The organism is Sphingomonas sp. CFBP8993 (assembly GCF_034044895.1).
Lineage (GTDB): Bacteria > Pseudomonadota > Alphaproteobacteria > Sphingomonadales > Sphingomonadaceae > Sphingomonas.
This window is the reverse complement of sequence record NZ_JAXCWU010000005.1, coordinates 285,767-398,524: the sequence shown is the minus strand read 5'-3', so window position 1 is coordinate 398,524 and position 112,758 is coordinate 285,767. Positions and strand designations below refer to the sequence as shown.

The 112,758-nt window shown below is 67.3% G+C and carries 108 protein-coding genes and 1 riboswitch (2 of these 109 only partly in view); of the genes, 68 read left to right on the top strand and 40 right to left on the bottom strand.

Annotated elements, in window-relative coordinates; translation table 11 throughout:
* The 16 genes from SOM26_RS12980 to SOM26_RS12905 all read left to right on the top strand — a co-directional run.
* Positions 1–897 carry the 3' portion of a PAS domain-containing hybrid sensor histidine kinase/response regulator gene (locus tag SOM26_RS12980; RefSeq protein ID WP_320453142.1) on the top strand. The gene continues 1,629 nt to the left of window position 1, outside the view, so only the last 897 of its 2,526 coding nucleotides appear in the window; its start codon lies off the left edge, out of view; the stop codon is at positions 895–897.
* Between the two features lie 104 nt (positions 898–1,001).
* Positions 1,002–2,651 carry an MFS transporter gene (locus SOM26_RS12975; protein WP_320453141.1) on the top strand — a complete coding sequence of 550 codons (1,650 nt, stop codon included), beginning with the start codon at positions 1,002–1,004 and terminating at the stop codon, positions 2,649–2,651.
* The gene (locus SOM26_RS12970; protein ID WP_320453140.1) at positions 2,648–3,844 is read left to right on the top strand and encodes an HlyD family secretion protein; all 1,197 of its coding nucleotides are present in this window, start codon (positions 2,648–2,650) and stop codon (positions 3,842–3,844) included. Before SOM26_RS12975 ends, SOM26_RS12970 begins: the two co-directional genes overlap by 4 nt.
* Positions 3,841–5,229, top strand: coding sequence for an efflux transporter outer membrane subunit (locus SOM26_RS12965; RefSeq protein WP_320453139.1), 1,389 nt, complete (start codon positions 3,841–3,843; stop codon positions 5,227–5,229). Before SOM26_RS12970 ends, SOM26_RS12965 begins: the two co-directional genes overlap by 4 nt.
* Before the next feature lie 117 nt (positions 5,230–5,346).
* Positions 5,347–5,772, top strand: coding sequence for an organic hydroperoxide resistance protein (locus SOM26_RS12960; RefSeq protein ID WP_320453138.1), 426 nt, complete (start codon positions 5,347–5,349; stop codon positions 5,770–5,772).
* 73 nt (positions 5,773–5,845) lie between these two features.
* Positions 5,846–6,361 carry a lactoylglutathione lyase gene (gene gloA / locus SOM26_RS12955; RefSeq protein WP_320453137.1) on the top strand — a complete coding sequence of 172 codons (516 nt, stop codon included), beginning with the start codon at positions 5,846–5,848 and terminating at the stop codon, positions 6,359–6,361.
* 175 nt (positions 6,362–6,536) lie between these two features.
* On the top strand, positions 6,537–7,979 hold the full coding sequence (locus SOM26_RS12950; RefSeq protein ID WP_320453136.1) for a methyl-accepting chemotaxis protein: 1,443 nt from the start codon (positions 6,537–6,539) through the stop codon (positions 7,977–7,979).
* Between the two features lie 85 nt (positions 7,980–8,064).
* Entirely contained in the window at positions 8,065–8,334 is a 270-nt protein-coding gene (locus tag SOM26_RS12945; protein WP_320453135.1) for an STAS domain-containing protein, read from the top strand.
* A gap of 13 nt (positions 8,335–8,347) precedes the next feature.
* The gene (locus SOM26_RS12940; protein ID WP_320453134.1) at positions 8,348–10,549 is read left to right on the top strand and encodes a chemotaxis protein CheA; all 2,202 of its coding nucleotides are present in this window, start codon (positions 8,348–8,350) and stop codon (positions 10,547–10,549) included.
* Complete coding sequence (locus SOM26_RS12935) at positions 10,546–11,427, top strand: CheR family methyltransferase (protein WP_320453133.1); 882 nt, start codon at positions 10,546–10,548, stop codon at positions 11,425–11,427. Before SOM26_RS12940 ends, SOM26_RS12935 begins: the two co-directional genes overlap by 4 nt.
* Positions 11,427–12,443, top strand: coding sequence for a protein-glutamate methylesterase/protein-glutamine glutaminase (locus SOM26_RS12930; RefSeq protein WP_320453132.1), 1,017 nt, complete (start codon positions 11,427–11,429; stop codon positions 12,441–12,443). Before SOM26_RS12935 ends, SOM26_RS12930 begins: the two co-directional genes overlap by 1 nt.
* Positions 12,440–13,030: a chemotaxis protein CheD gene (locus tag SOM26_RS12925; RefSeq protein ID WP_320453189.1), complete on the top strand. Its 591-nt coding sequence runs from the start codon at positions 12,440–12,442 to the stop codon at positions 13,028–13,030. The genes SOM26_RS12930 and SOM26_RS12925 overlap by 4 nt, the downstream gene beginning before the upstream one ends.
* A 29-nt stretch (positions 13,031–13,059) precedes the next feature.
* Complete coding sequence (locus tag SOM26_RS12920) at positions 13,060–13,437, top strand: response regulator (RefSeq protein ID WP_320453131.1); 378 nt, start codon at positions 13,060–13,062, stop codon at positions 13,435–13,437.
* Positions 13,438–13,459: 22 nt separating this feature from the next.
* On the top strand, positions 13,460–13,903 hold the full coding sequence (locus SOM26_RS12915; protein ID WP_320453130.1) for a chemotaxis protein CheW: 444 nt from the start codon (positions 13,460–13,462) through the stop codon (positions 13,901–13,903).
* 83 nt (positions 13,904–13,986) lie between these two features.
* Complete coding sequence (locus SOM26_RS12910; protein ID WP_320453129.1) at positions 13,987–15,000, top strand: chemotaxis protein CheB; 1,014 nt, start codon at positions 13,987–13,989, stop codon at positions 14,998–15,000.
* The gene (locus tag SOM26_RS12905) at positions 14,997–15,302 is read left to right on the top strand and encodes a hypothetical protein (protein WP_320453128.1); all 306 of its coding nucleotides are present in this window, start codon (positions 14,997–14,999) and stop codon (positions 15,300–15,302) included. Before SOM26_RS12910 ends, SOM26_RS12905 begins: the two co-directional genes overlap by 4 nt.
* Before the next feature lie 43 nt (positions 15,303–15,345).
* Here SOM26_RS12905 and SOM26_RS12900 read toward each other — a convergent pair whose 3' ends face one another.
* The 4 genes from SOM26_RS12900 to SOM26_RS12885 all read right to left on the bottom strand — a co-directional run bounded on the left by SOM26_RS12900 (position 15,346) and on the right by SOM26_RS12885 (position 22,417).
* Positions 15,346–15,843 carry a hypothetical protein gene (locus SOM26_RS12900; protein WP_320453127.1) on the bottom strand — a complete coding sequence of 166 codons (498 nt, stop codon included), beginning with the start codon at positions 15,841–15,843 and terminating at the stop codon, positions 15,346–15,348.
* Positions 15,844–16,107: 264 nt separating this feature from the next.
* The gene (locus tag SOM26_RS12895; RefSeq protein WP_320453126.1) at positions 16,108–18,996 is read right to left on the bottom strand and encodes a TonB-dependent receptor; all 2,889 of its coding nucleotides are present in this window, start codon (positions 18,994–18,996) and stop codon (positions 16,108–16,110) included.
* A 230-nt stretch (positions 18,997–19,226) separates the two neighbouring features.
* On the bottom strand, positions 19,227–20,039 hold the full coding sequence (locus SOM26_RS12890) for a ferredoxin--NADP reductase (RefSeq protein ID WP_320453125.1): 813 nt from the start codon (positions 20,037–20,039) through the stop codon (positions 19,227–19,229).
* An 86-nt stretch (positions 20,040–20,125) separates the two neighbouring features.
* A complete protein-coding gene (locus SOM26_RS12885; RefSeq protein ID WP_320453124.1) occupies positions 20,126–22,417 on the bottom strand; it encodes a TonB-dependent siderophore receptor in 2,292 nt (763 codons plus the stop codon).
* A gap of 138 nt (positions 22,418–22,555) precedes the next feature.
* Between SOM26_RS12885 and SOM26_RS12880 the strand changes: the two genes are divergently transcribed.
* Genes SOM26_RS12880 through SOM26_RS12870 form a run of 3 tightly spaced genes read left to right on the top strand, consistent with a single transcriptional unit; the run spans position 22,556 to position 24,751 of the window.
* Complete coding sequence (locus tag SOM26_RS12880) at positions 22,556–22,822, top strand: hypothetical protein (RefSeq protein ID WP_320453123.1); 267 nt, start codon at positions 22,556–22,558, stop codon at positions 22,820–22,822.
* Positions 22,819–24,384: a PepSY-associated TM helix domain-containing protein gene (locus SOM26_RS12875; RefSeq protein ID WP_320453122.1), complete on the top strand. Its 1,566-nt coding sequence runs from the start codon at positions 22,819–22,821 to the stop codon at positions 24,382–24,384. The genes SOM26_RS12880 and SOM26_RS12875 overlap by 4 nt, the downstream gene beginning before the upstream one ends.
* Complete coding sequence (locus tag SOM26_RS12870) at positions 24,377–24,751, top strand: DUF3325 family protein (protein ID WP_320453121.1); 375 nt, start codon at positions 24,377–24,379, stop codon at positions 24,749–24,751. Before SOM26_RS12875 ends, SOM26_RS12870 begins: the two co-directional genes overlap by 8 nt.
* On the opposite strand, the gene SOM26_RS12865 is transcribed toward SOM26_RS12870, so the two are convergent.
* Positions 24,657–25,592, bottom strand: coding sequence for a glutaminase (locus SOM26_RS12865; protein WP_320453120.1), 936 nt, complete (start codon positions 25,590–25,592; stop codon positions 24,657–24,659). The two genes, SOM26_RS12870 and SOM26_RS12865, sit on opposite strands and share 95 nt — an antisense overlap.
* A 113-nt stretch (positions 25,593–25,705) precedes the next feature.
* On the opposite strand from SOM26_RS12865, the gene SOM26_RS12860 reads away from it, so the two are divergent.
* The gene (locus tag SOM26_RS12860; protein WP_320453119.1) at positions 25,706–26,995 is read left to right on the top strand and encodes an MFS transporter; all 1,290 of its coding nucleotides are present in this window, start codon (positions 25,706–25,708) and stop codon (positions 26,993–26,995) included.
* On the opposite strand, the gene SOM26_RS12855 is transcribed toward SOM26_RS12860, so the two are convergent.
* Both SOM26_RS12855 and SOM26_RS12850 read right to left on the bottom strand, forming a co-directional pair.
* Positions 26,953–27,708, bottom strand: a complete 756-nt coding sequence (locus SOM26_RS12855) for a DeoR/GlpR family DNA-binding transcription regulator (protein ID WP_320453118.1) — start codon at positions 27,706–27,708, stop codon at positions 26,953–26,955. The genes SOM26_RS12860 and SOM26_RS12855 overlap by 43 nt on opposite strands.
* 155 nt (positions 27,709–27,863) lie before the next feature.
* Positions 27,864–30,662: a TonB-dependent receptor gene (locus SOM26_RS12850; RefSeq protein WP_320453117.1), complete on the bottom strand. Its 2,799-nt coding sequence runs from the start codon at positions 30,660–30,662 to the stop codon at positions 27,864–27,866.
* Between the two features lie 203 nt (positions 30,663–30,865).
* Between SOM26_RS12850 and SOM26_RS12845 the strand changes: the two genes are divergently transcribed.
* Genes SOM26_RS12845 through SOM26_RS12835 form a run of 3 tightly spaced genes read left to right on the top strand, consistent with a single transcriptional unit; the run spans position 30,866 to position 34,193 of the window.
* A complete protein-coding gene (locus SOM26_RS12845) occupies positions 30,866–32,092 on the top strand; it encodes a histidine-type phosphatase (RefSeq protein WP_320453116.1) in 1,227 nt (408 codons plus the stop codon).
* 53 nt (positions 32,093–32,145) lie between these two features.
* Entirely contained in the window at positions 32,146–32,832 is a 687-nt protein-coding gene (locus SOM26_RS12840; RefSeq protein WP_475527928.1) for a response regulator transcription factor, read from the top strand.
* On the top strand, positions 32,829–34,193 hold the full coding sequence (locus SOM26_RS12835) for a sensor histidine kinase (RefSeq protein ID WP_320453115.1): 1,365 nt from the start codon (positions 32,829–32,831) through the stop codon (positions 34,191–34,193). Before SOM26_RS12840 ends, SOM26_RS12835 begins: the two co-directional genes overlap by 4 nt.
* Before the next feature lie 94 nt (positions 34,194–34,287).
* Here the strand turns inward: SOM26_RS12835 and SOM26_RS12830 are convergent, their stop codons facing one another.
* Positions 34,288–36,708: a TonB-dependent receptor gene (locus SOM26_RS12830; RefSeq protein WP_320453114.1), complete on the bottom strand. Its 2,421-nt coding sequence runs from the start codon at positions 36,706–36,708 to the stop codon at positions 34,288–34,290.
* 129 nt (positions 36,709–36,837) lie between these two features.
* A complete protein-coding gene (locus tag SOM26_RS12825; RefSeq protein ID WP_320453113.1) occupies positions 36,838–39,228 on the bottom strand; it encodes a DUF3772 domain-containing protein in 2,391 nt (796 codons plus the stop codon).
* 256 nt (positions 39,229–39,484) lie between these two features.
* Between SOM26_RS12825 and SOM26_RS12820 the strand changes: the two genes are divergently transcribed.
* The 7 genes from SOM26_RS12820 (at position 39,485) to SOM26_RS12790 (ending at position 49,193) form a co-directional block, all read left to right on the top strand.
* Positions 39,485–41,080 carry a sensor histidine kinase gene (locus SOM26_RS12820; RefSeq protein ID WP_320453112.1) on the top strand — a complete coding sequence of 532 codons (1,596 nt, stop codon included), beginning with the start codon at positions 39,485–39,487 and terminating at the stop codon, positions 41,078–41,080.
* Positions 41,077–41,460, top strand: a complete 384-nt coding sequence (locus SOM26_RS12815; RefSeq protein ID WP_320453111.1) for a response regulator — start codon at positions 41,077–41,079, stop codon at positions 41,458–41,460. Before SOM26_RS12820 ends, SOM26_RS12815 begins: the two co-directional genes overlap by 4 nt.
* The gene (locus SOM26_RS12810) at positions 41,457–42,203 is read left to right on the top strand and encodes a Crp/Fnr family transcriptional regulator (protein ID WP_320453110.1); all 747 of its coding nucleotides are present in this window, start codon (positions 41,457–41,459) and stop codon (positions 42,201–42,203) included. The genes SOM26_RS12815 and SOM26_RS12810 overlap by 4 nt, the downstream gene beginning before the upstream one ends.
* Before the next feature lie 218 nt (positions 42,204–42,421).
* Positions 42,422–45,103, top strand: a complete 2,682-nt coding sequence (locus SOM26_RS12805) for a TonB-dependent receptor (protein ID WP_320453109.1) — start codon at positions 42,422–42,424, stop codon at positions 45,101–45,103.
* Positions 45,103–46,200: a phosphatidylinositol-specific phospholipase C1-like protein gene (locus tag SOM26_RS12800; RefSeq protein WP_320453108.1), complete on the top strand. Its 1,098-nt coding sequence runs from the start codon at positions 45,103–45,105 to the stop codon at positions 46,198–46,200. Before SOM26_RS12805 ends, SOM26_RS12800 begins: the two co-directional genes overlap by 1 nt.
* Before the next feature lie 311 nt (positions 46,201–46,511).
* Entirely contained in the window at positions 46,512–47,972 is a 1,461-nt protein-coding gene (locus SOM26_RS12795; RefSeq protein WP_320453187.1) for a DUF1800 domain-containing protein, read from the top strand.
* A gap of 9 nt (positions 47,973–47,981) precedes the next feature.
* Positions 47,982–49,193 (top strand): DUF1501 domain-containing protein, encoded by a 1,212-nt coding sequence (locus SOM26_RS12790; RefSeq protein ID WP_320453107.1) that lies wholly within the window; start codon positions 47,982–47,984, stop codon positions 49,191–49,193.
* Here SOM26_RS12790 and SOM26_RS12785 read toward each other — a convergent pair.
* From SOM26_RS12785 to SOM26_RS12775, 3 genes are all read right to left on the bottom strand, one after another.
* The gene (locus tag SOM26_RS12785) at positions 49,131–49,634 is read right to left on the bottom strand and encodes an Rrf2 family transcriptional regulator (protein WP_320453106.1); all 504 of its coding nucleotides are present in this window, start codon (positions 49,632–49,634) and stop codon (positions 49,131–49,133) included. The two genes, SOM26_RS12790 and SOM26_RS12785, sit on opposite strands and share 63 nt — an antisense overlap.
* A gap of 390 nt (positions 49,635–50,024) precedes the next feature.
* The gene (locus SOM26_RS12780; RefSeq protein ID WP_414712062.1) at positions 50,025–50,792 is read right to left on the bottom strand and encodes a glutaminyl-peptide cyclotransferase; all 768 of its coding nucleotides are present in this window, start codon (positions 50,790–50,792) and stop codon (positions 50,025–50,027) included.
* Between the two features lie 17 nt (positions 50,793–50,809).
* A complete protein-coding gene (locus SOM26_RS12775; RefSeq protein ID WP_320453104.1) occupies positions 50,810–51,373 on the bottom strand; it encodes a helix-turn-helix domain-containing protein in 564 nt (187 codons plus the stop codon).
* Between the two features lie 113 nt (positions 51,374–51,486).
* Between SOM26_RS12775 and dapF the strand changes: the two genes are divergently transcribed.
* Both dapF and SOM26_RS12765 read left to right on the top strand, forming a co-directional pair.
* Entirely contained in the window at positions 51,487–52,422 is a 936-nt protein-coding gene (gene dapF, locus SOM26_RS12770; protein WP_320453103.1) for a diaminopimelate epimerase, read from the top strand.
* Between the two features lie 108 nt (positions 52,423–52,530).
* Entirely contained in the window at positions 52,531–53,355 is an 825-nt protein-coding gene (locus SOM26_RS12765; protein WP_320453102.1) for an oxygenase MpaB family protein, read from the top strand.
* A gap of 75 nt (positions 53,356–53,430) precedes the next feature.
* Here the strand turns inward: SOM26_RS12765 and SOM26_RS12760 are convergent, their stop codons facing one another.
* From SOM26_RS12760 to SOM26_RS12735, 6 genes are all read right to left on the bottom strand, one after another.
* Entirely contained in the window at positions 53,431–54,351 is a 921-nt protein-coding gene (locus SOM26_RS12760) for a winged helix DNA-binding protein (protein ID WP_320453101.1), read from the bottom strand.
* A gap of 142 nt (positions 54,352–54,493) precedes the next feature.
* Positions 54,494–56,011, bottom strand: a complete 1,518-nt coding sequence (locus tag SOM26_RS12755; RefSeq protein WP_320453186.1) for an NAD(P)(+) transhydrogenase (Re/Si-specific) subunit beta — start codon at positions 56,009–56,011, stop codon at positions 54,494–54,496.
* Between the two features lie 8 nt (positions 56,012–56,019).
* Positions 56,020–56,319, bottom strand: coding sequence for a proton-translocating transhydrogenase family protein (locus SOM26_RS12750; protein ID WP_320453100.1), 300 nt, complete (start codon positions 56,317–56,319; stop codon positions 56,020–56,022).
* 1 nt (position 56,320) lies between these two features.
* The gene (locus SOM26_RS12745; protein WP_414712057.1) at positions 56,321–56,671 is read right to left on the bottom strand and encodes an endonuclease domain-containing protein; all 351 of its coding nucleotides are present in this window, start codon (positions 56,669–56,671) and stop codon (positions 56,321–56,323) included.
* A gap of 101 nt (positions 56,672–56,772) precedes the next feature.
* Complete coding sequence (locus SOM26_RS12740) at positions 56,773–57,900, bottom strand: NAD(P) transhydrogenase subunit alpha (RefSeq protein ID WP_320453098.1); 1,128 nt, start codon at positions 57,898–57,900, stop codon at positions 56,773–56,775.
* Between the two features lie 4 nt (positions 57,901–57,904).
* Positions 57,905–58,051 (bottom strand): aa3-type cytochrome c oxidase subunit IV, encoded by a 147-nt coding sequence (locus SOM26_RS12735; RefSeq protein ID WP_320453097.1) that lies wholly within the window; start codon positions 58,049–58,051, stop codon positions 57,905–57,907.
* 244 nt (positions 58,052–58,295) lie between these two features.
* Between SOM26_RS12735 and SOM26_RS12730 the strand changes: the two genes are divergently transcribed.
* A complete protein-coding gene (locus SOM26_RS12730) occupies positions 58,296–59,717 on the top strand; it encodes a sigma-54-dependent transcriptional regulator (protein WP_320453096.1) in 1,422 nt (473 codons plus the stop codon).
* 138 nt (positions 59,718–59,855) lie between these two features.
* Here the strand turns inward: SOM26_RS12730 and SOM26_RS12725 are convergent, their stop codons facing one another.
* Positions 59,856–60,740 carry a bestrophin family protein gene (locus SOM26_RS12725; RefSeq protein ID WP_320453095.1) on the bottom strand — a complete coding sequence of 295 codons (885 nt, stop codon included), beginning with the start codon at positions 60,738–60,740 and terminating at the stop codon, positions 59,856–59,858.
* Positions 60,741–61,044: 304 nt separating this feature from the next.
* On the opposite strand from SOM26_RS12725, the gene thiD reads away from it, so the two are divergent.
* From thiD to SOM26_RS12685, 8 genes are all read left to right on the top strand, one after another.
* Positions 61,045–61,872 carry a bifunctional hydroxymethylpyrimidine kinase/phosphomethylpyrimidine kinase gene (gene thiD, locus SOM26_RS12720; RefSeq protein WP_320453094.1) on the top strand — a complete coding sequence of 276 codons (828 nt, stop codon included), beginning with the start codon at positions 61,045–61,047 and terminating at the stop codon, positions 61,870–61,872.
* Positions 61,873–61,944: 72 nt separating this feature from the next.
* Positions 61,945–62,541 (top strand): ribonuclease HII, encoded by a 597-nt coding sequence (gene rnhB, locus SOM26_RS12715; RefSeq protein ID WP_320453093.1) that lies wholly within the window; start codon positions 61,945–61,947, stop codon positions 62,539–62,541.
* A gap of 397 nt (positions 62,542–62,938) precedes the next feature.
* Positions 62,939–64,093: a site-specific DNA-methyltransferase gene (locus SOM26_RS12710; protein ID WP_320453092.1), complete on the top strand. Its 1,155-nt coding sequence runs from the start codon at positions 62,939–62,941 to the stop codon at positions 64,091–64,093.
* Between the two features lie 149 nt (positions 64,094–64,242).
* Positions 64,243–65,298, top strand: coding sequence for a dihydropteroate synthase (gene folP / locus SOM26_RS12705; RefSeq protein WP_320453091.1), 1,056 nt, complete (start codon positions 64,243–64,245; stop codon positions 65,296–65,298).
* A gap of 51 nt (positions 65,299–65,349) precedes the next feature.
* A complete protein-coding gene (locus SOM26_RS12700; protein WP_320453090.1) occupies positions 65,350–66,111 on the top strand; it encodes an exonuclease domain-containing protein in 762 nt (253 codons plus the stop codon).
* A gap of 78 nt (positions 66,112–66,189) precedes the next feature.
* A complete protein-coding gene (locus tag SOM26_RS12695) occupies positions 66,190–67,689 on the top strand; it encodes a sensor histidine kinase (RefSeq protein ID WP_320453089.1) in 1,500 nt (499 codons plus the stop codon).
* On the top strand, positions 67,690–68,133 hold the full coding sequence (locus tag SOM26_RS12690) for a response regulator (protein ID WP_320453088.1): 444 nt from the start codon (positions 67,690–67,692) through the stop codon (positions 68,131–68,133).
* A 14-nt stretch (positions 68,134–68,147) separates the two neighbouring features.
* The gene (locus SOM26_RS12685; protein ID WP_320453087.1) at positions 68,148–69,194 is read left to right on the top strand and encodes a sensor histidine kinase; all 1,047 of its coding nucleotides are present in this window, start codon (positions 68,148–68,150) and stop codon (positions 69,192–69,194) included.
* 410 nt (positions 69,195–69,604) lie between these two features.
* On the opposite strand, the gene SOM26_RS12680 is transcribed toward SOM26_RS12685, so the two are convergent.
* Together SOM26_RS12680 and gyrB are read right to left on the bottom strand one after the other, a co-directional pair.
* On the bottom strand, positions 69,605–70,366 hold the full coding sequence (locus SOM26_RS12680; RefSeq protein WP_320453086.1) for a class I SAM-dependent methyltransferase: 762 nt from the start codon (positions 70,364–70,366) through the stop codon (positions 69,605–69,607).
* A 65-nt stretch (positions 70,367–70,431) separates the two neighbouring features.
* Positions 70,432–72,924: a DNA topoisomerase (ATP-hydrolyzing) subunit B gene (gene gyrB, locus SOM26_RS12675; RefSeq protein ID WP_320453085.1), complete on the bottom strand. Its 2,493-nt coding sequence runs from the start codon at positions 72,922–72,924 to the stop codon at positions 70,432–70,434.
* 184 nt (positions 72,925–73,108) lie between these two features.
* On the opposite strand from gyrB, the gene SOM26_RS12670 reads away from it, so the two are divergent.
* A complete protein-coding gene (locus SOM26_RS12670) occupies positions 73,109–73,489 on the top strand; it encodes a hypothetical protein (protein ID WP_320453084.1) in 381 nt (126 codons plus the stop codon).
* 93 nt (positions 73,490–73,582) lie between these two features.
* Here SOM26_RS12670 and recF read toward each other — a convergent pair whose 3' ends face one another.
* From recF to SOM26_RS12655, 3 genes are all read right to left on the bottom strand, one after another.
* Complete coding sequence (gene recF / locus SOM26_RS12665; RefSeq protein ID WP_320453083.1) at positions 73,583–74,626, bottom strand: DNA replication/repair protein RecF; 1,044 nt, start codon at positions 74,624–74,626, stop codon at positions 73,583–73,585.
* A 149-nt stretch (positions 74,627–74,775) separates the two neighbouring features.
* On the bottom strand, positions 74,776–75,891 hold the full coding sequence (gene dnaN / locus SOM26_RS12660; protein ID WP_320453082.1) for a DNA polymerase III subunit beta: 1,116 nt from the start codon (positions 75,889–75,891) through the stop codon (positions 74,776–74,778).
* 150 nt (positions 75,892–76,041) lie between these two features.
* On the bottom strand, positions 76,042–76,650 hold the full coding sequence (locus SOM26_RS12655; RefSeq protein WP_320453081.1) for an outer membrane protein: 609 nt from the start codon (positions 76,648–76,650) through the stop codon (positions 76,042–76,044).
* A gap of 145 nt (positions 76,651–76,795) precedes the next feature.
* On the opposite strand from SOM26_RS12655, the gene SOM26_RS12650 reads away from it, so the two are divergent.
* From SOM26_RS12650 to SOM26_RS12635, 4 genes are all read left to right on the top strand, one after another.
* Positions 76,796–77,452 (top strand): histidine phosphatase family protein, encoded by a 657-nt coding sequence (locus SOM26_RS12650; RefSeq protein WP_320453080.1) that lies wholly within the window; start codon positions 76,796–76,798, stop codon positions 77,450–77,452.
* Positions 77,449–77,913: a hypothetical protein gene (locus SOM26_RS12645; protein WP_320453079.1), complete on the top strand. Its 465-nt coding sequence runs from the start codon at positions 77,449–77,451 to the stop codon at positions 77,911–77,913. The genes SOM26_RS12650 and SOM26_RS12645 overlap by 4 nt, the downstream gene beginning before the upstream one ends.
* A gap of 169 nt (positions 77,914–78,082) precedes the next feature.
* Positions 78,083–79,291, top strand: coding sequence for a dual-specificity RNA methyltransferase RlmN (rlmN, locus tag SOM26_RS12640; RefSeq protein ID WP_320453078.1), 1,209 nt, complete (start codon positions 78,083–78,085; stop codon positions 79,289–79,291).
* A 211-nt stretch (positions 79,292–79,502) separates the two neighbouring features.
* Positions 79,503–80,264, top strand: coding sequence for a sulfite exporter TauE/SafE family protein (locus tag SOM26_RS12635; protein ID WP_320453077.1), 762 nt, complete (start codon positions 79,503–79,505; stop codon positions 80,262–80,264).
* Here SOM26_RS12635 and SOM26_RS12630 read toward each other — a convergent pair.
* From SOM26_RS12630 to SOM26_RS12620, 3 genes are all read right to left on the bottom strand, one after another.
* Positions 80,252–80,698: a hypothetical protein gene (locus tag SOM26_RS12630; protein ID WP_320453076.1), complete on the bottom strand. Its 447-nt coding sequence runs from the start codon at positions 80,696–80,698 to the stop codon at positions 80,252–80,254. The two genes, SOM26_RS12635 and SOM26_RS12630, sit on opposite strands and share 13 nt — an antisense overlap.
* 415 nt (positions 80,699–81,113) lie before the next feature.
* On the bottom strand, positions 81,114–81,647 hold the full coding sequence (locus SOM26_RS12625) for a DUF3617 domain-containing protein (RefSeq protein WP_320453075.1): 534 nt from the start codon (positions 81,645–81,647) through the stop codon (positions 81,114–81,116).
* A 104-nt stretch (positions 81,648–81,751) separates the two neighbouring features.
* Complete coding sequence (locus SOM26_RS12620; protein ID WP_320453074.1) at positions 81,752–82,372, bottom strand: flavin reductase family protein; 621 nt, start codon at positions 82,370–82,372, stop codon at positions 81,752–81,754.
* A 25-nt stretch (positions 82,373–82,397) separates the two neighbouring features.
* On the opposite strand from SOM26_RS12620, the gene SOM26_RS12615 reads away from it, so the two are divergent.
* From SOM26_RS12615 to SOM26_RS12605, 3 genes are read left to right on the top strand one after another with little or no spacing between them, the layout of a single operon-like run.
* On the top strand, positions 82,398–83,144 hold the full coding sequence (locus SOM26_RS12615) for a cytochrome b/b6 domain-containing protein (RefSeq protein WP_320453073.1): 747 nt from the start codon (positions 82,398–82,400) through the stop codon (positions 83,142–83,144).
* The gene (locus tag SOM26_RS12610) at positions 83,141–83,884 is read left to right on the top strand and encodes a molybdopterin-dependent oxidoreductase (RefSeq protein WP_320453072.1); all 744 of its coding nucleotides are present in this window, start codon (positions 83,141–83,143) and stop codon (positions 83,882–83,884) included. The genes SOM26_RS12615 and SOM26_RS12610 overlap by 4 nt, the downstream gene beginning before the upstream one ends.
* A gap of 18 nt (positions 83,885–83,902) precedes the next feature.
* Entirely contained in the window at positions 83,903–85,147 is a 1,245-nt protein-coding gene (locus SOM26_RS12605; RefSeq protein ID WP_320453071.1) for a class I SAM-dependent methyltransferase, read from the top strand.
* Between the two features lie 127 nt (positions 85,148–85,274).
* Here SOM26_RS12605 and SOM26_RS12600 read toward each other — a convergent pair whose 3' ends face one another.
* Both SOM26_RS12600 and SOM26_RS12595 read right to left on the bottom strand, forming a co-directional pair.
* A complete protein-coding gene (locus SOM26_RS12600) occupies positions 85,275–85,691 on the bottom strand; it encodes a hypothetical protein (protein ID WP_320453070.1) in 417 nt (138 codons plus the stop codon).
* Positions 85,688–86,119 (bottom strand): protein tyrosine phosphatase family protein, encoded by a 432-nt coding sequence (locus SOM26_RS12595; RefSeq protein WP_320453069.1) that lies wholly within the window; start codon positions 86,117–86,119, stop codon positions 85,688–85,690. Before SOM26_RS12595 ends, SOM26_RS12600 begins: the two co-directional genes overlap by 4 nt.
* Positions 86,120–86,276: 157 nt before the next feature.
* Between SOM26_RS12595 and SOM26_RS12590 the strand changes: the two genes are divergently transcribed.
* The 7 genes from SOM26_RS12590 to SOM26_RS12560 all read left to right on the top strand — a co-directional run bounded on the left by SOM26_RS12590 (position 86,277) and on the right by SOM26_RS12560 (position 93,196).
* The gene (locus SOM26_RS12590) at positions 86,277–87,296 is read left to right on the top strand and encodes an NHL repeat-containing protein (protein WP_320453068.1); all 1,020 of its coding nucleotides are present in this window, start codon (positions 86,277–86,279) and stop codon (positions 87,294–87,296) included.
* Positions 87,297–87,344: 48 nt separating this feature from the next.
* On the top strand, positions 87,345–88,517 hold the full coding sequence (gene crtY / locus SOM26_RS12585; protein WP_320453067.1) for a lycopene beta-cyclase CrtY: 1,173 nt from the start codon (positions 87,345–87,347) through the stop codon (positions 88,515–88,517).
* On the top strand, positions 88,514–89,989 hold the full coding sequence (locus tag SOM26_RS12580; protein ID WP_320453066.1) for a phytoene desaturase: 1,476 nt from the start codon (positions 88,514–88,516) through the stop codon (positions 89,987–89,989). Before crtY ends, SOM26_RS12580 begins: the two co-directional genes overlap by 4 nt.
* A 312-nt stretch (positions 89,990–90,301) precedes the next feature.
* Positions 90,302–90,598, top strand: a complete 297-nt coding sequence (locus SOM26_RS12575; protein ID WP_320453065.1) for an ArsR/SmtB family transcription factor — start codon at positions 90,302–90,304, stop codon at positions 90,596–90,598.
* A complete protein-coding gene (locus tag SOM26_RS12570) occupies positions 90,580–91,236 on the top strand; it encodes an SdpI family protein (protein ID WP_320453064.1) in 657 nt (218 codons plus the stop codon). The genes SOM26_RS12575 and SOM26_RS12570 overlap by 19 nt, the downstream gene beginning before the upstream one ends.
* Positions 91,237–91,259: 23 nt before the next feature.
* The gene (locus tag SOM26_RS12565; protein ID WP_320453063.1) at positions 91,260–92,216 is read left to right on the top strand and encodes an alpha/beta hydrolase; all 957 of its coding nucleotides are present in this window, start codon (positions 91,260–91,262) and stop codon (positions 92,214–92,216) included.
* Positions 92,217–92,290: 74 nt separating this feature from the next.
* Entirely contained in the window at positions 92,291–93,196 is a 906-nt protein-coding gene (locus SOM26_RS12560) for a hypothetical protein (protein WP_320453062.1), read from the top strand.
* A 32-nt stretch (positions 93,197–93,228) separates the two neighbouring features.
* On the opposite strand, the gene SOM26_RS12555 is transcribed toward SOM26_RS12560, so the two are convergent.
* Positions 93,229–95,055, bottom strand: a complete 1,827-nt coding sequence (locus SOM26_RS12555) for an ABCB family ABC transporter ATP-binding protein/permease (RefSeq protein WP_320453061.1) — start codon at positions 95,053–95,055, stop codon at positions 93,229–93,231.
* A 143-nt stretch (positions 95,056–95,198) separates the two neighbouring features.
* Between SOM26_RS12555 and SOM26_RS12550 the strand changes: the two genes are divergently transcribed.
* Positions 95,199–95,429, top strand: coding sequence for a hypothetical protein (locus tag SOM26_RS12550; protein ID WP_320453060.1), 231 nt, complete (start codon positions 95,199–95,201; stop codon positions 95,427–95,429).
* Between the two features lie 56 nt (positions 95,430–95,485).
* Here the strand turns inward: SOM26_RS12550 and SOM26_RS12545 are convergent, their stop codons facing one another.
* The 4 genes from SOM26_RS12545 to SOM26_RS12530 all read right to left on the bottom strand — a co-directional run bounded on the left by SOM26_RS12545 (position 95,486) and on the right by SOM26_RS12530 (position 98,561).
* On the bottom strand, positions 95,486–96,436 hold the full coding sequence (locus SOM26_RS12545; protein WP_320453059.1) for a phytoene/squalene synthase family protein: 951 nt from the start codon (positions 96,434–96,436) through the stop codon (positions 95,486–95,488).
* Positions 96,433–97,014, bottom strand: a complete 582-nt coding sequence (locus tag SOM26_RS12540) for an LOG family protein (protein ID WP_320453058.1) — start codon at positions 97,012–97,014, stop codon at positions 96,433–96,435. The genes SOM26_RS12545 and SOM26_RS12540 overlap by 4 nt, the downstream gene beginning before the upstream one ends.
* A gap of 87 nt (positions 97,015–97,101) precedes the next feature.
* Positions 97,102–98,055 (bottom strand): alpha/beta hydrolase, encoded by a 954-nt coding sequence (locus SOM26_RS12535; RefSeq protein WP_320453057.1) that lies wholly within the window; start codon positions 98,053–98,055, stop codon positions 97,102–97,104.
* Positions 98,056–98,276: 221 nt separating this feature from the next.
* Entirely contained in the window at positions 98,277–98,561 is a 285-nt protein-coding gene (locus SOM26_RS12530; RefSeq protein ID WP_320453056.1) for a CsbD family protein, read from the bottom strand.
* A gap of 183 nt (positions 98,562–98,744) precedes the next feature.
* Here SOM26_RS12530 and recQ point away from each other — a divergent pair, with 183 nt between their 5' ends.
* The 5 genes from recQ (at position 98,745) to SOM26_RS12505 (ending at position 103,475) form a co-directional block, all read left to right on the top strand.
* Positions 98,745–100,514, top strand: a complete 1,770-nt coding sequence (recQ, locus tag SOM26_RS12525; RefSeq protein WP_320453055.1) for a DNA helicase RecQ — start codon at positions 98,745–98,747, stop codon at positions 100,512–100,514.
* 10 nt (positions 100,515–100,524) lie between these two features.
* Complete coding sequence (locus SOM26_RS12520) at positions 100,525–101,037, top strand: GNAT family N-acetyltransferase (protein ID WP_320453054.1); 513 nt, start codon at positions 100,525–100,527, stop codon at positions 101,035–101,037.
* Between the two features lie 347 nt (positions 101,038–101,384).
* Complete coding sequence (locus SOM26_RS12515; RefSeq protein WP_320453185.1) at positions 101,385–102,176, top strand: sterol desaturase family protein; 792 nt, start codon at positions 101,385–101,387, stop codon at positions 102,174–102,176.
* Positions 102,091–102,519 (top strand): DUF2141 domain-containing protein, encoded by a 429-nt coding sequence (locus SOM26_RS12510; RefSeq protein ID WP_414712056.1) that lies wholly within the window; start codon positions 102,091–102,093, stop codon positions 102,517–102,519. The genes SOM26_RS12515 and SOM26_RS12510 overlap by 86 nt, the downstream gene beginning before the upstream one ends.
* Positions 102,520–102,590: 71 nt before the next feature.
* A complete protein-coding gene (locus SOM26_RS12505; protein WP_320453052.1) occupies positions 102,591–103,475 on the top strand; it encodes a MipA/OmpV family protein in 885 nt (294 codons plus the stop codon).
* Between the two features lie 210 nt (positions 103,476–103,685).
* Here SOM26_RS12505 and SOM26_RS12500 read toward each other — a convergent pair whose 3' ends face one another.
* Complete coding sequence (locus SOM26_RS12500) at positions 103,686–104,192, bottom strand: Ivy family c-type lysozyme inhibitor (protein WP_320453051.1); 507 nt, start codon at positions 104,190–104,192, stop codon at positions 103,686–103,688.
* 62 nt (positions 104,193–104,254) lie between these two features.
* Here SOM26_RS12500 and SOM26_RS12495 point away from each other — a divergent pair, with 62 nt between their 5' ends.
* Positions 104,255–104,737, top strand: coding sequence for a DUF1810 domain-containing protein (locus SOM26_RS12495; RefSeq protein ID WP_320453050.1), 483 nt, complete (start codon positions 104,255–104,257; stop codon positions 104,735–104,737).
* On the opposite strand, the gene SOM26_RS12490 is transcribed toward SOM26_RS12495, so the two are convergent.
* Positions 104,727–105,107 carry a hypothetical protein gene (locus tag SOM26_RS12490; RefSeq protein ID WP_320453049.1) on the bottom strand — a complete coding sequence of 127 codons (381 nt, stop codon included), beginning with the start codon at positions 105,105–105,107 and terminating at the stop codon, positions 104,727–104,729. The genes SOM26_RS12495 and SOM26_RS12490 overlap by 11 nt on opposite strands.
* Before the next feature lie 111 nt (positions 105,108–105,218).
* On the opposite strand from SOM26_RS12490, the gene ung reads away from it, so the two are divergent.
* The 5 genes from ung (at position 105,219) to SOM26_RS12465 (ending at position 107,677) form a co-directional block, all read left to right on the top strand.
* On the top strand, positions 105,219–105,914 hold the full coding sequence (gene ung / locus SOM26_RS12485) for a uracil-DNA glycosylase (protein WP_320453048.1): 696 nt from the start codon (positions 105,219–105,221) through the stop codon (positions 105,912–105,914).
* Positions 105,915–105,997: 83 nt separating this feature from the next.
* Complete coding sequence (locus SOM26_RS12480; RefSeq protein ID WP_320453047.1) at positions 105,998–106,309, top strand: alkylphosphonate utilization protein; 312 nt, start codon at positions 105,998–106,000, stop codon at positions 106,307–106,309.
* 37 nt (positions 106,310–106,346) lie between these two features.
* Positions 106,347–106,592: a type II toxin-antitoxin system Phd/YefM family antitoxin gene (locus SOM26_RS12475; RefSeq protein ID WP_320453046.1), complete on the top strand. Its 246-nt coding sequence runs from the start codon at positions 106,347–106,349 to the stop codon at positions 106,590–106,592.
* A 2-nt stretch (positions 106,593–106,594) separates the two neighbouring features.
* Positions 106,595–106,855, top strand: coding sequence for a Txe/YoeB family addiction module toxin (locus SOM26_RS12470; RefSeq protein ID WP_320453045.1), 261 nt, complete (start codon positions 106,595–106,597; stop codon positions 106,853–106,855).
* A gap of 48 nt (positions 106,856–106,903) precedes the next feature.
* Positions 106,904–107,677, top strand: coding sequence for a DUF3800 domain-containing protein (locus SOM26_RS12465; RefSeq protein WP_320453044.1), 774 nt, complete (start codon positions 106,904–106,906; stop codon positions 107,675–107,677).
* 132 nt (positions 107,678–107,809) lie between these two features.
* Here the strand turns inward: SOM26_RS12465 and thiC are convergent, their stop codons facing one another.
* The 4 genes from thiC to egtD form a co-directional block, all read right to left on the bottom strand.
* Positions 107,810–109,657, bottom strand: coding sequence for a phosphomethylpyrimidine synthase ThiC (thiC, locus tag SOM26_RS12460; RefSeq protein WP_320453043.1), 1,848 nt, complete (start codon positions 109,655–109,657; stop codon positions 107,810–107,812).
* Positions 109,658–109,702: 45 nt separating this feature from the next.
* Positions 109,703–109,793: riboswitch (TPP riboswitch) on the bottom strand.
* Positions 109,794–110,013: 220 nt separating this feature from the next.
* Entirely contained in the window at positions 110,014–111,033 is a 1,020-nt protein-coding gene (locus tag SOM26_RS12455; RefSeq protein ID WP_320453042.1) for a ferritin-like domain-containing protein, read from the bottom strand.
* A gap of 34 nt (positions 111,034–111,067) precedes the next feature.
* Positions 111,068–112,024: a ferritin-like domain-containing protein gene (locus SOM26_RS12450; RefSeq protein ID WP_320453184.1), complete on the bottom strand. Its 957-nt coding sequence runs from the start codon at positions 112,022–112,024 to the stop codon at positions 111,068–111,070.
* Between the two features lie 196 nt (positions 112,025–112,220).
* Positions 112,221–112,758: the 3' portion of an L-histidine N(alpha)-methyltransferase gene (egtD, locus tag SOM26_RS12445; RefSeq protein ID WP_320453041.1), read on the bottom strand. It continues 440 nt past the right edge of the window; only the last 538 of its 978 coding nucleotides appear in the window; the start codon falls outside the window, past its right edge — the gene reads right to left on this strand; the stop codon is at positions 112,221–112,223.

Sequence of the window (112,758 nt, the reverse complement as noted above, 5' to 3'; positions counted from 1 at the left end):
GACGGGCTGTCCGACCTGTTGACCCGGACGCTGGGCGAGCAGGTCAACCTGACCGTCGCGAGCGCGCCCGGCCTGTGGACGGTCGAGGCCGATCCCAACCAGCTGGAAAGCGCGATCCTGAATCTGGCGGTCAATGCGCGCGATGCGATGCCGCATGGCGGCACCCTGGCGATCACGATGCGCAACGCCACGCTCGACGGACTGGCGACGATGGCGGCGGGGCCGGTGCCCTATCCCACCGATCCGGGCGATTATGTCGCGATCGACGTCAGCGACACCGGCACCGGCATGGACCGCGCGACGCTGGGCCGCGTGTTCGAGCCGTTCTTCACCACCAAGGAAGTCGGCAAGGGCACGGGCCTTGGCCTGTCGATGGTGTACGGCTTCGCCAAGCAGTCGGGCGGACAGGTTCAAATCGAGTCCAAGCCCGGCGAGGGCACCTGCGTCACCCTGTTCCTGCCGCGCTTTGACGGCGTCGCCCCGCCGATCGAGACCGTCGCACCGGTGTCGCGACCGACCCACGGGTCCGAGACGATCCTGGTGGTCGAGGACGATGCCGATGTCCGCGCCTATTCGACCGAGGCGCTGCGCGAACTGGGCTATGACGTGCTGGAGGCGGAGGACGGCGCGACCGCACTCGCCCTGCTCGAGTCGCCGGGGGCCAGCGAAATCGCGCTGCTCTTCTCCGATGTGGTCCTGCCGGGCGGCATGACCGGCGCGGACTTGGCCTCGGCGGCGCGGGCGCTCCACCCCGAATTGAAGGTGCTGTTCACCACCGGCTATGCCCGCGACGTGATCGTGCATGGCGGACGGCTAGACGCGGGCGTGGCGCTGATCACCAAGCCGTTCGACTTCGCCGACCTGGCCGCGCGTATCCGGGCGATGCTCGACGGGTAAGGCTTTGCCGGGCGGGACGGCGTCGCTGCAACCGGGTGTCATGGATTATTCCGCACCCGATTCATCCTCTTGCGCGTTTGGCGCGGGGGGACGAAAGGACGGGGATGGAATCGCGGTTTCGGCATTTCTGGAGCGAGGAGGAATGGTCCTTCGCTCCCCATGAGAAGCCGACCATTCCGGGATCGCCCGGCAATTTCGACCATCCCGGACGGCGGCGGCTGGCCTACGGCGTCATCGCGGTCCTGATCGGGCTGACCGGCGGGCTGGGCAATGCGCTGGTCCAGGTCAACACGATCCAGCTTCAGGGCGCATTGGGGCTCGACCCCACAGAGATCGCGTGGCTGCCCATCGCCTATGTGATGACCAACGCGTCGATCAACCTGCTGCTCATCAAGTTCCGCCAGCAATTCGGCCTGCGCCCCTTCGCGCTGGTTTTTTCGGGCCTCTATACGATCCTGGCCTTTGCCCATCTGTTCGTGCGCGACTTTTCGACGGCGATCGCGGTGCGCGCGGCCAGCGGCATGGCGGCGGCCGCGCTGTCGTCGCTGGGCATGTATTACATGATGCAGGCGCTGCCCGCGAAGTGGCGGCTGAAGGCGATCGTGCTGGGCATCGGGGTGCCGCAATGCGCGACACCGCTCGCCCGGCTGTTCTCGCCCGACCTGCTCGCCATGTCGCAGTGGCGAACACTCTATCTGTTCGAATTCGGGCTGGCGGCGATCAGCCTGGCCTCGATCATCGCGCTGCGCCTGCCCCCGACCCAGAGGCAGAAGGCGTTCGAGCCGCTCGATTTCCTGACCTTCGTGCTCTACGCGCCCGCCATCGGCCTGTTCTGCGCGGTGCTGGGCCAGGGGCGGCTGGTCTGGTGGACGCAGGCCGCGTGGATCGGCTGGGCACTGGTCATCGCCATTCCGCTGCTCGCCGCCGCGCTGTGGATCGAGCATCACCGGGCCAATCCGCTGCTCAACACGCGCTGGCTGGGGTCGATGGATATCGTGCGCTTCGCGATCGTCACGATCATGGCGCGCATCGTCTTTTCCGAACAGAATTTCGGCGCCGTCGGCCTGCTCACCACGCTGGGCCAGAACAACGACCAGTTCGGGACGCTGTTCACCATCGCCTTCATCGCCTCGGTCGCCGGGGTCGTCGCCAGCGCGGTGACGCTGGACGTGACGCGGCTGACCCACCCGGTCATGTATGCGATCGGGCTGGTCGCCATCGCCGCCTATGCCGACAGCTTCTCGACCAACCTGACCCGCGCACCCGAACTATATGCGACGCAGGCGGTGATCGCCTTTTCCACGACCTTCTTCCTGGGCCCGTCGCTGCTGTTCGGCATGACCCGTGCGCTGCAACAGGGGGCGGGCCACGTCATCAGCTTCATCGCGCTGTTCGGAATGCTCAATTCGGTGGGTAGCCTGGGCGGGACAGCCTTGCTCGGCACCTATCAGACGATCCGCGAAAAGGCGCATAGCGCCGCCATCGTGCAGAATATCGACCCCACCGACCCGCAGGTGACGCAACGGATCGCAGCGGGCGGTGCGCGGGTGTCGGGCGTGGTCGGCGACCCGACGCTTGCCCGCGCGGAGGGTGCCGCGCTCCTGTCGCAGACCGCCACGCGCGAGGCAAATATCCGGGCCTATAACGACGTATTCCGACTGGTCGCCGCCCTGGCGGCCGCCGTCACCCTGTTCCTCGCGCTGCTGACCTGGCGGCGCGCACGCCGCGCCCGTGCGGCCGAGGCCAAGCCATGACTGACACCCGTTCGCCCGTATCCCCCACCCCGATGACCGAGGCCGCCGCCGCCGAGGCGGGCGTCCCCCCGCCCGCCCCCGCGACCGGCCCCGCTACCGGCCCCGCCCCGGCGGCGCCGCCTGCCATAGCCTCGGGCTGGCGGCCGCCATCTGGTGGATGGCGCTCGCGCGCGTTGATCGCGCTGCTCGTGATCGGCGGCATCGCGGCGGTGCTGGCCGCCTGGCGGCTACCGCCCTTTTCCAGCGCGATACAGTCGACCGACAATGCCTATGTCCGTGGCCGCACCACCGTGATCGCGCCGCAGGTCAGCGGCTATGTCACCGCCGTCACGGTCAAGGATTTCGAGACGGTCCGTGCGGGCCAGCCGCTGGTGAAGATCGACGACCGCATCTATCGCCAGCGGGTGGACCAGGCCACCGCGCAGGTCGAGGCGCAGGCCGCCACCCTCGCCAACAGCCGCCAGACCCAGGCGTCGCGAACCGCCAGCCTCGCCGCGCAGGACGCCGCGGTCGCCAATGCCGAGGCGCAGCTGATGCGCGCGCGTGCCGACATGGCGCGGGTCGACGACCTCGTCACCGACGGATCGGTATCCTTGCGCGAACGCGACCAGACGCTGGCCGCGCTACGCCAGGCGCAGGCGCAGTTGCGCCAGGCCCAGGCCGCGCGCGAGATCGCCCGACAGGATGTCCGCACCGTCCAGGTCGGGCGCGGCGGTCAGCAGGCCGGCGTGTCGGGGGCCGAGGCCGCGCAGAAACTGGCCCAGATCGATCTGGCCAACACCATCGTCCGCGCTCCAGAAAACGGCCGCCTGTCCGAAGTCGGCGTGCGCCTGGGCCAATATGTCACGGCGGGATCGCAACTGATGTTCCTGGTGCCGCCCGAAACCTGGGTCATCGCCAATTTCAAGGAGGCGCAGACCGCACGCATGGCGGTTGGCCAGCCCGCCAGCTTCACCGTCGATGGCTTGAGCAACGCCCGGCTGAAGGGGCATGTCGAGCGGATCTCGCCCGCCGCCGGGTCCGAGTTCGCGGTCTTGAAGTCGGACAACGCCACCGGCAACTTCACCAAGGTGCCGCAGCGCATCGCCGTGCGCATCCGCGTCGATGCGGGCCAGCCGCTCAGCCAGCGGCTGCGCCCCGGCATGTCGGTCCAGGCCAGCGTCGACACCTCGGGCGGGCCGACCGTGCGATGAAGGCGACGGCCCTGCCTCTTGCCGCCGCGCTGCTGCTGGCCGGGTGCATCGGCCCGCGTCCCGCCGCCCCGGCCGCCAGCGCCGTCGTGCCGCCGCCCGCCTGGCGCACCAGCCTGGGCCCCGGCAGCCCGATCGCGGCCGATTGGTGGCAGGCGTTCGGCGACCCGCAGCTGACCGCGCTCGTCACCCGCGCGCTGGCCGACAGCCCCGATCTGGGCAGTGCGGCGGCGCGTGTCGAGGAGGCGCGGGCCCAGGAACGGCTCGCCCGCGCGCAGCTGTCGCCCAATGTCTCGGCGGGCCTGCCGCTGTCCGAGGGGCGCAGCGTCACCGCCTTCGGCACCGGGTTGGACCAGCTGGGCGCGCAGCCGCTGGTCCAGGCCAGTTATGATTTCGACCTGTTCGGCCGCTTGCGCAACGCCCGCGAGGCCGCACGCGCGCAGTTGCTGGCAACCGAGGCCGCGCGCGATACCGTTCGGCTGGCGCTCGCGGCCGGGGTCGCCAGCGGCTATGTGACGCTGCGCGCGCTCGACCACCGGCTGCACATCGCCGAGGAGACGCTGGCCGCGCGTGACGATGCGCTGCGCATCGCGCGGCGCCGGGCCGAGACGGGTTATACCTCCAATCTGGAATTGCGGCAGGCGCAGGGTGAATATCGCGCCACCGAACAGCTCGTCGCCGCCGCACGGCTGGCCGTCACGCGACAGGAGAATGCGCTGAGCGTCCTGATCGGTGGCACGCCGGGGCCCATCCCGCGCGGCCTGGCCATCGACCGGCTGGTCCGCCCCGCCATTCCCGACGGTCTGCCCGCCGACCTGCTGCGCCGCCGCCCCGACCTGTTCCAGGCCGAACAGGCGCTGGTCGCCGCCGACCGCTCGCTCGACAGTGCGCGGGCGGCGATGCTGCCCAGCCTGGGGCTGACCGGCACGGCGGGCGTGGTGCTGTCCAGCGCGCTCCAGAATCCAATCACCGTCTTTTCGATCGGCGGCAGCGTGCTGGCCCCGATCTTCGATGCGGGCCGCCTGCGCGCACAGGCCGATGCCGGTGCGGCGCGGCGCGACCAGGCCGCCTATGCCTATCGCCGCACCGCGCTGACCGCGTTTCGCGAGGTGGACGACAGCCTGGCCTCGGTCCGGCGATCGGGCGAGCAGGCGGTGGCGCTGGCCGGGCAGCGCGCGGCGCAGGCGGACGGCCTGCGCATCGCCTCCAACCGCTACCGCGCGGGCTATTCGGGCTATATCGACCAGCTCGATGCGCAGCGCGGGCTGCTCAACGCCGAACTGGCGCTGGCCGAGGCGCAGGCCAATCAGCTGACCGCCTATATAACCCTGTATCAGGCGATGGGCGGCGGCTGGTCGGCGGACGCGATCCGCGCCACCGCGCGATAGGTCGCACGCCCGGGGACGATGGCCGCAATCGCTTTCAGTGAGCGGTACGGGTCATGGAACGCCAGCGGCCTTGGCGCGCTGACCCCTGCGAACCGAATGAGCAATGGGAGAGCCGATATGGGCGTGAACGTAATCTACAAGACGAAGGCTACGGCAACCGGCGGTCGTGACGGTGCGGCGCGTAGCGAGGATGGCTCGGTCGACGTCAAGCTGGTCGTGCCGAAGGAAATGGGCGGTCCGGGCGGCGAAGGTGCCAACCCGGAAAAGCTGTTCGCCGCCGGTTACTCGGCCTGCTTCCTGGGCGCGATGAAGGCGGTTTCGGGCAAGGAAGGCGTGCGTGTGCCGCAGGACGCCACCGTCACCGCCGAAGTCGGCTTCGGCCCGCGTGAGGAAGGCGGCTATGGCATCACCGTCGACCTGCTGGTCGACCTGCCCGGCGTCGATCGTGCCGAGGGCGAGAAGCTGATGCACGCCGCGCATCAGGTGTGCCCCTATTCCAACGCGACCCGCGGCAATGTGGATGTCGGCCTGACCCTCGCCTGAGCCCCGACGCCACCCTTTCCGAAGCCCTCCGCCCGCTCGCCCGGCGGAGGGCTTTGTCTTTCCAAAGGACCCGATGATGACCCGCCCGACCGGCACCGAAAGCTTTGCCCTCAACCAGACGATGCTGCGCATCCGCGATCCGAAGCCCTCGCTCGCCTTTTACCAGGACGTGCTGGGCATGACGCTGCTCCAGAAGCTGGATTTCGAGGAGATGCGCTTCTCGCTCTATTTCCTCGCCTATCTGGCGGATGGCGAATCGATCCCCGAGGATCCGGTCGAACGTGCGCATTTCATCTTCGACCGCGAGACGACGCTGGAGCTGACCCATAATTGGGGCACCGAGTCGGACCCCGATTTCCAGGGTTATCATGACGGCAATGCCGATCCGCGCGGCTTTGGCCATATCGGCATCAGCGTGGCCGATGTCGCCGAGGCGTGCGCACGATTCGATTCGCTGGGCGTAACCTTCAAGAAGCGACCGCAGGACGGCAAGATGAAGGACATCGCCTTTATCATCGATCCCGACGGATATTGGATCGAAATCCTTTCCGCCTCGGGAATGACGCAAAGCCTGACCACCGCACGATAATTCAGAAACGACGCATAACTGCCCCTTCTCCGGGCGTGGTCCATATGGAAACCGGATATTTACTCGTCCTGTCCATAATGGTCACTCACACCGGAGGACGGGGCGAATCTCCCCCATCTTCCGTCCGCACCGAGCGCTCCCGCTCGCAAGCCGGTTGTTGGAGAGGTCCGCCGTTATGTTGTCCTGGTTTGCCAAGACGGCCCCCATTCGTCTGAAATTCGACGTTCTGACGATCGTCTACACCGGTCTCGCGGCCATCGGCCTGGGCGCGACCATGATGGCGAGCGGTGGCCTGGTCCTGACCCCGCCGGTCATCGCCGCCGCCGCCGTCCTGGTGCTGTCGTTCGTCATCATGCGCGTCAGCCGCAAACTGATCTGCGATCCGTATGTCGGCAGCGTCGTGGCGATGGAGGCCCTGGCGGCGGGCGACGTCAGGCAGGACGTCCTCTACACCGATTATCGCGACTGTATCGGCCGCATGGCCAAGGCCATAAAGGTGTTCCAGAGCAACGCCGCCAAGGTCCAGGAAGCGGCAAAAGCGCAGGAGATCGTCGTCGAAGCGCTGGGCCGGGGCCTGAGCGAATTGGCGGACGGTAACCTGACCGAAACCATCCATGCGCCATTCCCGGCAAACTATGACAAGCTGCGCACTGACTTCAACCGCGCGACCGATTCGCTGGCCCGTGCCATGGGCTCGGTGACCGTCGCCACGCATGGCATCAACGCAGGTGCCAACGACATCCGCCAGGCGTCGGACGATCTGTCGCAGCGCACCGAGCAGCAGGCCGCCAGCCTGGAGGAAACCTCCGCCGCGATGGACGAGATCACCTCGACCGTCCGCCAGACCGCCGAGGGGGCCAACCGCGCCAACCGCGCGGTCGCCGATGCCCGGATCGAGGCGCAGCAGTCGGGCGAGGTCGTGCGCCGCGCCGTCACCGCCATGGCCGGAATCGAACGCGCCTCCAGCGAGATTTCCGAAATCATCAGCGTCATCGACGGCATCGCCTTCCAGACCAACCTCCTGGCACTGAACGCCGGTGTCGAGGCGGCACGCGCCGGGGACGCGGGCAAGGGCTTCGCGGTCGTCGCCTCCGAAGTGCGCGCCCTGGCGCAGCGCTCGGCCGACGCAGCCAAGGACGTCAAGTCGCGCATCCTCGCCAGCTCCGAACAGGTCGAATCGGGCGTCGGCCTGGTCAGCGAGACCGGCAAGGCGCTGGAGCGGATCATCGGCCAGATCACCGAGATCAGCACGCTGGTCGAAACCATCGCCAGCTCCGCCGAAAAGCAGGCGATCGGGCTTCAGGAGGTCAACACCGCAGTCTCCGCGATGGACGGCGTGACCCAGCAGAACGCCGCGATGGTCGAGCAGGCGACCGCCGCCGCCCGCTCGCTGGCGGTCGAGGCCGACGGCCTGGCGCGCGAGATCGCCCGCTTCCGCATCAACAACCAGCCGGAGGACCGCTTCGTGGCCCCCCAGCCTTCCGCCCAGCCCGTCCATCAGTTGCAGCAGCGCGCCGCCGCCGCCGGGCGCCGCATCGCCCAGACCGCGCGCGCCGTACCGTCGTCGTCGGGCAATACCGCCCTGGCGGTGAACGGCGACGACTGGACCGAATTCTGACCTACCGGGCGGGGTCTATCCCCGCCCCTTTCGACGCATCCGCCTTTCCGTTTCCCGTTCCCGCCAGCCCGTCCGGAGCCCGACCATGTCGACCCTGTCCCTCGCCCCCGTGCTCGACACCGCCGCCGCCGCGCCGCTGCGCCAGGCGCTGCTCGACCTGATCGCATCGGGCGATGCCGTGTCGGTCGACGGGTCGCAGGTGGCGCAGGCGGGCCAGGCCTGTCTCCAGGTGCTGGCCAGCGCACAGGCCATGGCCGCGTCGGTCCGCGCCGATTTCGAACTGCACCACCCATCCGAGCCGCTGGCTTCGATGATCGCGCTGGCGGGGCTCGACAGCCTCGTCGCCGCTGCCTGAAGGGGCCGACCCGATGAACCTCGACGAAATCCAGCAGATTTTCTTCCAGGAGTGTGAGGAAGGTCTCGGCGCGCTGGAAACCGCCTTTGACGACCTGCGGCGCGGGCGGCAGGACGACGAGACGATCAATACCGTCTTCCGCGCGGTCCATTCGATCAAGGGCGGCGCCGGGGCGTTCGGGCATGAACGGCTCCAGCATTTCTCGCACCATTACGAAACCGTCCTCGACCTGATCCGCAACGGCACGCTGCCGCTGGGGCCCGCGCTGATCGACCTGATCGTCGCGGCCTATGACACGCTGTCCGACCATGTCGCCGCCGCGCGGGGCGAGGGCGCGCTGCCCGCCGACCAGCCGATGCTCGATCGGCTGGAGGCGGCCGCCAATGGCGATATCGGCTCGAGCCCTGCCGATCTGGACGATGACGCCGCCGAGCCGGTGGCCGATGCCGCCCCGGCACTCGACGATTTCGACTCGCTGTTCGCGATGCTCGAGGAGCCGGAGTTCGCCGCCCCGGCCGAACCGGTGATCGCCGAGTGGATCGTCACCATCCATCCCGGTCCGCGCGCCTTCGACCACGGGGCCGAGCCCATGCTGGCGCTGCGCGAACTGGTTCGCATGGGCGGCCGGACGCTGGGCGCCGACCTGTCCGCGCTGCCGCTGCTCGACGGACTGGATGCCGAACGCTCCTATCTGGGCTTCACCATGGCGCTGCCCGGCACGGCGGACGAAGAGGATATCCGGGCGGTCTTCGACTTTGCCGATCCGCATTGCCGCCTGACCGTCACCCGCGCCGACGCCACGCCGGTCGTACCGGTCGAGGCCGAGCCCGAGCCCGTCGTCATCGCCCCCGTGGTCGAGACCGCGCCGGTCATCGTCGCCGCGCCCACGCCCGTCATCATACCCGCCCCCGCGCCCACACCTGCTGTACCGGCTCCGGTTCAGGCTCCGGCTCAGGCTGCGGCACCCGCCGCTGCCGCAGTGGCCGAAACCGCCGGTGGCCCGCGCGTCGCCGCCACCCAGACGATCCGCGTCGACCTCGACAAGCTGGATCGCCTGGTCAACCTGGTCGGCGAGCTGGTCATCACCCAGGCGATGCTGGCGCAGCGCCTGTCCGAAAACGAGATGGGCTCGATCCCCGAGCTGTCCGACCTCGACCACCTGACGCGCGAGCTGCAGGATTCGACCATGGCGATCCGCGCCCAGCCGATGAAGACGGTGTTCAGCCGCGTGCCGCGCATCATCCGCGAGCTGGAGGTCGAGACCGGCAAGCGCGTCCGCCTGGAGGTGGAGGGCGAAATGACCGAGGTCGACAAGACCGTGGTCGAGCGTATCGGCGAGCCGCTGACCCACCTGATCCGCAACGCCGTCGACCATGGCCTGGAAACCCCGGCCGATCGCAAGGCGGCGGGCAAGGACGGCGAAGGCGTCGTCACCCTGTCCGCCGCGCACCAGTCGGGCCGGATCGTCATCACGGTCGCCGATGACGGACGCGGCATCGACCGCGCGCGGGTCAAGGCCAAGGCGATCGAGCGCGGCATCATCGCGCCCGACGCACCGCTGTCCGAGGAAGAGATCGACAATCTGATCTTCGCCCCCGGCTTCTCGACCGCCGCCGTCGTCTCCAACATCTCGGGGCGCGGCGTCGGCATGGATGTGGTGCGCAAGAACATCCAGGCGCTGGGCGGCCGCATCGGCATCCAGTCCGAACTGGGCAAGGGGTCGAGCTTCTCGCTCAGCCTGCCGCTGACGCTGGCGGTGCTCGACGGCATGATCGTGACCGTCGGCGACCAGACCTTCGTCATTCCGCTGACCCATATCGTCGAGAGCCTGCGCCCCGGCATCGACGAGGTGCATGTCGTCGGCGGCCAGTCGCCGCTGCTCGACGTGCGCGGCACCTATGTCCCCGTCCACCGCGTCGGCGAGCAGCTGGGCGTGACCGGCGCGATCGCCCAGCCCGAAAAGGCCGTGCTGATCGTGGTCGAAAGCGACCAGGGCCAGGCGGTGCTGATGGTCGATTCGATCCAGGACCAGCGCCAGGTCGTGGTGAAGAGCCTGGAGGCCAATTACCGCGCCATCCATGGTCTGGCCGGTGCGACCATCCTGGGCGACGGTCGGGTCGCGCTGATCCTCGATGTCGACGCGTTGATCGGCCGCTGGCGGCGTGACGGGCGTGGCTCGGGCGCGGCGGCCTTCCTCGAAAACCTCGCCGCATGAGCGCGCTTGCCGCCCTGACCGGTCGCGGTGGCGCGCCGACGCCCGACCGCGAGATGGAGTTCGCCTTCTCGGCGGCCGACCACCGCGCGATCGCCGACCTGATCTATGCCGAATCGGGCATCCTGCTGCCCGAGAGCAAGGCCAAGCTGATCTATGGGCGGCTGGCCCGGCGTCTGCGCGCCTGTGGGCTGAACGACTTTCCCACCTATCTGGCGCTGGTCGAAAGCGATGCCGAGGAACGCGCCCGCGCGGTCGACGCGCTGACCACCAACCACACCTCGTTCTTCCGTGAAAACCACCATTTCGAACATTTCCGCGACAGCCTGTGGCCGGAATTTCGCCAGCGGCTGGCCGGTGGCGGGCGGGTGCGGATCTGGTCCGCCGCCTGCTCCAGCGGCGAGGAACCCTATTCGCTGATGATGACGATCGCGGGCCAGGACCCGCGCGCCGCCGAGAAGCTGGCAAGCCAGGATTTCCGCCTGCTGGCGACCGACCTGTCGCCCAGCGTCATCGCGACCGCGCGTGCGGGGCGCTATGCGCTGGACACGACGCGCGCGATGCCCGCGGCGATGCGCAGCGCCTGGTGCCGCCGTGTCGGCGAGCAGGAGGAACTGCATCCCGCGCTGCGCGCGCCGATCGCCTTTCGCGAGCTGAACCTGCTGCGCGGCTGGCCGATGAAGCGGCCGTTCGACGTCATCTTCTGCCGCAACGTCATGATCTATTTCGACGATGCCACCAAGGCACGGCTGATGGGCCGCTTCGCCGACCAGATGGTCGCGGGCGGTATCATCTATATCGGCCATGCCGAACGTATTCCGACCGAGGTCGCCGACCGGTTCCGCTGCATAGGCCGCACCGCTTTTCAGAAAGTCTCCTGATGGCCATTCGAACGCTGATCGTCGACGATTCCCCCACCATGCGGGCACTGATCGCGGGCATGTTGAGCCGCGATCCCGATATCGAGGTCGTCGGCGCCGCCAACGGCCCGCACCAGGCGCGCGAGATGATCAAGGCGCTGGACCCCGACGTCATCACGCTGGACGTCGAGATGCCCGACATGAACGGCCTCGACTTCCTGGAACGGGTGATGCGGTTGCGCCCGATGCCCGTCGTCATGCTGTCGACACTGACCCAGGCGGGGGCGGACACCACGATCCGCGCATTGGAGCTGGGCGCGGTCGAATGTTGCGCCAAACCGGCGGCGGGATGCGTCGACCGCAACCTGGTCGCCAGCGTGAAGGCCGCGGCGGGCAGCCGTCGCGTTCGCCTGAACGATGCCCCCGCCGCGGCACCGGTGCCCAGCGTGCATTTCGAGCCGCGCGCGAAATCGCTGATCGCGATCGGCGCATCCACCGGCGGGGTCGAGGCGCTGATCCAGGTGTTGAGCGGCTTTCCGGCCAATTGCCCGCCAACCGTCATCGTCCAGCACATGCCCGCCACCTTCACGACCAGCTTCGCCGCGCGGCTCGACCGGCTGTCGCAGCCGACCGTGGCCGAGGCGCGGCACGGCCAGCCGCTTCTGCCCGGTCATGTCTATCTCGCGCCCGGCGGCACCCATCACCTGGAGATCGGCGGCAGCGAGGGCCAGTATCGCGCGCGCCTGATCCCCGACGATCCCACCAGCGGCCACCGCCCCTCGGTCGACCGCCTGTTCCAAAGCGTCGCCAAGGTTGCCGGTCCCCATGCCGTCGGCGCGATCCTGACCGGCATGGGCCGTGACGGTGCGCAGGGGCTGCTGGCCATGCGCGGCCAGGGCGGCTTCACCATCGGCCAGGACAAGGAGAGTTGCGTGGTCTACGGCATGCCGGGCGTCGCGCAGGAAATCGGCGCGGTTGCGCGCCAGTTGACGCTGACCCGCATCGGGCCCGCGCTGATCGACCGGTGCCGCGCATGATCGCGGTCCCGCCCCTCGCCACCGCGCGCCCGATCACGAACCTGGCGCAACGCGACGGCCTGCGCCGGGTCGCGGTGATCCAGGGAGAAACCCGCGTCAGCCAGGACAAGGAGATCGTCCTGACCACCGTCCTGGGCAGTTGCATCTCGGCATGCCTCTACGATCCGATCGCGGGCGTCGGTGGACTGAATCACTTTTTGCTCGCCGAACCGGGCATGGGTGAAACGGATCCTAAATCCATGCAGCGCTATGGTGTGTATGCGATGGAAGTTCTGATCAACGCGATGATGGCGCTCGGCGCACAGCGGCACAGCCTGAAAGCCAGGCTGTTCGGCGGTGCGATGATGCGTGACGGGTTCCGCGACATCGGCACCGCCAATGCGCAATTCGCGCGCCGCTTCCTGGCGGACGAACGAATCGCGCTGGTCGGTGAGGATGTCGGCGGGGTCAGTGCGCGCCGTGTCGAGTTCCGTCCGGCGCTAGGCCTTGCCCGGTGCCGCCATGTCACCGACGCGCTGGCCCCGCCGCCACGCGTCGCCCGCCCCACCCCGCCACCCGCCGCAACCGGCGACGTGGAGTTCTTCTAATGACCCAGATTCTGTCGAAAGGCCCCTTCGTGTCCCAGACCATCATGACCGTGGACGATTCGCCCAGCATGCGAATGCTTCTGCGCGCCGCGCTGACCGATATGGGGTATCAGGTGATCGAGGCCGAAGACGGCATCCATGCGCTCGATACGCTGGACGGCGTGACGCCCGCCACCGCCCCCGACCTGGTCATTACCGACATCAACATGCCGCGCATGGACGGGTTCGGCCTGATCGAGGCGCTGCGCCGCCAGCCGGGGCATCGCAACCTGCCGATCCTGGTGCTGACCACCGAAAGCTCCGATGAGAAGAAGGCGCGCGCGCGCGAGGCCGGGGCGACCGGCTGGATCGTGAAACCCTTCAACCCGGAAAAGCTTGCCGCGGCCATTCGCCGCGTGCTGCACTGATCCCCACGCCCGAGGAACCGACATGTCCCGTCAGCTCATCACCTTCCAGCTTGGCGACCAGATACTGGGCGTCGACATCATGGCCATTCGCGAGATCCGCGCCTGGTCGCCCGCCACCCCGCTGCCCAACGTGCCCGCCTATGTGCGCGGCGTCGTGAACCTGCGCGGCGTGGTGCTGCCCGTCCTCGACCTGCGCCATCGGCTGGGGTGGGGCGTCACCGATCCCAGCGCGCGCCACGTCATCATCGTGGTGCGGATCGGCGACCAGCTCCAGGGCCTGATCGTCGATGCGGTCAACGACATCGTCACCATCCCGCCCGAATCGATGCAGCCGCTGCCCGACATGGGCGACGCGACCGCGGCCCATTATCTGGAAGGGCTGGCGACGATCGAACAGCGCCTGATCCTCATCCTGGCGCTCGACCGGCTGACCGACAGCGTGGGCGTGACGGCCGAGGCGGCCTGATCCCCCTTGCCCTCTTCTTCTCTCCTGCCGCGAAGTCTCGCTCTGCGACGTGACGGCGTATCCGTCTTGGAAGGTAATGCGTAATGGCCGACGTAAAGGTTCTAGTGGTCGACGACTCGCTGACGATGCGGGTGCTCATCTCGGGCGCGCTGGAGCGGATCAAGGGCGTGACGGTGGTCGGCGCGGCGGACGGCGCGGCCGAGGCGCGCCAGATGGTCGATAAATATCGGCCCGAAGTCATGACGCTGGACGTCGAGATGCCGGGCATGAGCGGCCTGGAATATCTGGCCGAGATCATGGAATCGCGCCCCATGCCGGTCATCATGTTCTCGACCCGCACGGCGGCGGGCGCGGCGGAATCGATCGAGGCCCTGCGGCTGGGCGCGATCGACTGTTTCCCCAAGCCCAAGGTGGCGGTGCAGGCGGAACTCGACGCGATCATCGGCAAGCTGGGCAAGCGCATCAAGTCGGCGCGCAACGCCGATCTGAAGCGGACCACGGCAAGCACGCTGCGCCATGCGAAATCGGCACCGCCGTCGCCGATGAACTGGAACGGTCGCGTCCTGGCGATCGGCGCGGACGCCGCCAACACCCCGGCGCTGTTCGAGCTGTTCCAGAGCTTCCCCGACAACTGCCCGCCGACGCTGGTCGTGCAGCAGATGACCGCCGGGCTGCTGACCCCGATGGTCGAGAAGCTGCGCGAGCAGGTCGCCCCCAAGGTCGTCGAGGCGACCGACGGCATGAAGGTCGAGCAGGGCACCATCTATTTCGCGCCGCAGGGCGAGACGCATATGGTCATCGACCGCTGGCCCGAGGGCACGATCCGACTGCTCCCGCGCGAACCGGTATCGGGCGAGCGGCCGTCCATCTCGCTCCTGTTCGCCTCGGTCGCCAAGGCGGCGGGCAGCAACGCGCTGGGCGTGCTGGTCGCATTGGACGACGAGGACGGATCGGCGGGTCTGCGGGCGATGCTGGCGGGTGGCGCCTATGCCATCGGCCGTACCGGCACCGATTTCACCCTGTCCAAGGGCGCGGTGTCGCAGCCGGTAGCGCGCGACGCGATCGCCGCCAACGTCATGAAGCTGTGCAGCAAATGACCCCGGGCGCGGGCAATGATGCGCCGGAGACCGTCCTGGACGGCGCTCTGGCGCTGGCGCTGGCCGACGAGCTGGTCGAATTGACCCGCGCGCTGGCCGACATGGCCTTTGAACTGGGCAGCGATGCCGACACGCTGCGCCGCCATATGGTCAGCATCCAGTCGGTCGACCGGATCACCCAGACTCAGCTGGCGATCGCCGACATCCTGCGATCCGACGCGCCCGTCGCGCGGCGGATCGACGGGGTTACGCTGGAGACGCTGGCCCAGCGCCTGCGCCACCGCATCGCCCAGGCGGCCTGACCGCGCCCCTCTGACCCCTACCGCCTGACCCCTTGTCAAGCACTCAGTCCGTCGGCCCCGTCATGTCACGGGTCGTGATGCGTTCGATCATCGGGCGCATGGTGTTCAGCCATTGGCGGACATTGGCACGCGCCCCCTCGCTCAGGCTCAGCAGCGCTAGGCGACGATCGGTGGGATGCGGCGCGCTTTCGAACATACCATTGGCCACCAGCATGTTGATCCAGCGGACCGCGGTCGTGCGCGGCACCCCGGACGCGCGGTAGCAGGCACTGGTTTCCACCGTCCGCCCCGCTTCCTGTTCCAGGAACACGAACAGCAACATGTCGAAGGCCGGATCGGCGAACAGCTCGGCATCGAAGAAGCCGCCTATGCCCTCGCGTGCCGTGCGAATGATCCGACCGATATCGGCGGCGGTGATCCGCGCCTCGGTCTCGTTGCGGACCATCGATTCCACCACGGCCAGTTCGTCACGGATTCGGCGAAGGCGATCGTCGATCCCCGACGGCCCATGCCCTCCCAGTGCATCGTCGCGGTTATTCATGATCTCCGCACTCCGGCCCATATATGTTGTTCCCCCCACAGGCAGAGATTTGAGATGCTTGTAGCGTTGCCGTTTCCTATTCCGACTTTGGCACGTCGTCGCAATTCATCCGTGAAGGCGATGGCATTAAAATTAGGCTAGGTTAACCAGAAACTTCTCCGGTTGCCCCTTTATGCGATCCCGGATCGGAGTAATCTTGCGGAAACCGGGCCTTGCAATTCGCGCGATATGCCGGGCCGCATATGGAACATGCGGCCCGACGCCTCAGAAGAACAGCTTGCGGACCGACAGCCGCACCGTCCGGCCCAGCGGATCCAGATAGCCCGGCTGATAGCCGATCGGCACGGTGCCGGTCGAATCGGTGACCCGCTGCCGCTGGTTGAAGACGTTGTCGACCACCAGGCTGACCCGCGTACCGCGCAGCCAGGGATGCTTCTTCAGCAGTTCGAGGCGCTGTCCCAGATCGGCGAACAGTCGGAAATCGACCGTCGCCAGGCTGCCGAATTCCAGCGGATTGGGATTGCCCGGCGTGCCGCCGTTCACCCGCGTCGCGCTGCGCCAGTTGCCCGACAGCCGCAGGCCGAGGCCGTTATTGGCATAGCCCGCCTGCGCCTCGACCTGATGGCGCGAGGTGCCGCCGCTCGACCCGATCGCATCGCCGCGCAGCAGGTCCAGGTCCGGCCCGCCATCGGCGACGATGACCCGGTCGGCAAAGGTCCAGGTATGATAGAGCGCGAATTGCACCCGGCCGCCACCGCCGCCCCGGCCCCCGCCAAAGCCGCCGCCGCCACCACGGAACCCGCCACCCGGACCACCGGGGCCACCTGCCCCCGGCCCGCCTGCGCCCGGACCACCGGGACCGCCCGGGGGCGGGGCGTCGCCGGGGCCGCCCTGTGCGTCGCGTCGCGGACCTTCGCCGCCCGGACCACCTTCGCCCCCGCGCCGACCGGGGAAGTTCAACCCGGCAAAGGGATTGGGCCCGCTCCCGGCGCGAAACGCCTCGATCTCCTTCTGGATCTTCGACTTGATCGGCTTGGAGAAGTTCAGGCCCCAGCGCAGTTGCGACCGCTCGGTCCGTGCGAAGTTGATCGGGCGCGAATCCACGCGCAGCAAATTGCCGCCCGCATCGCGGGTGAAGCGATCGGGGAACGCCTCCTCGATCGCGGCGGTGGGCGTCGGGAAGGACGCGATCGGATCGTCGGTGTTGATGCGGTAGTAATTGGCGGTCAGGTTGATGTCGCGGGCTTTCCACGGCTTGACGTTCACGCCCAGCTTCATGACGTGGCGATTGTCGGCGACCAGCGCGGGGTTGCCGCCGGTCACCGCGGTGATCGTCGCGGTGGTGCCGCGCACATAGTCGAACAGGCGGACATTGGGCGTGGTGATCGTCGGATTGCCGAGCTGCTGCGCGGTGGGCGCATCCTCCTGATCGGTCCAGGAGGCCAGGAAGCGAACGCCCTCCAGCGGCGACCAGTTCGCGCCGTAACCGATCGTGGTCAGCGTGCCGAAGTCCGACAGGTGGTCGGCCCCGGCATTGACGTTCAGCGACAGGTCGCCGATCGCGCCCAGTACCTGACGGTCGCGATTGGCGATGGGGAAGTCCAGATTGACCTGGCCGTTGACGATGTCGCGCGACACCCCGCCCGTCTGGGTGATGCCGAACCGGGTCGACTGGCTGGAGAAATCGCTCGTCTCGCCGCCCAGCTTGACGCTGGCCTGCACGTCACCGGCAGGCAGCGCGAAGACCCGGCCGTTGAGCAGCGCATCCACCTCGCCGGTGGACGAGGTCGATCGGGCGAAGTTGCGCGCCGCCAGACCCAGCGCGTCGAGCGGGCCGTACGGATTGGCGGTCGGATCGCCCGCGTTCAACCGCGTCTGGAGGCCGGTGATGTCCAGCCCCGTATCGGTCGCCACGCGGCTTTCGGCGCGGTCGTACGATCCGGTCAGCGACCAGCGCCACTTGCCGATATCGCCGTTGAAGGCCGTACCCAGATGCGCGGTCAGCCCGGTATTGTCCTGGACCAGCGGACCATAGGCATTGGTCAGGTGGCTGATCGTCGCCGTCGTGGCGAAGGGCGAGTAGGGATTGCCGACCGGCAGGACCAGATTGGCCGAGGGCAGGCCGTTCCAGCTGTTGCTTTGCGTCGTCTGCACCTCGGCATTGAACGAGGCGGACACCTTGTCGAAGATGTTGCGCGCATAGACGACATTGGCGTCCCATTGCCGCTGCGCCGATTGCAGCGTGCGATAGGGGGTGACGTCGGTCGCGGTCGCGGGACTGCCCGCCAGCTGTGCCAGGGTCGGCGCGGCACTCAGCCCGCCGGGCACGCCGACGGTGCTGGGGTTGGTGCCGGTCAGCGCGGCGAGGCCGGGGTCGGCGGTGACGATGTTGCCGCCCAGCGAAGCGTTGGAGGACGGCGCGATGATGCCGCGTTCCGCCTCGGTCAGGCGCGAGGTTTCCGAATAGTCGGTGTGGATGCTCAGCCGCTTGTCCTTGCGGATCTGCAACCAGTCGAGCTTGCCCTGGCCGGTCGCCGAGCCCCCTTGCGTCGGCACCGTCCCGATCGCCTCGGCCGCCAGCGAGCGGAAGCGCGGGCGCAGGACGAAGTTCACCACCTTCTGATCGGCGCGATAGCCGTATTTCAGCGACACTTCTTCGGGCAGGATGTCGACGCGCAGGATCGCCTCGGTCGGCAGGTCGCGAATCTCCTGGAAGCCCGCGATACGGCGACCGTTGAGCAGGATCACCGGCGAGCCGCCACGCCCGCTGGTCGTCTGCGGTGCCAGTTCGGTCAGCAAGTCGGCGACGCTCGACACGCCGTAGGCGCGGACGTCGGCGGGGCTCAGCTGCTGTTCGGGCGGAATATCGCCGGGCACCTTGCCGGGCTCGCGGCGCGCGGTGACGACGACGTCACCCTCCTCGGCGCCTTCGTCCTCCGCCTCGGGCTGTGCCTGCGCCTGGGAGCCGCTGCGCGCGGCCTGTCCTTGCGTGGCGGGGGTCGCGGTGGCCGAACCGGCTGCATCCTGGGCCGTCGTCGCCGGACCCGAGGTAGCGGGCGGCGTGGTGGCCGGCTGGGCGGGGGGCGTCGCCACTTGCGCCTGCGCGATCGCGGGCATCGCGCTCGCCAGCATCAAACCCGCCCAAAACCGCATGTCCGTCCCTTTTCCCATTATGCCAGGGCTTGGGCGTTAGGACGCAAATGTCGCACAAATGTGCCGCCGAGAGGCACGAATGTCGCGAGAGGGCAGCGAACCGTGATTCCTCCCCCATAGGGAGAGGGGGACCATGCGAAGCATGGTGGAGGGGTGTCGACCTATCGAGAGCGGGACACCCCTCCGTCAGCGCTATGCGCTGCCACCTCCCCTTGCAGGGGAGGAAAAAGTTACCCCGCGAACGCCTTTTCGATCACATAGGCACCCGGCTGCGCGTTCGAGCCTTCGGGGAAGCCCATTTCCTCGAACTTGGCGCCCAGCGACTTGATCATCTCCATGCTGCCGCACATCATGATCCGGTCGGTTTCCGGGTTGAAACCGTGCGCGCTGGGCAGCCCGGCGAACAGCCGGCCATCCTCGATCAGCGCGTCGATGCGCCCCGACGTGTGGAACGGCTCGCGCGTGACGGTGGGGACATAGTGGAATTTCTCCGCCGCGACGTCGCCGACCAGGGGATCGTCGGCCAGCTTGGCCGCCAGTTCGTCATGGAACGCCAGGTCGCTGACCCGGCGGACCGAATGGACGATCACCACCTCGTCGAACATGTCGTAGATGTCCGGATCGCGCGCCACCGACAGGAAGGGCGCAAGACCGGTGCCGGTCGACAGCATGAACAGCCGCTTGCCCGGCAGCAGCGCATCGGCGACCAGCGTGCCGGTGGGCTTGCGGCCCAGATAGATATTGTCGCCCGGCTGGACCTTTTGCAGCTTGCTGGTCAGCGGGCCGTCCTCGACCTTGATCGACAGGAAATCGAGCTTCTCGTCATAGGACGGGCTGGCGACCGAATAGGCGCGCAGCAGCGGCTTGCCGTTGTCCCCCTGGAGCCCGATCATCACGAACTCGCCCGAGCGGAAACGGAAGCTGTCGGGGCGCGACACCGAGAAGGAGAACAGATGCTCGTTCCAGTGATGGACGTTCTGAACCGTCTCGACGCTCAGCGCCGCGGTCGGGGTCAGTTCGGGCAGGGCAGTATCGGTCGACAAACCTCAAAACTCCTTTGCGCCCCCACCCGCCGATCGTCCGGCGGGAGAGGCGAACATGGTCGTGTTCGAATGAATCGGATGCGCCCTTACCAAGAATAGCGCAGGCTGCCTACAAAGGTCCGCGATGCCCCGTAATAGCAGCCATTGTTGAAGAAACAGCTGGTGATGTGGCGCTTGTCGAACAGGTTGGCGATGTTGGCGGTCAGGTTCAGCCCCGCCATCGCCGGGCTGACCCGGCCGAGATCGTAACCCAGCATCAGGTCGGCCAGCCAGTAATCGGGTGAGGCGAACCGGCGGACGACCGTGCGGCCTGCCGATACCGTGGTCGCGGTGCCGTCCGATTCGCCGACATAACGCACGCCCGCCCCCAGGCTGAGGCCGCCCAGCGCGTGGCCGACGCCCGCCTTGCCCAGGTCGTAGGACAGGAAGCTCGACGCGCTCCATTGCGGCACGCCCAGCGGCCGGGTGCCGGTGACGCCGCTCAACTGGTCGCCGGTGCCGACCACGGGCGATCCTTGCGTCACGCGCGGGTCGTTATAGGTCGCGGCGACCACCACGTCGAAGCCGGGCGCGACCGTCCCGCGTCCGTCCAGTTCGATGCCCCGGATCGCGACCTCGCCGATCTGCACCTGCGCATTGGTGGGCACATTGCCGGTACCCGCGCGCGGATCGGCGACCGGCACGTTGCGGCGGCGCAGGTCGAAGGCGGACAGGGTGAACAGCGCGGTGGTGCCGCGCGGCTGGTATTTCAGCCCGGCCTCATATTGACGGCCGGTGACGGGGATGAAGTTGCTGCCATCGGCGGTCGCGCCCGCCTGCGGCTCGAAGCTCTCGGAATAGCTGACGAAGGGCGAGAGGCCGACCTTCGTCTCGTAGAGCGCGCCCAGCCGGGTGGTGAAGGCGGTCTGGTTCAGCCGTGTCGCGCGGTTTGTGACCAGATTCTGCGTCGTCTGGTTGTACGTGTCCCAGCGCCCGCTGGCGATCAGTTGCAGCCCGCCGATCGCGATCTGGTCCTGCAGGTACACCCCGACCTGATCACGCTTGGTGTAGTTGTGCGTCTGGTCGATCGGGAAGGTCGGCAGCGGCACGCCGTAAACCGGTGCGAACAGGTTCAGGTTCGGGATGTTGAACACCGGGTTCGCATTCTGCCCGGTATAGAATGCCTGATAATTCTCGCCGCGATTATGCTGCCAGTCGACACCGCCCAGAATGGTGTGACGGACGGGCCCGGTGTCGATCTTGCCGACCAGGTGATTGTCGACGGTGAAGGTCTGGAACGCCTCGTCCGACCCTCCCCCGCCGCGCTGTAGAGTCGAGAAGTCGCTATTGGCGTTCGTCCCCGTCCCGCGCGTGACATAGCCCGAGCCGTAGATCTGCCGGTAATGCAGCCCGATCGCCAGATAACGCGCATTGGTCGTCCAGCTCAGCCGGTCGTTCAGGTCATGGCGGAACAGGATCGTCGCCGATTTCTGGGTCCGGTCGAACGCTTCGTAGGACGGCTCGGACGTGTTGAAATCGACCGGCAACACCCCGAACGGATTGGGCAGCGCCGAGCCATAGACCGGCACGCCGCTATAGGAGCCCGATTCGGGATCGCGCTGATAATTGAGGATCAGGGTCACGCTGGTCGCCTTGTCGGGCGCGAAGGTCAGCATGGGCCGCGCATAATAGCGGCGATTGGCAGTGTTCTGGATGAAGCCGTCCGACTCCTCGGCACCCGCAATCATGCGGAACAGCCAGCGTTCGTCGGCGTCGAGCGGCTGGTTCACGTCGATGCTGGAGCGGAGCAGCGCGTAATTGCCCGCCGCCAGTTCGATCCGCCCGCCCGCGCCCGCATAGGGCAGCTTGCTGGTCAGGTTGATCAGGCCGCCCGGCGTGCCCGAGCCATAGGTGACGCCCGCCGGCCCCTTCACCACATCGACCGATTCGACCAGATGGAAGTCGACCTGCGGGCTGGCATAGACCCCGCCGAGCAGCCGCATCCCGTCCATGAAGATGCCGGGCGCGAAGCCGCGCAGGAACAGCTGGTCGTACCGGGTGGCGACGTTGCCGCGCTGGTTCGGCGCGACACCCGCGACATAGCCCAGCGCCTGGTTGATCGACTGCGCGTTGCGGCGGGTCAGTTCCTCTTGGTCGATGACCGCGATCGTCTGCGGCGTGGCGATCAGCGGGATGTCGGTCTTGGTTCCCGACGCCGCGCTGCGCTTCTCGCGTTCGCCCTCGACCACGATCTCCTCGTGGCGCAGCCGCTGCGGATCATCGTCGGCGGGGGCCGCCGCGATCCTGTCGGGCAGGTCCCTGGCCTGGGCCGGAAGCGCATGGCCCAGCATCGCACCCGTGGCACAGGCGGTCAGCAACGCTCCGCGAAAAGCTCGCATTAATTTTCTTCCGCTATTGATAGTGACTATCAACTGCTGCTAGGAGCATGTCATCAACATGACAAGGGGCAAACGTCGTTGCCATCGCGCCAAGCCATTGACGAACAAGCCGAACGCCACTGGCGGACGGGATTCGTCATGGCGTGGCGCTGGGTCACGGCGGTGGTCGGCGCTTATGGATTCGCCTGCGCCGCCGTGATGCTGACCGCGCGTATCCTGCCCGCCACCGATCCGCTGGCGCGCGTCGAGGTGACGGGCTGGCCGATGATCCTGTCCTTCCTGGTCTATGCGGGAATCGGGCTCTGGTCGCTGCACGAGGCGCGGCTGGCACGGGTGAGCGCGGTCGTCTGGGGCGGCGCGCTGGTCATGGCGGTCCTGCTGAAACTGCTGGGCGTGCGGCCGTGAGCGAGGCGCATACCGGGCCGCAGCGGGCGCTGCGCCAGACCATGGCCTGGGCGCATGGCTGGCTGGGGCTGATCGCCGGGTGGATCCTGTTCACCATGTTCCTGACCGGCACGGCGGCCTATTTCCGCCCCGAAATCACCCAGTGGATGCAGCCCGAGATCCGCGCGACCGCGGCGACGCCGGCGCAGGCGGCCAGCTCGGCGGTACGCTATCTGGCGCGAACCGGGGCGGACGACCTGCAATGGTATATCTACCTGCCCGACGCGCGCACGGTCGTGACCCGCGTCTTCCGCGTCCCCGCCAAGCCTGATCCCAGGGGGCGCGGCAGCGAGCTGGACCTCGATCCCGTCAGCGGTACGCCGCTGACCGCGCGCGAGACGCGCGGCGGCGAGCATTTCTATCGCTTCCATTTCCAGCTTCAGCTGCCGCATCCCTGGGGCCGCTGGCTGGCGGGGATATGCGCGATGGCGATGCTGGGCGCGATCATCTCGGGCGTGATCACCCATAAGCGCATCTTCGCCGACTTCTTCACGCTGCGCTGGAACAAGGGGCAGCGCAGCTGGCTCGACGCGCACAATGTCTCGGCGGTGCTCGGCCTGCCCTATCATGCGATGATCACCTATACCGGGCTGATCACCCTGGTGACCATGTACATGCCGTGGCCCGTGATGGTGAACTACGCCAAGCCCGCACAGTTCGCACAGGCCGCGTACGGCACGCCCGAAGACCTGCCCGCCACCGGCGTGCGCCGCCCGCTCGTCGCGATCGCACCGCTGGTCCGCGATGCCGAGCAGCGGCTGGGCGGCCCCGCCACCCGCGTCATCATTCAGAATCCGGGGGACAGCGCCGCGCGCGTCACGGTCGCGCTCACCACGCGCGGCGCGATCAGTGCGCGCACGCCGACCGTCACCTATGACGGTGCGACCGGCCGGTTCGTGGCGCGCAGCGGCGACCCCGCCTCCGCGATCCAGACCTCGGGCGTCATGCTGGGCCTGCATCTGGCGCAATATGCCTCGACGGGTCTGCGCTGGGCCTATTTCGTGCTGGGCCTGACCGGTGCGGCGATGGTGGGCACCGGCCTGCTGCTATGGACCGCCAAGCGGCGCAAGCCCGGCGCGACGCCGTTCTTCGGGCTGGTCCTGGCCGAACGGCTGAACATCGCGGTCATCGCCGCCTTTCCCAGTGGCATGGCCGCGTTCCTGCTGGCCAACCGGCTGATCCCCGCCGAGATGGCCGGGCGCGCCGATGCGGAAGTGTCGGCGATGTTCTGGACCTGGGGGCTGCTGGCCCTCGCGCAGCTCGGCCTGCCGGCGCGGCGCGCCTGGACGCTGTTGTTCGGCCTTGCCGCCACACTGTGGGCAGGAATCCCGGTCGTCAACGCGCTGACCACACCGCGCTGGTTCCTGCCCTCGCTGCTCGACGGCGACCGGTTGTTCCTCGCCTTCGATATCGCCTGCCTGGCCATCGGCATCGGCTTTGCCGCCGCCGCCCGGCTCAGCGCCCGCCCCGCCCCCAAAGCCCCCGGCCGGTCGCGCCGGTCCATGGAGCCCGCCCATGCTTGATACGATCGCCCTCTGCTTCGTCGGCTTCTGGCTGCTCGCCGCCGGTTCCTATCGTCATGCGCGCGAGGCGGGGACGTTGCACGATGCGCGGTTGCGCGGCGGGCTGAAGCTGCTCGGCGCGGCGGCGCTGCTGGTCGCGCTGTCGGCCTGCGGCACGGGGATCACCGGCGAACGGATCGTGCGGATGTTCGGGGCCGCCTCGATCGCGGGGGTCGCGCTGAACCTGCTGCTGTCGGTGCGCGCTGCGGCCGCGTTCGCGCCGCTTCGCGCGATCAACCGGCTTGCGGGTCGAACACGGACCAGCCCGTCCGCTGCACCAGCCGTTCGAGCGCCAGCGTACCAAGCTGTGAATTCCCGCGCGCGTTGAGGCCGGGCGACCAGACCGCGATCGAGGCACGGCCGGGCACGATCGCCAATATGCCGCCGCCCACCCCCGACTTGCCCGGCAGGCCGACACGAAACGCGAATTCGCCCGAGCCGTCATAATGGCCGCAGCTCATCATCAGCGCGTTGATCCGCCGCGCGCGCTGCGGTGACACGACCGAACGCCCCGTCCCCGGATTGACGCCCCGCGCCATCAGGTAACGCCCGGCCAGCGCCAGTTGCCGACAGCTCATGGCGAGCGCGCAGAAGTGGAAATAGACGCCCAGCACCCGCTCTACGGGGTGATGCAGATTGCCGAAGGCGCGCATGTAATGCGCCAGCGCCTGGTTGCGATGCCCCGTCTCCATCTCGGCTTGCGCCACGGCGGCATCGATCACGATGTCGTCCTCCCCCGCCAGCGCACGGACGAAGCGCAGCATCTCGCCGATCGCCTCGCGCGGTTCGTGATTGCCCAGCAGCATGTCGGCAACCACGATCGCGCCCGCATTGATGAACGGATTGCGCGGGATGCCCTGCTCCGTCTCCAGCTGCACGATCGAGTTGAACGCGGTCCCCGACGGCTCGCGCCCTACCCGCCGCCACAACTGGTCGCCGACCGCGCCCAGCGCCAGGGTCAGCGCAAAGACCTTGGAAATGCTCTGGATCGAAAAGCTCTGCTCGGCATCGCCCGCCAGATGGCACTGGCCGTCCGCCTCGACGATGGCGATGCCGAAACGGTGCGGGTCGATATCCGCCAGCGCCGGGATGTAATCGGCGGGTTTGCCCCGATCGGGGGCTTCCGCCATCTCGGCTGCGATCTCGGCGACGATGGCGGACAGGTCCATGGCCCCGTGGTGCCGTGCGGGCGCGGCTTTGTCGAGCGCCGCGAACCCGTCACAAACCCGCGCTAGGGCACGATCGCTTCCTCCCAAAGCACTGACGGACCGACATCAGCATCATGCGCGACAGGGACACGACCCCGCCCGCCCCCGGATTCTGGACGCTCGCCCGCGTCGAGGGGTGGGAGCGTTGTGCGATCCAGGGTGCGAAATCGCTGCTCACCCTGTTCCTCGTCACCGACCTGTTGGGGCGCGGCGGTCCGGTCATCGGGCTGGCCGCACTGCGCGCCGGTATCGAGGGGGTGACGGGCGCGCATGGCGACATTGCCTTCGCCTCGCAGCTTTACGGTCTGTACGGTGCGCTGACCTATCTGGTCCTGCCGCTGGGCGGATGGATCGCCGACCGGAGCGGGCGGCGGCGGCCCGCCATGTATGCGGGCGCGGTGCTGATGACGCTGGGGCTGCTGGCGCTCGCCAGCCGCACATGCGCGCTGCCGGGGCTGGCGCTGCTGATCGGCGGCATCGGCTTGCTCAAGGGCAATCTCGCCGCCGAGGTGGGGGCGCTGCGCGTGCGCTCGGCGGGTGAGCGGCTGTATGCGGCCTATCTGGCGTTCCTGAACGGCGGCGCGCTGCTGGGGCCGTTGATCGGCGGATGGTTGGCGCTGCGCTTCGGCTTCGCCGCCGCCTTTGCCGTGATGGCGGCCAGCATGATCGCGGCGATGCTGACGCTGCGCACCGCGCCGCCGGTCCGCCTGAGCGAGGCGCATGAGACGGACCGCCATCACACCGACTGGCCGCGCGTCATCCTGGCCATCACCGCCGTGACCCTGTGCTTCTGCGCCTATGAACAGCTGACCAACATGGTGCTGCTGTGGGCGGAGCAGCGGGTCGACCTGACGCTGGGCGGGCTGACCATCCCACCCAGCTGGCTGGCGGCGGCGGACGGATTGTTCACCATCGCACTGGCGCTGCTGGCCTATCGGCTCTGGCCCCGCCTCTCCCGAGAGCCGGACGCGGCGCACAAACTGGCGGCCGGGGGGATCGCGATGGCGCTGGCCTATGGGCTGCTGGCAGGACTGTCGGGGGGTGTGCAGATCGGGCTTCCCGGTCCGCTCTGCGCGGTGCTGCTGCTGTCGATCGGCGTCGTCCTGTCCTGGCCCTCCGCGCTGGCGATCGTCGCCGCCGCCGCAGCCCCGTCCCGGCGCGGGCTGATGACCGGGCTGTTCTATCTCCACGGCTTCGTCGCGCATCTGGTGGTAGGGCAGTTGGGCACGCTCTATCCGCGCATGGACCAGCCGCATTTCTGGTTGATCCATGCCGGTTTCGGGATCGCGGGCGCCGCCGTCGCGCTGCTGATCCCGCGGGCTCAGGCGACCACCACCTCCACCGCAGCCAGCGCCTCGGCATAAGCCGGCGACAAGGGCGCGTCGGTGACCAGCATCGCCACCGCGTCCAGCGCGGCGACCTGGATCGTGCCCGGCCGGTCGAACTTGCTCTGGTCGGCGGCGATCAGCGTGCGGCGCGACCGCGCGATCATCATCCGGCACACCGCCGCCTCACCCGCATGATAGTCGGCAAAGCCATGGTCGAGATTGACCGATTCCACCGACAATATGGCGAGCGCGGGCGTGAACATGCTCAGATACTCGCGCGCGGTGGCGTCGAAACAGGCGCGATATTCATAATCCATCTCGCCGCCCGCCAGCATGATGCGATTGTCGTTGCGCCCGCCCAGTTCGGCGGCGACGCCGACCGCATTGGTGATGACGGTCAGCCCCTGGTGATCGCGCAGCGCCCTGGCGACATAATGGCCCGTCGTGCTGGCATCGAGATAGACGGCCTGGCCGTCCGCGACGACTTCGGCGACGGCGGCGGCGATGCGCTGCTTGGCCTCGGCATGGCGTTGCAGGCGGGTGGCGAAGGAGCCCTCGTTCTCGACCTTGGCGATGCGCACCGCGCCATGCGCGCGCACGACCGTGCCCGATGCCTCCAGCACGCGCAGCTCGCGCCGCACCGTCTCCTCCGACACCGACAGCGCCTCGGCCAGTTCGCCGATGCCGTGGAACCCGCCTTCGGCAAGGTGCGCCACAATCTCATGCTGGCGGCGCTGGCGTTTCATCATGTCGGGCAGATCCTATCGTTCGGCTCATGCTAACGTGCGACCATGTGGTCAGGAACCCCGCACAAAACCGCCGACGACACACGGAGGTGCCGTCGGCGCAGGTGCGCTCCGGTGCCCACGGGGGGCGCGAACACCGGATCGGGGAGGGTATAAGTTCAGAAGGCGTAGGTCAGGTTGAGCATATAGATACGCCCCGTCTCGACATAGCCGCCCTTGCGGTCGTTCGAGAGGTACGCCTTGCGCTCGCTGGTCGTCGCCCAATAGCTGTGTTCGTTGAACAAATTCTGCACCGATGCGCCGACCGTCAGGCCCGAGGGCAGGACATAGTTGACGATCAGGTTCGAAATGGTCGTCGGCTGGATATACGTGTCGGGACGGCTGGAGCGCAAGTCGTACAGGCGGTCACCGGTATAGTTGTAGTTCCATTCCGCTGACAGCGGGCCATGGGCATAGAATAGCGCGGCATTGTACATGATCTTCGGCGCCTGGGTCATGCGCTGGTCGCGCATCTGGCCATTGACGAAGACCCGCGCATTGGCACGCTGCACCGTGACATTGGCCTGCAGACCCAGCCCGTCGAGCAGCCCCGGCAGACCTTTAAGCGAATAACGACCGAACAGCTCGACGCCGTAGATCTTGCCGGTGGCATTGGTGGTCAGGCTCGACACCTCGACCCCGCCCTGCTGTTCCGACTGGGGATTGCCCCAGATATTGTAATCGCCGCTGGCGTTGGTGGTGCCGGTCGCGAACAGGACGTGGTTCAGATCCTTGTAGAAGGGGCTGATCGAGAAGAAGTCGGTGCCCTGCCCCTTATATTCGACCGAGGCGTCGTAGTTCCACGAGGTCTGCGCATCCAGGTTCGGGTTGGGAATGAACACCCCCGTCACCTCGCCCAGATCGTTGCGCGACACGCTGGTCGGGCCGAGCAGCAGGTCGAAAGCGGGCCGCGAATAGCTCTTCCGGATCGACGCGCGGATGACCATCGCATCATTGGGCCGGTAATTGGCGATGATGCTGGGCAACCACTGGTCGTAATCACGCGCCGAGGTCGCAAAACCGGCCGTGTTGCCCCGGTCCTGCCAATAAGTGCCCTTGAACCGGTTATATTCGTAGCGGACGCCCGGCACGACCTGAAGGTCGCCGAACTGCATCGTCGCCATGACATAACCCGACAGTCGGTTCTCGCGCCCGTCGAGCCGGTTTTCCTTCAGCTTGACCGGGTCCAGCCCGGCGATCTTCGGGCTGGAAAGCTGGCGGACCTGGTTCTCGATGTAATTGGTGTCGATCAGGAAGATCGGCACCTGCGCGGCGTTGTTCATGAACCCGCCGAGCAGTTGGCCGGGCAGCGAGGTCAGGACCGGGCCGGTCGCGGCATAACGCGGCGAATTGCTGCCGTCCGCATTGGGGAAGGTATATTGCAGCGCGCCGTCGTCACCCAGCGCGTTGGCGTAGCGCTTGGCATCCTCGACCTTGGCACCCGCCGAGATCGACACCAGGCCCTGATCGGCATGATGCCAGGTGGTGTCCAACTGCCCCTCCAGGCGGCGTTCCCAGGTATTCTCGAACTGCTGGGTGACATACCACTGACGCAGCTTGCTCAGGTCGGTCAGGTAGGCGCGCGCCGCGTCGGTCAGGACGACCTGCGGGAAGGTGCGCTGGCCGATCGAGGTGACCATCCGGTATGCCGCCGTGCCCGTATTGTCGGCGGTGCCGATATAGGGACGGCCCGCAAAGCCCGACTGGATGCGTAAGGGGTAATCCTGCGACCCGCGCGAATAGGCGCCGTGATAGTCGAAGGTGAAGTCGCCCGAACGGGTCTGGCCGCCCAGCTTGGTCGTCACCAGCTCCTGGTTGCTGTGCTCGGTGCGGAAATAATGCGTCGCGGTCAGGCCGTAATCGGCGCGGTAGCCTGCGGCGTCGTACGAGCCGTTATTGGGGTTCGGGTTGATCTGGTCGGGAGCCAGGCTGGTCTGGCGCAGCGCGGTCTGGTCCATCCAGCTCTTGAGGTTGTACCGGCCATAGGTGGAGTGCAGGTACAGGTCGGTGCCTTCGCCCTTCCAGTCGAGGTTCAGCGTACCGCCCATCCGCTCGATACGATTGCGGAACGACTGCCACTGGGCACCGCGCGCGAACAGATTGTCGAGATTGTCGCGGATCATGCCGGGGATGTTGTTGTTATACTTTTCCCAGTCGTGCTGGACCGCGGTCGACTCGCCCAGCACATGCTTCAGGCCGTAATAGGCAGAGGCATAGATGCCGAAATCGCCGATACGCTGCGCCGTCTCGACCTGCACGGTGCCGCCCCAAGGATCCTGGCGACGCGCATCGGCGCGGCCCGCCAACTGGCCCTGCAGACGGATCTGGGTGCGATGATTGGGCAGGTCGAAGGCGGTGATCGGCACCATGTCGATGATGCCTGCGATCGCGTCGCCGTCATATTTGGCGGTCGGCGCCTTGTCGACGCGCACAGTCTGGAGCGAGAAGGGCGACAACAGGTTCATCGAGATGGCGCGGGTGCGCGCATCGGTCTGCGCCAGCCGCACGCCGTCGAACGAATAGGCGTTGTACGAGGTGTCGAGACCGCGGATCGAGACATATTGCGCCTCGCCCGTCGCCGCCGCGTTGCGCGACTGGTCGACCGACGAGCTGATGCCCGGCAGGCGGGTCAGCAGGTCGGCCAGGTTCTGCTGCGGCTGGAGGCGCAGTTCCTCGCCCGAGACGACGGTGGCCAGCGACTGGCTGCGCAGCTGTTCGTCCTGCGCATCGACGATGGCCTGGCGATGCCCCTTGACCACCACCTCTTCGCCGGTCTGCGGATCGGGTTCCGCCGTGACCGGCTCGGCGACGACGGGCGCGACGGGATCGGCGGCGAAGGCCGGTGCGGCGACAAGCAGCGTGGCGGCCGTGGTGCACAACAGGCGCACGACATGCGCCCGCTTGAACGAAGCGGTCATGGTATTTCCCCCTGGAACGATCATGCTGGCGGCGCCTCGGGGCGCCTTCGATGGCTCCGCTAGGGACCACCTGTGACAGCGCGATGACTTATTGACCGAATTTTGATGACTTCGGAACTTTATGCCGGAAGCACGGCTCGCCCGTCATCACCTGCCCGGCAATGTCACAGTCCTGACCCGGAAATGCGCCAGGGACATGGGCGATGACCGTCCTTTCCTCCACCGCCCGTTCGGTGCGCTGCGCACTCGCCCTCCTCCTCCTCGGTGGCGCGGCCACCGCCGATGCCCGGACCACGCCCCCCGCACCGGCGGATATGACGCTGGACCGCGTCGTGATCCTGATGCGCCACGGCGTCCGGGCACCGCTGGACGGCGAAGTACCCAAGGGCACGCGGACCGCCGCGCCATGGCCGCACTGGACGACTCCCGAAAGCCAGCTGACCCCGAACGGCGCCGCCGCGCTGGTCGTCGAGGCACGCGCCGACCGTGCCGATTGGGTCGCACGCGGCCTGCTCTCCGCCAGCGGCTGCCCGGCGATCCGCATCCGCACCAACAGTTCGTCGCGCACGATCGCGAGCGGTGAGGCCTATGCCAGGGGTTTCGCCCCCGACTGCGCCATCGCCGTCGCGCACAACCCGATAGACCAGGTCGATCCGCTGTTCGAACCGCTGCGTGCCCGCGCCACGCGCTTCGATGCGGCGGCGGCGGTGGCCGATATCAAGCGCTTTACCGGCGGCATGGACGCGCTCGTCGCGCGCCACCGCGACGGCCTGCGCCTGCTGGACCGGGTGCTGGGCTGCCGCGAGGCCAAGGGATGCGATCCGGCCGGCCCCGCCCGGCTGACCCCCTCGGCCGACGGGCATGGCATCGATCTGACAGGGCCGATCCGCACCGCCTCGGGCACCGCGCAGGTCCTGCTGCTGCAATATGCCGAAGGCCTGCCCCCCTTGGTCGGCGGCCTTCCGTTCGACGCGACGGTGCTGACGCAGTTGGGGGCGCTGCACGCCGCGCTGTTCGACGTCTATTCGCGTTCGCCCTATATGGCCGCGCACCAGTCGGCGGCGTTCGGGCGGCACATGATCGCCGCGCTGACCGCCCGCGACGATACCAGGGTCGACATGCTCGTCGGCCACGATACCAACGTCACCGCGCTGGCCGCGCTGCTCGGCTTCGATCTGGTCGCGCCGGGCTATGCGGCCAATGACGCGGCACCGGGCGGCGCGATCCTGCTCAACCGCTGGCACGACCGAGCGGGCAAGTCCTTCGTCACCGTCACCTATCGCACTCAGTCGCCCGCGCAGATCCGCGCCCATGCCGGTGCCGTCACGGTGACGCCGGTGCAGGTGCGCGGCTGCCCGGTCGCGGCCCCCTGCCCGCTCGACCGCTTCGTCACGCTGTTCGGGGAGCGGCTGGCTCCTTTGGCGGGGTAAGGCTTGCCAGCGCGCATTTGCCCGGTAGGGCGGATGCAGTCACGCTTTGGAACATGCCCATGAGTCTGCACCTGCTGTTGGTCGAGGACGACACCACCTATGCGCAGGGGCTGGCGGCCGAGCTGCGCGCGCTCGGCCACCGGATCGAGCATGTCGGCGACGGGCGGCTGGCGCTGGCCGCGATGGATCGCGAACAATATGACACGGTCATCCTCGACCGGATGATGCCGCGCCTCGACGGGCTGTCGGTGGTAGAGGCGCTGCGCGCACGCGGCATCACCGTGCCGGTCATCATGCTGACCGCGCTGTCCATGGCCTCGGACAAGGTCGACGGGCTGGAGGCGGGGGCGGACGATTACGTCGTCAAGCCGGTGGCCGCCGAAGAGCTGAACGCGCGCATCCATGCGGTGATGCGCGGCCGCCGCTGGACCACGAGCGAGAACGACACGATCCGGGCGGGCGACGTGGTGGTCAGCCCGGCCAGCTTTCGCGCCTGGCGCGGCGGCCAGCCGATCACGCTCGCCAATCTGGAACTGAAGCTGCTGGCCGAACTGGCCCGCCATGCGGGCGAGGTACTGACCCGTGCCATGCTGATCGAACGGGTCTGGGGCTATGATTTCGAGCCGGAGACGAACATCGTCGACGTCTATATCCGCCGCCTGCGCATCAAGCTGACCGAAGGCGGCGGCGCCGACCCGATCGAGACGATACGCGGGATCGGTTATTCGCTGAAACCATGACCGCGCGCGCGATCCGGCGAATCTCGCTGCCCGGCCTGACCATGGCCGTGCTGGCGCTGTTCCTGATCGCGACGGTCGCCACCGGCATTTCCGTCCTGGCGACCAATCGCATGACCGTGGCGCATCTGGTCGACCGCCGGGTCGATGCCATCGCCGACCTGGTGCTGGAACGCGATCCGGGCGAAGGCCTGCCCGGCACCGATATCCTGCTGGCGCGGATCGACGCGCTGTCGCGGCAGCGCGATACCGGCGATGTCGGCCTGGCGTTGACACGTGCCGACGGCCAGTGGCTGGGCGGCAATATCCGGCTGCGCCGCAGGCTGCCCTCGGGCCGGTCCGATCTGCGCACCGACGACGGCATCATCGGCCTGTCGCATGGCCGGGCGCTGGTGCGCGATGCGGGCGCGGGACGACGGCTGATCGTGGTGGCGGAAACCGAACCGTTCGACAGCTATCGGGAGATGCGCACCCGCATCTACCTGATCGGCTTCGGCTCGATCATCCTGGTCGTGCTGGGCGGGATGACCGCCTTTGCCCTGCTGGTGGCGCGCCGCATCGGCGATCAACGCGCCGCGGTCGACGCGATCATCGCGGGCAATATCCGCCACCGTGTGCCGGTGACCGGATCGGCCGACGAGTTCGATCGCCAGGCCGCCGCCTTCAACCGAATGCTCGACCGTATCGCAGAACTGATGGAGGCGATGCGCGGCCAGTCCAACGATATCGCCCATGACCTGCGCACCCCGCTGGCCCGATTGCGCGGGCAACTGTCCGCCATGGTGGCCGATGCGCGCGACGACGACCAGGCGACCCGCGCCGCCGCCGCGCTGGCACAGTGCGACACGCTGCTCGCCATGTTCGCCGCGCTGCTGCGCATCGCCGAGATCGAGGGCGGCGTGCGGCGTGCGGGCTTTGCCCCCTTCGACCTGTCGGCGCTGGTCGAGGAGATCGCGACGATGATGATCCCGGTCGCCGAGGATGCCGGGCACCGGTTGAGCGTGGCGGTGGACGTCGCGATGCCGGATTTCGTCGGCGACCGGCAATTGCTGACCCAGGCGCTGGTCAACCTGATCGGCAATGCGATCAAATATGGCGTGGCGGGCGGTGCGATCCGCGTGTCGCTGGACGCTTGCGAAGACGGTGTCGCCCTGCGTGTCGCCGATGACGGTCCCGGCATCCCGCCCGAGGATCGCGCCCGGGCGCTGCGCCGCTTCGGACGGCTCGATTCATCGCGTGCGCAGGCGGGGCATGGCCTGGGCCTGCCGCTGGTCGCGGCGATCGCGCGGCTGCACGGGGGGCGACTGGTGCTGGACGATGCGAAGCCGGGACTGGTCGTTTCGCTGATCCTGCCGGGACGCTGACCTTCCTCCCTCTCCTGCAAGGGGAGGAAGGATCAACAAAAAAAGGGCCGCCCCGAAGGGCGGCCCGAAAGTCGGGAAGGGAACCCGATCAGGCTCAGAAGCGGACCGTACCCTCCAGGCCGATGGTGCGCGGCGGGTTGAAGTTCGCATAGTCGCCCAGCGTCGCGGCATTGGCGGCCGAGCGGCGATAGATGAAGGTGTTGTTGAGCAGGTTGCGGCTCCACAACGAGATGGTCATCTTCGTGCCGTTCTCGGTGAGCGGCAGGTCGGCCAGCGCGATGCGGCCGTTCATCACGAACGTCTTGTCGGTCCGCGTCGTCTCGTTCTGGAAGCTGTAGACCGGGTCGGCATAGTTGCCGTCCAGATGGAAGCGGACCTTGGCCTCCGAACCCGCCAGCGGCACTTCATAGTCGACATAGGCCGAGGCGGCGTTGCGCGGCGTATAGACCACGAACACCTGGGTCAGCGCGCCGCCCAGGAAGGGGTTCGGCGTCGCGGGCACGTTGGTATAGGTATAGGCATAGGACGCACCGACCGTCATGCCCTCGATCGGGTTGGTGGTCAGGTCGGCCTCGACACCGCGGATCTTGGAGGTGCCCGGCGCATTGCGGGTTTCCTCGGTGTGCAGGTTGTAGGTCGGGCTGGCCGGATTGGTGTCGACATTGTCGAAGTCGATCTGCGTGCCCGTGCGGTCCATGATGTACCCGGCCAGGTTCAGGCGGACGCGCTTGTCGAACAGGTCCATCTTCGACCCGATCTCATAGGCCTTGACCGCCTCGGCACCGAACGCCGCGAAGGTCTGCGACCGGTCGTTGGCACCGCCCGCGCGGTAGCCGGTCGAATATTTCGCATAGAGATGGACGGTGTCGCTGGCGTCGAACGCCGCCGTCACCATCGGATCGAAGCGGCTGTTGTCAAAGGTGAAGGGGAAGTTGGTCGACTTGCCCTGCACCAGGTACAGCGTACCGTTGCGCTTGTCCTTCGTGTAGCGGCCACCGACCGTCAGGTGGAAGGCGTCGAAGCTTTCCGGCGTGTAGGTCGCCTGCGCGAAGGCGGCATAGCTATAGGCGCGGGCGAAGCTGCCGCGCTGCAGGAACAGCGAGCCCGGCGCCCAGCCCTGGTTGCCCGAGGTGACGGTGCCGGTCACGATCGGCGACAGGACGGTATAGCCGGTGCCGTCGGCATTCCACTGGTTGCTCGACGGGGTCGCCGCCGTCTCGCGCGCGTTTTCGGTGAAGTAGAACAGGCCCGCGACGTAATCGAGCTGCGGCAGGCTGCCCACCGCCTGGAATTCCTGGCTGAACTGATGCTGCTGCATGAACGACAGGCTGTAGCGGCTGAACTTGCTGTTCGGCAGGAACACGGTGCGGTGCGCGCCGCCCGAATTGTCCCACTGATCGGTCGAGACGCCGCGCCATGCGGTGATCGAGCGCAGCTCGAGGCCCGGTGCGACGTCATAGTTCAGCTTGGCCGAGAAGCCGTGGGTGCGGTCCAGGCTGTACTGCTGCGGCACGCCGATATCGGCGGTCTTCATGCGGTTGTCGCCCGACACCACGACCAGCGGCGACAGCGGCGCGATGGTCCCTGCGGGCAGCTTGCCGCCATTGGCGTTGATCTGCGCCAGCGTCGCGACGGGCAGGCCGCGCGGGTTGTAGTTGACGAGCTGGCTGTAGAAGGGCGTGTTCTCGTCCTTGGCCTGGTCGTAAGACAGCTCGGCCGAGAAGCCGTCTACCGGCTTCCAGACGGCGGCGACATGGCCGCCGACGCGGTTAAACGCGCCCCAGCCCACGCTGCCCGGCAGCGGGTTCTTCACGAACGGGTTCTGGTGCTGGATCACGCCGTCCAGCTTGATCGAGATATTGTTGAACTCGGGCAGGTTGACGTGCGCGGCGGTGTTGTACGCGCCGTAATTGCCGAAGCCTGCGGTCAGCGAGCCGCCGAACTTGCCGGTCGGCTTGGCGGTGACGATCGACAGCGCGCCGCCCTCGGTATTGCGGCCGAACAGCGTGCCCTGCGGACCGCGCAGCACTTCGACGCGCTCGATGTCGAACAGCGCGGCGTTCAGGCCCTGTGAGCGGCCGACATAGACGCCGTCGAAATAGACGCCGACGCCGGTGTCGCGCGCGGTCTGGTTCTGGTCGAAGGGTACGATGCCGCGGATACCGACGGTCAGCGCCGACTGGCGCGCCTCGAAGGTGGCGACGCGCAGCGACGGCACCGTGCCGTCGGCCAGGTCGAGCAGGCTCTGGACGTGGCGGTCCTTCAGGACGGTCGGATCGATGACCGAGATCGCGATCGGCGTCTTCTGCAGGCTGGTCTCACGCTTGGTCGCGGTGACCACGATTTCCTTCAGCTGGCCGCCATCGGCGGGGTCGGCGACCGTCGGATCGGCGGCGGGCGCGTTGGTCGCGGTCGGATCGGCCGGCTTGGCATCGGCGGCGAAAGCGGGTGTGCCCGCCACGGCCAGAAGCGCGGTGCCGCCGAGCAGCGCAGCGCGAATGAAGTTGCTGTTCATGGTCTTGTTGTTCCTATCCCCCGATCGACCTGTCGGTCGTCGCTAGCCGCGCGGATAGGAGGGCTCGAAGAAGCTGGTGTTACCTTTCTATGACCAATCCCAACTTGTTCATTTCATCTTGGTTTCATCTTACCCGGCCTGGGCCGGGCTGCCATGGGCGGCCGTCCCGCTATGGCGCACCAGCTCCATCTTCTGCGGCAGGGTGCCGATCTCGATGCCCTTGTCGCGCAGCGCGGCGAGCAGCGCGAACAGGACCGCGCTGCGCGTGCCATAGGCGGCGCGCGGGCTTTCGACATGTGCCAGGCAGTTGAAGTGGATGCGCCCGTCGATGATCGAGTCGATGAACGCCTTGGGCATCGGATCGGTCAGCACCGCGGCCTCGGCCGAGAAACAGTCGAGCACGATGCCACGCACCAGGTCGGCATCCGTCTCGATCGGCACCGAGAACTGGATCTGGATGCGCCCCAGCGGCCCGGCCAGCGTCTTGTTGAGGACCGACTTGGTGATCAGCTCGGAATTGGGGACGATCAGCGTCGAATGGTCCGCCAGCTCGATCTCGGTCGACCGTACGCTGATCCGCTTGACGTCGCCCTCGTCGGTGCCGACGCGGATCAGGTCGCCGATCTTGATCGGCCGCTCGGCCAGCAGGATCAGGCCGGAGACGAAATTCTGGGTGATCGCCTGAAGACCGAAACCGATGCCGACCGACAGGGCGGACAGCAGCAGGGCGATCCGCTCCACCCCGATGCCGAGCGAGGCGAGCGCCCAGATGACCGCCAGCGCGATGCCGATATAACGCGCGACCAAGCTGACCGAGTTGCGCCCCGATCCGTCCAGATCGGTGGCGGGCAGGTAACGCTGCTCCAGCCAGCGCATGAACGCGCGCACCAGCCCCAGCCCGACGAGCAGCACCGCCAGCCCGCGCAGGATCGCGCCCGGCGAGATCCAGACATTGCCGACCTTGATCCCGTCGGCGACCGCCGCGAGCTGGTCGAAGATCGCGCCCGGATTGCCGCTCGCCCCGAACGGGCGCAGGAACATGCCGAGGGCGAGCAGGACCAGCGCCAGCCGGACGATACCCGACAGGACCAGGCCGAACTGGTCGACCATCGCGCCGCGAATGCCCAGCGCACGGGTCAGGGTGACGCCGATCCGGCTGTCGCGCACGAAGACGGTGGTCGCGATATCGTCGGCCGCGACCAGCATCAGGTAGAGCGCCGAGCCGAGCAGCACGGTCCAGCCGATCATCAGGGCGACGAAATAGCTGAACCAGATATAGCCGATGACCAGCGCCAGTCCGGCGATCACCACCGCGACCCAGGCCAGCAACGCCGCGACGCTCAACCCCGCGCTGACGCCCGCACTGGTCGTGTCGTTCTGCGCGGCGCGGCGGGCGCGGATACGGCCCAGCACGACCAGCGTCGCGACGATCAGCAGCAGGTGGAGCAGCGCCATCGTCGCCTGCGTCGCGACCGTGGCGCTGCGGCTGCTGCCGATCGCCAGTTCGAACGCGCCGATGACGGCGGTGGCGAAGGTCAGGACCGTCAGGCCCCAGGATAGCGGCCGCAGGCGCGCCGCGGTCTCGTCGTCGATTGGCGCGATCCGCCAGGACGGCTGGCTGCGCATCAGCACCGCACCGGTCACGGCGGCGGTGAACCCCGCGATCCCGGTGGCGAAGACGAATCCGTTGAGGAAACCGGTCCAGCGTTGCGGCAGCAACCCCGACCAGCGCAGTCCCTGGACCAGCACGAAGGCGGCGACGAGCGGACACAGCGTGCCCACCGCCACCCGCCAGAAGGTATAGGCTGAACGGCGCACCCGGCTGGGCGGCGCCTCGGCGATCAGGCGGCGCTGCGCCAGCCGGTGCGCGGCCAGCCGGACCGGGCCGAGCAGCAGGATCGCCACCGCAAAGCCCAGCAGCGCGTGCCACGGCACGCCGCCGCGCCATTGCCGCGAAATCTGCTCGTGCCCCTGTTGCAGGAACAGGCCGACCCGGCGCAGGTCGCGCGGCGCCTGGTCCAGCACGACGATCCAGAAACCGGGGCTGAGCGGCGACGGTGCCTTGGTCGACAGCTTTTCGCTGAACTGTTCCGCCTGGCTCTGGTCGATCTCGTCAACCAGCTGCCCCGCCTCCACCCCGGCCAGCCGCCCGCGCTTGATCGCGGCGTCCAGCGTGGTGCGCAGGCTGCCCAGGCTCTTGCGCTGGGCACTCAGCTCGGGGGCCTCGACCTCGCCGGGGGTGACGGGACCCAGCCCGGTGATCCGCGCATTCACGAGCGCCAGCTGCTCGGACAGGTCGGAAACCGCCTGGGTCGTCACGTCCTTCGCCCCCTGCGCCCGGTCGCGCAGCGCGCGGCGATCCGCATCGTCGACCTGCTGGTCGAGCGCGTGGTCGACCGACCGCACCTCGATCTCCGCCTCGGCGATCTTGGCGGCCGAAGCGGTCGCCGGATTGGCCGGCGTTTGCGCCTGCACCCGCCCCGCCACCGCCAGCACCGCCGCCAGCGCCAGCAGCAGCATGACGATCGGCAACAGAGTGCGCCGGAGACGGAAGGAAGACGGAAGCGATATGGACATGGATCGGCCCGGAATTGCGGAGCCCCGGCTCATAGCCCGACGCGCCGCGACAGGCGAGAGGCAGCCGGTTTGCCCTTTCCGCATCCCGCGCTAGAGCCGTTTGTCCAGGCCCGTGCGATTGCCACCTGATCCGATTTCGGGTGTATCAAGGAGCCCGCACCCGTCGGGATCGTTGGGAGTGTTCGGGAATTTTTGGCGCATGACTGATCTCGCTTCGCTCCACGGGCACACGACCCTGACCATTCCGCCGACCGGACCGGGATCGCATGACGCGCATGTGCTGGCGGGCATCAATCGCATCCTCCAGGAAGCCCTGCGCGCCTCGACCGAGGAGGAACTGGGCCGATTGTGCCTGGAGGTCGCCGAGGACCTGACCGGCGCGGCGTTCAGCTTCTTCGGCGAACGGCGCGAGTCGCATGACCGGCTGGACCACATCGCGATCAGCGAGCGCGGCTGGGCGGCCTATGAAGGCGCGGACCCCGTATTCCGCCAGCGCCAGTTGCCCAACGGGCTGAACATCCACGGCATTTTCGGCCAGGTCATCCTTCAGGACCGCAGCCTGATCGTGAACGACCCGGCCAGCCACCCCAACCGGGTCGGCACGCCCGAGGGGCATCCGCCGCTGCACAATTTCCTGGGCGTACCACTGCGCCGCGACGGCGAGACCTTTGCGATGTTCGCGCTCGGCAATCATCCGACTGGCTTTACCGAGCGTGAGCGGGCGATCGCCGAGGAACTGGCCCCCGCCATCGTCCAGGCGCTGTTGCGCAAGCGGGCCGAGGTCGCCTCGCGGGACAGCCAGCGCCGCCTGCTGACCCTGATCGAGGGGATTCCGCAACTCGTCTGGACGGCGACACGCGACGGGCAATGGACCTGGGTCAGCCCGCAATGGGTCGCGATGACCGGCCTCAGCGTCGAGGAGAGCCTGGGCCATGGCTGGCTGGCGGCGGTCCATCCCGACGATCGCGACGCCGCGCGCCGCTATTGGGAAGGCGCTGGCGAACATGGCGATCTGGCGATGGAGGGGCGGCTGCGCCACGGCCAGACCGGACGGTATCGCTGGTTCAAGACGCGCGCGACGCCGGTGCGCGACGATCATGGCCGGATCGTCGAATGGTTCGGCACTTCGACCGATATCGACACGCTGCGCCGCCTGCGCGAACGGCAGGAAACGCTGGTCGCCGAGCTTCAGCACCGGGTGCGCAACATCCTGACCATCGTGCGGTCGATCTTCACCCGCACGGTCGAGAATGGCGGCCCCATCGACGAGATCGCCGACCATTTCCGCGGACGGCTCGATTCGCTCGCGCGGACGCAGGTGGTCGCGACCCAGACACGGTCGGGCCGGGTGGACCTGGAAAACCTGATCCGCGACGAGCTGCTGGGCGTCGGCGCGATTGAGGATGACCGGCTGATGATCGAGGGCCCCGATGTGGCGCTGCCCGCCGATACGGCGGAATCCCTGGGGTTGGCGGTTCACGAACTGACCACGAACGCCCTGAAATACGGGGCGCTGCGCCATTCCGCCGGGCGGCTCACCGTCACATGGGATATTGAACCTAAATCAAATGGCGAATGCGAACTGATTGTAAAATGGGATGAAACGGGTGTACCAGCGATGCCGGTCCCGCCGGTACGCCAGGGATTCGGGACCGAACTGATCCGCGAAGCCTTGCCCTATGGGCTGGGTGCGCGGACCAGACTGGACTTTCGCGGTGGTGGCGTGTCGTGCCTGATAACGCTACCATGGATAAGTGACGACGCCGACGCGTCGAACCGGAGCCTAGAGGGATGAACCGCCAATCGCCGCTGGCCGACAAACGGATTCTCGTCGTCGAGGACGAGTATTTCATTGCGCGCGATCTGGAGCGGGCCCTTCGCGCCGCCGATGCGATCGTGATCGGGCCGGTCGCGACACTGGAACAGGGCCTGACCCTGGCCGAGACCCAGCCGCTCGACGCCGCGGTGCTCGACGTCAATTTGGCGGGCGAGCGGGCGTTCGAGATCGCCGACCGGCTGTCGGCGCGCGATGTGCCCTGGACCTTCCTCACCGGCTATGACGAATGGGCCCTGCCCGCCGCCTATCGATCCGCCCCGATCGTTGCCAAGCCCTTTCAGGCCGATCGCGTCATCCGCGCGATCGGCGCGCTGATGCCCGACAAAGGACGCGCATGACCCGCCCCCTCTCGATCGGCATGACCGCCGCCGCCACCTCCGACGACCTGTTCGCGCCCGGCCTGCGCCGGCTGTCCGCCCTCGCCACGCTGGAGGCGTCCGACCTGGCATTGTTGCGCACCGCGATGGAGACGCCGCGCACCTATCCTGTGCGCCATAGCTTCCTGACCGTGGGGCGGCCGGTCGCCGAGCCGCTGATCGTGCTTCAGGGCTGGGCCGCGCGGGTGCGCATCCTGCCCGATGGGCGGCGTCAGTTCATGAGCTTCTTCCTGCCCGGCGACGTGATCGGCGCGACATATCAGGCGATGCCGATCGCCACGGCCACCGTCGTCGCACTGACCGAGTGCACCGTCTGCACCGCGCCGCGTGCCCCCGCCGGATCGGGCCTGGCACAGGCCTATTCCGTCGCGCGGGCGCTCGACGAGGCTTACCTGCTGGGCCATGTCGTCCAGTTGGGCCGCCTGAACGCGCAGGAGCGGATCAGCGATTTCCTGCTGGAAATCTACGAGCGGCTGTCGCTGGCGGGGCTGACCGTGGGCGGCAGCTTCGAAATGCCGCTGACCCAGGAAATGCTGGCCGACGCACTGGGCCTGACCCCGGTGCACGTCAACCGCATGATCCAGCAGGCACGGCGCGACGGCGAGCTGATGTGGAAATCGGGCCGCGTCCTGCTGCGCGATCCCGAGCGCACCGCACGGACCATCGGGCGTCAGAGCCCGCAGGTCACCGGCGCAGGGCGCTGAGCCGAAACCACCTGCACCGCCGCATCCGGTCATGGCCCCGCCTCGCCCCTGTCGGCGCGGGAGGAACATCGCTTCATGGCCATTCACCGCATAATGATGATTTGGTGCACGAACCGCACCAATTTCATACCAATGTCATCAAAATTTCGCCAAGCTGACACCGACTAACCCTAACGCCCCCACAGAACCGGCAGAAGCGCCGATGGGGGACCACGATCATGCTTACGTTTCGCAGCCTGCTGAAGGCTTCGGTTTCGCTCATCCTCGCAACGGGCCCGCTCGCCGCGCAGGCGCAGGACACCAGCGCCACGGCCGCCGCCGCGCCGCAGGCCGCCGAGGCGACCGATGGCCAGAATGACGAGATCGTCGTCAACGGCACCTATGCGCGCAGCCTGGCGGCGGGCATCGAGACGAAGCGCCGCGCCGCTTACGGCGTCGACTCGATCAGCTCGACCGATATCGGCAAGTTCCCGACCCAGAACGTGGCCGAGGCGCTGCAGCTTGTCCCCGGTGTCGCCATCACCCGCCCGCGCGGCGAAGGCCTGTATGTCAGCGTGCGCGGCCTGGGTCCGCAGTTCCAGAACACGCTGATGAACGGCCGCACCATCGCGCTGAACGACCTGATCGAGAATGGCGGCGCGGCCGGGCGTCAGTTCCGCTTCGAGATGCTGCCCGCCGAATTCACCTCCAGCATCGACGTGGTGAAGACCCCGACCGCCGATATGAGCGAAGGCGCGCTGGGCGGCAATATCGACGTCAAGACCTTCCGCCCGCTGGAAGTCGGCAACAAGACGACCGTCAACATCCGCGGCACCTATACGACCCAGACCAAGGACGTGCGCCCCAACGTCACCGTGCTGACCAGCGCGAAGAACAGCGACGGCACCTTCGGCATCCTGGCGGGCGCGCAATATTGGGGCAAGACGGTCCGCAACGACCGCTTCATGAATTTCGGCTGGCTGCTGAACCGCTACACCGATGCGGCGCGCGGCGGCGCGCCTACGGGCCTCTATTCTCCGACCCGCACCCGCCCCACCGTCGAGACCGAGGACCGCAAGCGCATCTCGGGTATCGTCTCGGCCCAGTGGCAGCCGACGCCGGAATTGCAGACGACGCTGGACGTGGTCGCCACCCGCCTGGACGTCGCCTATGACGAGTTCGGCCTCGACATCTATCCGGACGACGTCAACGTCACGATCGGCGGTGTCAAGCAGCTGCCGACCGTGCTCCAGCCCGGCTATACCGTGGTCGGCGACACGATCACCAAGGCGACGATCGCCAATGCCCGCTTCATGGCGACGCGCGAGTACAGCCTGAACCGCCACGACCTGCTGACCATCGGCCTGAAGCAGGCTTGGAATCCCGATCGCTGGCATGTCACCGCCAACGTCAACTGGTCGGCCGCGCACAGCTATCACCCCGACTACCGCACCGGCACGGTGCGCAGCCGCGCCTATTTCATCGCGCCGCTGACCTATGACGCCAGCGCCGGCTATCAGAACATGCCGACCCTCTCGACGCCGGTCGACGTCACCAATCCGGCCAATTACAAGCTGTTCCAGTTCAACATCGCGCCCAAGGACAGCAAGGACTGGGATTTCTATTCGCGCCTGGACGTCGCGCGGGACTTTGACGGCTTCCTGTCCAAGTTGCAGGCGGGCAGCGAATATCACTGGCGCAAGCGCGACTATTTCCGCCGCGATTACCTGATCGACACCGGCACCAACCAGCCGCTGACCAATTACGGCGCGGGCGCGTATCAGCAGATGCCTTATGACGATTTCCTGAAGGGCGTCGACGGCAACGGCATCCGCAACTGGCTGGTGCCCGTCACCCAGGCCTATGTCGGCAATTTCTTCACCCCCGCGATTGCCGCACAGCCGCTGACCAACGGCGATCTGCGTTCGTCCTTCGTCGTGTCGGAAAAGATCGCCGCCGCCTATCTCCGCGCCGATTACCAGTTCGATGCGGGCGCCGTGCCCGTCACCGGCAATGTCGGGGTCCGCTATGTCCATACCGACCAGGTCGCGAGCGGCACCCTGACCCTGGGCAGCGCCTTCACCCCGGTCAGCTATCCCAAGACGTTCAACAACGTCCTGCCCAGCTTCAACCTGCGCGCCGACCTGTCCCAGTCACTGGTCGGTCGCCTGGCCGCCAGCCGGGTGCTGACCCGCCCCAACGTCACCGACACCGCGCCGCGCATCACCGTGTCGACCGACGCACCGACCGCCAGCGGCGGCAACCCGCAGCTCGTGCCGTTCCTCGCCACCCAGTTCGACGGGTCGCTGGAATGGTATTTCGCGCCGTCGGGGATGCTGTCGGGTGCCGTCTTCTACAAGGCGATGGACAACTACATCACCCAGGACAATACCGAGATCACCATTCCGGGGCGCGGCATCGTCCGCCTGTCGACCTCGGTCAACGGCGGCAATGCCAAGGTGTATGGCGCGGAAGCCGCGTACAGCCAGGTCTTCACCTTCCTGCCCGCGCCGTTCGACGGCTTCGGCGTGCAGGGCTCCTATACCCATACCGAGGTGAATGCCGACTACACGGCGGGTTCGCGCAGCATCAAGGACCAGCTGATCGGCCTGTCGAAGAACAGCTTCAACCTGGTCGGCTTCTACGACAAGGGCCCGCTGTCGGCGCGGCTCTCCTATGTCTGGCGCGACAAATATCTGTCGAGCACGGGCAGCACGGTGCAGGCCCCCACCTATGTCGCCGCCTTTGGTTCGCTCGACGGCCAGCTGTCGGTGCGCGCCGCCGAAAATCTGACGCTCAGCCTGGAGGGCATCAACATCGCGGGCGCGCATCAGAACACCTATAACGACAGCAATCTGCGCTTCGGCGAGATCAACTATTACGGCCGGACGATCCTGTTCGGCGTGCGGGCGGAGTTCTGATGACCAAGGTCTTCCTCACTTTGGCGGCGGTCCTCGCGACCGCCGCCGCCCCGGCCCCGCAGAAACCCCTGCGGATGAACGACATCCAGGTCGTCGGCTCGCACAACAGCTACAAGAAGCGGATCGCGCCTGCGGTCTTCGCCGAGCTGGAGCGCCGCGACCCGAAACTCGCCGCCGCGCTGGATTATGATCACCTGACGCTTGCGCAGCAGCTCGACCGGGGCGTGCGCCAGTTGGAGATCGACATCTTCGCCGATCCCGAAGGGGGTCGCTTCGCGCATCCGATGGGCGAAAAGCTGGCCCGTGCGGCGGGCGAACAGACCGGCTTCGACGGAGCGGCGATGATGAAGCCGGGCTTCAAAGTCTTCCACATCCCGGAAGTCGACTATCGCTCCTGCGGCACCTTCAAGCAGTGCATCGGCCAGATCGACGCCTGGTCGCGCGCACATCCGCGCCACCTGCCGATCATGGTGACGATCAACGCCGCCGACCGGCCGATCAACAAGCCCGGCGTCACCGATCCCCTGCCGCTGACCGCGCCGCTGCTCGACGCGCTTGATGCCGAGATCCGCGACGTGCTGACGCCGAACCGGATCATCACCCCCGACGACGTGCGTGGGAACGCGAAGAGCTTGCGTGAAGCCGTCACGACCAAGGGCTGGCCGACGCTGGAGAGCGCGCGCGGGAAAATCTACTTCGTGCTGGATACCCCATCGGATGTGTCCGATCGCTACCGCGCCGGGCACCCCTCACTGAAGGGCCGTCCGATCTTCGGCTGGTACGACACCGACCAGCCCGAGGCGTCGGTCGAGATCGTCGGCGATCCGCGCACCGAGAGCGCCAGGATCAAGGCGTGGGTGAAACAGGGCTTCATCGTCCGCACTCGCACCGATGCCGACACGGTCGAGGCGCGCGCGAACGACCACACCCGCCAGCAGGCCGCGATCGACAGCGGCGCGCAGGCGGTGTCGACCGATTACTATCCCGGTGCGCCGACGCGGGGCTGGAACAAGGGGTTCACCGTGACCCTGCCCGGCGGGGTGATGGAGCGGTGCAACCCGGTGACGCGGGCAACGGGCTGCAAACTGCCAAAGTGAGCAAATCCTCCCCGGCACGGGGAGGTGGCAGGCCGAAGGCCTGACGGAGGGGGGCTTCCTCATAGGACAGCCTGTGTGGCGATCCCCCTCCACCATGCTTTGCATGGTTCCTCTCCCCGCACCGGGGAGGATCAAGTTACCACCTGCTGACGCCCTTTTCATCTCCGGGCAAGCCGGGGTTCAGCCTGTTTGCATCACATTGGTCTCCGACGAAGCCTGCGCCCATTCGATCGGTGCCGGGCAGGAACGGAGAGCGGTGCATGGTGCGAACCGCGAGCCTTTGGATGTTGGTCCCGGCGCTGGTGACAGCCATGCCCGCTTACGCCGCCGATCCGGCGCGCGACGCCGCCTGGGCGGAACGGCTGGGCTGGGGTCCGTCCGCCGCGCCCGTCACCGGCCCCGCGCCGGGTAGCGACGCCTGGCTGCGTGACCAGCTCGACGGCCACATCGATCCCCTGCCGCCGGCGGTCCAGGCGCAGATCGACGCCATGCGCATCTCGCGCGAACGGGTGGCCGCGCTCGTCGTCGAGACCGACGCGATGCAGCGCGACCTGAAGGCGATCACCGACCCGGACCAGAAAAAGGCCGCGCGTGAAGCATATCAGAAGGCGATGAACGGGCTCGCCGACGAGGCGCGACAACGCTTCGTGCTGCGCGCGCTCTATTCGCCCGACCAGTTGCGCGAGCGGATGACCTGGTTCTGGTTCAACCATTTCAACGTGCAGGCGGGCAAGCGCGACATTCGCGCGATGGTCGGCGATTATGAAGAGACGATCCGCGCCCATGCGCTGGGCCGTTTCCGCGACCTGCTGGAGGCCACGCTGCGCCACCCGGCCATGCTGCGCTATCTGGACAATGACCAGAATGCGCGAGGAAAGATCAACGAGAATTACGCGCGCGAGATCATGGAGCTGCACTCCATGGGCGTCGGCTCGGGCTATAGCCAGCAGGACGTGCAGGAGCTGGCGCGCATCCTGACCGGGGTCGGCGTCGACCAGAAGCCCGATGCGCCCAAGCTGAAGCCCGAGCTCCAACCGCTCTACATCCGCGCCGGATTGTTCGAGTTCAATCCGGCGCGCCACGACTTCGGCACCAAGCATTTCCTGGGTCACACCATCCAGGGCTCCGGCTTCCACGAGGTCGAGCAGGCGCTGGACCTGATCGCGGAGAGCCCGGCGACGGCGCATCATGTCTCGCTGAAACTGGCGACCTATTTCATGGGCGATAATCCACCGCCCGCCCTGGTCGACCGAATGGCGGCGACCTTCCGCAAGACCCATGGCGACATCGCCGAGGTGCTGAAGACCATGATCCGTTCGCGCGAGGTGTCGGGCTCGCTGGGCAGCGGGTTCAAGGACCCGGTCGGCTATACGCTGTCGGCGGTGCGGCTGGCCTATGGCGACCGGACGATCACCAATCCGCAGCCGGTGGTCGGCTGGATCCGCCAGATGGGCGAAGGGCTGTACGACCACGAGACGCCCGACGGCTATGACCTGTCGAGCGCCGCTTGGTCCGCGCCGGGGCAGATGGCGACGCGGTTCGATATCGCGCGACAACTCGGCAACGGCGCGGCGCGGCTGTTCCAGGCCCCTGACGCCGCGCCCGGAACCCCGCCGCCGCCCGCCACCGTGCCGGTGCTGAAGGATTCCCCCATACTCGCCGCGCGGATGCCGATGCTGGGCAAGCCGACGCTGGCCGCGCTGGCCCAGGCGCGGTCGCCCGCCGAGTGGAACGCGCTGTATTTCTCCTCGCCCGAATTCATGCACCGATAGGAGGATGTCATGATGATCCCCCATTTGCACCGCCGCGACCTGTTGAAGGGTGCCGCCGCGCTCGCCCCCATGGTGATGGCGGGCCGCGCCTTTGCCGCGCCGCAGGCGGGCAGCCGCTTGCTGGTCGTGTTCCTGCGCGGTGCCTATGACGCGGTGAACATCGTGGTTCCCAGCACCAGCGACTTCTACCGCCAGTCGCGCCCGACCATCGCGCTGCCCAAACCCGATCCGGCGAACCCCAACGCGCCGCTGCCGCTCGATGCCGACTGGGCGCTGCATCCCGCGCTGAAGGACTCGATCCTGCCGTTATGGCAGGCGAAGCAGATCGCCTTCGTCCCCTTCGCGGGCACCGACGACATGAGCCGCAGCCATTTCGAAACGCAGGACACGATCGAGCTGGGCCAGCCGGTCGGTGGCCACCGCGATTACGGCTCGGGCTTCATGGCGCGGCTGGCGGGGATCCTGGGCACGGCCGAGAAGCCGATCGCCTTCACCGATCAGTTGCCTTTGTGCTTCCGGGGCGGCGATGACCCGATCCCCAACCTCGCGCTCGCCAATGTCGGCAAGCCGATCGACCAGCGCCAGGCCGCGCTGATCCAGAGCATGTATGCCGGGCACCCGGACCTTGCCCGTTCGGTCAGTGAAGGCTTCACTGTCCGCGACACCGTGTACAAGACGCTGGACCAGGAGATGAAGGCAGCAAGCCGGGGTGCCGTCTCGGCCAAGGGCTTTGCGCTATCGGCGCAGCGGATCGGCACGTTGATGCGCGACCGGTTCAATCTGGCCTTCGTCGATGTCGGCGGCTGGGACACGCATGTGAACCAGGGCGGCGCGACCGGCTATCTGGCCGATCGAATGGGCGACCTGGGCCGCGGCCTTGCCAGCTTTGCGCAGGCGATCGGCCCCGAGGCGTGGCGCACCACCAATGTCGTCGTCGTGTCGGAGTTCGGTCGCACCTTCCGCGAGAATGGCGATCGCGGGACCGACCATGGCCATGGCAGCATCTATTGGGTGATGGGCGGCGGTGTGTCAGGCGGACGTATGGCGGGCGAGCAGGTCACACTGTCCGCCGCCACGCTGAACCAGAATCGCGACCTGCCCGTGCTGACCGACTATCGCGCGCTTATCGGCGGGTTGGTGTCACGCCAGTTCGGCCTGTCAGCCGACCGCCTGGCGACGCTCTTTCCCGATGTGCGTCCGGCGGATCTGAATCTGGTCTGATCCGCTCGCAGCCCCGTTCCCGGCACGGCCATGGATGTCGTCCAGCACGTCGTCCAGGGTCAGCCCGGCCAGCTTGTCCTCCAGCGCCTCGCGCACCGGGGTCAGCATCGACTCCAGGCTGGCGGTGATGTGCCGGTCGATCAGCCCCTCACCCTGTGGCGGCTGCCGGTGGAAGGCGAAGAAATTCCGGTCCTCGACCGCCTGGTACACATCGACCAGACGGATATCGGCGGACGGCCTGGCCAGCATCGCGCCACCGCGATTGCCAAGTTGCGAGCGCGTCAGTCCCGCCGCCGCCAGCCGCAGCAGCAAGGCACGCACCACCGCCGCGTTGGAATTGACGCTGACGGCGATATCTTCGGACCGCAGGGGTGTCTCGCCATGCTCGGCCATCAGGGCCAGCATATGGAGCGACACGACGAATCGGGTACTGGTCGGCAAGTAACGGCGCTCCTCAACAGACGCAATTCCGACTGGATTTCCCGAATGATCGGGCCCTGATCGTGATCGTCATGTTTCATCATGACGACTGGCGAACCTATAATCCATGTTATTTTATGCTGTTCCACGACGGTAACGTCCGAGGCGGCCCAGATATCCGCGCATTTTTTGAACGGGATGGCCGGGACGGTCGGTGGCGCCGTGACAGCAGACAGGTCGGAACATCGCTACCAACTTGGAACGGTCAGCTGCGGATGTTCGAATTACGCCTTATGTCGGCCTGAAACGCAGTGCACGAACGGCGTCAGAGCCAAGTCCGCCGCGACAGAGCGGAATCTGTCCCCTTCATTCCTTCCCTGCAAGGGGAGGTATAAAACCGAGGCCCCTGCCTCAGGGCTTGGGCAGGCGGATCTCGAACAGTTCGGGCCAGTTCTTGCCGGTCACCAAGATGCGATGCTTCACCCGATCATAGGCGATGCCGTTGGCGACCGAGTCGCGATCGGTCAGCCCGACCCGCGCGATCAGGTCGCCCAGGTCGATCACGCCGACCACCGCTCCGCTGCGCGGGTCGATCCGCACGATATAGCGGGTCATCCAGACATTGGCCCAAATCTCGCCGTCGATATATTCCAGCTCGTTCAGGTTGCGTAAGGGGCGCCCATCGACCGTCACGTCCAGCGTGCGCGCGACCGCCATCGTGGCGGGGTCCAGGAAGCGCAGGCGCGGGCTACCGTCCGACAGGATGATCTGCCGCCCGTCATCGGTCATGGCCCAGCCTTCGCCGTCATAGCGCCATTCGCCGGTCCGCTTGAGCGCCGGGCGGCTCCAGCGGAAACCGCGCCCGCCATGCCAGGTGACGCTGCGCAGTTCGCGGCCCCAGGCGACGATCCCCTCGCCGAACAGCCCGTCGGGCACCGTCGCGCTCTTCAGCGTCCGGCCGGTCGCCAGATCGACCTGGCGGATGACGCTCTGCCCCTCGCGCCCCGTGCTTTCGTACATCGCGCCGTCGGCGATCAGCAGCCCTTCGGTAAAGGCGGTGGTGTCGTGGGGATAGGCACGGACCAGCTCGGGCTTGACCACCGGGGGTGGTGTCGGTGTGGCGGGCGCGGTCTGGACCGCCTGTTGCGCGGCGGCGGGCAGGGCCAGCGCAAGCACCAGCGGGAGAAAGGCGCGGATCACAGCGTACGCACCAGCCGCGCGACCCGTGCGATCCAGGCGGGGGCGGGCACCGCCACGCCCGCCGCCCCCGGTTCCAGCGGCAACAGGTGCAACGCGTCCGGCAGCAAACCCGCCAGCCGGGCAAAGACATAGCCACCGGCGGGGCGGGGCACGAGGATATCGCGATTCATGGCATCGGCGAACCTATCGGGGCCGAGCGGCTCGCACCAGAGCTCATCGCCCGCGCGATAATCGCCGACCGCCCCCGTCACCGTCACCGCCAGCATCCCCGGCGTCGCGCACGGGGGCGAGATGGCGCGGGCGCTGCGCGGTGCCACCGCCCCGCGCGGGCCCAGCAGGGCGGCGACGGGCAGGGTCTCACGCACCGGCATGGTGACCAGGTCGGCGGTGGTACAGCCCAGCGCGGCGGCGATCCGGTTGAGCCAGGGCAGCGAGACGGTTCGCGTTCCCATCTCCAGCCGACCGATCGTCTGCGGCGTGGTGGGCGGGCAACAGGCGCGCGCGACATCGTCCAGCGTCATGCCCTTGGCGCGGCGCACCTCGCGGATCGCGGTAATCATCGCCTCTTCCCCTCCATCGCCCCTTCCGCGCCCACCCGTCCCGCTTCTGCCCGTCTGGCGAAGCTGCGCCGGCTGGGCTAAGCGCCGAACCCTGTCCTGTCGGAGTTATCGCCATGCGGTTCGAGATCGTCAAATGCCATGGATCGGGCAATGATTTTCCGATGATCGACGCCCGCGCCCTGACGCTGAGCGATGCCGAATGGGCCGGTGTCGCGCGCGCGCTGGCGGATCGGCGCGGGCCGGTGGGCGGCGACGGCCTGCTCCTGCTGGTGCCGGGCGACGAGCGTGCGGCGTTCGGCATGGTGATGCGCAACAGCGACGGCAGCGAGGCGGAAACCTGCCTCAACGGCGTGCGCTGCGTCGCGCGCGCGGGCTTCGAGGCGCTGGGAATCGAAGCGGCGACGGTGCGGCTGAAGACCTCACACGCCGATGCCGTTCACGACGCCGATCTGGCGCCGGGCGTCTATACGGTACGCGAGACGGCCGGGCCCGCCGGGCTGTCCACCGCCGCCTGGCCGATCGTCGGTGCGCCCGACACGTTGATCGACGCGGTGCTGCCGATGCTCGACCCCGAACGGCGCTTCACCGCCGTCACCATGCCCAACCCGCATCTCGTCCATTTCACCGGGACGGTGGATGAAGCCGAACTGGTCCGGCTGGGCATGCTTTGCGAGGCCGCCCCCGACTGGCTGCCCAACCGGGCGAACGTGTCGTTCGTCGAGGTGCGCGGCGATGCGCTATTCGTGCGCACCTTCGAGCGCGGGGTCGGGCTGACCGACAGCTGCGGCAGCGCGATGGCCGCGTCGACCTATGCGGCCTGCCTGACCGGACGGATCGCTTGGGACGTGCCGACCGTGGTGTTCAACCGCGGCGGCTTGGTGCGGGCCTTTGCGCGAGAAGACGGGATGGTCACCCTGTCGGGCAACGCGACCTATGAATGGGCGGGCTCGGTTGAGGTCGACCTGGCCAGCGAGACGGCCAGCGACCTGACCGTCGACCAGCGCTTTCCCCATGAAATCGCCGCATGGGAGGCCGCCAGGCGCGGGTAATGCGCATTCTTTCCGCCATGCGCATCGACGGGGCCAGGCGTTAAAGACGGGTGGGAACAGCGCCACCCCGCTTACGCAACACCCCGCCCTCCGGCGCGTTCTTCACATATGCTCCCAGTACGCCGCCAGATCGCCGACCAGATACGCGACGTCGTCGGGTCGCGCGAACTCGACCTGACGCGACCGCCGGGCGACGACGGGCTGTTCGGGCCGGGTTCGGCGACCTGGGTGGTGCACGGCGACTTCACCGCGATGATGGCGGGCGGCATCGCCTCGCTGCTCGTCCAGATGCTGCACCCTGCCGCGCTGGCGGGGGTATGGGATCATAGCGGCTTTCGCCATGACATGGCCGGACGGTTGCGCCGCACGGCCGGGTTCATCACCGTCACCACTTACGGCGCGACTGACGCCGCCGAGGGGATGATCGCGCGGGTGCGGGCGGTGCATGACCGGGTCGGCGGCACCCTGCCTGACGGCACGCCCTATTCGGCCAACGATCCGCATCTGCTCACCTTCGTCCACGCCGCCGAAGTGGACAGTTTCCTGCGCGCGCATCGCACCTATCGCGATCCGGATTTCCCGGATGCCGAGGCGGACCGGTATCTCGCCGAGATGGCGTCGATCGCCCGGCGGCTGGGGGCCGAGAACGTGCCGGAGGATCGCCACCAGCTGGCGAAGTTCCTCGACTCGATCCGGCCGGAACTGCGCGTCGATGCACGGACACGGGCGGTGGCGCGCACGCTGCTCAACCAGCCCGCGCCCAGCCCCGCACTGGCCCCGGTCGGCGCCTGGCTGACCCAGGCGGGCATCGCGCTGTTGCCCGACTGGGCGGCGCGGCTGCACGGGCTGGACGGTTACGGCGCGGTACGCCCGGCAATCCGGGCGGGTACGCGGCGGCTGGGCGGTGCGATCCGCTGGGCACTGGCGGGATAACAAGCGGCCGGGCCGATCACCGGGGCAGGACCAGGCCTCCGGCGGTATCTGCCAAAGCGCGCACATCCGCCAGCGCTACAACGCCCCCAACCGCCGCAATGCGACCAGATAGGCGCGCATCCCCTCCAGCGCGCGGTCCGTCAGCACCATGAAGGCGCGGCGGCGGTCGGCCGCATCGGGTTGGCGCGCGAACAATCCCGCCTCGGTCATCCGGCCGATCCAGCGCAGCGCGGTCGTCGGCGCCACGGCGGCGGCGATGCACAGGCTCGACACCGACACGCGATTATCCTCCAGATGCGCGGCATACAGGTCGAGCAGCATGTCCCATGCGGGCTCCTCGAAGAGGCCGCTGCCGAACAACCCGTCGCGCAGGCGGCGCCCCCGGATCATCCGACGGACCAGTTCGGCGTCGCCCGGCTGCGCCTTGGCGGGGGCGGCGTGAAAGCTCTGATGCCGGTCGCCGACACCGCCGCGCCGATCCTCATCCTCCTGCACCGACAGGCGGGCCAGCGCCTCGGCGATCCGCGCCACCTCGGCGTTCAGCCGCCGGAGCCGTTCGGTTTCCCCCTCGCGGAAATGCGCATGCACCATGGTCGCGCCGCCGTTGCTCGCGCCCGCAATCGCCAGCGCCGCGACCAGTTCGAGCTGGCTGGCATCGCACAAATGGGACACGCGCGGGCCGATCAGCGTCGCGGCGACCAGATCGATGTCCTTGGTCGCCAGGCTGACCACGACCGGCAGGTCGAGCGCGGTCGCCACCGCGTCGATCCGGGTGAGCGCGAAGTCCATGGCCGAAGCCTCCGCGCCATGCGTATCGACCAGCAGCAGCGGTCGCCCGGCCTGCTGCCCGATTTCGTCGGCCACGTCGGGCCAGGCGATGTGGCGCAGCACTCGCCCGCCCGCCTGCCGCACGAGATCGCTCGTCGCGCCGGCCAGCGCGGACACGCCGATCGCCACGACCGCAAAGCCGCCGCCATATAGATCCTGTTCGTCCATGCCGCTCCCCCGCACGCCCGCAAGACGGGCGCGTCCTTGCTTCCCGTCGCGAAGATGGGACGGGCGCGCCGCATCGGCACGCCCCCCTTCCTCGCGACCGAAACCGACGTCCGGGAGTCGACGTCGGCTTCGAATCAGTCCCTCAACCGAGGGCCTTGACGATCTCTTCGACCATCTTCTTGGCGTCCGCCAGCAGCATCATGGTGTTGTCGCGATAAAAGAGTTCGTTATCGACCCCGGCATAGCCGACGCCGCCCATCGAACGCTTGATGAACAGCACCGTCTTGGCCTTTTCCACGTCGAGCACCGGCATGCCGTAGATGGGCGAGGACTTGTCGGTCTTGGCCGCCGGGTTGGTCACGTCGTTCGCGCCGATGACGAAGGCGACATCGGTCTGCGCGAACTCGGCGTTGATGTCCTCCAGCTCGAACACCTCGTCATAGGGCACGTTCGCCTCGGCCAGCAGGACGTTCATATGGCCGGGCATCCGCCCCGCGACCGGGTGGATGGCGTATTTGACGCGCACGCCTTCCTTCTTCAGCAGGTCGCCCATCTCGCGCAGGACATGCTGCGCCTGCGCCACCGCCATACCGTAACCGGGGACGATGACGACCTGTTCGGCCTGGGACATCAGGAAGGCCGCATCCTCGGCGCTGCCACGCTTCCACGGCCGGTCGACCGCCGCACCGCCGCTAGACCCGCCCGCATCGCTCGCACCGAAGCCGCCCGCGATCACGCTGATGAAGCTGCGGTTCATCGCCCGGCACATGATGTAGGACAGGATCGCGCCCGAGCTGCCGACCAGCGCCCCGGTGATGATCATGGCGCCGTTGTGGAGCGTAAAGCCCATCGCGGCGGCGGCCCAGCCCGAATAGCTGTTCAGCATCGACACCACGACCGGCATGTCCGCGCCGCCGATGGGCACGATCAGCAGGAAGCCGATGGCGAAGGACAGGATGGTGATCGTCCAGAAGATCCACGGCGCCTGATCCCGCGTGAACATCGCGACCAGGATGACGATCGCCCCGAGAATGCCGAGGTTCAGCGCATGGCGACCGGGCAGCAGGATCGGCTTGCCGCCCATATTGCCGTTAAGCTTCAGGAAGGCGATCACCGAGCCCGAAAAGGTGATCGCGCCGATCGCCACGCCCAGCGCCATTTCCACCCGGCTGACGACATGGATGCTGGCAAAGGGCTGTCCGATCATCGGCACCACCATGTCGGCGATGTCGAAGGCGACCGGGTTCAGGAAGGCGGCACAGGCGACCGCGACGGCGGCGAGGCCGACAAGCGAGTGGAAGGCGGCGACCAGCTGCGGCATCGCGGTCATCGCGATGCGCCGCGCGGTGGTGATGCCGATCAAAGCGCCCAGGGCGATGGCGGCGAGGATTTCGAAAGCGGCCGTCCAATCGATCAACAGATCATGCGGATTGCCCGGTGGCCAGGCTTCGGACCGCATCGGCACATGCGTCACCAGCGTCGTGACCACCGCGATGGTCATGCCGATCATGCCGAAGCGGTTACCCCGCTGGCTGGTCGTCGGGCTCGACAGCCCGCGCAGCGCCAGGATGAAGCACACCCCCGCCACCAGATAGGCGAGCGAAACCCAGGGGTTCGCGGCAACGGCCTCGACCGCAGGGGTGAGCGGCGCGGGCGGCACGGGGGCGATCACGAGCGCTTCTCCTTCTTGCGATACATGGCGAGCATCCGCTGCGTCACCGCAAAGCCGCCGAAGATATTGATGCTGGCCAGCACCACCGCGCCCAGCCCCAGCCACTTGGCCACGCCCGATCCGGTCGCCCCGGAGGACGCCGCGGCGGCGATCAACGCGCCGACGATGATCACCGAGGAAATCGCGTTAGTCACCGCCATCAAGGGCGTGTGCAGCGCGGGCGTCACCGACCAGACGACATAATAGCCGACGAAACACGCCAGCACGAAGATCGACAGGATCGATACGAAGTCCATCTTATTCCTCCCCGGAACGGGGAGGGGGACCGCTCGCCGCAGGCGAGTGGTGGAGGGGGGCCGCCGCCAGCGAGAGGATCGAAGCGGCAACCGCCTCGGCATCGCGCAGGATGTCGGCGGCTCCGATCCGCATGACCCTGTACCCGTTATCATTCAAATATCGGTCGCGCCCCGCGTCGCGGACCAGGCGTTTTTCGACGCCGTGAATGGCACCGTCGACTTCGACGATCAGGCGCGCTTTCGAACAATAGAAATCGGCGACGTAGCATCCAATCGGATGTTGTCGTCGGAAGCGCAAACCGCCGGGCGAACCGCGAAGCTGTTGCCAGAGCATGACCTCCGGCAACGTCATCACCCGCCGCAACTTGCGGGCCAGTGATACTTCGGGACGACGTATTTGCCGCACGCCCCCTCCACCGGCTTCGCCGGTCCCCCTCCCCGTTCCGGGGAGGATCACTGCGAAAGCCTCGGGTTCACCACCTGGCCACCCCTGGTCAGCCGGATCGCATCGCCGATCTCGGCGTCCAGCACGGGCCGTCCGGCATCCTTGTCCCAGAAGGCCGCCAGGAAATTGTGCAGGTTGCGCGCGAACAGAGCCGAGGCGTCCGCCGCCAGGCGACCGGCCATGTTGCGGTGGCCGACGATCGTCACGCCGTGGCGCTGGACGACCTCGCCCGGCACCGCGCCCTCGACATTGCCGCCCGCTTCCACTGCCAGGTCGATAATGACGCTGCCCGGCCGCATCGTCGCGACCTGCGCATCGGTCACCAGGCGCGGCGCGGGGCGGCCGGGGATCAGCGCGGTGGTGATGACGATATCCTGCCTGGCGATATGCCCGGCGACCAGTTCCGCTTGCGCGCGGCGATAGTCCTCGCTCGTCTCGCCCGCATAGCCGCCGGTGCCCTCCCCCTCGATGCCCGCGACACCCTCGACGAAAATCGGCTTGGCGCCCAGCGACTGGATCTGCTCGCGCGTGGCCGATCGCACGTCGGTCGCCGACACCTGCGCGCCCAGCCGCCGTGCGGTCGCGATCGCCTGGAGCCCCGCCACGCCCACCCCCATCACGAAGACCCGCGCCGCCGGGATCGTGCCCGCCGCCGTCATCATCATCGGGAAAGCGCGGCCATAGGCGCTCGCCGCCTCCAGCACCGCCTTGTAACCCGCCAGATTGGACTGGGACGACAATATGTCCATCGACTGGGCGCGGGTGATGCGCGGCATCCAATCCATCGCCAACGCCTCCAGCCCCGCCGCCGCATAGGCCGCCACCGTCTCCGTCCGACGAAACGGGTCGAAAGCTCCGACCACCCAGGCCCCCGGTGCCAGGCCGCCCAGCGTCGCGGGATCGGGCGCCTGCACCACCAGCACGATATCCGCGCCCGCCAGCACCGCCGCCCGATCGGCCAGCATCGCCCCCGCCTGCTCGTAATCACCATCGGCGATCCCGGCGGCGATCCCTGCGCCCTGCTCGACCGCCAGGGTCGCGCCGAGTGCGATCAGCTTCTTCACCGTCTCCGGCGTGGCGGCGACGCGGGTTTCCCCCGCTACGGTCTCATGGAGGACCGCGATCCGTAAGCCCACGGGATCAGGCGATCAGCCAGAGGACGATCGCCACCAGAATGGCGACCGCGACCGCGCCCCATTTCAGCATCCCGATCATCAGGCCGTAGGTGGCGACATGCGCCTTCATTTCGCCGGTGCCTCCCGGAATGCCGGTGTCGTTGCCCGCCATGATCCTCACCTCCGCTTGTCGTTCGTGCGAAACCGTTACCCGCCCGCCTGTCCTGTATGGAGCTTATTCACCGCCCCGGACGGATCAACCCCGAAACGTGCCGATCCGCCCCCGCGCGGCCCGCACCGCGAAAAGAAAATGCCGCCGGCCCGGTCCTGCGCCGCGAAAAGAGATTGTCCCGAATTAACGCAGATTTTAACAAAGTTGCGGTATACCGCCCTGAATTGGGACCACAGGACATATTATGACGCGCAACGGCCAACGTCTGCTGCTGCTGATCGATGACGAACCGGCCCAGCGTCGGCTGATCACCGCGCTGGCGCAGCGTGGCGGCTGGCGCACCCTGTTCGCCACCGATGCCGATATGGCCGCCTCCGCCCTGGAATCCGCCCAGGGGCGCGAACTCGATGCCGTCCTGATCGATCACTGGGCCCCCGGCACCGATGCGACGCAGATGATCGCCGATGTGCACGCGCTGCGCGCCGACCTGCCCATCCTGATGCTGACCGCCAACGACTCGGTGGCGCAGGCGGTGGCGGCGATGCGCGCGGGCGCGACCGACTTCCTGGTCAAGCCGCTGGCCCCCGAACGCCTGCTCGCCGCGCTGGAGGCGTGTGTCGCGGGCCAGACCAGCGGCGAGCTTCGCCCGCTGACCGAGAAGATTCCCGCACTCCTCGCCTTTGACGAGATCGTCGGCGACACGCCCGAATTCCGCGCCGCGCTCGGCGTCGCGGCCAAGGCGGCGCGCGCCCGCGTCGCGGTCCTGATCGAGGGCGAGGGCGGCGTCGGCAAGGAATCGCTGGCCGAGGCGATCCACGCCGCCTCCCCCCGTGCCGAACGGCCGATGATCCGCGTCAACTGCGCCGCGACCGCCGCCAACCTGCTCGACAGCATCATCTTCGGCCATGAGGAAGGCGCCTTTGCCGGGGCGTTCGAACGCCGCATCGGCAAGATGGTCGAGGCGGACGGATCGACCCTGTTCCTGGACGAGGTGTCGGGCATGCCGCTCGAAACCCAGGCGCGGCTGTTCGACATGCTGCAATCCGCGACGATCGTGCCGCTGGGCGCGCGCCACGCCCGCGAGGTCGATGTGCGCATCATCGCCGCCACCGATGGTCGCCTGCTCGAGGCGGTCGAGGCCGGGCGGTTCCGCGAGGACCTGTATTACAAGCTGAACACCGTCCATGTCGCGGTGCCGCCCTTGCGCGACCGCGCCGCCGACGTCCCCGCGCTGACCCGCCACCTGCTCGGCCGGATCGCGCAGCAGCCCGGCCTGCGCCATCTCGACATCACCGACGACGCGCTCGACCTGCTGCGCCGTTACGACTGGCCCGGCAACGTCCGCCAGTTGCAGAACGCCCTCTTCCGCGCCGCCGTGCTGTGCGAGGGCGACGAACTGACGCCCGCCGACTTCCCGCAGATCGCCTCGCTCGGCGACCGCCCCTCGGTCAGCGCGAGCAGCGGCCAGGCCGCGCATAATGGCGGCATCAACCTGTTCCGCCCCGACGGCAATCTGCGCCCGCTCGAGGATATCGAGGCCGATGTCATCCGCCTGGCGATCGGCCATTATCGCGGCCGCATGACCGAGGTCGCCCGACGGCTGGGGATCGGCCGTTCGACGCTTTATCGCAAGCTGGGCGAACTGGGCATCGACAACGCTGCGTGAAGAAATCCTCCCCGGCACGGGGAGGTGGCAGCACGAAGCCCTGACGGAGGGGGGCTTCCACCCAGGACTGGCCCAGCGGCACACCCCCTCCACCAGCTTCGCTGGTCCCCCTCCCCGTACCGGGGAGGATTTAACGGCTTACCACAACACCCCGTCGACCGGCTTCATCGGCTCGGGCGCCGGATCGCCGATCGACTGGAGCAGGTCGATCTCGATCGTCCGGCACATCGCGCTCAGCGGCAGGTCGTGGACCGTGTCGCTGAACGGATCGACCAAGTCGTCGCCGATCTGAAGCGCGGCCAGGAACATCAGCCCCGCGATCGACGAGCCCACCGGCGTCGCAAAGCCCAGCGTCTCGACCAGACCGATCGGCAGCAGCACACAGAACAGCCGGGTGAAGAAGGCCGGGATAAAGCGATACTGGTTGGGCAACGGCGTGTTCTTCAACCGCTCCATGCCGCCTTGCGAGTTGGCGATGTCGACCAGCACCGATTCCATCTGCGTCTGCTGGATGGTGTCGAGCCAGCCGCGACGCTGCGCATCGGCAATGCGGCGGCCGGTGCCGTCGAGCAGGCCGTTGGCGGTGTTCGTCCGCTCGAGCGCGGGCTCGGCCTCGCCCTGCGACAGGAAACGCAACACCTCGCCGTCGACCGGCTGCTTGCGCAGCTGACAGCGCAGTGCGTTCACATAGGCGATCTGACGCAGCACGATCGAACGCTTCAGGTCATGCGCCTCGGGCTCGGGCAGGAAGTTGCGCGCGCTACGGGCGATATTGCGCGACGCGTTGATCATCAGGCCCCAGAGCTGCCGCCCCTCCCACCAGCGCTGATAGGCCGAGTTGGTCCGGAAACCTAGGAACAGCGCAAGCGCGGTGCCGAACAGCGTCAGCGGCAGCGAGGGCGCCTTGAACGGCAGGACATAATAGGCAACCGTGACGATCACGTCCCAGATGAACAGCCCCAGCAGCGGCCGCCAGACTTCGGCAATGATGATGCGGGTACGTGGTACGGCGTCGACGATCAAATCCGGTCTCCCTTATGCAACCGTCCGGTCAGGCGTCCAATCGGGTCTCAGGTCGCAGCAACGCGACAAAGTCGGGTTGGATGCGTCATCGAAATAATACTGCACCGCAACATGGAAAGGTGCCGGGGGCACCGGAAACGAAACGTTACGAAAGTGCCGGCACCTGCAGCCCAGCCGGTGCGATGGGCCGCCGCATAAGTGCTTCGCCTGGCTCGCTTTCCGCTGGGAGGGCCGATCACCGCGCCTCGATGGGGCCGTTGCGCGACTTGCCCCTGGGGGTTCGAAAAGGCATGGCGAAATTCTTATGTCCGTGCCGTCCCCCGCCCGCATCCTGATCGTCGCCGGTTCCGATTCCGGGGGCGGGGCGGGCATACAGGCGGATATCAAGACGGTCGCGATGCTGGGCGGTCACCCCATGACCGCGATCACCGCGATCACCGCACAGAACACGCTGGGCGTCCAGGCGGTGCACCCCGTCCCCACCGCCATGGTCATGGCGCAGATCGACAGCGTGCTGGCCGATATCGGCGCGGATGCGGTCAAGATCGGCATGATCGGATCGGCGGAAACCGCCCATGCGCTGGCCGACCGGCTGGAAACGCTGGCGCTGCCCGTGGTGTTCGATCCGGTCATGATCGCCACCAGCGGATCGGTGCTGGCCGATGCCGACGTGATCGCCGCGTTCCGCCGCTTCCTGGGCCTCGCCGCGCTGACCACGCCCAACCTGCCCGAACTGGCCGCGCTGGGCGGCGAGGCCGTGGTCCGGCACCAGACCGCCGCGCTGCTGGTCAAGGGCGGGCATGGCAAAGGCCCGGTGATCGAGGACCGGCTGGTCCAGCCCGAAGGCGAGCAACGCTGGCAGCATCCCCGGCGCGAAACGACATCGACCCACGGCACCGGCTGTACGCTGGCCAGTGCGATCGCGACCGGACTGGGCCAGGGCCTGCCGCTGGCCGATGCGGTCGACCGCGCCGTCGCCTTCGTCCAGGCCGCGCTCGCCGCCGCGCCCGGGCTGGGCCAGGGCCACGGGCCGATGGGCCATGGGCTGGGCATGGTGCCCTTCTACCACCTGCTCGCCGCGATCAGCCGCGAAGGCTGGGACGCCGCCGCCTTCGCCGCGCGCTGGGGGTGATGATGCTTGCTCCCTGTGAGGGGAGGAATGGGCAGCTTCCCATCCCTAGCGCACGGCGATAGAGCCGCCGCCATGGTCGATCACAGTTTTCCCGCGCCCCTGTGCGGCGTGGACGAGGCGGGGCGTGGGCCGCTGGCGGGCCCGGTCGTCGCGGCCGCCGTCATCCTGCCCGCCAGGGATGTTCCCACCGGCATCAACGATTCCAAGAAGCTGACCGAAAAGACCCGCGCGCGCCTGTATGCCGAAATCCGCGCCTGCGCCGTGGTCGGCGTCGGGGTGGTCCATCCGGAAGAGATCGATCGGCTCAACATCTATTGGGCGACGATGAAGGCGATGACGCTGGCGGTCGATGCGGTGGTCGAGACGCTGGGATGCCACCCCGCGCATGTGCTGGTCGACGGCAACAAGCTGCCCAAATGGGAGTATGCCGCCACCGCGATCGTCGGCGGGGATGCCAAGTCGCTGGCGATCGGTGCCGCGTCGATCGTCGCCAAGCATCTCCGGGACCAGATGATGATCGAAGCGGCGGCGGAGTGGCCCGCTTATGGCTGGCATTCCAACAAGGGTTACGGCTCGGCCGTGCATCTGGCGGCATTGCGCGAACACGGGCCGACGCCGCTCCACCGCCGCAGCTTCGCGCCCGTGGCGCAATGTTACCTCGACCTCTAGGTGTTTGATCCAGCTAAGCTGAAACACCACCCCGGCGGAGGCCGGGGTCCAGTTGGGGGTCCGGTTGTGACGATCCAGTGCGCTTCATCGCCGAAGCCTTCGCAACTGGACCCCGGCCTTCGCCGGGGTGGTAGGGCAATGGTTCAGGGCAGGTGGATCAAACTCTAATTCCTCCCCGTCGGACGAGGGGAAGGATTTTAAGGCCAAGGCGAGTCGCCATCGCCACACCCCCACTCCCTTGGGGGCGAAGTTATCCACAGCCCCTATATCTGCCACACGCCCGCAGGATTTCCCCGAATCTGGCGGAATCCCGCGAGTCGCGCTTGCGAATCGCCTCTTGACGACCGACTCGTTCCGGGTGGATGCGAGGGTTCGAGGGTAGAAGGAACGGCAAACCATGGGGGTCATCCAGACGGTGGGACGACCAATTGGGGGACGACCGATCGCGGCACGGCCGATCGCGGCGGAGCGCGAGGATGTCTTGCCGCTCGACCAGATCCTGATGGGCGACTGTATCGCGGCACTCCGCTCGCTGCCCGACAAGTCGGTCGACATGGTCTTCGCCGATCCCCCCTATAACCTCCAGCTCGGCGGTGAGCTGTTCCGCCCCGATGGCAGCCATGTCGATGCCGTCACCGACGCCTGGGACAAGTTCGACACCTTCGCCGCCTATGACGCCTTCACCCGCGCCTGGCTCGCCGAATGCTACCGCGTCCTGAAGGATAATGGCTCGCTCTGGGTCATCGGCAGCTATCACAACATCTTCCGCGTCGGGACCGCGGTGCAGGATCTGGGCTTCTGGATCCTCAACGACATCATCTGGCGCAAGTCGAACCCCATGCCCAATTTCAAGGGCACCCGCTTCACCAACGCACATGAAACGCTGATCTGGGCGTCGAAGGGCGAGAAGGCGAAATACACCTTCAACTATCGTTCGATGAAGACGCTGAACGACGAGATCCAGATGCGCTCGGACTGGGAATTCCCGATCTGCGGCGGCCAGGAACGGTTGAAGAAGGACGGGCACAAGGTCCATCCGACCCAGAAGCCCGAGGCGTTGCTGTACCGCATCCTGCTGGCCTGCACCCGGCCGGGCGACGTGATCGCCGACCCGTTCTTCGGCACCGGCACGACCGGCGCGGTCGCCAAGCGGCTGGGCCGCCGCTGGATCGGGATCGAGCGCGAGCCGACCTATTGCGCCGCCGCCATCGAGCGGATCGAGGCGGCCCTGCCGCTGGACGAAAGCGCGCTGGCCACGATGCAGAGCCCCAAGGCACAGCCCAAGGTCGCCTTCGGCACGCTGGTCGAGAACGGCTATCTCCTGCCCGGCCTGCCGCTGATGGATGCCAAGCGCAAATGGCGCGCAACGGTGCGGGCCGACGGATCGCTGCTGTCCGAATGCGGCCAGGCGGGGTCGATCCACCGGCTGGGCTCGCTGCTCCAGAACCGGCCGACCTGCAATGGCTGGACCTTCTGGCATTTCGAGCGCGAAGGCGCGCTGAAGCCGATCGACGCCATGCGCCAGACCTGGCTGCTAGCGACGCAGCCGTAAAAACATCCTCCCCGGCACGGGGAGGTGGCAGGGCGTAGCCCTGACGGAGGGGGCGTGCCGCACGGGACGTCCTTTGCGGCACGCCCCCTCCACCACCGCTTCGCGGCGGTCCCCCTCCCCGTGCCGGGGAGGATTTCAGGAACAACCCCATGCACCTGCGCCCCGTCCAATTCGTCGACACCCCCATCGGGCTGGAGGATGGCAGCGTCGCCCGGCTGGCGGGCGGGATGCAATGGTTCGCCGCCTATGAAATCCGCGAGGGTGCCAGCCGCCGCATCGTCCCCGTCGCCCACTTCGCGCGGGACCTCGGCGGCTCGCCCCGTGCCGAGGCGCTGCACGCCGCCTTCACCGCCCCCCGTGCGCCTTGGGTCGTCGGCGAGCGCACACTGCGTTTCGACCAGCCGCAGGTCGCCGCGATCCTGAACGTCACCCCCGACAGCTTTTCCGACGGCGGCAAGCATGTCGGCGATCCGGCCGCGGCGGCGGACAGCGGCATGGCGATGGCGGCACAGGGCGCGGCGGTCATCGACCTGGGTGGCGAGTCCACCCGCCCCGGTGCCGCCCCTGTCTGGGAAGGCGACGAGATCGCCCGCACCGCTCCGGTCATCGAGCGGCTGGCCAGGGGCGGCGCGCTGATGTCGATCGACACGCGCAAGGCCGCCGTCATGGAGGCGGCGCTGGCGGCGGGCGCGGGCATCGTCAACGACGTCTCGGCATTGCTGTGGGACGACCGCGCGCTGGAGGTGGTGGCCGGGGCGGGCTGCCCGGTCGTCCTGATGCACTCCCCCGACCCGGCCAAGGGGGGCCATGGCCGGGTCGGTTACGGCGATGTCCTGACCGAGGTGTTCGACTGGCTGGAGGCGCGCATCGCGGCGGTCGAGGCGGCGGGAATCCCCCGTTCGCACGTGATGGTCGATCCCGGCATCGGCTTCGGCAAGTCGCTGGCCGACAATCTGGCGCTGATCAACGGGCTTGCCATCTTTCACGGGCTGGGCTGCCCGATCATGCTCGGGGCCAGTCGCAAGCGGATGATCGGTGCGCTGTCGAACGAGGCGCCGGTCGATGCCCGGCTCGGCGGATCGCTGGCGCTGGCGTTGAAGGGCGCGGAGGCAGGCGTGCAGTTGGTCCGCGTGCATGACGTAGCGGAAACGGTGCAGGCGCTGCACGTCTGGCGCGGGCTGCGCGACCGTGCCCTGATGGGATAGCGGCGGGACAATCCCCTCGCTTTTCGGGGCCCAAACGCCCACATAGGCGCGATGCAACGTCCCCAGCCCCAGATTATCCGAGTCATCGACCTGGAGACGACCGGACAGGCACCACCTACTCACGGCGTATGCGAGATCGGGTGGCAGGACGTGGCGCTGGGCAAGGATGGCCGCTGGGAACTGGAGGGCGAAGGTGGCAGCATCCTCGTCAATCCGGGCCGCCCCATCCCACCCATCACTCAGGCAATCCACCATATCCTGGACGAACAGGTCGCCGATGCGCCCTGGTGGCACGACGTCGCGCGCCGCGTGCTCGATCCCTGGCCACGCCGCCTGGCATTGGCCGCGCACCGTGCCGATTTCGAGCAGCAATATTGCACCCCCGCCATGACCCAGTCCGCCGACTGGATCTGCACCTGGAAATGCGCGCTGCGCCTCTGGCCCGACAGCCCCAGCTTTTCCAACCAGGTGCTGCGATACTGGCGCAAGCCCGCCGGGCTGGTCCATGAGCGCGGCCTGCCCATCCACCGCGCCTTTCCCGACGCCTATGTCACCGCCCACCACCTGCGCGACCAGTTGAACGAGGCGAGCCTGGCGCAGCTTCTCGAATGGTCGCGCATTCCCGGCCTGTTGCCGCGCGTCCGCTACGGCCCCGATCGCGGCAAGGACTGGCGCGAGATCGACGAGGACTCGCTGATCGGCTTCCTGTCCGACCGCGACCCCGATGTCCGCTTCACCGCCGAGACCGAGATGGCGCGGCGGCGCGGCGGTGGTCATGTCGGGCGGCCGAGCCCCCAGGAACTCCTGCTGTAATCGCTGCGAGAATTGTGGTCGTAATGCTGACGTAACGGCTCTGGCTTCCTTGCCTGTCCTCCGATAAGGCATGGCGCCATGAAGGGGTCTTCTTCCGACGCATCGGCCGAGAATCCTATCGGCCGTATCCTGATCGCCGCCATGGCGATCGGTTTCCTTGCGCTGCTCGTGGCGGCGGGCGCGGCGGGCTATGTCGTGCGCCAGACGAACCGGCACAGCGACTGGGTCGTCCACACATACCGCGTCGAAAGCGTGCTGATCGAAGTCCGCCGCCTGGCCGAACAGCAGGAGACCGCCCGGCGCGGCTATATGCTGGCCGGAAGCCCCGCTTTCCTCGAAAGTTTCGAACGCGCCCATGACGAACTGATACCGCAGGTCGCCGAACTGCGCCGCCTGACCGCCGACAATCCGCGCCAGCGCGTGCCGATGGCGATGGTCACGCGGCGTCTGGCCGAGATCGACGCGGCGCAGCGCCGGACCAACGCGCTGGTCCAGCAGGGGCGCGGCGCCGAGGCGCTCGCCCGGTTCCGCGCCGACAGCGGCCTGCAGCGGATGATGAAGCTGCGCGGCGTGTTCGACACCATGGCGGGCGAGGAACGCCGCCTGCTCGCGATCCGCGACGCCGAACAGATCGCCAGCCGCCAGACCTTCTCCACCGTGATGGCGATCGCCGCGCTGCTGTTCCTGGCCGTCGTGATCGTCACCTTCCTGACCATGCGCCGCTACACCCGCGACCTTCATCGATCGCGCAGCGCGCTCGCCTCGCTCAACGCCACGCTGGAGGAGCAGGTCAAGGAACGCACCGCCGACCTGGCGCTGGCGAACGAGGAGATTCAGCGCTTCGCCTATATCGTCAGCCACGACCTGCGCTCGCCCCTGGTCAACGTCATGGGCTTCACCGCCGAACTGTCGGCCGCGACCCAGCCGCTGTCTGCGCTGATCGACCGCGCCGAGGTGGAGGCGCCGCACATCGTGACCGAGGAGGCGCGGCTGGCCGCGCGCGAGGACCTGCCCGAGGCGATCGGCTTCATCCGCACCTCAACCGCGAAGATGGACCGGCTGATCAACGCCATCCTGAAACTCAGCCGCGAAGGCCGCCGGGTGCTGGCGCCCGAGATGATCGCGCTCGACCAGCTGGTCGAACAGATCGGCGATTCGATCCGCCACGTCATCGACGATCGCGGCGTCACCCTGACCGTCGAACGGCCCATGCCGGTCGTCGTCAGCGACCGGATCGCGCTGGAGCAGATCCTGTCCAACCTTATCGAGAATGCGACGAAATACCGCCACCCTGCCCGCGCCGCCGAGGTGCATGTCTCCGCACACGAGACGCCCGGCCGGGTGATCGTGGCGGTGCGCGACAATGGCCGTGGTATCGACCCGCGCGACCATCAGCGCATTTTCGACCTGTTCCGCCGCTCGGGGCAGCAGGACCAGCCGGGCGAAGGCATCGGCCTGGCCCATGTTCGCGCGCTTGCCTATCGCCTGGGCGGCACGATTTCCGTCGAATCCCAACTGGGAGAAGGGGCGACCTTCTTCCTGTCGCTTCCCCCCTCCCTATCCATCGAAGGTGCCTGAATGAACGACCATCGCTCCGTGGGCATCGTCATGATCGAGGACGATGAGGGCCATGCCCGCCTGATCGAAAAGAATATCCGGCGCGCCGGAATCCTGAACGACATCCGCCACTTCACCGACGGCACCACCGCGCTGGAATATCTGTTCCACGCCCCCGACGGCCCGGCCAAGAGCGGCCCGGCGCTGGTCCTGCTCGACCTGAACCTGCCGGACATGAGCGGCACCGACATCCTGGCGAAGATCAAGGACGAGAGCAGTCCACTCCGCCGCGCGCCCGTCGTCGTGCTGACCACTACCGACGACAAGGTCGAGATCCAGCGCTGCTACGACCTGGGCTGCAACGTCTATATCACCAAGCCGGTGAATTATGAGAATTTCGCCCAGGCGATCCGGCAGCTGGGCCTGTTCCTGTCGGTGATCCAGGTGCCGGGGGTGGAGGGCTGACGCCCGCCCCGCCCATGACGGATGGTCCGGCACCCCATATCCTCTATATCGACGATGACGACGCGCTGCGGCGGCTGGTGTCGCGGGCGCTGGGGCGGCTGGGATATGACGTGGCCTCCGCCGCCTCGGGCGAGGATGGCATCGCGATGGTGGCGGCGCAGGCGGCCAGCGGTGGCTTCGATCTGGTCGCGGTCGACCATTACATGCCCGGCATGGACGGGCTGGAAACGCTGGCCGCGATCACCGCGCTGCCCGATCCGCCCCCCGTCGTCTATGTCACCGGATCGGACGAGGGGCGCATCGCCGTCGCCGCGCTGAAGGCCGGGGCGGCCGATTATGTGGTGAAGACGGTCGGCGAGGATTTCTTCGACCTGCTGTCCGCCAGCTTCACCCAGGTGCTCGACCGCGCACGGCTGGAACGCGCCAAGGCCGCCGCCGAGACCGAACTGCGCGCGACCAACGCCCGGCTGGAGGCGATGCTCAGCGAGGTGAACCACCGGGTGGCCAACTCGCTGCAGCTCGTCTCGGCGATGATCGGGTTGCAGAAGGGCGTGCTGGCCGACGACCGCGCGCGCGAGGCGCTGGAGGATACGCAACGCCGCATCCGCGCGATCGCGCAGGTCCACCGGCGGCTCTATACCGCCAACGACGTCGAGCAGGTCGACCTACGCGACTATCTGGGCGCGCTGGTCGAGGAACTGGGCGAAAGCTGGTCGAGCGACATGCTGCCCCGCACGCTGACCCTGACCGCCGACCCGATCCGGGTGAAGACCGACCGCGCGGTGTCGATCGGGGTGATCGTCACCGAACTCGTCACCAATGCCTGCAAATATGCCTATCCGGACGGCACGGGCGAGGTCCGCATCCGCCTGACCCAGGGGGACGGCCACTGCCTGCTGGTGGTCGAGGATGACGGCTGCGGCATTGCAGAGGGACAGAAACCGCAGGGCACCGGCCTGGGCGCCAAGCTGATCCGTGCGATGGCGAAAAGCCTGCAGACCGAGCTGGAATATGATCCGGCGTATCGCGGCGTGCGGGCGATGTTGCGACTGCCGCTATAGGATTTGCGGTTTCGTGGGGGCTGGGGCCTTGGGCTTTGCCAAGGCCGAACGGAGCGACGGAGCGGATCTTCCACACCAGCCGTTCAGCCTGGGCACCGCCGGAGGCCAGACCCCTCCTTCACCTCTGGCCGCTCCCCTCCCGCAAGCGGGAGGGGCTGGGGGAGGGCATGGAGTCTCACCGAGACCAGCATTTATGGCCCTTGCCCCTCCCCAACCCCTCCCCCTGCCGGGAGAGGGGCTTTTGAGTTTGGCATCACGCCTCTTCGACGAACTGGAGGGGCTTTTAGGTCGGATCGGCTCCCGCAGGCCGGAGGGGGCTTTTACGCCAGTCCTGCTCCCCTCCCGCAGGCGGGAGGGGCTGGGGGAGGGCAAGGGGTCTCACCGAGACCGACCTCCCCGCCCTGCTGGCCTCAGGGCTTGCGGAACTTGTAGACGAACTGGTCGGTCCGCCCGCGAATGGCCGGGTCGAAGACGTTCTTGGAATGGTCGTCCGCCGGATTGCGCAGCACCTTGCTCTCCCCAACGAAGCGGAAGCCGACCGACTGGACCTGCCGCTTGACGTAGTCGGGGTCGATCCGGTGGGTGGTATTGGTGTTGGCCAGCCCCTTGCCCACCGCATCGGCGTGGTCGATGATGACATAGGTGCCACCGGGCTTCAGCGCCTTGAACACCGCCTGGTCGAACGCGCGCAGTGCGGGCTCGCCGGCATTCTTGTTGGCGACGTCGTGATAGTTCTGCACGGTCCAGAACAGGTCGACGGGCTGTTCGGCGGCGGGCAGGTTGACCCCCTGCACCTGCGCGGTGACGTTGGCGAGGTTACGGCCCTGGAGCGCGCCCAGCGTTCCTTCCGCATATTTCTGCGCAGCGGCGGGCCAATAGGCAAAGACGCGACCCTTCTGCCCCACCACGCCCGAGAAGATGCGCGTCCAATAGCCCTTGCCCGGCAGGTAATCGATCACCGTGTCGCCGGGCTTCACGCCGGAAAAGGCGATGACCGCCGCCGCCTGGCGCCGCTCGTCGTCCCCCGCCTGGTCCGCACGCGCCGGAGCGGCGAGGGCGGCGGAGACATAGGCCGGAACGACGGCGGGCTTGGCCGGCGTGGCAGGCTTTTGCTGCGCCACCGCGACGGTCCCGCCCGCCACCAGCATCAGTCCCAGTGCGATCGCCTTCATGCCTGCTCTCTCCTTGACCTGTTCCACCCCGCCGCCCCGCCCGAACGGGGGGCGGGGCATTTGGCTTACACGTCCAGGTTCGCCACGTTCAGCGCATTGTCTTGGATGAACTCGCGGCGCGGTTCGACCACTTCGCCCATCAAGCGGCTGAACACCTCGTCCGCCGCGGCGACATCGTCCGAGGTCACGCGCAGCATCGAGCGGACGGCCGGATCGAGCGTGGTTTCCCACAGCTGCTCGGCATTCATCTCGCCCAGACCCTTGTAGCGCTGGATCGCCAGGCCCTTGCGGCCTGCGGTCAGGATTGCCTCGAGCAGCTGGCTCGGCCGCGCCACGCGGGTTTCGCCGCGCGCCAGCGTCGTGGCGTTGCCGTCCTCGTCGGTCGGCACGACATCGGCCGACGGCTCAGCTGCGGCACTGCGCAGCGGGACCAGCTTGGCGGCGTGGGTGAAGCTCTCGGCCTGTTCGGCGGCCAGGCTGTGCAGCTTGCGCGCCTCGGCCGAGGCGATGAAGCTGGCCTCGACGATGTGGTGATCGGTCACGCCGCGCCACAGCCGCTCGAAATGGACGCCGCCATCCTCGGTCAGCCGCGCCGACCAGCGCGCCTCGTGATCGCCCGATTCCAGACGGCGCGTGGTTTCGACCACCGTCGCCATGCGCTGCTCGCGGGTCAGCACCGGATCGAGCGCGCCGGCCAGCGCCAGCACCTCGATGATCGAGGCGTCATAGCGACGCGGCACATAGCGCATCAGCGTGCGCATCCGCCGCGCATGGTCGACCAGCGCCTTCAGGTCGTTGCCCGAACGTCCACCGCCCGGCCCTTCCAGCACCATCGTCGCGACGCCGCCCTCAACCAGATATTCGTCGAGCGCGGTATCGTCCTTGAGATAAACCTCCGACCGCCCCTTGGTCGCCTTATAGAGCGGCGGCTGGGCGATATAGAGGTGCCCGCGCGAGATCAGCTCGGGCATCTGGCGATAGAAGAAGGTCAGCAGCAGCGTGCGGATATGCGCGCCGTCGACGTCTGCGTCGGTCATGATGACGATCTTGTGGTAACGCAGCTTGTCCGCGTTGAAATCGTCGCGGCCGATGCCGGTGCCCATCGCCTGGATCAGCGTGCCGATTTCCTTGGACGAGATCATCCGGTCGAACCGCGCGCGCTCGGTGTTCAGGATCTTGCCGCGAAGGGGCAGGATCGCCTGGAAATGGCGGTTGCGCCCCTGCTTGGCCGAGCCACCGGCCGAGTCACCCTCGACCAGGAACAGTTCGGACTTGGCGGGATCGCGCTCCTGGCAGTCGGCCAGCTTGCCGGGCAGCGAGGCGATGTCCATCACGCCCTTGCGTCGGGTCAGCTCGCGGGCGCGCTTGGCGGCCTCGCGCGCGGCGGCGGCGTCGATCACCTTCATGATGATCGCCCGCGCGTTCTGCGGATTTTCCTCCAGCCAGTCGGCCAGCTTGTCGGCGATCAGCGATTCCAGCGGCTGGCGCACCTCGGACGACACAAGCTTGTCCTTGGTCTGGCTGCTGAACTTCGGGTCGGGCAGCTTGACCGAGACGATCGCGGTAAGCCCCTCGCGCATGTCGTCGCCGGTGAGCGTGACCTTCTCCTTCTTCAGGAGGCCCGACTTGTCGGCATAATTGTTGAGCGTGCGGGTCAGTGCGGCGCGGAAGGCCGCGATATGCGTGCCGCCGTCGCGCTGCGGGATGTTGTTGGTGAACGCCAGGACGTTCTCATAATAGCTGTCGTTCCACTCCAGCGCGACGTCCATGCCGATCGCATCGCGCTGGCCGTGGATGGCGATGGGTTCGGGAAACAGCGGCGACTTGGAGCGGTCCAACCACTTCACGAAGGCGGCGATCCCGCCCTCGTAATACAGCTCGATCGTCTTGGCCTCTTCATGCCGCGCATCGGTCAGGAACAGGCGCACGCCCGAGTTCAGGAACGCCAGTTCGCGGTAGCGATGCTCCAGCTTGGCGAAGTCGAACTCGGTGATCTTGAAGGTCGACGGGCTGGGCAGGAAGGTGACGCGGGTGCCCTTCTGCCCCGGCTCGGACTTGCCGACCACCTTCAGCGGCGCAACCGCGTCGCCGTGGGCGAAGCGCATGTAATGCTCCTCGCCGTCACGCCAGATGGTCAGGTCCAGGAACTCGGACAGCGCGTTGACCACCGACACGCCGACGCCGTGCAGGCCGCCCGACACCTTATAGGCGTTATCGTCGCTGGTATTCTCGAACTTTCCGCCCGCATGGAGCTGGGTCATGATGACCTCGGCCGCCGACACGCCCTCTTCGGGGTGGATGCCGGTCGGGATGCCGCGACCGTTATCGGTGACGCTGACCGACCCGTCGGCGTTCAGCTGGATGTCGATGCGGTCGCAATGCCCCGCCAGCGCCTCGTCGATCGCATTGTCCGACACCTCGAACACCATGTGGTGGAGGCCCGAACCGTCGTCGGTGTCGCCGATATACATGCCCGGCCGCTTGCGCACCGCGTCGAGGCCCTTCAGCACCTTGATCGAGGAGGCGCCGTATTCGTTCGTCTGGGGGGTATCTGCCATAGCAAGTATATAGGAATTACCGCCCCCCAAAGAAAGCGAAATGGGAAGGCGGGCGGCCCTTTCACCGGGCGCGTTGCGACAGGTGACGGAGCTGCGCCGCTGACGGTGTTTTCATCGCGTGGAAAGGCGTGCACGAGGGGTGCGTGCCTATCGTTCGAGACCTGATCGGCATGGGAGATTCGTGATGACGTCCAAGGCCCCGACCCTCGCGATCCTGGCGGCGGCCTGCACCGCCGCGCCGCTCTGCGCCCAACTGCCCAAGCGCGATTATCCGAGCTGCAACCTGACCCAGCAGCGCCGCCTGCGCGCACCGACCGGCGGAGCGATCCGCGACAGCCGCCAGGCGCATATCGCGATGCGCGCCAATATCCTGCAGGCCGATATCGGCAACGCCCGCAAGGCGCGTCGCCTGAACCAGCCACAGGCGCAGATGCTGTGGAAGGAGGTCGAGCGCATTCGCCGCGACGCGGATCGCTTCGTGACGAAACAGGGGTTTCTGAGTGGGGGCGAGACCGCGAGCTATGACCGGGCGCTGGATGCGGTGGCGATGAAGATGTGTCGGTAGGCCTCGTGGCGGTCGCCCCGGTAACGCCCCCCTCCCGCAGGCGGGAGGGGATGGGGGAGGGCCAGGTGCCTCGCAGAGCCTGAGGTTCGAATTTCAGAACTCCACCCGTGTCGCCACCCCCGGCACATCGGTGAACAATGCGGGCTCGGTCCCGGTCATCCACACCTGCCCCCGTCCCGCCAGCCGCGCGAACAAGGCGGCGCGCCGCGACGGGTCGAGATGCGCCGCCACCTCGTCCAGCAGCAATACCGGCGGCACCCCGCGCTGTTCGGTGACGAGGTCGGCATGGGCCAGCACGATACCCAGCAGCAGCGCCTTCTGCTCGCCGGTCGAGCACAGGGCCGCCGCCTGCCCCTTGGCGACATGGGTGACCAGCAGGTCGGCACGGTGCGGGCCCACCAAGGTCCGGCCCGCCGCTGCGTCGCGTCGTCGCCCCATCGCCAGCGCATGGGCGAACACCGCCGGATCGACCGCCTCCCCTTCCAATGCGAGCGAGGCACGCGCGAACACGCTGTCCGGTGCTGCGGCCAGCCGTTCGTCGAGCGCCGCCACCGCCTCGACCCGCGCGGCATCGATGGCCGCGCCATGCTCCACCATCCGTGCCTCCAGCGCGGTCAGCCAGTCGGGATCGACCGCCTCCTCCCCCGCCAACAGCCGGTTGCGTTCGCGCATCGCCGCGTCATAGCGGGTCGCGTGCATCCCATGCGCAGGCTCCAGCGCCATGACCAGCCGGTCTAAAAAGCGCCGCCGCTCCGACGCGGGCTCGACGAACAGCCGGTCCATCGCCGGGGTCAACCATAGGACCGACAGCCACTCGGCCAGCGCATTGGCGCTCGTACCCGCGCCCTGCACCCGCACCACCCGCCGCTCGGGGGAAGAGGCCAGCGCGCCGGTCGCCAGCTCGACATCGCCCTCCAGCGTCGTGGCAACGCCGAAGCCGCCCTTGCCCCCCTGCCGCGCCATCGCCGACAGCGCGGCGCGGCGCAGCCCCCGGCCGGGCGCGAGTAGCGACACCGCCTCCAGCACATTGGTTTTCCCCGCGCCATTCTCGCCGGTCAGCACGACGAACCCCGCGCTTGGAAAGAGCGCAAGGTCGGCGTGATTGCGGAAATCGGTCAGGACGAGGCGGGTGAGCATTGTCACCGCCTTAGAACATCCTCCCCAGCATGGGGAGGTGGCAGGCCGCAGGCCTGACGGAGGGGGGCTGCCTCACAGGTCGCCCGTTGCGGCGATCCCCCTTCACCACCCTTCGGGTGGTCCCCCTCCCCGTGCCGGGGAGAATGACATCAGACCCGCATCGGCATCAGCACGTAGAGCGCAGGCGCCTTGTCATTCTCGCGGATCAGGGTCGGCGCGGCGGCGTCGGCCAGGTGGACTTCCACCAAGTCGCTGTCGATCTGCGCCAGGATGTCGAGCAGATAGCGGCTGTTGAAGCCGATCTCGAAGCCCAGCGCGGTGTATTCGCCCGGTACTTCCTCGGATGCGGTGCCGTTTTCGGGGCTGGTCACCGACAGGGTGATCCGGTCGCGGTCCAGCGCCATCTTCACCGCGCGGGTCTTCTCGGTCGCGATGGTCGACACGCGGTCGACGCCCTGCATGAACGCCTTGGGGTCCAGCTTCAGGATCTTGTCGTTCGCGGTCGGGATGACGCGACTGTAATCGGGGAAGGTGCCGTCGATCAGCTTGGAGGTCAGGATCGCCTGGCCCAGGTCAAAACGGATCTTGGTGCCCGACAGCGACACGCCGACCGAACCGTCCACCTCGTCGAGCAGCTTGCGCAGCTCAGCCACGCACTTACGCGGCACGATCACGTCGGGCATCTCTTCGGCGCCGCTCGGACGCTCGATGGTGACGCGCGCCAGACGGTGGCCGTCGGTGGCGGCGGCCTTCAGTACGGGCGCGCCGTTATCCTCGGCGACGTGCAGGAAGATGCCGTTCAGATAATAGCGCGTCTCTTCGGTCGAGATGGCGAAGCGCGTCTTGTCGATGATCTGCTTGAGCAGTTCGACCGGCAGTTCGAACTGGGTCGGCAGCTCGCCCTCGGCGATCACCGGGAAGTCGTCGCGCGGCAGGGTGCCGAGCGAGAAGCGTGCGCGGCCCGCCACGATGGCCATGCGGCCCTCGGCGGCGGTCAGCTGGACCTGTGCGCCCTCGGGCAGCTTGCGGGCGATGTCGAACAGCGTGTGCGCCGACACGGTGGTCGAACCCGGCTGGTCGACCGCGGCCGCCACGCTGTCGTTGATCTGCAGGTCCAGATCGGTCGCCATCATGCGCAGCTGGCCCTCGGCCGTCGCCTCCAGCAGTACGTTGGAGAGGATCGGAATCGTGTTCCGCCGCTCCACCACCGACTGGACATGGCTCAAACCCTTGAGCAGCGTTGCGCGTTCGATCGTCGCCTTCATCTCGAAATCCCCCGCCGGAACGACCGCATGGTCCGATACCGATAGTGATAAATGGCCTTGGTTCCTACCCGCGAAGAAGGGGCCGGAGCAAGGCTCCGACCCCTCCAACATTGGGGTAAAACCACCGTTAATGTGGAAAACCCATGTTCGTCAGAAGCGCAGGCCCAGACCGGCCATCAACTGGTGGCGGTTCGGGTTGATGCCGACGCCGTCCAGTTCGTCATAATGCGAGTAGCGATATTCGCCCTTCACGAAGGTGTTCGGGCTGATCGCATATTCCAGACCCGCACCCAGGCGATAGCCGCCGACTTCCTGCGAATTGACGGTGGTGACGCCCGCCGTCGTATAACGCGCATCGAACTTGGCGTTGGTGTAACCGGCCTTCACATAGCCCATCGCGACCGGCGAGATGACATAGCCGACGCGCGCACCGGCATAGAGGTCACGGCCCGCACCCAGGCGGAATTCGTCACCGGGAACGCGGATGCCGTTGCTGCGCGTGTCCGAGCTGCTGCCCGAAATCTCGCCCTCGGCGCCCAGCACCACGGGACCTGCCGGAAGGTCGTAGCCGATCGCCGCGCCATAGAGCACGCCGTCGCTCGAACTCTTGTCCTGACCCTGACGATCGTTGAGGCTGTCATAGCCGATCAGGCCCTCGACGCGCAGGCCGGTGAAGGGCTGTGCGGTCTGCGCGGCGGCGGGGGCCGCCGCAGCGACGGCCGCCGAGGTCGCCAGGGCGGCGAGCATGAGCTTACGCATACACTATACTCCATTACTGTACCGGCCGCCGTTACATTCGGCGGTCGCTGCACCAATGGCGGGAAAGCGCCGACGTTGCATGAACCTCAGCTAAACAGGAAAAACCGTTGCATGACGGCAACAGCCGGGACAGGTACGACGGGCCATGACCACCCGCCCCGCCCCGCCCGCACGCCCGACAGCCCGCAGGGGCCGCGACTATATCGCCCGGCATGGCGAGACGGTGTTCAACCGGATCGGACGCATCCAGGGCGACCGGGTCGAGCTTCACACGCCGCTGACCCGCAAGGGATTCGCGCAAGGAGAGGTGATCGGCAAAGTCCTGCACGACCGGCTGGGCGATGCGCCTGCGCTGACCTTATGGTCCTCGCCCGCGGGCCGCGCGCTTCAGACGCTGGCGGTGATCGCCGAGCATCTGACGCTCGACTGGCACGATACCATCCATGACGTCCGGCTGATCGAGCTGGGCTTCGGCAGCTGGGGCGGACAGCGTTTCGCCGATCTGGTCGCGACCCATGGCCCCATCGTCCATCAGCACGGCATGGCGGTGGCAGCACCGGACGGCGAAAGCTATGCGGCGATGGCGGCGCGGCTGTCCGACTGGCTGGCGGACACCGCCGAACATGACGGCGACCGGCTGATCCTGATGCACGGCCTGTCCAGCCGGGTGCTGCGCGGGCTGATGCTGGGGCTGCCCGACGATTCGCTGTGCGGCGTGCCGGTGGCCGAGCGCCTGCCGCAGGGGTCGATCGTGATGATCGAGGGCGGCGTGGAGATGGTGATCCACCGGGCCGCACCATGAAGCGGCTGGCGCTGTGCCTGGCACTGGTCGCCGCACCCGTCTTCGCGCGCCAGACGATCGGCATCTACAAGGGCTGGGGCGCGTTTCGCGATCCCGATCGCTGCTATGCCATTGCCAAGCCGGTGCTGGCGAATGGCCGGCCCGACGGATTCGCCAGTGTCGGCACCTGGCCCGCCAGGCGGTTGCGCGAATCCTTCCACGCCCATCTGAGCAGCCCGCGCGACCGCGCCGCGAGCGTGACGCTGGCGATCGGCGAGCGGCGCTTTCCACTGGTCGGCTCGGAGCGCGACGTCTGGGCCCCCGACGCCGCCACCGACCATGCGCTGGTCACCGCGATGCGCTCGGGCCGCAGCATGAGCGTCTCGGCGGTCGACCCACGCCGCCGCCCCTTCGCCGACACCTATGCGCTGGCGGGCGCGGCGGCGGCGATCGATGCGGCGACACTGGCGTGCGTGGGGTGAACTTCAATCCTCCCCGGCACGGGGAGGGGGACCATGCGCAGCATGATGGAGGGGGGATCGCCCCACGGGACACCCTGTGTGGAAGGCCCCCTCCGTCAGCGCTCCGCGCTGCCACCTGCCCTTGCAGGGGAGGATGGAAATCGCCGCGATTTTGCGCTATGGCTGCGAGATGCAGACAGTTTCGGCCGCCCTCATGCCCATTCCGGGGCACATCGATCCCGTGCCCGTCCCGCGCGGCGTGCAACCGCGTCCCGATGGTCGCGTCGACCTGATCGGCCTGACCAAGGACCAGTTGCGCGAGGCGTTGCTGTCGGGCGGCATGGAGTTGAAGCAGGCCAAGCTGCGCTCGAAGCAGATCTGGCACTGGCTCTATAATCGCGGGGCGGTCCGCTTCGCCGACATGACCGACATCGCCAAGGCGCAGCATCCCTGGCTGGAGGAACGCTTCGTCATCGGCCGTCCCGAGGTGGTCGAGGCGCAGGTGTCGAACGACGGCACGCGCAAGTGGCTGCTCCGCTCCGCCGACGGGCAGGATTACGAGATGGTGTTCATCCCCGACGCCGATCGGGGAACGCTGTGCGTGTCGAGCCAGGTCGGCTGCACGCTGAACTGCCGCTTCTGCCACACCGGCACGATGCGGCTGGTGCGCAACCTGACCGCGGGCGAGATCGTCGGCCAGGTCATGCTGGCACGCGACTCGCTTGGCGAATGGCCCAGCCAGCCCGAGGGGCGGATGCTGACCAACATCGTCATGATGGGCATGGGCGAGCCGCTGTACAATTTCGATGCGGTGCGCGATGCGCTGAAGCTGGTCATGGACGGCGATGGCCTGGCGCTGTCCAAGCGTCGCATCACCCTGTCGACCAGCGGCGTCGTCCCGATGATGGCGCGGGCGGGGGCGGAGATCGGCGTGAACCTGGCCGTGTCGCTGCACGCCGTGACCAAGGACGTGCGCGACGAACTGGTGCCGCTGAACAAGAAATACGGCATCGAGGAACTGTTGCAGGCGTGCGCCGACTATCCGGGCGCCAACAATGCCCGGCGCATCACCTTCGAATATGTGATGCTGAAGGACAAGAACGACTCGGACGCCGATGCGCACGAGCTGGTCCGTCTGCTGCGCCATTACGACCTGCCCGCCAAGGTGAACCTGATCCCGTTCAACCCCTGGCCCGGCGCCGATTACGAATGTTCGACGCCCGAGCGTATCCGTCGCTTCTCGGACATCGTGTTCGAGGGCGGCATCTCCGCACCGGTGCGCACTCCGCGCGGGCGTGACATCGATGCGGCGTGCGGCCAGCTCAAGACCGCCGCCGAGAAGAAGAGCCGCGCGCAGCTCGACCGCGAAGCGGAAGAGAAGTTCGCCGCGCTGGGTTAGGCATTGTCCTCCCCTGTAAGGGGAGGGGAACCAGCGAAGCTGGTGGAGGGGTGTCGCCGTTGGCGAGGAAACGGCCCCTCACGACCGGTGACACCCCTTCGTCAGGCCTTCGGCCTGCCACCTCCCCTTGCAGGGGTGGAATGTCTTCATGCGCTTGAACCATGGCCAGCCATGAGGCATTGCTGCCCAGCACCATGCGTTACGCCCTCCGATGATCGACTGGACCTTTTTCGCGCTCGCCGCCGCCGGGGGCTTTGTCGGCGGCGCGATGAACGCGCTGGCGGGGGGCGGGAGCTTCTCGACCATGCCGACGCTGATCGCGCTCGGCCTGCCCTCCACCATCGCCAACGCCACCTCCAACGTCGCTCTGCAACCCGCCGCGATGGCCAGCGTCTGGGCGTATCGCCAGGGACTGGAGCCGGTCATGGGGGTGACCATGCGCCGGATGGCGGCGCTGACCTTCGTCTTTGCCTTGGTGGGCAGCATCCTGTTGTTCCTGACGCCGCCGCGCGCGTTCGACCTGATCGTGCCCTGGCTGCTGCTGACCGCCACGCTGGCTATCGCGGGCGGGCGCCATGCCTCGGACTGGCTGGCACGGGTCGCCAGGCCGGGCCCACGCGCACTGATGGGCGCGCAGGCGGTGCTGGGCGTCTATGGCGGCTATTTCGGGGGCGGCATCGGCATGATGCTGACCGCCGCCTGGGGGTTGTTGTCGGGGCGTAACCCGGCGCAGCTGGCCGCGCCGCGCACGCTGATGCTGGCGACGGCCAACGCGGCCGCGACACTCGTCTTCGTCCTGACCGGCATGGTGGCCTGGGGTCCGTGCCTGCCGATGCTGGCGGGCGGCATCGTCGGCGGCTGGAGCGGCGCGCTGATCGGGCGCAAGCTGCCCGCCGGGCTGATCCGTGGCTGGACGCTGTTGCTGACCACGGTGACCACGGCGGTGTTCTTCTACCGGGGCTATATCACCTGACGAATGGGGGGCAGCACCCGGGCCAGCGGTGCGTCCCGTTCGGCGGCTAGCGCGCGGATAGCGATCTCTTCGGTGCGCAGCCGTGGCCGGATCATCTTGCCCAACTCGGCGGCACTCTGACGATAGCCGGACCAGTCGCGGATGATCGCATCGTTCGGCCAACGCGACACGAAGGCCGATATCTGTTGGCGATAGGCGGGCGTCGTCGCCTGCACCGCCAGCCATGCCGCGCCGCCGGAGGTATGGGCCAGCCGCTCGGCGGTCGGGTTGACGACATTCAGCATCCATGCCGTCCGCTCACGGCTGATCTTGGAAATCTGCCAGCGGACCTGGCTGATTGCGACCGGATCGGCCTCGATCGCGCCGCACAAGGTACGGTGATCGTCCATGGCGCGGGTGAGAGCATTGTGCAGTTCGAGCCATTGGTGGAGCATGGGCAAGGCCTTGGACAGTGGGAACCGCGTCCGGCCAACGGCGGGACAGGCGGTCCGTTTACAATGGCGGCGGAATCGGCCCACTCCCGGCCGTTCAACCTCGTCATCACGCCCCCGGAGCCCCCCTCGGCAACGGCGTGCGGCATCCTGCTATCCGATCATCGATTGCCTCCTGAGTTCATCGGTCGGTCTGACCGATGAACCTCAAGCAACCTTTAACGGCGGAGGATCACTTGCACCTTTCGTACCCTTAAGCCGCGTCGCGTGGATTAGGCCCTGAGCCCAGCCAGGTTGGACCGGCGTTCGAATGCCTCCAGCGCCCTGAAGAGTCATAGGCCGGCGCAGCGGTGAAGCGGTCATTAGCGGCGGCGATTGGCCGGGGTCGGAACGGCGGTCCCGACCCCGGCGCAGCAGCTTATCGGGCGGCGTCGCACTCGCCGATGCGGCGGCCTTCGGTGTGCACCTTCTGCGACATCGCATGGGCGCCCGACATCTCCATCTCCTGATCGGTGGTGAAGCTGGTTTCGGTAAAGGTGCCCTTCGTCTTACTGTGCATCGTCATGTCGCCGGGCATCTTGCAGGTCAGCTCGCTCTCCACCTTGCCGCCCGCAAAGGTCGAGCTGGTGACGGTGCAGTCCGACTGCGCACCCTTCAGCAGTTCGGCGGGGCCCTTGGCGGCCTGTTCGGCGGTCAGGCAGATACTGTTGGTCTGCGCCGGAGGCGTCGAGCTGACGCCCTTGGGCATGTCCTTCATCTTCAGGTCGCTGACCTGGGTCTTGACCTCCCACTTGCCGGGCTGGAGCTTGGCGACGGCCGAGCCCGCGCCGGTTTCGGTCTGCTTGACCTCGCCGGTCGCGGCGTTCGACGTGACCGTGGTCGAACCGGTCTTCTGGTCGCACGCCGCCAGCGTCAGGGCCGCGGTCGCCATCAGGGGAATGAACAATTTCATGCGTGTCTCTCCTCCATCGCCGGGCCTCATGCGTCATCGCGTACCCGACAGATGGAGAAGGATCGCCCTGGCGGGAAATTCGTTCCATCCCCGCATCGTATCGCTCAATCGGGTCGTCGCATCTCGAACCGGGCCGCCTCGGTCACCTCGAAATAATCGGCCGGGCCGCCACCGCGCAGGATCGGGCGCGCCCGTGCCGTCTGATAGACGCCATTGTCGATCAGGTCGGCCGCGATGTGGATGCCCACCGCCTCGCCGATCACCAGCCACTGGTCGAGTTCACGCCCCTCCTTCGTCTCCAGCCGGATCAGCTGGGTCAGGCGACATTCGAAGGAGACCGGGCTTTCCGCGACACGGGGTGCCGCCACCAGCTGCCCGTCCACGGCCGTCACGCCCGCCAGACCGAATTCGTCCACCTGTGCATCGACCGCCGCCGCGCTGGCGTTCATCGCGTCGGCCAGCGTCATGGTGGCGAGGTTCCAGGTGAACATCCGGGTCTCGGCGATGTTGGCCACCGAATCCTTCCACCCCTGCGACGAAAAGCCGATCAGCGGCGGGCGATAGTTGAAGACGTTGAAAAAGCTGTAAGGTGCCAGATTGTTGACGCCCGCGCCCGACCGGCTGCCGATCCAGCCGATCGGGCGCGGCGCGACGATCGCGTTCAGGGGATCATGCGCCAGCCCATGACCGTTGACGGGTTCGTAGAAATGCCAGTTGTCGATCATGGATGGTCACCGAAAGGGAGTTGGAATGGAAGCGGGAACGCCGACCGAGCCGGAAAGGGCCCCGCCAGGCTCACAGGAAACGCCGGGCACGGTCATCCGTCGCCATGGATGGGGGACACGAATCTGGCACTGGGTCAATGCGGTGGCGGTGCTGATCCTGCTGGGCTCGGGGCTGGGCATCTCCAACGCGCATCCCCGGCTCTATTGGGGGCGGTACGGTGCCAATTTCGATCCGGCCTGGCTGACGCTGCCGCATTTTCCAGCCTGGCTGACCATCCCGGCGCGGTACAATCTGGCGATCTCGCGGCGCTGGCACCTGTTCTTCGCGCTGGTGCTGGGCTTCGGTCTGCTCGCCTATATGATCGGCGGCCTCGTCAGCCGGCATTTCCAGCGCGACTTGCGCATCCGGGGCCACGAGCTGCGCCCGGCGGCGATCTGGGCGGATTTTCGGCGACATCTGGCCTTTCGCTTCCACGATCCGCGGGACCCGCGCGCCTATAACCTGTTCCAGAAGCTGAGCTATGCCGGGGTCCTGTTCGTCGCCCTGCCGCTGGCCATCCTGACCGGCATCGCGCTGTCGCCGGGCATGAATGCGGCCTGGCCCTGGGTACTGGAGGTGCTGGGCGGGCGGCAGTCGGCGCGCTCGATCCACTTCATCACCGCGACCGCGCTGGCGCTGTTCCTGATCGTCCACCTGGTCCTCGTCATCCTGGCGGGGCCGCTCAACGAATTGCGTTCCATGACAACCGGCCGCTGGAGGGTGCCCGAATGATCCGGCGTCGTACGATTCTGACCGGCGGAGCGGGGCTGCTCCTGGCGGGTTGTGACAAGATCATCGAGCAGCCGACCGCGCGCAAGATCCTGTTCGCGGGCGAGGACATGCACAAGGGCCTGCAACGCGCGCTGATGGATCGTGGCGCGCTGGCCCCCGAATATCGCCGCGACCAGATGTCGCCCTATTTCCGCACCAACGGCACCCGCAATCCCGGCACGCCGCAATATGCCGCCATGCTCGCCGACCGGTTCGAGGATTGGCGGCTGGCGGTCGGCGGGCTGGTCGGCAAGCCGCTGTCCCTGTCGCTGAAACAGATCGGCGAGTTTCCCGCGCGTCGCCAGATCACCCGCCATGACTGCGTCGAGGGATGGAGCGCGATCGGCGAATGGATGGGGCCGATGCTGGGCAATATCCTGAAGGCCGCCGATATCAGCACCCGCGCACGCTATGTCGTGTTCACCTGCGCCGACCTGTACGGCGGACAGCCCTATTACGAATCGCTCGACCTGATCGATGCCTTCCATCCCCAGACGATCCTGGCCTGGGGCATGAACGGACGCATGCTGGACGTCGGCCACGGCGCGCCGCTTCGCCTGCGGGTCGAGCGGCAGCTGGGGTACAAGCACGCCAAATACCTGATGCGGATCGATGCGGTCGAGAGTCTGACCAACATAGGTTTGGGCAAGGGCGGCTATTGGGAAGACCATGTCGATTATGACTGGTATGCGGGGATTTAAGACACTAGTCGGTGCCATATGGCGCTGATCGATCTCTTTCTGTCGCGCGCGGTCCGCAAGGGCCGCCTGTCCCTCACCCATCATGACGGCACCGTCCGCGAGTTCGGCACGCCCGAACCGGACTATCCCGATGTCGCGATCCGCTTCACTGACGCGCGCGTCGCCGGACAGATCGTCCGCAATCCCGCGTTGGCGGCGGGCGAATCCTTCATGGACGGCCGCCTGGTCGTCGAGAAGGGCGATGTCCGCGACCTCGTCGAACTACTGACCGCCAACGACAAATGGGAGGCGGGCCGCGCGAACCTGAATCCCTCGCGGTTCGTCCGGGCGGCGGGCGCGATCAAGCACCGGATCGACCGAATCAACATGGAGCGGCGGTCGAAGAAGAACGTCGCGCACCATTACGACCTTTCGGCCACGCTCTACGAACTCTTCCTCGACACCGACAAGCAATATAGCTGCGCGTACTTCACCGATCCGCAGAACGATCTGGAGCGGGCGCAACGCGACAAGAAGGCGCATATCGCGGCCAAGCTGGCGATCGAGCCGGGGATGCGGGTGCTCGACATCGGTTGTGGCTGGGGCGGCATGGCGCTGTACCTGCACCAGAAATGCGGTGCCGAGGTGCTGGGCGTCACCCTGTCCGAGGAACAGCTGAAGGTCGCGCGGGCGCGGGCCGAGGCATTGGGCGTGGCGGACAAGGTGAAGTTCGAGCTGATCGACTATCGCCGCGTCACCCCCGAGGCGTTCGGCGGGCGGTTCGACCGCATCGTGTCGGTCGGCATGTTCGAGCATGTCGGGCCGCCGCAATATCGCACCTTCTTCCGCAAGTGCCGCGACCTCCTCACCGAGGACGGCGTCATGCTGCTCCACACGATCGGGCGGCTGAACGGGCCGGGCGTCACCGACGACTGGACGACCAAGTATATCTTCCCCGGCGGCTACAACCCGGCCCTGTCCGAGATCGTCCGTGCGCAAGAGGGCCTGCGCATGTTCCTGACCGATGTCGAGGTGCTGCGCTGCCATTATGGCTGGACGCTCGACATCTGGTACGACCGGACGGTGGCGGCCAGGGACCGCATCGTCGAGCTGTACGACGAACGCTTCTATCGCATGTGGCTGTTCTATCTGGCGGGCGCAGGCGCGGCGTTCCGCAATGGCGGACTATGCAACTATCAGGTGCAGCTGACGCGTGGACGCCTGTCGGTGCCGGTCACGCGCGATTACATGTACGAGGGCGAACGCGCGCTGCGGGACGGCTGATCCTATTCCTCCCCTGCCAAGGGGAGGGGGACCAGCGAAGCTGGTGAAGGGGTATCCCGCAATCTAGGGGGGACACCCCTCCGTCAGGCTGACGCCTGCCACCTCCCCTGCCAAGGGGAGGAAAGATTTAGCGCGGTGCCAGTCGCCTTATATCCAGCACATCCACCCCGGCCAGCGTCACCGGGCCCAGGCGACCGCCCGTCTCGGCGATGATGCCCTCGGCGGTCGCGCGGACGCGGGTCCAGGGCAGTTCCTGCACCACCAGCCGCCGTCCGTGCAGCTTGACCGCCGCGACGCGCCCGTCCTGCGCCACCGCCAGCGCACCCTGCCCGTCCGCGCCGACCACGGCACCGGTCACGGCAAAGCCCGCCAGCGCAGCCTCGGCCGCCGCCGCCACATCCTCGGGCGAGCCGACGCGCCGGTCGCGACCACGGCGGAACAGCCACATGATGCCGCCCCCACAAAGGGCGACACCAATGCCCAGCCCGGCCAGTGCCCAGCCCGCCGTGGTGCCCGACAACAAGCCGCCGAGGGGCAAGGTCATCCGGCCGCGTCCGCCAGCGTTTCCAGCGTGGGGCGCAGGCCGGACAGGTCGTATCCCGCCGCTTCGGCCTGCATGACGATCAGTGTCGGGTTGCGCCCGGCCTTCGCCGCCGCCAGCGCCCAAAGGTTGCAGCTGCGCGTGCCCGACCGGCAATAGGCGAGCACCGGCCCCTTGGCCTCGACCAGCGCCTGGGTCATCTGGTCGACCATCTCGTGGCTGAACCCGCCCGGCGTCACCGGGATCGCGGTATAGGCCAAACCATGGTCCTCGGCGGCGGCGCGAATCGCATCGCCCGTCGGCTGGCCCGGCTCTTCGCCATCGGGACGGTTGTTGACGATCGCGGTATATCCCGCCGCCTTGATCGCAGCGACATCCTCGGGGAGGATCTGGGGAGCGACGGCGACGCTTTCGTTGAGTGGGCGGATCATGCAGCTCACCTATTCAATGGGCCGTTTCACCGCAACGGGTGGCGCAACCGGTTCTTCACAAAAGACGCATCAACCCGCGCATGGCTCCGCCCCCGGACGGAACATCCGGGCCCTCCCCTCGTCTGGCTTGCGAAGCATCGTTGAAAGGAGCCGCCCCATGTCGCTGATCGACCGCCGTCAGGGTCTTTGGGGCTTGGCCGTCCTCGGGCTTGCCTCGACACTGCCGCTTGCCTGGCGGCGTGCACAGGCCGCGACACCCGCCCGCGAACTGGCCGTGGTGGAAAAGGGTGCGGGGCGCGTCGCCTTCTACAGCGTGCCCGACGGGCGTCTGCTCGGCAGTGTTCCGCTGGGGTCCCAGCCGCACGAGATGGTCGCCGACTCGGCTGGCCGCTTCGCCTATGTCGGCGGCTATGGGGTCAAGGGCTGGCAGTTCGGCGGCGATGGCGGGCATCAGCTCTGGGTCATCGACCTAGCGACGCGCAAGCTGGCGCGCACCATCGACCTGTCGCCGCATCGCCGCTGGCACGGGATGCGACTGGACGCGAAGGGCCGCCTGTATGCGCTGTCCGAGAGCGACAGCCGCCTCGCCCGCTTCGACACCCCCGCCACCGCCCAGGGGCCGGACCGGATGATCCCGGTCGGCGGCGCACGCAGCCATTATTTCGTGGTGAAGGCGGACGGCAGTCGCGCCTTCGTCGCCGACACGATGAGCGGCCTGGTCATCATGATCGATCCCGACGACGCCAGCTTCGCCCCCGTCAAGCAGCATATCGGCACCGCGCCCGAAGGGCTGGCGCTGAGCCCCGACGAGCGCACCCTGTATGTCATCGACCGACCGGCGGGGGTTCTCCACGCGCTCGACGCGGCGACACTGCGCCCCCGCGCACGCACCACGCTGCGTGGCGAAGCGGTGCGGGTGGTGGTGCAGGCCGATGGTCGCCTGATCGTGTCCAACACCGCCGACAAGAGCCTGACCCGCCATTCGCCGACCACCCTGGCCGAGGAAGCACGCCTGCCGCTGCCCGCCGCCGCACCGGGGCTGAACCTGCCCGCCGGAGGGTCGATCCTCTATGCCGCGCTGGAGACCAACCGGATCGCCATCATCGACCTGGCGGCGTGGAAGATCACGGGCGGTTTCGCGACGGGCGACGCGCCCGACACCGCGGTCCTTCTGTAATGGCACCGGGCCTTTGCCTTGGCCCCGCTTTCCGGTAGCGGTGGACCGATGGCTGCCAAAATCTCCTGCGACGTCGCGATCATTGGCGCGGGCCTTGCCGGTGGCCTGATCGCGCTTGCGCTGAAGGCGCGCCACCCCTCGCTCGACGTGCGTCTGGTCGATGGGGCCGAGACGATCGGCGGCAACCACCTCTGGTCCTTTTTCGGCAGCGACGTCGCCAAGCGTGATCGCTGGATCGTCGAGCGGCTGGTCGCCCATGCCTGGCGCGACTACGACGTCGCCTTTCCGGCGCATTCGCGCACGTTGAACCAGACCTATTACTCGATCGAGAGCCATCGCCTCGACACCGAGGTCCGGCGCGCCCTGCCCCCGGAGGCGCTGATCCTGGGTCGCAAGGTGCTGGCCGTGTCGGCGACCGCCGCCGTCTTCGCCGATGGCGACCGGGTCGAGGCGACCGGCGTGATCGACGCGCGCGGGGCTGGCGACCTGTCCTTCCTGTCGTGCGGCTGGCAGAAGTTCGTCGGGCAGGAACTGCGCCTCGAACGGCCGCACGGCACGCCGCGCCCGGTGGTGATGGACGCCACCGTCAAGCAGCTGGACGGCTATCGCTTCGTCTATACCCTGCCTTTTACCGACGACCGGATCTTCGTCGAGGATACCTATTACTCGACCTCCGCCGAGCTGAACCGCCGCGCCATCGTCCAGCGGATCGAGCGTTATGCCGACAGCCGCGGCTGGACCACCGCCCAGGTGCTGCGCGAGGAAGCGGGCGTCCTGCCGGTCGCGATGGGCGGCGATTTCGACGGTTACTGGCGGAGCGGAGGCGCGCGGACACCCAAGGCCGGGATGCGCGCGGGGCTGTTCCATCCGACCACCGGCTATTCGCTGCCCGACGCGATCCGGATGGCCGCGATGCTGGCCGAGCGACGCGATTTCGCAGGCGTCGACCTGCACGACGCGACCTATCGCATGGCGCGCGACGCCTGGGACGCACGCGGCTTTTACCGTATGCTCGACACGATGTTGTTCAAGGCGGCAGAGCCCGATGAGCGATACCGCGTTCTCGAGCGTTTCTATCGTCTGTCGCCCGACCTGATCGGGCGTTTCTATGCGGGGCAATCGACCATGGCCGACAAGGCACGAGTTTTGACCGGACGGCCACCGGTGCCGATCCTTCGCGCCATCGCGGCGCTGCGAAGCCAGTCGGGAGGCCGCGCATGAAGAGCGCGGTCGTCATCGGATCGGGTTTCGGCGGGCTGGCGCTGGCCATCCGCCTGCAATCGGCGGGCGTGCAGACGACCATCGTCGAAGCGCGGGAGAAGCCGGGCGGGCGCGCCTATTATTGGGAACGCGACGGTTTCACCTTCGATGCCGGACCCACCGTCATCACCGATCCGGCCTGCCTGGAGGAACTCTGGGCGCTGACCGGCCGGTCGATGTCGGAGGACGTGCAGCTCGACCCGGTCCACCCCTTCTACCGGTTGAACTGGGTCGACGGCACCAATTTCGACTATAGCAACGACGACACCCAGCTGCGCGCCGAGATCGCCAAGCTGAACCCCGACGATATCGCCGGGTACGGCAAGTTCCTGGACTATGCCGAGGGCGTGTACCGCGAAGGTTATGAGAAGCTGGGCCATGTCGCGTTTCTCGACTTCGCCTCGATGATAAAGGCGGCGCCGGCGCTGGCGAAATACCAGGCGTGGAATTCGGTCTACGCCATGGTGTCGAAATTCGTGAAGTCGGAGAAGCTGCGCGAGGCGCTGTCCTTCCACACGCTGCTCGTCGGCGGCAATCCGATGACGACCAGCGCGATCTACGCCCTGATCCACAAGCTGGAGCGTGACGGCGGCGTCTGGTTCGCGCGCGGCGGCACCAACCGTCTGGTGGCAGGGCTCGTCGCGCAGTTCGAGCGGATCGGCGGCGTGATCCGCCTGGGCGATCCGGTGACTCGCATCGAGACGCTGGGCGACCGTGCGACCGGCGTCGTCACCAAGAGCGGCCTGACCATCCAGGCGGATGCGGTCGCGACCAATGCCGACATCATGCACAGCTATCGCGACCTGCTGTCCGACAACCGCTCGGCCCGGCGGACGGTCAACCGGCTGGAGCGCAAGCGGTATTCGCCGTCGCTGTTCGTCGTGCACTTCGGCATCAAGGGCGCATGGCCGGGCATCCCGCACCACATGATCCTGTTCGGCCCGCGCTATAAGGGCCTGTTGAGCGACATCTACGACACCGGCGTGCTGTCGGAGGACTTCTCGCTCTATCTCCACCACCCGACCGTCACCGATCCGAGCCTTGCGCCCGAGGGGCACTCGACCTTCTATGCGCTGGCCCCGGTGCCGCACATGGGGAAGTTCCCGATGAACTGGGACGAGGTCGGCCCGATCCTGGAAAAGCGCATCCTGGACGAGGTGGGTCGTCGCCTGATCCCGGATATCCACGAGCGGATCGTGACCAAGTTCCATTACGCGCCGTCGGACTTCGCGACGGACTTGAACGCACATATGGGCTCGGCCTTCTCTCTGGAACCGATCCTGACCCAGAGCGCCTATTTCCGGGTCCACAACCGCGACGATTCGATCCCGAACCTGTATTTCGTCGGGGCTGGCACGCATCCCGGCGCGGGTATTCCGGGCGTGGTCGGTAGCGCCAAGGCGACCGCCGGGTTGATGCTGGAGCGGCGTTAAGGCCAAGGGTGTCGTGTTTTGCGAGGGTGGATTGTCCTCGCGGATGGGGACACCCCTCCGTCAGGCCTGCAGCCTGCCACCTCCCCTTACAGGGGAGGAATAACCGACCTCTTGGTTCACGGCATCGAGCGGATCAATACTCCCACCATCCGTTCCGCCTGAGCGAAGTCGAAGGCCAAGGGATGACTTCTCCTCACGCCTAGTGGTGATCGGGGGGCGTGGCCTTCGACTTCGCTCAGGCTGAACGGATGTGGACAGATAGGCATCGAATTTAGTCTTTCTACTAATTAGCCAATCTGCTAAACACCATCCATGGACCCGGTGTTCGAAGCCCTCGCCCATCCCACGCGCCGCGCCATCCTGGAGATGTTGCGCGGCGGGGGCCTGTCGGCGGGGGTCATTGCGGATGCCTTCGACGTGTCACGCCCCACCATGTCCGCGCATTTCGCCAAGCTGAAGGCCGCCGGGCTGATCCAGGCCGAGCCGCAGGGTACGACGATCATCTACACACTCAACCTGTCGATGCTGGAACAGGTGGTCATGGGATTCATGACCCGGCTCGGCGTCGGCGAGGAGAAGGAGGGCATGTCATGTCGTTCCGTCCGCTGATCGTCGCCTCCGCCCTGGTGTCGGGCGGCATGGCACTGGTCTCCGCCATCGCGCTAGGCAAGCTGCCGCCGGGGACGATGCTGCCGATCCATTGGAACGCCGCCGGTCAGGCGGACCGGTTCGGCGAAGCGGGCTATGCGCTGTTCCTTCCCGTCGCCCTGACCATCGGCGTCTCCGCGATCCTGGCGGCGACACCCCGGATCGAGCCGTTGCAGGAAAATCTGGCAGGCAGTGCGCCGTTGCTGCGTACCGTCTGGGCCGGGTGCCTGGCGCTGTTCGTCGGGGTGGAGGCGATGGTCGCGGGCCCCGCCCTCGGCTGGACGCCCTCCGCCACCCTGATTCCGGTCGCGATGGGGCTGTTCCTGATCGCGATCGGCAATACGCTTCCCAAGTCGCGACCGGGCTTCTTCATCGGCATCCGCACGCCCTGGGCGATCATGGATACCGACAACTGGATCGCGACGCATCGGCTGGGCGGATGGCTGTTCGTCGGCGCGGGGCTTGTCGTGATCCTCGGCACGCTGCTGCCCATCGGCGACGATGCGAAGACCGGCATGGTGCTGTCCGCGATCCTGACGGCGGCGGTCGTGCCGTTCCTGTTTTCCTACATGCACTGGCGGGCCAGGCATCCACGCTGAACCGGGTTCGAAGGGGGATTTCCATGCCGTTGATGACGCTGTTCGCCGCCCTGCTCGCCGCCGCCACGCCGATGGCCGACCGCGATATATCCGCGCCCGGCCCCCAGGGCCTGCTGAAGGGAAGTTGGACCGGACCCGAAGGAGCACAGGTGCCGGTCGTGCTGATGATCCCCGGATCCGGCCCGACCGACCGCGACGGCAACAATCCACGCGGCCTGAAGGCGGCCTCGCTCCGGTTGCTGGCCGAAGGACTGGCCGCCAGGGGCATCGCCAGCGTGCGGATCGACAAGCGCGGCATGTTCGCCAGCGCCGGGGCCGTGCCCGATCCCAACAAGGTGACGATCGACGATTATGCCGCCGATGCGCGCAGTTGGATCACCGCGATCCGCGCCAAGACCGGCGCGCGCTGCGTGTGGTTGCTGGGCCATAGCGAGGGCGGGACGGTCGCACTGAGCACCGCCGCCGCCAGCGCCGATGGGTTGTGCGGCGTCATCACCGTCTCCGCCCCCGGCCGTCCGCTGGGCGAGGTGATCCGCGCGCAGATCCACGCCAACCCCGCCAACGCACCGCTGCTGGCCGAGGCCGACCGCGCGATCGACTCGCTGGAGGCCGGGCGCACCTTTCCGGGCACCGGGCTGACCCCGCCGCTGCCGATGCTGTTCGCCGATCCGATCCAGCCCTTCCTCATCAACGCCTTTGCCAAGAACCCGGCCAGGCTGGCCGCCGCCGTCATCAAGCCGATGCTGATCGTGCAGGGCGAGGCCGACCTGCAGGTGACGGTCGAGGATGCGCAAAAGCTGAAGGCCGGTCAGCCCAGCGCAACGCTCGTCCTGCTGCCCGGGGTCAGCCATGTGCTGAAGGTCGTGGAGGGTGACAGCCGGGGTGCCAATCTGGCGACCTATGCCGACCCCAACCTGCCGATCGCGCCGGGCGTCGTCAGCGCGGTGGCGGAATTCGTCGAGAAACATCCGAATCGGTAATAGACCGGATCGGTCATGATCCCGACATGATTGCCGATGATTGTTACCCGGTCGTCACGACACCGGGAGAGATCATGATGCGCCGTTCCTTCGCCTGCCTGTTGCTGGCCACGCTCACGGCCGCGACGACGCCCCCGGCCGAGCGGGAGATCGCGCCGGACGGCAAGGCGACGCTGTCGATCAACGGCACGGCGCGCACGGTTCGGATCGATCCGGCCGCGCCGGGGATTCCCATCATCACCAAGGACTTTGCCGAGGCGGCAGGCATGAAACCGGGCATGATCGAGGTCGAGTTCAGGGTCGGCCCCACCCGGATCGACGGCAAGACGGCCGTGGCGCAGATCCAGACAGGCACCGGCGCGCCCTATAAGCGGCGCATCGCCTTTGCCGACCGTCCCTTCGCGCCGGGTTTCGACGGTGTCTTCGGCCCGGCCAGCCTTCCCGATCCGGTCGTTCGCTTCCACCTGCGCGACCCCCAGCCGGGCGAGCGCATCACCACCCTGCCGATGGTCGGCGGCGGCGGCCTGTTCGGCGACTGGGGTTCACGCTATGTCGTCGTTCCGATCGAGGGCGAGCCCATGCGGGTGATGCTCGATCCCCATGACGCGCAGAGCAGCACCAATGCGGGCGGCGCGGTACGGCTGGCGCGCGCCTATCGCGGCCAGTTGACCGGCGCGACGACCCAGCAGGAGGTGGCCTTCGGCATCGCGCGCCCGCTGCGCAAACTGGTGTTGCAGACGCCGGTCGCGATCGGTCCGTTCGTGATGACCGAACTCAACGTGCGCACCGTCGACTTCGGCAGCACCGCGACCATCGCCGATGCGGACGCGCCGGGCGACCCGGACGAGGTGGTGGTGACCGGCAAGGGCAAGCATGATCCGAAGAAGGACTGGCTGTCGATCGGCGCGGACCAGCTTCGCCGCTGCTCGTCGATCACCTTCGACAAGCCCGCCAGGCAGGTGCGGTTGAGCTGCCTGTAACGGCGTTCCTCCCCTCCCAGGGGAAGAGCGCATCACGCCAGCACCGCATCCTCGTCAGCGGCTTCGACCTCGGCGGCCTGGCGCGCCCACATCTCGGCGTACAGGCCGCCCTTCGCCAGCAATTCGCCATGCGTGCCGCGCTCAGCCACCTGGCCATCGTCGAGCACCACGATCTGGTCGGCATGGACGATCGTCGACAAGCGGTGCGCGATGACCAGCGTGGTGCGGCCCCGCTCGATCGCCTGCAGCGTCGCCAGGATATCCGCCTCGGTCCGGCTGTCGAGCGCGCTGGTCGCTTCGTCCAGGATCAGGATCGGCGGGTTCTTCAGCAGGGTGCGGGCGATCGCCACCCGCTGCTTCTCGCCACCCGACAGCTTCAGCCCGCGCTCGCCGACCCGCGTCGCATAACCCTGCGGCTGGCGTTCGATGAAATCGGCGATCGCCGCGCCCTTCGCGGCGCGCTCGACATCGGCCTGGTCGGCGCCCTCGCGACCATAGGCGATGTTGTAGCCGATCGTCTCGTTGAACAGCACCGTGTCCTGCGGCACGATACCGATCGCCGCGCGCAAGCTGTCCTGGGTAACGGCCGCGATCGGCTGTCCGTCGATGGTGATCGCGCCCTCCTTCGCCTCGTAGAAGCGGTAGAGCAGCCGCGCGAGCGTGGACTTGCCCGCACCCGAAGGGCCCACCACCGCGCAGGTCGTGCCCGCCGGAATGTCGAGGCTCAGCCCCTTCAGGATGGTCCGATCGGGGTCGTAGCCGAACACGACATGGTCGAACCGGACATTCCCGCCGGTCACGCGCAATGGTGGGGCCCCAGGCGCGTCGACGACCTCCGCGGGCGTGTCGATCAGGTCGAACATCGCCCCCATGTCGATCACCCCCTGACGGATGGTGCGGTACACCATGCCAAGCAGGTCGAGCGGCCGGAACAACTGCGACAACAGCGTCGACACCAGCACCACGTCACCCGCCGATGCCGCACCCTTGCTCCATTCGCGCACGACCCAGGCCATGGCGAAACCCAGCATCAGGCTGGTGATCAGCGCCTGCCCGACGTTCAGCCAGGCGAGCGAATTCTCCGACTTGGTGGCGGCCCGTGCATAGGCGGCGACGCCGTTCTCGTAGCGCCGGGCCTCACGCTCCTCGGCATTGAAATATTTCACCGTCTCGAAATTCAGCAGCGAGTCGACCGCATGGGCGACCGCGCCGGTATCCAGGTCGTTCATCTGCGTGCGCAGCGCATTGCGCCAGTCGGTCACCTTGCGGGTGAAGCCGATATACAGGACGACCATCACCATCGTCGTGACGACCAGGACGGGCCCGAAACTGCGCCCGAAGATGGTCAGCACCAGCGCCAGCTCCAGCACCGTCGGCGCGATGTTGAACAGGAGGAAATACAGCATCGTGTCGATGCTCTTGGTCCCGCGCTCGACCACCTTGGTGACCGCGCCCGTCCGCCGCTCGAGATGGAAGCGCAGCGACAGGCGGTGCAGGTGACGGAACACGTCCGCCGACAGCCGCCGGGTCGCGTCCTGCCCGACCATCTCGAACACCGCGTTGCGCAGGTTGTCGAACAGCGTCGTCGCGAACCGCGCGCCCGCATAACCGACGACCAGCAGGATCACGAGGGTCAGCGCGCCCCGGTCTCCCCCCGCCATCCGGTCGACCGCATATTTGAACGTATAGGCCGCCCCCAGCACCTGGACGAGCTTGGACAGGACGACCAGCGCCATCGCGCCGACGATCCGCACCCGCAGCACGGGCTCCCCAGCGGGCCAGAGATAGGGAAGAAAGCGCCGGAGCGTCGGGATCAGCGGCCGATCGGGCGAACCGGCGGTGGGGTCGATAGGGGGCATGTTTCCCCCATGTCGGACGAAGCGCCGTCAACTTCAATGGGAACTTGACCGACGCAAAAGGCAAGAGGCCCTGCGGACGGCCATCCGAAGCCCGGAACAACCTGGCGCATGGCCACGTTTCACCTTCAACTGGAGGCGGTTAGATGGAACCGATTTTCTACGTGATGGCGATCCTGGGCTGCGGCGACGGCAGCATCGATTGCACCGAGGCGCGCATGGTCCCCGCCCGTTACCAGACGATGGCACAATGCCGCGCCGACCTTGCCAACCGCATCGCCGCGAACACCGACGTGCCCTATCCGGTAATCGGTGCCGACTGCCGCCGGATGGGCGCGCAGATGGCCAAGGCAGAGCGCAAGCCGCTCAAGGGTTGAGGGGCAATCTTCGGGTGTGCACTTCGACTTCGCTCAGGCTGGACAGAGGCCCGAGCTTACCGCGGCCGGGTCCATAGCGTCGGATCACGCGGTTCGATCCGCATCTTCCCCCGCCGCGCCGCCTGGATGCTCGCCCGCGTCATGAAGCCCAGTTTTTCCAGCTTGCCGGTCCCCACCCGCACGTCCCAGGCCCCTCGCCCGCGCCGTGCGACCTTGCGCCCGATCGCGCCGTAGATCGCCGCCGCCGACAGCACCGCCCAGGCCGAGCGATAGGACAGAGCGGGCGTCCCCATCCGCGCGCTCGCCTCGAACGTCGCCGCGCGGTCGGTCAATCGCCGCGCCAGCGCGCTCAGCCCCGGCCGATGCGAGGGCGCCATGATCGCATCGGGCGCGATGCTCTTATAGGCCAGCCACTGGCGCGGCAGATAATGCCGCCCCGCGCCCGCATCCTCGGCGATGTCGCGTGCGATATTAGCCAGCTGAAATGCCATGCCCAGGTCACAGGCGCGGTCGAGCGTGGCCTCGTCATCGGGTGACACGCCCATCGTCACCGCCATCATGCAGCCGACGACACCCGCGACATGATAGCAATAGCGGTAGAGATCCTCCTCGGTCTCCGGCCGCCAGTCCTCGGTATCCAGCGCGAAGCCCGCGATCAGGTCGCGAGGCCAGCGATGCGGCATCCCTGTCTCCGCCACCACGACGCGCAGCGCATCGAAGGCCGGATCGCCGACCACCTGCCCGGCCAGCGCCTTCTCGGTCTTTTCGGTCAGCTCGATCAGCCGCGCGGGCGCATCGGCCACCCGCGTCATGCCATGACCGTGATCCTGCCCATCGGCGATATCATCGCAGCGACGGCACCAGGCATAGAGCAGCCAGGCGCGCGCACGCGTCTCGGGATCGAACAACAGGCTGGCCGCCGCAAAGCTCTTCGAGCCCTTGGCGATCGAGGCCCGCGCCGCCGCCACCAGCGCATCGCGCTCGGTCGGGACGGCGGTGTCGCTCACAGGTCGTCCGCGTTCATGCGCACGATCGGCTGGGTCGGCACATGCGCCCCCATCCGGTCGAGCAGGCCGTCGAGCGTGCTATCGACGATCAGCAGATCGCGGTGCTGCGGCCGCAGGAAACCGACCTCGCCCATCTTGTCCCAGAAGGCGACGAGATGATCGTAATAGCCACCGGTGTTGAGCAGCCCGACAGGATCGGCATGATAGCCCAGCTGCGCCCAGCTCAACGCCTCCCACAGCTCGTCCATGGTGCCGGTGCCGCCCGCGATGGTGATGAACCCGTCGGACAGGTCGGTGAACGCCTTTTTGCGTTCGTGCATGCCCGGCACGACATGCAGTTCGGTCAGACCGCGATGCGCGACCTCGGCATCGACCAGCGCCTGCGGGATGATGCCGATCACCTCGCCACCGGCCTCCAGCGCCGCATCCGCCACCGCGCCCATCAGGCCCAGCCGCCCGCCGCCATAGACGACGCCGATTCCCCGCTCCGCCAGCCCGCGCCCGACGGCACGCGCAGTCTCGATATATTGGGGGTCGGAGGGGGTCGCCGACCCGCAGTAAATGGCCAATCGCTTCATGCGGCAAGCGCTAGGCCATGGGGCCGGGTGGGGCAAGCGGGGTTGCGGCCTGTCGAACGACACGCCGCGTCGCGCCGCGACTTTTGCCTATAGCATCCCGGTATCGCGCAGCCACTGCACGGCCTGTCCCGGCCATTCCCGCGTGACCGGAGCATTGTTCGGCCGCATCCCGAACGCATGGCCTCCCCTGGCATAAAGGCGCATGTCGACCGGCACCCCCGCATCGTTCAACGCCAGCGCATAGGCCATGGGCTGGCGGATATTGTCGGTGGGATCGTTCATCGCATGGATGATCAGCGTCGGCGGCGCCTTGGGGCTGATCTTCACCCAGGGCCTCAACTCCAGGCTGTTCCGCCCCTTGCTGTCGTCCAGCATCCGCGCGGTATAGGCGACGATCGCGAAGTCGGGGCGCGGCGACAGCCGGTCGGCAGCGTCCCGCAGCGGATAGGTGCGCGCATCCGTGTTGCTCATGTTCGCGACGAGATAGGCTCCGGCCGAAAAGCCGATCGCGCCGATCCGGTGCGGATCGATACCATAAGCGGAGGCGCTTTCGCGCAGCAATCCCATGGCGCGCTGGGCATCTTCCAGGCCGAGCACTATCCCGGGCCGCTGCTGCCGCCCATCGACCCTCGGCCAAACTTGCGGCGTCCGGTATTTCAGCATGGCGCAGGTCATCCCCTGACGAACCACCCAGTCGCAGATCTCGGTGCCTTCCAGATCGGTCGCCACGGCATAAAAGCCCCCGCCCGGTATGACGAGCATCGCCGTACCGGTGTTTCGCCCGCGAGGACGATAAAGGGTCATCGTCGGACGCGTGACGTAACTTGCCCAATGCCACTTCCGGCCACCGACCAAGGGGGAACCGTTGCCCGTTGCCTCGGGATGATCGCCGCTGTCGGGCTTGGCCAGCGGCACATCGGCGGCCCAGAGCGGTATCTGCGTGCCGCCGTCGGTCGGCTGCCACACGCCCTCGCGCTCCACCTTGGGCACCGCGACCGGCTTTTCGACCTGACCGGGCATGTTCCCGGCGAAACCGATCATGAGAAAAGGGGCGATCCATCCAAACCGCGTCACTTCCGTATCTCCCGCGCCGTGATACGGCCCCTCCGGCCGCATCGCCGGAGGCTTTGCTATCGGCCGGTGACGACATCGACAAAGCATGCATTATCGGGGCAGATCGGAATTTATCTCATGGCGTCGCCCATGGAAAAAGGGCGGCGCGGACCCGCCGCACCGCCCCTTTCGGACGCTGGTAGCCCGGCTTACTTGCCGCGCAGCGTGTTCAGGATCGCGAGGCCCAGTACACCACCCAGCGCCGCCGAGGCGAAGGGGCGATCCTTCACGAACTGACGCGCCTGGTCCAGCAGCGGACGAACCGACTGGTCGACGCTGGTCTTGGCATCGCCGAACGCCTTTTGCGCCTTGCCGCCCAGCTGCTCGCCCTTGCCCTCGGCTTCCATGGTCTTGTCGCCCAGCATCGCGCCCATGCCCTGCTTCACCTTGCCGCCGAAGTCGGTGGCCGCACCATTCATCGTGTCGGTGTTCATGGAACATCTCCTCTTTCGGTTTCGGAATACGGAGGTTCAGAACCCCCGGAGAGGGCGGATGTTTCCAGGTATCGTCATACTATCGACGCCCGGCGCTTCCTGCCCGGTCGGCCGCGTCTCCAAACGCTCGAAAACCGCCCCCCGCCCTTTCCCCGCCCCGACACCCTCGCTACATGCACGCCGATGGTCGTCGACCCCCTTGCCAAGCTCCACGAAGTTTTCGGGTACAACCAGTTCCGGGGTGTGCAGGAACAGGTGGTCGACCGCGTGCTGAACCGCCAGCGGACGCTGGCGGTGATGCCGACCGGTGCGGGCAAGTCGCTCTGCTATCAGCTGCCCTCGGTGATGATGGAGGGGTGCTGCGTCGTGGTCAGCCCGCTGATCGCGCTGATGCACGACCAATTGCGCGCGGCCGAGGCGGTCGGCATCCGCGCCGCCACGCTGACCAGTGTCGACCAGAACCGGGCCGAGACGATCGCCCGCTTCCGCGACGGCCAGCTCGACCTGTTATACGTCGCGCCCGAGCGCGCTTCGTCCGGGCATTTCCGCGAACTGCTCGGCTCCGCCCCGCTCAGCCTGTTCGCGATCGACGAGGCGCACTGCGTCAGCGAATGGGGCCACGACTTCCGCCCCGACTATCGCCTGCTCGAACCGTTGATGGATGCCTTTCCGGAGGTGCCCCGGCTCGCGCTGACCGCGACCGCCGACGCGCATACCCGCGCCGACATCGCCAAGCAGCTGGGCATCCCGGTCGAGGGGATGATCGTCTCGGGCTTCGACCGGCCCAATATCCGCTATGCGATCAGCCCCAAGGCCAATGTGAACCAGCAGATCGCGCGGGTGGTCGCCGACACGCCCGGCCCCGGCATCGTCTATGCCCAGACGCGCGCCGCGACCGAGAAGCTGGCCGAGGCGCTGGCGCGGACCGGCCGCCCGGTGCGGGCCTATCATGCCGGGCTCGATCCCGCCGTGCGCGCGAAGAACCAGGCCGATTTTGTCGCGTCCGAGGACATGGTGATCTGTGCCACGGTCGCCTTCGGCATGGGCATCGACAAGCCGGACGTCCGCTTCGTCGCCCATGCGGGCCTGCCAAAATCGATCGAGGCCTATTATCAGGAAACGGGGCGTGCGGGGCGTGATGGCGATCCCTCTGTCGCCCATCTGTTCTGGGGGGCCGACGACTTCGCCCGCGCAAGGCAGCGCATGGCCGAGGTCGAACCCGAGCGACAGGCGGGCGAGCGGACCCGGTTGGCCGCGCTGGGGGCGCTGGTCGAGACGGGCGGGTGCCGCAGGCGGATCCTGCTGCGCCATTTCGGCGAGGACCTGCCCGAGGATTGCGGCAACTGCGACAACTGCCTGGGGTCGCCCGACGCAGTCGATGCGACGACCACCGCGCAGAAATTCCTCTCCGCCGTGTTCCGCACCGGCCAGATGTTCGGCGCGGGATATATCGAGCAGGTGCTGACCGGCCAGTCGAACGAGCGCAGCCTGATGAACGGGCATGAGGCGCTGTCGGTGTGGAATATCGTGTCGGGCGACGAGGTCGCGCTGTTGAAGCCCGTCCACCGTGCGCTGCTGCTGCGCGATGCCCTGCGCACCAATCCTCATGGCGGGCTGGAATTCGGCCCCGCCGCGCGCGCGCTGATCAAGGGCGAGGCGCGGTTGTCACTGGTCGTGCCCCCCAAGCGCGAGAAGAAGGGTCGCCGTGCCGCGCCGGTTGCCGCCAATCCGGCCGACAATCCGCTGTTCGAGGCGTTGCGCGCCAAGCGCCGCGAGCTGGCGCAGGAAGCCGGGGTACCGCCTTACGTCATCTTCCACGATTCGGTGCTGCGCGACATGGCGGCCCAGAGGCCCACCGGCCGCGCGGCGCTGTCGCTGCTGTCGGGCATCGGCGCGCGCAAGCTGGATGCGTATGGCGAGGCGTTTCTGGCGGTGATCCGCGACGCGAACTAAGCTGCGGCGCATGAGCGCCCCGACCCTGACCACCGAGCGGCTGACCCTGCGCGGCCATCACCCCGACGATCTCGACGCGCTGGCCGCGATGTGGGCCGACCCGGCGGTGTACGGGATGATCGGCGGCAAGCCGCGTGCGCGCGAGGATGTGTGGATTCGCCTGTTGCGGTCGGTCGGCTGCTGGACGGTGTTCGGATATGGCGCCTGGGTGGTGTGCGACCGCACGACCGGCACAGTGCTGGGCGATATCGGCCTGCTCGAGTCGCGGCGTGCGATCGCGCCCGAGCTGACCGTGCCCGAGGCGGGGTGGACGCTGGTCCCGGCGGCGCAGGGCAAGGGCTATGCGGGCGAGGCCATGCGCACGGTGCTCGGCTGGGCGGAGGCACAGGGGATCGAGCGGACCTGCTGCATCATCGATCCGGGGAATATGGCTTCGATCCGGCTGGCGGAGAAGCTGGGTTACGGCGCGCCGGTCGAGGGGGTCTATCACGACCGGGCGATCCTGATTTTCCACCGGGGGTGATCCTCCCCTTGCCCAACCTCCGTTCGCACTGAGCGAAGTCGAAGTGCACGGGATGCGCTCGCCGACAGAGTGAGGCGTAGGCTTCGACTTCGCTCAGCCTGAACGGAGGTGGAGGTCGTGTTCGCGCGGAGACGCGGAGGGGAAGCCCCCGACCGACAGGCCATCCCATCATCGACGGTGCGGCACAGGCGAACGCCGAATGGACACCCAAGGCCGACGCCCATCCGAATCTCTCCGCGCCCCCGCGCGAACAAAAGGCCGCGCATCCAAGGTTCTCGGTTCAAGCCCCGCCTTCGATAGGGTACAAGGCCCCCGTGACGCTTGCCCTGATCCTGTCCGCCATCGCCATGACGCTGATCGTCGGTGTCCGCTATCTGTTGGCGTCGGGGGCGTTTGCGCTGGCGACGCGGGCGCGGCATCCGAACCTGTATGCCGGGCTCGATCCGCAGATCCGACGCGAGATCTGGTGGAGCCTGGCCTCCGCCGCGATCTACGGCGTGCCCGCCGGGATCGTCGCCTGGGGCTGGCAGAATCGCGGGTGGACGCGGATCTACGCCGATGCCCATGCCTGGCCGCTCTGGTATCTGCCGGTGTCGGTGCTGCTCTATCTCTTTGCGCACGACACCTGGTTCTACTGGACGCATCGCTGGATGCACCGCCCGGCCGTCTTCAAGGCCGCGCATGCCGTCCACCATGCCAGCCGCCCTCCGACCGCCTGGGCCGCGATGGCGTTTCATCCGATCGAGGCGGTGACCGGCGCTGTGGTAATTCCGCTACTCGTCTTTCTGATTCCGATTCACATCGGCGCGCTCGGCTTGGTCCTGACGATCATGACCGTTATGGGCGTGACCAACCATATGGGATGGGAAATCTTTCCCCGTTTCATGTGGCAGGGGCGCCTGGGGGGGTGGCTCATCACCGCCAGCCACCACCAACGGCATCATGAGCAATATGGGTGCAATTATGGACTCTATTTCCGTTTCTGGGACCGAGTGTGTGGAACGGACCGGGGCCTTGGCGACTTCGCGCGTGCCCATGCGCAGGCCGCGCGGCGTGGCGCTGCTGCTGGCCGCCCTGCCCCTGACCGCCTTCCCGCTGATCGGCGCGGCACCGGTCAGCCGACTGGACATCGGGATTGACCAGCTTCGCTCGACCAAGGGGCTGATCCGCCTCTGCCTGACCGCCGATCCGGACAATTTCCCCGCCTGTGTCGACGATGCCCGCGCCCTGACCCGCACGGTGCCCGCCGGACAGCGCGGCCTGCACCTCGACGGGTTGCCGCATGGCAATTATGCCGCAGCGGTCATCCATGACGAGAACAGCAACGCCAAGCTCGACACGCTGGCTGGCATCCCCCGCGAAGGTTTCGGTTTTTCGCGCAATCCGGTGATCCGCTTCGGCCCGCCGCGCTTTGCCGCAGCGCGCTTCACGCTCGATTCTGTGGCCGAAACACAACAGATCAAAATGCGTTACATCTTCTAGGCTTCGGCGCCGGAGCGAAATCGTTACCGTGGCGTTGCATTTCGGATAATCCATTCAGGGAGTTTTCCGTCTTGCGCCTTTTCCCGCGCGTTTACGCCCCGCTGATCGCCATGGGCGCGCTTTCCCTGTCGGTGCCTGCCATGGCGCAGGACACATCCGTCCCCACCAGCCCGGCCGCGGCCGAAATGACGGGCCAGCTGGGCAAGAACACCATCACGGTCGGTCTGGCGGCGGCCTATCTGCCGGATTACGAAGGGTCGAACGACTATCAGTTCACCCCCGCCCCCGCCGCGCTCGCCTATATCGACGGGCATACCATCACCTATATCGGCAACCGCCTGTCGGTGGACCTGATCGGCGACAAGGCCAATCGCGACTGGGATATCCAGGCGGGACCGATCGGCGTCGTGAACCTGGACCGCACCGCCCCCTCGCAGATCGACGACAGCCGCGTTCGCGCGCTGGGCAAGATCGGCGCGGCGGTCGAGCTCGGCGGCTATGTCGGCATCGGTAAGATCGGCGTCGTCACCAGCCCCTATGACCGCCTGTCCGTCTCGCTCAGCTATCGCCATGACGTGACCGGCGTGCATGACAGCGGCATCTGGCAGCCATCGGTCAATTATTTCACGCCGCTGTCGACCAAGGCGGCGGTCGGGCTGTTCGCCACCGCCGAGCGGGTCGGGCGTGGTTATGCCCGTCGTTATTACTCGATCACCCCCGATCAGAGCGCGGCGAGCGGCCTGCCCGTCTATAATGCGCGCGGAGGGTGGAAGGACTGGTCGATCGGCGGCCTCGCCACCTATTCGATCACGGGCAACCTGCTGAAGGGTTGGAAGGTCGTCGGCGGCCTGACCTATGGCCGGGTGGTCGGCGATTTCGGCGACAGCCCGATCGTGTCGCAGGCCGGATCGCGCAGCCAGTGGCTGAGCGCCCTGGGCCTAGCCTATACGTTCTAAGTATCCGGAAAGGCTCCGGCAGAGCGGTATATCCACCGCTTCGTATTCTCCCCTCCCGCAAGCGGGAGGGGTTGGGGGAGGGCATGGGGTCTCACCGAGCCTCTCGCCTGTGGCTTTCCCTCCCCCATCCCCTCCCGCCTGCGGGAGGGGCGTGCTTGAGGTGAGGTGCTGCCCCCCTTCCAACCTGTCGCAGTCGGAGAAACCGTAAGCCTACGGGCATTCCCCCGGCTGGGTCACCGGCGCGCCGCCCATATACCATTGGCTGTGGTCGCCCATCGTCTCGCGGTCGTGATAGCAGACCCGCGCCTTGGACGATTTCAGGTTGATCTCGACCATCCAGTTGTTGTCCGAACAGTCATGCGGGGTGCAGCCATGCGCGCCGATCGCCTCTTCGCCGCGGCGGAAGATCGGCACCGTCACCGCGCCGCGCGACATGATCCGCTTCACCAGTTGCTGGTCGCCCACCGCGTCGTGCAGCGCGCTTGCCACTTCGGTGCGGTCGAAGAAGGTCACGCCGTCCACCGCGTCGCCGGGATAATGGCCGATATAGGCGGTCAGCGGGTTGACCTGCGCCACGCCGGGCATCGGTGTCGGCCGTGCGGTGCCGGGCGGGGTGAAGTTGCCAGGCGCGACATCCGAATCGGAATCCCCGCCACCGCCGCCACACGCCGACAGCGCGAGGAGGGCCAAGGGGGCAAGGAAGGCGAAACGGCGCATTGCACTCTCCTGGGACAGTCTTGTCACGGAACGCTTCGACGTCATGGCCGGTTGCCAGCTCCATGACCCGTCCGCCCGATCATGATGCCGCGCTCGCCCGCTTTGTCGAGGCGCAAACGTCCATTTATTCCAACGCGATCGCCGAATTGCGACGCGGACGGAAGCAGAGCCACTGGATGTGGTTCCTGTTCCCGCAGATCGCCGGGCTGGGCCGCAGCCCGACCGCGCAATTCTACGCGATCCGCGATGCGGCGGAGGCGCGCGCCTATCTGGCGCATCCGCTCCTCGGCCCGCGCCTGCACGACGCATTGGACGTGGCCATCGCGGCACCGGGGTCGGCGGAGGCGATCTTCGGCGCGATCGACGCGATGAAGCTGCGCTCCTCGCTGACCCTGTTCGCCGCCGTGGCCGCCGATCCGGCGCCGTTCCGCGCCGGGCTCGACCGGTTCTTCGACGGACAGGCCGACAATGCCACGCTGGCCAGGCTCGACCGACCGGGCGGCGACGCCCCGCACGGTCGAGCCCCTGGCGCGGTTACTTCTTGATCGTGACCGGGCCCGGGCCGGTGACGCTGGCCGACTGGTCGGCGGTCAGCACGATCGACCACTGGGTCGTATCGTCGCAGACGGCGTTCCAGGTCGGATTGCCGTTGGTCGGTGCAGCCTCCTGCATGGCGGTGATCGACTGGCAGCTCGCCCCCGACGGCCCGGCATCGCGGATCGCGCGGAACAGCGTGCCGCGACGCTGGCCCTCGGGCAGGGCGCGGATCTTGGCGCCCAGCGTGTCGGCGCTCATTTCGGTGCCGTTGGCCGTCGCGGTCGCCGCGGCATTGTTGGCGGGTTCGCTCGACGAGCCGCATGCCGCCAGCGGCAGGGCCGCGGCCAAGACGGCCATGGCGATCGTGGAACGCTGCATGATCCTGTTCCTCCAGATAGGCGGCCGCCGGAATGGCGACCATATCGGTTGCATAACGATTATGACCGACGCCGGTTGCGCCAGTCGACCACCAACGGCAAGACAATCCGCATGAGTGACATCCGCTTGCACGAAAGCTGGCTCGAGCCCCTGCGGTCCGAGTTCGACGAGCCCTATATGCAGGCGCTCAAGACCTTCCTGGCCGAGGAACGCGCCAGCGGCCAGCGCGTCTTCCCCCGCCCCACCGAGTGGTTTCGCGCGCTGGACCTGACCCCGCTGGACCAGGTGCGCGTCGTGATCCTGGGGCAGGACCCCTATCATGGCGAGGGTCAGGCGCATGGCCTAGCCTTTTCGGTTCAGCCCGGCGTGCGGCCGCCGCCCAGCCTAGTCAACATCTACAAGGAAATGGCGACCGACCTGGGGCTGACCCCGCCCGCCCACGGGCTGCTCGACCATTGGGCGCGGCAGGGGGTGCTGCTGCTCAACTCGGTGCTGACCGTGCGCATGGGACAGGCCGCGTCGCATCAGGGGCGCGGGTGGGAGCGCTTCACCGACGCCGTGATCCGCGCCGTCGCCGCCAGGCCCGAGCCGGTCGTCTTCATCCTGTGGGGCGCCTATGCCCAGAAGAAGGCGGGTTTCGTGCGCGAGATGGGCGCGGGGCGGCACTGCGTCCTGACCTCCGTCCACCCCTCGCCCCTGTCGGCGCGGGGCGGCTTCTTCGGATCGAAACCCTTTTCCAGGGCCAACGCCTTTCTGGTCGAGCATGGCCGCGAAGCGATCGACTGGGCGTTGCCGCCGCTGTCCTGAATTGCATCTGTAATCACACTGGCATCATTTCGGCCGAGCGCGCATAGCGCCGCCATTCCCCTATCGGACAAGGAAGACGCGCAATGGCCGACGACGAATATGTGTATGACGAAGCGACCGGCGAATGGATCAGCGCCGCCGACGCCGCCGCAAAGGGCGGGACGGCTAGCGACGACGACGCGGTCGTGGTGCGGGACTCGGTCGGCAACGTCCTGAGCGACGGGGATCAGGTGACGCTGATCAAGGACCTGACCGTCAAGGGCGCAGGCCAGACGTTGAAGCGCGGCACCCTGATCAAGTCCATCCGCCTGACCGGCGACGCGCAGGAAATCGACTGCAAGTTCGACGGGATCAAGGGGTTGGTGCTGAGGGCGGAGTTCGTGCGGAAGCGGTGAGGTTGACGTTCGGCATAGCGTAGGAGAGCATGGCCCCATGCAGGCAGTCTCCTATGACGAAGCGGCCGAAAATCTGGAGGCGATGATCGACAAGGTCGTCGCCGACCGCGCGCCCATGGCGATCACCCGCCAGCGGGGTGAAGGGGCCGTGCTGATCTCGGCCAGCGAATGGGCGTCGATCGAAGAGACGCTGTACCTGCTGCAATCGCCCAAGAACGCCGAACGCCTGCTGGACGCGGTGCGCGGGTTCGAGGCGGGCGACGAAGGCGTGCCCTTTCCGTGAGAGTGGCCTTCTGGCCAACGGCGTGGGACGATTATCGCCATTGGCAGGACCATGACGCCAAGCTCTGCGACAAACTCAATGCCCTGATCGAGGAATGCCGTCGTCACCCGTTCAAGGGGACCGGCAAGCCCGAACCGCTGGGCGGCAACCTGTCAGGCTGGTGGTCGCGCCGGATCAGCCATGAACATCGACTGGTGTACCGGGTGGCGGGCAGCGGCGACGAGCAGGTGCTGCAAGTGGCGCAGTGTCGGTATCATTACTGATAAGCCACAATCTTGCCAATTACTTAGATATTGTGCCACGGTACTTGCATGAATGGCAATGCTCAAAATTCCGATGCTCCACCGACGCAGGAGCTATGGGATATATACATCGACGAAAGCAGCCAAACAAAGAACCGCTATCTGGTGCTTGGCGCAATTTTGCTACCAGCTATGTCTGTTACGCCATCTGACATGACTCTTTCGGTTGCACGTTTGCCCGAGTTGCCACACGGCGAAATCAAATGGGGCAAAGTTTCGAAGGCGAAATTTGCAGCGTACCAACGCTACGTTGATTGCTTTTTTGATGACCCTGCTCTCTCCGCTGCCAAGTTCCACAGCCTAATTGTCGACACAACTCAACTTAATCATAAAAGATTCAATAGTGGATCTCGAGAAATTGGATTCAACAAAGAGCTTTATAACCTTGCCACCAAATGCGCGAGATTACAAAAAAGCGGCCTCTTTCACCTCTATCCAGATTACCGAGACACAAATCAGCGGCCAGATGATTTGAAGAATATTTTAAACCATGGTCGCCATAAGAAGGGTGATAATCGCGACTGGCCATTCAGGCGCTGCCAATTTCGCGATTCATCAAAGACGCCCCTTCTCCAACTGGTTGATTTACTATTGGGCGCACTCGCATACGGCATAAATAAGCATTACGAACAGGAAAACGCCTCACCGCATAAGCTCGAACTAGCAAGGTACATTCTGCGCCGAGCGGGGATCAGAGATCTACATCAAGATACATCTATAGATGGGAAATATACCATCTGGCATCGCAAGCTGCGGCAAGCGTCCCCCGAAGTTAGATCATAAACTGATCACCGCTAGAGCGCGGCTCCTTTCACCTTTGGTGGAAGGCCTACCTTCGGGGGAGTTCTTCAGGTTATATACGAATTTTCTTGACTCCGTCAATGCGACATATGCTGACCTGAGTTAAATTCCGAATCACTCCGCCGGAAGGTAAACCTCCCCACCCTTCTCGCGGAATTTCTCGCTCATTTGCTGCATCCCCGCCTCGGCATCCTCTGCTGCGACGAAGGTTTCGACCGGCGCGTTCTGCTTCGCGGCAAATTCCCGAACCTCCTGCGTGATCTTCATCGAGCAGAATTTCGGGCCGCACATCGAACAGAAATGCGCGGTCTTGGCGCCCTCCGCCGGGAGCGTCTGGTCGTGGTAGGATTCCGCCGTGTCGGGGTCGAGCGACAGGTTGAACTGGTCGCGCCAGCGGAACTCGAAGCGGGCGCGGCTCAGCGCGTCGTCGCGCATCTTGGCGGCCGGATGCCCCTTGGCCAGGTCGGCGGCGTGGGCGGCCAGCTTGTAGGTCACCACGCCGACCTTCACGTCGTCGCGGTCGGGCAGGCCCAGATGCTCCTTGGGCGTGACGTAGCAGAGCATCGCCGTGCCGTACCAGCCGATCATCGCGGCACCGATGCCGCTGGTGATATGGTCGTATCCCGGCGCGATATCGGTGGTCAGCGGCCCGAGGGTGTAGAAGGGCGCCTCGCCGCACGCCTCCAGCTGCTTTTCCATATTCTGCTTGATCTTGTGCATCGGCACATGGCCGGGGCCCTCGATCATCACCTGTACGTCCTGCTCCCAGGCGCGCTTGGTCAGTTCGCCCAGCGTGTACAGCTCGGCGAACTGCGCCTCGTCATTGGCGTCGGCGATTGCGCCGGGGCGCAGGCCGTCGCCCAGCGAATAGGCGATGTCATAGGCCTTCATGATCTCGGTGATCTCGTCGAAGCGTTCGTAGAGGAACGACTCCTTGTGATGCGCCAGGCACCATTTCGCCATGATCGATCCGCCGCGCGACACGATGCCGGTGACGCGCTTGGCGGTCATCGGGATATAGGGCAGGCGGACGCCGGCATGGATGGTGAAATAGTCGACGCCCTGCTCGGCCTGTTCGATCAGCGTGTCGCGGAAGATCTCCCAGGTCAGTTCCTCGGCGATGCCGCCGACCTTTTCCAGCGCCTGATAGATGGGGACGGTGCCGATCGGCACGGGCGAGTTGCGGATGATCCATTCGCGCGTGTCGTGGATGTTGCGCCCCGTCGACAGGTCCATGACCGTGTCCGCACCCCAGCGGATCGACCAGACCAGCTTGTCGACCTCGGACGCCACGTTGCTGGCGACCGCCGAATTGCCGATATTGGCGTTGATCTTGACCAGGAAGTTGCGGCCGATCGCCATCGGCTCGGATTCGGGGTGGTTGATGTTGTTGGGAATGATCGCCCGGCCGCGCGCCACTTCGTCGCGGACGAATTCGGGCGTCACGTAGTCGGGGATTTCCGCGCCGAAGCTCTCACCGTCGCGGACATATTCGCGGAGCATCTCGCGGCCCAGATTCTCGCGGGTTGCGACATATTCCATCTCGGGCGTGATGATGCCTCGGCGGGCATAGTGCATCTGGCTGACGTTCGTGCCCGCACGCGCGCGCAGCGGCCGGTTCAGCCCGGTGCGCGGGAATTGCGGCACGCCGCCCGACCGGTCGGGGCCGAGCTGACCATTGTCCTCGGGACGGAGTTCGCGGCCGTCATAGGCCTCGACATCGCCGCGCCCCTCGATCCAGTCGCGGCGGATCTGCGGCAGGCCCGCCATGATGTCGATACGCGCGGTCGGATCGGTATAGGGACCGCTGGTGTCGTACACGCGCAGCGGCGGCTCGCCAGATGACGGGTCGAGATGGATTTCACGCATCGCGACGCCCAGCGGGCCGACATGAATCTTCTTGGAACCACGAATGGGGCCGGTGGTCACGCCAATCTCGGCCTTTGCGGGGATATCTGCCATAGTCCACTCCATGCGGAGGAAACGGACCATGAGAGATGGGGCCGCTCCCTCCCTACGCCGGTGTCAGCCGGATCAGGTTCAGCGGGTCAGGGGCTCTTGCCCCCCTCTCAAGCGCAGGCCAGCGCTCCCCCGGGGATGCCACCGTCATAATCGAGTTCGCGGCGGATAAGAAGGGGTTTTGCGGTCATCCTGTCCGCTCCGCCCCGGACAAGAAGAACCCCGACCGGTCAGGGGACTGGAAACCGATCGGGGCAAGGGCCCCTTGGGAGGAATAGGGCTCGGGGCCTGCATCGGGTCGGTGGGCCTGCCCTTCCCTCTTGGGAAAAGGAAAAGCCCACCGCCCATGTCGCCCCGTATCAGCCGCTGGCGGCGCTGGTGCGCACGTTGCCGTTCAGGCCGTTGGGGAAGAAGCCGCCGCCGGTCACCGCCGCCTTGTTCAGATACACGACGTTCAGCACCTGCTGCGGCGTGCGGACAAAGGCGATCGCGTTGGAATCGGCGGGGACGATGTTGGCCGTCTGGGTGCCGTTCACCGTCGCCACGATGCCCTGGTCGAGATCGGTCGACCCGTCCAGGCTGTCGCGCGCGTCGGAGATCTGGCCCGCCGCGGTGATCAGCGACGCATTGCTCAGCCCCTTGCGATACAGGACCGAGCGGACCAGGCCCGCATGATAGGCCTCGGCCGCATGGATGCCCGCCGCCGCCTCGATGAAGGTCTTGTTGGTCAGCAGGGCAACGCCGCCCATATAGGCGGTCACCCCGACGTCCTCGAAGATATAGGCCGCGAGCAGGAAGTTCTCGTCCGAGGCATAAGGGTCGAAGGTGCCGGTCGACGACACGACACCGGCCGCGCGGGCCGCCGCCGTGAAGGCGCCGTTGGCATCGCCCGACAGGTTCAGCGCGGGCTGCGCCACCGCTGACGATCCCAGCGCGCTGCGCAGGAAGTTGACGTGCGCAATCTCGTCATAGGCGATCTCACGCGCATATTGCGCGACGATCGGATCCTGGAACGCGACCTGGCGCGGCTGTCCGCTGGTGCTGGTCACGACGGCGCCCTGCGTGCCGACACCGCTCTGCAGCGCGCTGTTGATACCCGTGCCGAAGGCGGCATAGCTGTAGAACTGCGCTTCGAGATATTCGAGCTGAAGCGCGAAGTTCAGCACGTCGGCATCGGTGACCGATCCGGTCGCGGCGGCAGTCGGCGTCGGGGTCGGCACGACGATGACATTGTCGTCGTCGTTGTTACAGGCACCCAGCATGGCCAGGCCACCCACGGCCCCCGCACCGGCGGCCATGCGCATGAAACGGCGGCGATCGGACCGGCGCTTGGCCGAGGCCTCTTCGATCACATCGAGAATGAAGCGTTCTTCGCTCATGATGAAAATCCTCTCCAGAGGAGGAAAAAGGGGATCAGTTCGCCGCGCTGGCGCGCACGTTGCCGTTGACGCCGGCGGGGAAGAACCCACCCAGCGTGACGGACGCACGGTTCAGATAGACGATGTTGAGGACCTGGCCCGGCGTGCGGCTGTACGCGATGCCATTGGTATCGAGCGGCACGATGTTGGACACCAGCTGGCCGTTGATCGTCTGGGCGGCGATGCCCTGATCGAGGTCGCTCGTGCCGTCCAGGCTGTCGCGCGCGTCGGAAATCTGCCCGGCGGCGGTGATCAGCGCAGGCGTCTGCATTCCCTTGGCATAGAGCGCACCGCGCACCATCGCGGCATGATATGCCTCGACCGCCAGGATACCGGCGGCGGCCTGGAGGAAGGTCTTGTTGCTGATCAGCGGCGAGGCGCCCTTGTAGGCGGTCACGCCGACATCCTCGAAGATATAGGCGCCGAGAAGGAAATTCTCGTCCGAGGCATAAGGGTCGAAGGTGCCGGTGGACGACACGACCCCGGCCGCACGCGCCGCCGCCGTGAAGGCGCCATCGGCATCGCCGGAGATGTTGATCGCGGGCTGCGCGACCGCCGCCGTGCCGAGCGCGGTGCGCAGGAAGGCGACATGCGCCGCCTCGTCCGCTGCGATCTCCTGGGCGTACCGGGCGACGACCGGATCGGTGAAGTTCACCTTGCGACCGCCGGTCACCGCGCCTTGCGTACCCGTACCGGTCAGCTGGCTTGAGGCGAGCCCCGTGCCGTTGGCCGCGAAGGCATAGAATTGCGCTTCGAGATATTCGAGGTTCAGCGCGAAGTTCAGGACATCGGCGTCGGTTACGGTCGATTGGGCCCCGGCCTTGCTGGCCAGGGTGAAGGCGGTGACGCCTGCCGCCGCCGCTCCCATCGCTGTCTTGAAGAAATCCCGCCGCTGGTTGCGGCGCTCAACTCGCGCATCCAAGGCGTCGAGCAGCTGTTCGCTTTCAGTCATCATGCTCCTCCCGGTCAGGAACCATGAAGAGTTATCCGTCGTTTCGTAACCGACTTACAAACTCTTCACAGGGCGAAGCACAAGGTCTGTTTTTAAGAAGCCTTGGCCCAGCCAGCTTCTCGAACGTCCAAAATTTCAAAAAGACGCCTAAATTTAATCAAAATTACTTTTGGTTTATTTCGGTAAGCCAGAACGGTCATGGCGCGGGACGAACCGATTGCGCTTCGGCCAGATAGACCGAGAACAGCTGATCCGGGTCCGTCCAGTCCATGATCGGGGTCCAGCCCCCGGCGCGCAGCAGGATCTTGGCGTCGCGCGGGCCGTATTTGTGGCTGTTCTCCGTATGGATCGTCTCGCCGGTGGACATGGCGAAGGGGCGCCCCTCGATGGTGAAGGCGACATCCTCCTCGGCGGCCAGATGCATCTCGATCCGCGAGCGATCATCATTCCACACCGCCTTGTGGCGGAACGCCTCGACCGGGATGGTGCCGTCGAGCTCGCGATTGATCCGGTCGAGCAGGTTGCGGTTGAACGCCGCCGTCACCCCTTGCGCATCGTCATAAGCCGGGACCAGCACGTCACTCGGCTTGGTCCGGTCCATGCCGATCAGCAGCATCGCCCCCTCGCCCAGCGAGCCGCGCATGGCGCGCAACAGATCGGTTGCCATGGCGGGCGTCATGTTACCGATGGTCGAGCCGGGGAAGAAGCCCAGCTTGGGCGCGTCGGCGACCATC

What these genes read in the sequence shown, in the direction of transcription:
- SOM26_RS12975 (WP_320453141.1), top strand. Translation starts at nt 1,002, where the DNA reads ATGGAATCGCGGTTTCGGCATTTCTGGAGCGAGGAGGAATGGTCCTTC.
- SOM26_RS12970 (WP_320453140.1), top strand. Translation starts at nt 2,648, where the DNA reads ATGACTGACACCCGTTCGCCCGTATCCCCCACCCCGATGACCGAGGCC.
- SOM26_RS12965 (WP_320453139.1), top strand. Translation starts at nt 3,841, where the DNA reads ATGAAGGCGACGGCCCTGCCTCTTGCCGCCGCGCTGCTGCTGGCCGGG.
- SOM26_RS12960 (WP_320453138.1), top strand. Translation starts at nt 5,347, where the DNA reads ATGGGCGTGAACGTAATCTACAAGACGAAGGCTACGGCAACCGGCGGT.
- gloA (WP_320453137.1), top strand. Translation starts at nt 5,846, where the DNA reads ATGATGACCCGCCCGACCGGCACCGAAAGCTTTGCCCTCAACCAGACG.
- SOM26_RS12950 (WP_320453136.1), top strand. Translation starts at nt 6,537, where the DNA reads ATGTTGTCCTGGTTTGCCAAGACGGCCCCCATTCGTCTGAAATTCGAC.
- SOM26_RS12945 (WP_320453135.1), top strand. Translation starts at nt 8,065, where the DNA reads ATGTCGACCCTGTCCCTCGCCCCCGTGCTCGACACCGCCGCCGCCGCG.
- SOM26_RS12940 (WP_320453134.1), top strand. Translation starts at nt 8,348, where the DNA reads ATGAACCTCGACGAAATCCAGCAGATTTTCTTCCAGGAGTGTGAGGAA.
- SOM26_RS12935 (WP_320453133.1), top strand. Translation starts at nt 10,546, where the DNA reads ATGAGCGCGCTTGCCGCCCTGACCGGTCGCGGTGGCGCGCCGACGCCC.
- SOM26_RS12930 (WP_320453132.1), top strand. Translation starts at nt 11,427, where the DNA reads ATGGCCATTCGAACGCTGATCGTCGACGATTCCCCCACCATGCGGGCA.
- SOM26_RS12925 (WP_320453189.1), top strand. Translation starts at nt 12,440, where the DNA reads ATGATCGCGGTCCCGCCCCTCGCCACCGCGCGCCCGATCACGAACCTG.
- SOM26_RS12915 (WP_320453130.1), top strand. Translation starts at nt 13,460, where the DNA reads ATGTCCCGTCAGCTCATCACCTTCCAGCTTGGCGACCAGATACTGGGC.
- SOM26_RS12910 (WP_320453129.1), top strand. Translation starts at nt 13,987, where the DNA reads ATGGCCGACGTAAAGGTTCTAGTGGTCGACGACTCGCTGACGATGCGG.
- SOM26_RS12905 (WP_320453128.1), top strand. Translation starts at nt 14,997, where the DNA reads ATGACCCCGGGCGCGGGCAATGATGCGCCGGAGACCGTCCTGGACGGC.
- SOM26_RS12900 (WP_320453127.1), bottom strand. Translation starts at nt 15,843, where the DNA reads ATGAATAACCGCGACGATGCACTGGGAGGGCATGGGCCGTCGGGGATC.
- SOM26_RS12895 (WP_320453126.1), bottom strand. Translation starts at nt 18,996, where the DNA reads ATGCGGTTTTGGGCGGGTTTGATGCTGGCGAGCGCGATGCCCGCGATC.
- SOM26_RS12885 (WP_320453124.1), bottom strand. Translation starts at nt 22,417, where the DNA reads ATGCGAGCTTTTCGCGGAGCGTTGCTGACCGCCTGTGCCACGGGTGCG.
- SOM26_RS12880 (WP_320453123.1), top strand. Translation starts at nt 22,556, where the DNA reads ATGGCGTGGCGCTGGGTCACGGCGGTGGTCGGCGCTTATGGATTCGCC.
- SOM26_RS12870 (WP_320453121.1), top strand. Translation starts at nt 24,377, where the DNA reads ATGCTTGATACGATCGCCCTCTGCTTCGTCGGCTTCTGGCTGCTCGCC.
- SOM26_RS12865 (WP_320453120.1), bottom strand. Translation starts at nt 25,592, where the DNA reads ATGGACCTGTCCGCCATCGTCGCCGAGATCGCAGCCGAGATGGCGGAA.
- SOM26_RS12860 (WP_320453119.1), top strand. Translation starts at nt 25,706, where the DNA reads ATGCGCGACAGGGACACGACCCCGCCCGCCCCCGGATTCTGGACGCTC.
- SOM26_RS12855 (WP_320453118.1), bottom strand. Translation starts at nt 27,708, where the DNA reads ATGATGAAACGCCAGCGCCGCCAGCATGAGATTGTGGCGCACCTTGCC.
- SOM26_RS12850 (WP_320453117.1), bottom strand. Translation starts at nt 30,662, where the DNA reads ATGACCGCTTCGTTCAAGCGGGCGCATGTCGTGCGCCTGTTGTGCACC.
- SOM26_RS12845 (WP_320453116.1), top strand. Translation starts at nt 30,866, where the DNA reads ATGACCGTCCTTTCCTCCACCGCCCGTTCGGTGCGCTGCGCACTCGCC.
- SOM26_RS12840 (WP_475527928.1), top strand. Translation starts at nt 32,146, where the DNA reads ATGCCCATGAGTCTGCACCTGCTGTTGGTCGAGGACGACACCACCTAT.
- SOM26_RS12835 (WP_320453115.1), top strand. Translation starts at nt 32,829, where the DNA reads ATGACCGCGCGCGCGATCCGGCGAATCTCGCTGCCCGGCCTGACCATG.
- SOM26_RS12830 (WP_320453114.1), bottom strand. Translation starts at nt 36,708, where the DNA reads ATGAACAGCAACTTCATTCGCGCTGCGCTGCTCGGCGGCACCGCGCTT.
- SOM26_RS12825 (WP_320453113.1), bottom strand. Translation starts at nt 39,228, where the DNA reads ATGCTGCTGCTGGCGCTGGCGGCGGTGCTGGCGGTGGCGGGGCGGGTG.
- SOM26_RS12820 (WP_320453112.1), top strand. Translation starts at nt 39,485, where the DNA reads ATGACTGATCTCGCTTCGCTCCACGGGCACACGACCCTGACCATTCCG.
- SOM26_RS12815 (WP_320453111.1), top strand. Translation starts at nt 41,077, where the DNA reads ATGAACCGCCAATCGCCGCTGGCCGACAAACGGATTCTCGTCGTCGAG.
- SOM26_RS12810 (WP_320453110.1), top strand. Translation starts at nt 41,457, where the DNA reads ATGACCCGCCCCCTCTCGATCGGCATGACCGCCGCCGCCACCTCCGAC.
- SOM26_RS12805 (WP_320453109.1), top strand. Translation starts at nt 42,422, where the DNA reads ATGCTTACGTTTCGCAGCCTGCTGAAGGCTTCGGTTTCGCTCATCCTC.
- SOM26_RS12800 (WP_320453108.1), top strand. Translation starts at nt 45,103, where the DNA reads ATGACCAAGGTCTTCCTCACTTTGGCGGCGGTCCTCGCGACCGCCGCC.
- SOM26_RS12795 (WP_320453187.1), top strand. Translation starts at nt 46,512, where the DNA reads ATGCCCGCTTACGCCGCCGATCCGGCGCGCGACGCCGCCTGGGCGGAA.
- SOM26_RS12790 (WP_320453107.1), top strand. Translation starts at nt 47,982, where the DNA reads ATGATGATCCCCCATTTGCACCGCCGCGACCTGTTGAAGGGTGCCGCC.
- SOM26_RS12775 (WP_320453104.1), bottom strand. Translation starts at nt 51,373, where the DNA reads ATGATTACCGCGATCCGCGAGGTGCGCCGCGCCAAGGGCATGACGCTG.
- dapF (WP_320453103.1), top strand. Translation starts at nt 51,487, where the DNA reads ATGCGGTTCGAGATCGTCAAATGCCATGGATCGGGCAATGATTTTCCG.
- SOM26_RS12765 (WP_320453102.1), top strand. Translation starts at nt 52,531, where the DNA reads ATGCTCCCAGTACGCCGCCAGATCGCCGACCAGATACGCGACGTCGTC.
- SOM26_RS12760 (WP_320453101.1), bottom strand. Translation starts at nt 54,351, where the DNA reads ATGGACGAACAGGATCTATATGGCGGCGGCTTTGCGGTCGTGGCGATC.
- SOM26_RS12750 (WP_320453100.1), bottom strand. Translation starts at nt 56,319, where the DNA reads ATGGACTTCGTATCGATCCTGTCGATCTTCGTGCTGGCGTGTTTCGTC.
- SOM26_RS12745 (WP_414712057.1), bottom strand. Translation starts at nt 56,671, where the DNA reads ATGACGTTGCCGGAGGTCATGCTCTGGCAACAGCTTCGCGGTTCGCCC.
- SOM26_RS12735 (WP_320453097.1), bottom strand. Translation starts at nt 58,051, where the DNA reads ATGGCGGGCAACGACACCGGCATTCCGGGAGGCACCGGCGAAATGAAG.
- SOM26_RS12730 (WP_320453096.1), top strand. Translation starts at nt 58,296, where the DNA reads ATGACGCGCAACGGCCAACGTCTGCTGCTGCTGATCGATGACGAACCG.
- thiD (WP_320453094.1), top strand. Translation starts at nt 61,045, where the DNA reads ATGTCCGTGCCGTCCCCCGCCCGCATCCTGATCGTCGCCGGTTCCGAT.
- rnhB (WP_320453093.1), top strand. Translation starts at nt 61,945, where the DNA reads ATGGTCGATCACAGTTTTCCCGCGCCCCTGTGCGGCGTGGACGAGGCG.
- SOM26_RS12710 (WP_320453092.1), top strand. Translation starts at nt 62,939, where the DNA reads ATGGGGGTCATCCAGACGGTGGGACGACCAATTGGGGGACGACCGATC.
- folP (WP_320453091.1), top strand. Translation starts at nt 64,243, where the DNA reads ATGCACCTGCGCCCCGTCCAATTCGTCGACACCCCCATCGGGCTGGAG.
- SOM26_RS12700 (WP_320453090.1), top strand. Translation starts at nt 65,350, where the DNA reads ATGCAACGTCCCCAGCCCCAGATTATCCGAGTCATCGACCTGGAGACG.
- SOM26_RS12695 (WP_320453089.1), top strand. Translation starts at nt 66,190, where the DNA reads ATGAAGGGGTCTTCTTCCGACGCATCGGCCGAGAATCCTATCGGCCGT.
- SOM26_RS12690 (WP_320453088.1), top strand. Translation starts at nt 67,690, where the DNA reads ATGAACGACCATCGCTCCGTGGGCATCGTCATGATCGAGGACGATGAG.
- SOM26_RS12685 (WP_320453087.1), top strand. Translation starts at nt 68,148, where the DNA reads ATGACGGATGGTCCGGCACCCCATATCCTCTATATCGACGATGACGAC.
- SOM26_RS12680 (WP_320453086.1), bottom strand. Translation starts at nt 70,366, where the DNA reads ATGAAGGCGATCGCACTGGGACTGATGCTGGTGGCGGGCGGGACCGTC.
- gyrB (WP_320453085.1), bottom strand. Translation starts at nt 72,924, where the DNA reads ATGGCAGATACCCCCCAGACGAACGAATACGGCGCCTCCTCGATCAAG.
- SOM26_RS12670 (WP_320453084.1), top strand. Translation starts at nt 73,109, where the DNA reads ATGACGTCCAAGGCCCCGACCCTCGCGATCCTGGCGGCGGCCTGCACC.
- recF (WP_320453083.1), bottom strand. Translation starts at nt 74,626, where the DNA reads ATGCTCACCCGCCTCGTCCTGACCGATTTCCGCAATCACGCCGACCTT.
- dnaN (WP_320453082.1), bottom strand. Translation starts at nt 75,891, where the DNA reads ATGAAGGCGACGATCGAACGCGCAACGCTGCTCAAGGGTTTGAGCCAT.
- SOM26_RS12655 (WP_320453081.1), bottom strand. Translation starts at nt 76,650, where the DNA reads ATGCGTAAGCTCATGCTCGCCGCCCTGGCGACCTCGGCGGCCGTCGCT.
- SOM26_RS12650 (WP_320453080.1), top strand. Translation starts at nt 76,796, where the DNA reads ATGACCACCCGCCCCGCCCCGCCCGCACGCCCGACAGCCCGCAGGGGC.
- SOM26_RS12645 (WP_320453079.1), top strand. Translation starts at nt 77,449, where the DNA reads ATGAAGCGGCTGGCGCTGTGCCTGGCACTGGTCGCCGCACCCGTCTTC.
- rlmN (WP_320453078.1), top strand. Translation starts at nt 78,083, where the DNA reads ATGCAGACAGTTTCGGCCGCCCTCATGCCCATTCCGGGGCACATCGAT.
- SOM26_RS12635 (WP_320453077.1), top strand. Translation starts at nt 79,503, where the DNA reads ATGATCGACTGGACCTTTTTCGCGCTCGCCGCCGCCGGGGGCTTTGTC.
- SOM26_RS12630 (WP_320453076.1), bottom strand. Translation starts at nt 80,698, where the DNA reads ATGCTCCACCAATGGCTCGAACTGCACAATGCTCTCACCCGCGCCATG.
- SOM26_RS12625 (WP_320453075.1), bottom strand. Translation starts at nt 81,647, where the DNA reads ATGAAATTGTTCATTCCCCTGATGGCGACCGCGGCCCTGACGCTGGCG.
- SOM26_RS12620 (WP_320453074.1), bottom strand. Translation starts at nt 82,372, where the DNA reads ATGATCGACAACTGGCATTTCTACGAACCCGTCAACGGTCATGGGCTG.
- SOM26_RS12615 (WP_320453073.1), top strand. Translation starts at nt 82,398, where the DNA reads ATGGAAGCGGGAACGCCGACCGAGCCGGAAAGGGCCCCGCCAGGCTCA.
- SOM26_RS12610 (WP_320453072.1), top strand. Translation starts at nt 83,141, where the DNA reads ATGATCCGGCGTCGTACGATTCTGACCGGCGGAGCGGGGCTGCTCCTG.
- SOM26_RS12605 (WP_320453071.1), top strand. Translation starts at nt 83,903, where the DNA reads ATGGCGCTGATCGATCTCTTTCTGTCGCGCGCGGTCCGCAAGGGCCGC.
- SOM26_RS12600 (WP_320453070.1), bottom strand. Translation starts at nt 85,691, where the DNA reads ATGACCTTGCCCCTCGGCGGCTTGTTGTCGGGCACCACGGCGGGCTGG.
- SOM26_RS12595 (WP_320453069.1), bottom strand. Translation starts at nt 86,119, where the DNA reads ATGATCCGCCCACTCAACGAAAGCGTCGCCGTCGCTCCCCAGATCCTC.
- SOM26_RS12590 (WP_320453068.1), top strand. Translation starts at nt 86,277, where the DNA reads ATGTCGCTGATCGACCGCCGTCAGGGTCTTTGGGGCTTGGCCGTCCTC.
- crtY (WP_320453067.1), top strand. Translation starts at nt 87,345, where the DNA reads ATGGCTGCCAAAATCTCCTGCGACGTCGCGATCATTGGCGCGGGCCTT.
- SOM26_RS12580 (WP_320453066.1), top strand. Translation starts at nt 88,514, where the DNA reads ATGAAGAGCGCGGTCGTCATCGGATCGGGTTTCGGCGGGCTGGCGCTG.
- SOM26_RS12575 (WP_320453065.1), top strand. Translation starts at nt 90,302, where the DNA reads ATGGACCCGGTGTTCGAAGCCCTCGCCCATCCCACGCGCCGCGCCATC.
- SOM26_RS12570 (WP_320453064.1), top strand. Translation starts at nt 90,580, where the DNA reads ATGTCGTTCCGTCCGCTGATCGTCGCCTCCGCCCTGGTGTCGGGCGGC.
- SOM26_RS12565 (WP_320453063.1), top strand. Translation starts at nt 91,260, where the DNA reads ATGCCGTTGATGACGCTGTTCGCCGCCCTGCTCGCCGCCGCCACGCCG.
- SOM26_RS12560 (WP_320453062.1), top strand. Translation starts at nt 92,291, where the DNA reads ATGATGCGCCGTTCCTTCGCCTGCCTGTTGCTGGCCACGCTCACGGCC.
- SOM26_RS12555 (WP_320453061.1), bottom strand. Translation starts at nt 95,055, where the DNA reads ATGCCCCCTATCGACCCCACCGCCGGTTCGCCCGATCGGCCGCTGATC.
- SOM26_RS12550 (WP_320453060.1), top strand. Translation starts at nt 95,199, where the DNA reads ATGGAACCGATTTTCTACGTGATGGCGATCCTGGGCTGCGGCGACGGC.
- SOM26_RS12540 (WP_320453058.1), bottom strand. Translation starts at nt 97,014, where the DNA reads ATGAAGCGATTGGCCATTTACTGCGGGTCGGCGACCCCCTCCGACCCC.
- SOM26_RS12535 (WP_320453057.1), bottom strand. Translation starts at nt 98,055, where the DNA reads ATGATCGGTTTCGCCGGGAACATGCCCGGTCAGGTCGAAAAGCCGGTC.
- SOM26_RS12530 (WP_320453056.1), bottom strand. Translation starts at nt 98,561, where the DNA reads ATGAACACCGACACGATGAATGGTGCGGCCACCGACTTCGGCGGCAAG.
- recQ (WP_320453055.1), top strand. Translation starts at nt 98,745, where the DNA reads ATGGTCGTCGACCCCCTTGCCAAGCTCCACGAAGTTTTCGGGTACAAC.
- SOM26_RS12520 (WP_320453054.1), top strand. Translation starts at nt 100,525, where the DNA reads ATGAGCGCCCCGACCCTGACCACCGAGCGGCTGACCCTGCGCGGCCAT.
- SOM26_RS12515 (WP_320453185.1), top strand. Translation starts at nt 101,385, where the DNA reads ATGACGCTGATCGTCGGTGTCCGCTATCTGTTGGCGTCGGGGGCGTTT.
- SOM26_RS12500 (WP_320453051.1), bottom strand. Translation starts at nt 104,192, where the DNA reads ATGCGCCGTTTCGCCTTCCTTGCCCCCTTGGCCCTCCTCGCGCTGTCG.
- SOM26_RS12495 (WP_320453050.1), top strand. Translation starts at nt 104,255, where the DNA reads ATGACCCGTCCGCCCGATCATGATGCCGCGCTCGCCCGCTTTGTCGAG.
- SOM26_RS12490 (WP_320453049.1), bottom strand. Translation starts at nt 105,107, where the DNA reads ATGCAGCGTTCCACGATCGCCATGGCCGTCTTGGCCGCGGCCCTGCCG.
- ung (WP_320453048.1), top strand. Translation starts at nt 105,219, where the DNA reads ATGAGTGACATCCGCTTGCACGAAAGCTGGCTCGAGCCCCTGCGGTCC.
- SOM26_RS12480 (WP_320453047.1), top strand. Translation starts at nt 105,998, where the DNA reads ATGGCCGACGACGAATATGTGTATGACGAAGCGACCGGCGAATGGATC.
- SOM26_RS12475 (WP_320453046.1), top strand. Translation starts at nt 106,347, where the DNA reads ATGCAGGCAGTCTCCTATGACGAAGCGGCCGAAAATCTGGAGGCGATG.
- SOM26_RS12465 (WP_320453044.1), top strand. Translation starts at nt 106,904, where the DNA reads ATGAATGGCAATGCTCAAAATTCCGATGCTCCACCGACGCAGGAGCTA.
- thiC (WP_320453043.1), bottom strand. Translation starts at nt 109,657, where the DNA reads ATGGCAGATATCCCCGCAAAGGCCGAGATTGGCGTGACCACCGGCCCC.
- SOM26_RS12455 (WP_320453042.1), bottom strand. Translation starts at nt 111,033, where the DNA reads ATGAGCGAAGAACGCTTCATTCTCGATGTGATCGAAGAGGCCTCGGCC.
- SOM26_RS12450 (WP_320453184.1), bottom strand. Translation starts at nt 112,024, where the DNA reads ATGACTGAAAGCGAACAGCTGCTCGACGCCTTGGATGCGCGAGTTGAG.